98 protein-coding genes and 2 pseudogenes (1 of these 100 running past the window's edge) are annotated in these 115343 nt (G+C 70.9%); 51 read left to right on the top strand and 49 right to left on the bottom strand.

Annotated elements, in window-relative coordinates:
• The 4 genes from ACFRKB_RS23280 to ACFRKB_RS23265 form a co-directional block, all read left to right on the top strand.
• A protein-coding gene (locus ACFRKB_RS23280; protein ID WP_383108282.1) for a helix-turn-helix transcriptional regulator crosses the window boundary here: on the top strand, window positions 1-2030 show its 3' portion. It extends 799 nt beyond the left edge of the window; the window shows 2030 of its 2829 coding nt (coding positions 800-2829); the start codon falls outside the window, past its left edge; it ends in the stop codon at window positions 2028-2030.
• A gap of 142 nt (window positions 2031-2172) precedes the next feature.
• Window positions 2173-2370 (top strand): hypothetical protein, encoded by a 198-nt coding sequence (locus ACFRKB_RS23275; RefSeq protein WP_383108350.1) that lies wholly within the window; start codon window positions 2173-2175, stop codon window positions 2368-2370.
• A 121-nt stretch (window positions 2371-2491) separates the two neighbouring features.
• Complete coding sequence (locus ACFRKB_RS23270) at window positions 2492-2908, top strand: SHOCT domain-containing protein (RefSeq protein ID WP_383108280.1); 417 nt, start codon at window positions 2492-2494, stop codon at window positions 2906-2908.
• 216 nt (window positions 2909-3124) lie between these two features.
• The gene (locus ACFRKB_RS23265) at window positions 3125-4060 is read left to right on the top strand and encodes an SCO2400 family protein (RefSeq protein WP_383108279.1); all 936 of its coding nucleotides are present in this window, start codon (window positions 3125-3127) and stop codon (window positions 4058-4060) included.
• Window positions 4061-4113: 53 nt separating this feature from the next.
• Here the strand turns inward: ACFRKB_RS23265 and ACFRKB_RS23260 are convergent, their stop codons facing one another.
• Both ACFRKB_RS23260 and ACFRKB_RS23255 read right to left on the bottom strand, forming a co-directional pair.
• Complete coding sequence (locus ACFRKB_RS23260) at window positions 4114-6927, bottom strand: ABC transporter permease (protein WP_383108278.1); 2814 nt, start codon at window positions 6925-6927, stop codon at window positions 4114-4116.
• Window positions 6924-7703: an ABC transporter ATP-binding protein gene (locus tag ACFRKB_RS23255; protein ID WP_383108349.1), complete on the bottom strand. Its 780-nt coding sequence runs from the start codon at window positions 7701-7703 to the stop codon at window positions 6924-6926. The genes ACFRKB_RS23260 and ACFRKB_RS23255 overlap by 4 nt, the downstream gene beginning before the upstream one ends.
• A 194-nt stretch (window positions 7704-7897) precedes the next feature.
• On the opposite strand from ACFRKB_RS23255, the gene ACFRKB_RS23250 reads away from it, so the two are divergent.
• The 3 genes from ACFRKB_RS23250 (at window position 7898) to ACFRKB_RS23240 (ending at window position 11190) form a co-directional block, all read left to right on the top strand.
• Window positions 7898-9112 carry a sensor histidine kinase gene (locus tag ACFRKB_RS23250; RefSeq protein ID WP_383108276.1) on the top strand — a complete coding sequence of 405 codons (1215 nt, stop codon included), beginning with the start codon at window positions 7898-7900 and terminating at the stop codon, window positions 9110-9112.
• Between the two features lie 4 nt (window positions 9113-9116).
• Complete coding sequence (locus ACFRKB_RS23245) at window positions 9117-9761, top strand: response regulator transcription factor (RefSeq protein WP_383108275.1); 645 nt, start codon at window positions 9117-9119, stop codon at window positions 9759-9761.
• A 178-nt stretch (window positions 9762-9939) separates the two neighbouring features.
• Window positions 9940-11190: a serine hydrolase domain-containing protein gene (locus tag ACFRKB_RS23240; RefSeq protein WP_383108274.1), complete on the top strand. Its 1251-nt coding sequence runs from the start codon at window positions 9940-9942 to the stop codon at window positions 11188-11190.
• 171 nt (window positions 11191-11361) lie between these two features.
• On the opposite strand, the gene ACFRKB_RS23235 is transcribed toward ACFRKB_RS23240, so the two are convergent.
• The 5 genes from ACFRKB_RS23235 to ACFRKB_RS23215 form a co-directional block, all read right to left on the bottom strand.
• Window positions 11362-12117, bottom strand: coding sequence for an oxygenase MpaB family protein (locus tag ACFRKB_RS23235; protein WP_383108272.1), 756 nt, complete (start codon window positions 12115-12117; stop codon window positions 11362-11364).
• Window positions 12114-13388 carry an MAB_1171c family putative transporter gene (locus ACFRKB_RS23230; protein WP_383108271.1) on the bottom strand — a complete coding sequence of 425 codons (1275 nt, stop codon included), beginning with the start codon at window positions 13386-13388 and terminating at the stop codon, window positions 12114-12116. Before ACFRKB_RS23230 ends, ACFRKB_RS23235 begins: the two co-directional genes overlap by 4 nt.
• Before the next feature lie 25 nt (window positions 13389-13413).
• Window positions 13414-13836, bottom strand: coding sequence for a hypothetical protein (locus ACFRKB_RS23225; protein WP_383108270.1), 423 nt, complete (start codon window positions 13834-13836; stop codon window positions 13414-13416).
• Between the two features lie 144 nt (window positions 13837-13980).
• Window positions 13981-14373, bottom strand: a complete 393-nt coding sequence (locus ACFRKB_RS23220) for a helix-turn-helix domain-containing protein (protein WP_383108268.1) — start codon at window positions 14371-14373, stop codon at window positions 13981-13983.
• Window positions 14374-14943: 570 nt separating this feature from the next.
• Window positions 14944-16782: an LPXTG cell wall anchor domain-containing protein gene (locus tag ACFRKB_RS23215; RefSeq protein WP_383108267.1), complete on the bottom strand. Its 1839-nt coding sequence runs from the start codon at window positions 16780-16782 to the stop codon at window positions 14944-14946.
• A 196-nt stretch (window positions 16783-16978) separates the two neighbouring features.
• Here ACFRKB_RS23215 and ACFRKB_RS23210 point away from each other — a divergent pair, with 196 nt between their 5' ends.
• From ACFRKB_RS23210 to ACFRKB_RS23190, 5 genes are all read left to right on the top strand, one after another.
• Window positions 16979-17944: a DUF1152 domain-containing protein gene (locus tag ACFRKB_RS23210; RefSeq protein WP_383108266.1), complete on the top strand. Its 966-nt coding sequence runs from the start codon at window positions 16979-16981 to the stop codon at window positions 17942-17944.
• 67 nt (window positions 17945-18011) lie between these two features.
• Entirely contained in the window at window positions 18012-18902 is an 891-nt protein-coding gene (locus ACFRKB_RS23205; RefSeq protein WP_383108265.1) for a nucleic acid/nucleotide deaminase domain-containing protein, read from the top strand.
• A 299-nt stretch (window positions 18903-19201) separates the two neighbouring features.
• Window positions 19202-20884, top strand: a complete 1683-nt coding sequence (locus tag ACFRKB_RS23200; protein ID WP_383108263.1) for a hypothetical protein — start codon at window positions 19202-19204, stop codon at window positions 20882-20884.
• A gap of 119 nt (window positions 20885-21003) precedes the next feature.
• Entirely contained in the window at window positions 21004-22566 is a 1563-nt protein-coding gene (locus ACFRKB_RS23195) for a WXG100-like domain-containing protein (protein WP_383108262.1), read from the top strand.
• Between the two features lie 19 nt (window positions 22567-22585).
• Complete coding sequence (locus ACFRKB_RS23190; protein WP_383108261.1) at window positions 22586-23158, top strand: SUKH-4 family immunity protein; 573 nt, start codon at window positions 22586-22588, stop codon at window positions 23156-23158.
• A 95-nt stretch (window positions 23159-23253) separates the two neighbouring features.
• On the opposite strand, the gene ACFRKB_RS23185 is transcribed toward ACFRKB_RS23190, so the two are convergent.
• The 12 genes from ACFRKB_RS23185 to ACFRKB_RS23130 form a co-directional block, all read right to left on the bottom strand.
• A complete protein-coding gene (locus tag ACFRKB_RS23185) occupies window positions 23254-24129 on the bottom strand; it encodes an NAD-dependent epimerase/dehydratase family protein (protein WP_383108260.1) in 876 nt (291 codons plus the stop codon).
• A gap of 229 nt (window positions 24130-24358) precedes the next feature.
• Window positions 24359-25639, bottom strand: coding sequence for a HEAT repeat domain-containing protein (locus ACFRKB_RS23180; protein ID WP_383108259.1), 1281 nt, complete (start codon window positions 25637-25639; stop codon window positions 24359-24361).
• Window positions 25640-25648: 9 nt separating this feature from the next.
• Complete coding sequence (locus ACFRKB_RS23175; RefSeq protein ID WP_383108348.1) at window positions 25649-26176, bottom strand: hypothetical protein; 528 nt, start codon at window positions 26174-26176, stop codon at window positions 25649-25651.
• A gap of 156 nt (window positions 26177-26332) precedes the next feature.
• Entirely contained in the window at window positions 26333-27580 is a 1248-nt protein-coding gene (locus ACFRKB_RS23170) for a cytochrome P450 family protein (RefSeq protein ID WP_383108258.1), read from the bottom strand.
• A 134-nt stretch (window positions 27581-27714) separates the two neighbouring features.
• Window positions 27715-29214, bottom strand: coding sequence for an extracellular catalytic domain type 1 short-chain-length polyhydroxyalkanoate depolymerase (locus tag ACFRKB_RS23165; protein WP_383108257.1), 1500 nt, complete (start codon window positions 29212-29214; stop codon window positions 27715-27717).
• Between the two features lie 266 nt (window positions 29215-29480).
• Window positions 29481-31001, bottom strand: coding sequence for a phytoene desaturase family protein (locus ACFRKB_RS23160; RefSeq protein WP_383108255.1), 1521 nt, complete (start codon window positions 30999-31001; stop codon window positions 29481-29483).
• A 55-nt stretch (window positions 31002-31056) separates the two neighbouring features.
• Window positions 31057-32760, bottom strand: a complete 1704-nt coding sequence (locus ACFRKB_RS23155) for an ABC transporter ATP-binding protein (RefSeq protein WP_383108254.1) — start codon at window positions 32758-32760, stop codon at window positions 31057-31059.
• A complete protein-coding gene (locus tag ACFRKB_RS23150) occupies window positions 32757-33533 on the bottom strand; it encodes a class I SAM-dependent methyltransferase (protein WP_383108252.1) in 777 nt (258 codons plus the stop codon). The genes ACFRKB_RS23155 and ACFRKB_RS23150 overlap by 4 nt, the downstream gene beginning before the upstream one ends.
• A 197-nt stretch (window positions 33534-33730) precedes the next feature.
• Complete coding sequence (locus ACFRKB_RS23145; RefSeq protein WP_383108250.1) at window positions 33731-34339, bottom strand: hypothetical protein; 609 nt, start codon at window positions 34337-34339, stop codon at window positions 33731-33733.
• A complete protein-coding gene (locus ACFRKB_RS23140; protein ID WP_383108248.1) occupies window positions 34336-36213 on the bottom strand; it encodes an alpha/beta fold hydrolase in 1878 nt (625 codons plus the stop codon). Before ACFRKB_RS23140 ends, ACFRKB_RS23145 begins: the two co-directional genes overlap by 4 nt.
• A 123-nt stretch (window positions 36214-36336) precedes the next feature.
• Complete coding sequence (locus ACFRKB_RS23135; RefSeq protein WP_030350807.1) at window positions 36337-36522, bottom strand: hypothetical protein; 186 nt, start codon at window positions 36520-36522, stop codon at window positions 36337-36339.
• 102 nt (window positions 36523-36624) lie between these two features.
• On the bottom strand, window positions 36625-36828 hold the full coding sequence (locus ACFRKB_RS23130; protein WP_383108247.1) for a hypothetical protein: 204 nt from the start codon (window positions 36826-36828) through the stop codon (window positions 36625-36627).
• Window positions 36829-37179: 351 nt separating this feature from the next.
• On the opposite strand from ACFRKB_RS23130, the gene ACFRKB_RS23125 reads away from it, so the two are divergent.
• Genes ACFRKB_RS23125 through ACFRKB_RS23110 form a run of 4 tightly spaced genes read left to right on the top strand, consistent with a single transcriptional unit; the run spans window position 37180 to window position 40720 of the window.
• Window positions 37180-38136, top strand: a complete 957-nt coding sequence (locus ACFRKB_RS23125; RefSeq protein WP_383108245.1) for an ABC transporter ATP-binding protein — start codon at window positions 37180-37182, stop codon at window positions 38134-38136.
• Window positions 38133-38900 (top strand): ABC transporter permease, encoded by a 768-nt coding sequence (locus tag ACFRKB_RS23120; protein ID WP_383108243.1) that lies wholly within the window; start codon window positions 38133-38135, stop codon window positions 38898-38900. Before ACFRKB_RS23125 ends, ACFRKB_RS23120 begins: the two co-directional genes overlap by 4 nt.
• A gap of 30 nt (window positions 38901-38930) precedes the next feature.
• Window positions 38931-40115, top strand: a complete 1185-nt coding sequence (locus ACFRKB_RS23115; RefSeq protein WP_383108242.1) for a sensor histidine kinase — start codon at window positions 38931-38933, stop codon at window positions 40113-40115.
• The gene (locus tag ACFRKB_RS23110) at window positions 40115-40720 is read left to right on the top strand and encodes a response regulator (protein ID WP_383016219.1); all 606 of its coding nucleotides are present in this window, start codon (window positions 40115-40117) and stop codon (window positions 40718-40720) included. The genes ACFRKB_RS23115 and ACFRKB_RS23110 overlap by 1 nt, the downstream gene beginning before the upstream one ends.
• Before the next feature lie 142 nt (window positions 40721-40862).
• Here the strand turns inward: ACFRKB_RS23110 and ACFRKB_RS23105 are convergent, their stop codons facing one another.
• Window positions 40863-41525, bottom strand: coding sequence for a GOLPH3/VPS74 family protein (locus ACFRKB_RS23105; protein WP_383108239.1), 663 nt, complete (start codon window positions 41523-41525; stop codon window positions 40863-40865).
• A 351-nt stretch (window positions 41526-41876) separates the two neighbouring features.
• Here ACFRKB_RS23105 and ACFRKB_RS23100 point away from each other — a divergent pair, with 351 nt between their 5' ends.
• Together ACFRKB_RS23100 and ACFRKB_RS23095 are read left to right on the top strand one after the other, a co-directional pair.
• Window positions 41877-42443: a hypothetical protein gene (locus tag ACFRKB_RS23100; protein WP_383108237.1), complete on the top strand. Its 567-nt coding sequence runs from the start codon at window positions 41877-41879 to the stop codon at window positions 42441-42443.
• A gap of 139 nt (window positions 42444-42582) precedes the next feature.
• Window positions 42583-43104 carry a YcxB family protein gene (locus ACFRKB_RS23095; protein WP_383108235.1) on the top strand — a complete coding sequence of 174 codons (522 nt, stop codon included), beginning with the start codon at window positions 42583-42585 and terminating at the stop codon, window positions 43102-43104.
• A gap of 92 nt (window positions 43105-43196) precedes the next feature.
• Here ACFRKB_RS23095 and ACFRKB_RS23090 read toward each other — a convergent pair whose 3' ends face one another.
• The gene (locus ACFRKB_RS23090; RefSeq protein ID WP_383108234.1) at window positions 43197-45278 is read right to left on the bottom strand and encodes a PA14 domain-containing protein; all 2082 of its coding nucleotides are present in this window, start codon (window positions 45276-45278) and stop codon (window positions 43197-43199) included.
• Between the two features lie 311 nt (window positions 45279-45589).
• Between ACFRKB_RS23090 and ACFRKB_RS23085 the strand changes: the two genes are divergently transcribed.
• Window positions 45590-46273 (top strand): TetR/AcrR family transcriptional regulator, encoded by a 684-nt coding sequence (locus tag ACFRKB_RS23085; protein ID WP_383108232.1) that lies wholly within the window; start codon window positions 45590-45592, stop codon window positions 46271-46273.
• Here the strand turns inward: ACFRKB_RS23085 and ACFRKB_RS23080 are convergent.
• The 5 genes and pseudogenes from ACFRKB_RS23080 to ACFRKB_RS23060 all read right to left on the bottom strand — a co-directional run bounded on the left by ACFRKB_RS23080 (window position 46270) and on the right by ACFRKB_RS23060 (window position 51287).
• Window positions 46270-48204 (bottom strand): ABC transporter ATP-binding protein, encoded by a 1935-nt coding sequence (locus tag ACFRKB_RS23080; protein ID WP_383108346.1) that lies wholly within the window; start codon window positions 48202-48204, stop codon window positions 46270-46272. The genes ACFRKB_RS23085 and ACFRKB_RS23080 overlap by 4 nt on opposite strands.
• Window positions 48205-48487: 283 nt before the next feature.
• A pseudogene (locus ACFRKB_RS23075) lies at window positions 48488-48919 on the bottom strand (VOC family protein); the annotation flags it as partial.
• A 97-nt stretch (window positions 48920-49016) separates the two neighbouring features.
• Window positions 49017-49457, bottom strand: coding sequence for a universal stress protein (locus ACFRKB_RS23070; protein WP_383108231.1), 441 nt, complete (start codon window positions 49455-49457; stop codon window positions 49017-49019).
• A 40-nt stretch (window positions 49458-49497) separates the two neighbouring features.
• The gene (locus ACFRKB_RS23065; protein ID WP_383108229.1) at window positions 49498-50202 is read right to left on the bottom strand and encodes an FMN reductase; all 705 of its coding nucleotides are present in this window, start codon (window positions 50200-50202) and stop codon (window positions 49498-49500) included.
• A gap of 2 nt (window positions 50203-50204) precedes the next feature.
• Entirely contained in the window at window positions 50205-51287 is a 1083-nt protein-coding gene (locus tag ACFRKB_RS23060; protein WP_383108227.1) for an LLM class flavin-dependent oxidoreductase, read from the bottom strand.
• Between the two features lie 424 nt (window positions 51288-51711).
• Between ACFRKB_RS23060 and ACFRKB_RS23055 the strand changes: the two genes are divergently transcribed.
• Window positions 51712-52788 carry a methyltransferase domain-containing protein gene (locus tag ACFRKB_RS23055; RefSeq protein WP_383108226.1) on the top strand — a complete coding sequence of 359 codons (1077 nt, stop codon included), beginning with the start codon at window positions 51712-51714 and terminating at the stop codon, window positions 52786-52788.
• A gap of 108 nt (window positions 52789-52896) precedes the next feature.
• On the opposite strand, the gene ACFRKB_RS23050 is transcribed toward ACFRKB_RS23055, so the two are convergent.
• Complete coding sequence (locus ACFRKB_RS23050; RefSeq protein WP_383108225.1) at window positions 52897-53184, bottom strand: hypothetical protein; 288 nt, start codon at window positions 53182-53184, stop codon at window positions 52897-52899.
• 192 nt (window positions 53185-53376) lie between these two features.
• Between ACFRKB_RS23050 and ACFRKB_RS23045 the strand changes: the two genes are divergently transcribed.
• From ACFRKB_RS23045 to ACFRKB_RS23000, 10 genes are all read left to right on the top strand, one after another.
• Window positions 53377-53925: a GNAT family N-acetyltransferase gene (locus tag ACFRKB_RS23045; RefSeq protein WP_383108223.1), complete on the top strand. Its 549-nt coding sequence runs from the start codon at window positions 53377-53379 to the stop codon at window positions 53923-53925.
• A gap of 175 nt (window positions 53926-54100) precedes the next feature.
• Window positions 54101-55009, top strand: a complete 909-nt coding sequence (locus ACFRKB_RS23040; RefSeq protein ID WP_383108221.1) for a serine hydrolase — start codon at window positions 54101-54103, stop codon at window positions 55007-55009.
• 231 nt (window positions 55010-55240) lie between these two features.
• Window positions 55241-56512, top strand: coding sequence for an alanine racemase (locus tag ACFRKB_RS23035; protein WP_383108220.1), 1272 nt, complete (start codon window positions 55241-55243; stop codon window positions 56510-56512).
• 46 nt (window positions 56513-56558) lie between these two features.
• Window positions 56559-57980 carry a diaminobutyrate--2-oxoglutarate transaminase gene (locus ACFRKB_RS23030; RefSeq protein WP_383108218.1) on the top strand — a complete coding sequence of 474 codons (1422 nt, stop codon included), beginning with the start codon at window positions 56559-56561 and terminating at the stop codon, window positions 57978-57980.
• A gap of 113 nt (window positions 57981-58093) precedes the next feature.
• Window positions 58094-59821, top strand: coding sequence for a pyridoxal phosphate-dependent decarboxylase family protein (locus ACFRKB_RS23025; RefSeq protein WP_383108216.1), 1728 nt, complete (start codon window positions 58094-58096; stop codon window positions 59819-59821).
• The gene (locus tag ACFRKB_RS23020; protein WP_383108215.1) at window positions 59818-61746 is read left to right on the top strand and encodes an IucA/IucC family protein; all 1929 of its coding nucleotides are present in this window, start codon (window positions 59818-59820) and stop codon (window positions 61744-61746) included. Before ACFRKB_RS23025 ends, ACFRKB_RS23020 begins: the two co-directional genes overlap by 4 nt.
• 110 nt (window positions 61747-61856) lie before the next feature.
• A complete protein-coding gene (locus ACFRKB_RS23015) occupies window positions 61857-63299 on the top strand; it encodes a lysine N(6)-hydroxylase/L-ornithine N(5)-oxygenase family protein (RefSeq protein WP_383108345.1) in 1443 nt (480 codons plus the stop codon).
• Window positions 63296-64690: an MFS transporter gene (locus ACFRKB_RS23010; RefSeq protein WP_383108213.1), complete on the top strand. Its 1395-nt coding sequence runs from the start codon at window positions 63296-63298 to the stop codon at window positions 64688-64690. The genes ACFRKB_RS23015 and ACFRKB_RS23010 overlap by 4 nt, the downstream gene beginning before the upstream one ends.
• A complete protein-coding gene (locus ACFRKB_RS23005) occupies window positions 64687-66585 on the top strand; it encodes an IucA/IucC family protein (protein ID WP_383108211.1) in 1899 nt (632 codons plus the stop codon). The genes ACFRKB_RS23010 and ACFRKB_RS23005 overlap by 4 nt, the downstream gene beginning before the upstream one ends.
• A 14-nt stretch (window positions 66586-66599) precedes the next feature.
• Complete coding sequence (locus tag ACFRKB_RS23000) at window positions 66600-67997, top strand: glutamine synthetase family protein (protein WP_383108344.1); 1398 nt, start codon at window positions 66600-66602, stop codon at window positions 67995-67997.
• Window positions 67998-68157: 160 nt separating this feature from the next.
• On the opposite strand, the gene ACFRKB_RS22995 is transcribed toward ACFRKB_RS23000, so the two are convergent.
• The gene (locus ACFRKB_RS22995) at window positions 68158-69144 is read right to left on the bottom strand and encodes an ABC transporter substrate-binding protein (RefSeq protein ID WP_383108209.1); all 987 of its coding nucleotides are present in this window, start codon (window positions 69142-69144) and stop codon (window positions 68158-68160) included.
• A gap of 196 nt (window positions 69145-69340) precedes the next feature.
• Here ACFRKB_RS22995 and ACFRKB_RS22990 point away from each other — a divergent pair, with 196 nt between their 5' ends.
• The 3 genes from ACFRKB_RS22990 to ACFRKB_RS22980 all read left to right on the top strand — a co-directional run bounded on the left by ACFRKB_RS22990 (window position 69341) and on the right by ACFRKB_RS22980 (window position 72215).
• Window positions 69341-70708, top strand: a complete 1368-nt coding sequence (locus ACFRKB_RS22990; protein ID WP_383108208.1) for a dihydrolipoyl dehydrogenase family protein — start codon at window positions 69341-69343, stop codon at window positions 70706-70708.
• A 70-nt stretch (window positions 70709-70778) separates the two neighbouring features.
• Window positions 70779-71537, top strand: a complete 759-nt coding sequence (locus ACFRKB_RS22985) for an SDR family oxidoreductase (RefSeq protein ID WP_383108206.1) — start codon at window positions 70779-70781, stop codon at window positions 71535-71537.
• Window positions 71538-71588: 51 nt separating this feature from the next.
• Window positions 71589-72215: a GPP34 family phosphoprotein gene (locus tag ACFRKB_RS22980; protein ID WP_383108204.1), complete on the top strand. Its 627-nt coding sequence runs from the start codon at window positions 71589-71591 to the stop codon at window positions 72213-72215.
• A 67-nt stretch (window positions 72216-72282) separates the two neighbouring features.
• Here the strand turns inward: ACFRKB_RS22980 and ACFRKB_RS22975 are convergent.
• The 3 genes and pseudogenes from ACFRKB_RS22975 to ACFRKB_RS22965 all read right to left on the bottom strand — a co-directional run.
• A pseudogene (locus tag ACFRKB_RS22975) lies at window positions 72283-72402 on the bottom strand (Lsr2 family DNA-binding protein); the annotation flags it as partial.
• Window positions 72403-72959: 557 nt separating this feature from the next.
• On the bottom strand, window positions 72960-77699 hold the full coding sequence (locus ACFRKB_RS22970) for a DUF6531 domain-containing protein (RefSeq protein ID WP_383108202.1): 4740 nt from the start codon (window positions 77697-77699) through the stop codon (window positions 72960-72962).
• Window positions 77700-77891: 192 nt separating this feature from the next.
• On the bottom strand, window positions 77892-78221 hold the full coding sequence (locus ACFRKB_RS22965) for a nitroreductase family protein (protein ID WP_383108200.1): 330 nt from the start codon (window positions 78219-78221) through the stop codon (window positions 77892-77894).
• Between ACFRKB_RS22965 and ACFRKB_RS22960 the strand changes: the two genes are divergently transcribed.
• The 3 genes from ACFRKB_RS22960 to ACFRKB_RS22950 all read left to right on the top strand — a co-directional run bounded on the left by ACFRKB_RS22960 (window position 78183) and on the right by ACFRKB_RS22950 (window position 81707).
• The gene (locus ACFRKB_RS22960; protein WP_463291753.1) at window positions 78183-78344 is read left to right on the top strand and encodes a hypothetical protein; all 162 of its coding nucleotides are present in this window, start codon (window positions 78183-78185) and stop codon (window positions 78342-78344) included. The genes ACFRKB_RS22965 and ACFRKB_RS22960 overlap by 39 nt on opposite strands.
• A gap of 155 nt (window positions 78345-78499) precedes the next feature.
• The gene (locus ACFRKB_RS22955; protein WP_383108199.1) at window positions 78500-79255 is read left to right on the top strand and encodes a TetR/AcrR family transcriptional regulator; all 756 of its coding nucleotides are present in this window, start codon (window positions 78500-78502) and stop codon (window positions 79253-79255) included.
• Complete coding sequence (locus tag ACFRKB_RS22950) at window positions 79242-81707, top strand: SpoIIE family protein phosphatase (RefSeq protein WP_463291752.1); 2466 nt, start codon at window positions 79242-79244, stop codon at window positions 81705-81707. The genes ACFRKB_RS22955 and ACFRKB_RS22950 overlap by 14 nt, the downstream gene beginning before the upstream one ends.
• A 73-nt stretch (window positions 81708-81780) precedes the next feature.
• Here the strand turns inward: ACFRKB_RS22950 and ACFRKB_RS22945 are convergent, their stop codons facing one another.
• Together ACFRKB_RS22945 and ACFRKB_RS22940 are read right to left on the bottom strand one after the other, a co-directional pair.
• Window positions 81781-82041, bottom strand: a complete 261-nt coding sequence (locus ACFRKB_RS22945; protein WP_383108196.1) for a hypothetical protein — start codon at window positions 82039-82041, stop codon at window positions 81781-81783.
• Window positions 82029-82532: an ATP-binding protein gene (locus ACFRKB_RS22940; protein ID WP_383108194.1), complete on the bottom strand. Its 504-nt coding sequence runs from the start codon at window positions 82530-82532 to the stop codon at window positions 82029-82031. The genes ACFRKB_RS22945 and ACFRKB_RS22940 overlap by 13 nt, the downstream gene beginning before the upstream one ends.
• A gap of 245 nt (window positions 82533-82777) precedes the next feature.
• On the opposite strand from ACFRKB_RS22940, the gene ACFRKB_RS22935 reads away from it, so the two are divergent.
• The 8 genes from ACFRKB_RS22935 to ACFRKB_RS22900 all read left to right on the top strand — a co-directional run bounded on the left by ACFRKB_RS22935 (window position 82778) and on the right by ACFRKB_RS22900 (window position 89858).
• Window positions 82778-83626 carry a helix-turn-helix domain-containing protein gene (locus ACFRKB_RS22935; RefSeq protein WP_383108193.1) on the top strand — a complete coding sequence of 283 codons (849 nt, stop codon included), beginning with the start codon at window positions 82778-82780 and terminating at the stop codon, window positions 83624-83626.
• Window positions 83627-83635: 9 nt separating this feature from the next.
• Complete coding sequence (locus tag ACFRKB_RS22930) at window positions 83636-83836, top strand: DUF397 domain-containing protein (protein ID WP_030350844.1); 201 nt, start codon at window positions 83636-83638, stop codon at window positions 83834-83836.
• A gap of 408 nt (window positions 83837-84244) precedes the next feature.
• Window positions 84245-84379, top strand: a complete 135-nt coding sequence (locus ACFRKB_RS22925; protein ID WP_383108191.1) for a hypothetical protein — start codon at window positions 84245-84247, stop codon at window positions 84377-84379.
• Between the two features lie 44 nt (window positions 84380-84423).
• The gene (locus tag ACFRKB_RS22920) at window positions 84424-85602 is read left to right on the top strand and encodes a protein-L-isoaspartate O-methyltransferase family protein (protein ID WP_383108189.1); all 1179 of its coding nucleotides are present in this window, start codon (window positions 84424-84426) and stop codon (window positions 85600-85602) included.
• 247 nt (window positions 85603-85849) lie between these two features.
• Window positions 85850-86911, top strand: a complete 1062-nt coding sequence (locus ACFRKB_RS22915; protein ID WP_383108188.1) for a PucR family transcriptional regulator — start codon at window positions 85850-85852, stop codon at window positions 86909-86911.
• Between the two features lie 157 nt (window positions 86912-87068).
• On the top strand, window positions 87069-87584 hold the full coding sequence (locus tag ACFRKB_RS22910) for a hypothetical protein (protein ID WP_383108342.1): 516 nt from the start codon (window positions 87069-87071) through the stop codon (window positions 87582-87584).
• Window positions 87585-87672: 88 nt separating this feature from the next.
• Window positions 87673-89127, top strand: a complete 1455-nt coding sequence (locus ACFRKB_RS22905) for an SPFH domain-containing protein (RefSeq protein ID WP_383108186.1) — start codon at window positions 87673-87675, stop codon at window positions 89125-89127.
• A gap of 257 nt (window positions 89128-89384) precedes the next feature.
• Entirely contained in the window at window positions 89385-89858 is a 474-nt protein-coding gene (locus ACFRKB_RS22900; RefSeq protein WP_383108184.1) for a molybdopterin-dependent oxidoreductase, read from the top strand.
• Between the two features lie 55 nt (window positions 89859-89913).
• Here the strand turns inward: ACFRKB_RS22900 and ACFRKB_RS22895 are convergent, their stop codons facing one another.
• The gene (locus ACFRKB_RS22895) at window positions 89914-90702 is read right to left on the bottom strand and encodes an SAM-dependent methyltransferase (RefSeq protein ID WP_383108182.1); all 789 of its coding nucleotides are present in this window, start codon (window positions 90700-90702) and stop codon (window positions 89914-89916) included.
• Between the two features lie 7 nt (window positions 90703-90709).
• Complete coding sequence (locus tag ACFRKB_RS22890) at window positions 90710-91570, bottom strand: helix-turn-helix domain-containing protein (RefSeq protein WP_383108181.1); 861 nt, start codon at window positions 91568-91570, stop codon at window positions 90710-90712.
• Window positions 91571-91843: 273 nt separating this feature from the next.
• Here ACFRKB_RS22890 and ACFRKB_RS22885 point away from each other — a divergent pair, with 273 nt between their 5' ends.
• Window positions 91844-92719: a glycosyltransferase family 2 protein gene (locus tag ACFRKB_RS22885; RefSeq protein ID WP_383108179.1), complete on the top strand. Its 876-nt coding sequence runs from the start codon at window positions 91844-91846 to the stop codon at window positions 92717-92719.
• 36 nt (window positions 92720-92755) lie between these two features.
• Here the strand turns inward: ACFRKB_RS22885 and ACFRKB_RS22880 are convergent, their stop codons facing one another.
• The 4 genes from ACFRKB_RS22880 to ACFRKB_RS22865 all read right to left on the bottom strand — a co-directional run bounded on the left by ACFRKB_RS22880 (window position 92756) and on the right by ACFRKB_RS22865 (window position 96210).
• Window positions 92756-93970: a cytochrome P450 gene (locus ACFRKB_RS22880; RefSeq protein ID WP_383108178.1), complete on the bottom strand. Its 1215-nt coding sequence runs from the start codon at window positions 93968-93970 to the stop codon at window positions 92756-92758.
• 12 nt (window positions 93971-93982) lie between these two features.
• Complete coding sequence (locus ACFRKB_RS22875) at window positions 93983-95374, bottom strand: NAD(P)/FAD-dependent oxidoreductase (protein WP_383108176.1); 1392 nt, start codon at window positions 95372-95374, stop codon at window positions 93983-93985.
• Window positions 95371-95571: a ferredoxin gene (locus ACFRKB_RS22870; protein ID WP_383108341.1), complete on the bottom strand. Its 201-nt coding sequence runs from the start codon at window positions 95569-95571 to the stop codon at window positions 95371-95373. Before ACFRKB_RS22870 ends, ACFRKB_RS22875 begins: the two co-directional genes overlap by 4 nt.
• Before the next feature lie 159 nt (window positions 95572-95730).
• A complete protein-coding gene (locus ACFRKB_RS22865; protein ID WP_383108175.1) occupies window positions 95731-96210 on the bottom strand; it encodes a hypothetical protein in 480 nt (159 codons plus the stop codon).
• 171 nt (window positions 96211-96381) lie between these two features.
• On the opposite strand from ACFRKB_RS22865, the gene ACFRKB_RS22860 reads away from it, so the two are divergent.
• The 3 genes from ACFRKB_RS22860 to ACFRKB_RS22850 all read left to right on the top strand — a co-directional run bounded on the left by ACFRKB_RS22860 (window position 96382) and on the right by ACFRKB_RS22850 (window position 98269).
• Window positions 96382-97260 (top strand): hypothetical protein, encoded by an 879-nt coding sequence (locus ACFRKB_RS22860; protein ID WP_383108173.1) that lies wholly within the window; start codon window positions 96382-96384, stop codon window positions 97258-97260.
• Window positions 97261-97296: 36 nt separating this feature from the next.
• Window positions 97297-97851: a DUF7144 family membrane protein gene (locus ACFRKB_RS38960; RefSeq protein ID WP_463291749.1), complete on the top strand. Its 555-nt coding sequence runs from the start codon at window positions 97297-97299 to the stop codon at window positions 97849-97851.
• A gap of 148 nt (window positions 97852-97999) precedes the next feature.
• A complete protein-coding gene (locus ACFRKB_RS22850; RefSeq protein WP_383108171.1) occupies window positions 98000-98269 on the top strand; it encodes a DUF2630 family protein in 270 nt (89 codons plus the stop codon).
• A 77-nt stretch (window positions 98270-98346) separates the two neighbouring features.
• Here the strand turns inward: ACFRKB_RS22850 and ACFRKB_RS22845 are convergent, their stop codons facing one another.
• The 3 genes from ACFRKB_RS22845 to ACFRKB_RS22835 form a co-directional block, all read right to left on the bottom strand.
• Window positions 98347-98793 carry an ATP-binding protein gene (locus ACFRKB_RS22845; protein ID WP_383108169.1) on the bottom strand — a complete coding sequence of 149 codons (447 nt, stop codon included), beginning with the start codon at window positions 98791-98793 and terminating at the stop codon, window positions 98347-98349.
• Between the two features lie 102 nt (window positions 98794-98895).
• On the bottom strand, window positions 98896-99291 hold the full coding sequence (locus ACFRKB_RS22840) for an RNA-binding S4 domain-containing protein (protein WP_383108168.1): 396 nt from the start codon (window positions 99289-99291) through the stop codon (window positions 98896-98898).
• A gap of 114 nt (window positions 99292-99405) precedes the next feature.
• A complete protein-coding gene (locus ACFRKB_RS22835) occupies window positions 99406-101481 on the bottom strand; it encodes a PhoX family protein (RefSeq protein ID WP_383108166.1) in 2076 nt (691 codons plus the stop codon).
• A 329-nt stretch (window positions 101482-101810) separates the two neighbouring features.
• On the opposite strand from ACFRKB_RS22835, the gene ACFRKB_RS22830 reads away from it, so the two are divergent.
• Complete coding sequence (locus ACFRKB_RS22830; RefSeq protein WP_383108164.1) at window positions 101811-103268, top strand: VWA domain-containing protein; 1458 nt, start codon at window positions 101811-101813, stop codon at window positions 103266-103268.
• Window positions 103269-103376: 108 nt separating this feature from the next.
• Here the strand turns inward: ACFRKB_RS22830 and ACFRKB_RS22825 are convergent, their stop codons facing one another.
• A complete protein-coding gene (locus tag ACFRKB_RS22825; protein ID WP_383108340.1) occupies window positions 103377-104585 on the bottom strand; it encodes a sensor histidine kinase in 1209 nt (402 codons plus the stop codon).
• A complete protein-coding gene (locus tag ACFRKB_RS22820; RefSeq protein ID WP_383108162.1) occupies window positions 104585-105238 on the bottom strand; it encodes a response regulator transcription factor in 654 nt (217 codons plus the stop codon). The genes ACFRKB_RS22825 and ACFRKB_RS22820 overlap by 1 nt, the downstream gene beginning before the upstream one ends.
• A 229-nt stretch (window positions 105239-105467) precedes the next feature.
• Here ACFRKB_RS22820 and metG point away from each other — a divergent pair, with 229 nt between their 5' ends.
• Window positions 105468-107192: a methionine--tRNA ligase gene (gene metG / locus ACFRKB_RS22815; RefSeq protein WP_383108160.1), complete on the top strand. Its 1725-nt coding sequence runs from the start codon at window positions 105468-105470 to the stop codon at window positions 107190-107192.
• 121 nt (window positions 107193-107313) lie between these two features.
• Here the strand turns inward: metG and ACFRKB_RS22810 are convergent, their stop codons facing one another.
• The 4 genes from ACFRKB_RS22810 to aspS all read right to left on the bottom strand — a co-directional run bounded on the left by ACFRKB_RS22810 (window position 107314) and on the right by aspS (window position 111524).
• Window positions 107314-108129: a L,D-transpeptidase family protein gene (locus ACFRKB_RS22810; RefSeq protein WP_383108159.1), complete on the bottom strand. Its 816-nt coding sequence runs from the start codon at window positions 108127-108129 to the stop codon at window positions 107314-107316.
• 13 nt (window positions 108130-108142) lie between these two features.
• Entirely contained in the window at window positions 108143-109075 is a 933-nt protein-coding gene (locus tag ACFRKB_RS22805; protein ID WP_383108157.1) for a hypothetical protein, read from the bottom strand.
• Window positions 109068-109577 carry a SigE family RNA polymerase sigma factor gene (locus ACFRKB_RS22800; RefSeq protein WP_383108155.1) on the bottom strand — a complete coding sequence of 170 codons (510 nt, stop codon included), beginning with the start codon at window positions 109575-109577 and terminating at the stop codon, window positions 109068-109070. Before ACFRKB_RS22800 ends, ACFRKB_RS22805 begins: the two co-directional genes overlap by 8 nt.
• A gap of 174 nt (window positions 109578-109751) precedes the next feature.
• Window positions 109752-111524: an aspartate--tRNA ligase gene (gene aspS, locus ACFRKB_RS22795; protein WP_383108154.1), complete on the bottom strand. Its 1773-nt coding sequence runs from the start codon at window positions 111522-111524 to the stop codon at window positions 109752-109754.
• A gap of 136 nt (window positions 111525-111660) precedes the next feature.
• Between aspS and ACFRKB_RS22790 the strand changes: the two genes are divergently transcribed.
• On the top strand, window positions 111661-113874 hold the full coding sequence (locus tag ACFRKB_RS22790) for an ATP-binding SpoIIE family protein phosphatase (RefSeq protein ID WP_383108152.1): 2214 nt from the start codon (window positions 111661-111663) through the stop codon (window positions 113872-113874).
• Here ACFRKB_RS22790 and ACFRKB_RS22785 read toward each other — a convergent pair.
• Window positions 113835-114914 (bottom strand): AI-2E family transporter, encoded by a 1080-nt coding sequence (locus ACFRKB_RS22785; protein WP_383108150.1) that lies wholly within the window; start codon window positions 114912-114914, stop codon window positions 113835-113837. The genes ACFRKB_RS22790 and ACFRKB_RS22785 overlap by 40 nt on opposite strands.
• Window positions 114915-115343 lie beyond the last annotated feature (429 nt).

The following is a 115343-nucleotide window of genomic DNA, read 5'->3' as shown; positions in this document are numbered from 1 at the left end:
TCACCGCCTCCGAGCACGCGGTGGCCGACTACCTGCTCGCGGAAATCCTCGACGCCCAGCCCGCCGCGACCCGGGAGCTGCTGCTGCGCGTCAGCATCCTGGACCGGGTGCACCCCGATCTCGCCAACGCGTTGACCGGACAGGAGGACGCCGAGCTGATCCTGACGCGGCTGACGCGTGCCAACGCCTTCGTCGAGCCCATCGGCGACACACGGTGGTGCCGCTTCCACCCGCTGTTCGCCGCGGTGCTCCACGCACACCTGCGCGGCCGGCGGCCCGGCCTGGAACCGAGGCTGCACCGCCGGGCCGCACGCTGGTTCGCCGATTCCGGGCAGATCGCCGAGGCCCTGGCGCACGCGGTGGCGGGCGAGGACTGGCAGTACGGCGCCACCGAGGCCGTCCAGCACCTGATGGTCGGGCGTCTGCTGGCCGACCCCGGCCCCGACCCTGACCCCGGCCCCGGGGCCGGAGGGCTCGAAGAGCTCTTCTCCCGCATGCCGTCGGATGTCCCGGGAGCCGAACCCGCCCTGATCGCGGCAGCCTGCCGGCTGTCACGGCACGACTCCGCGGGCTGTCGCGCGCACCTCGCGCGGGCGGAGCACGACCTGTACCGCGAGGGAGCACGGCCCACCCCCGAGGCGCACCTCACCCACGCCCTGCTGCGGCTGCTGTCCGGGTCGTACGAGCAGCGGCAGACGGGGGCGGACGACGCGACGGCACCACACGCCGGGGAGCTGGTCGGGGAAATGGTCGGTGAACTGGTCGGGGAACTGATGGGGCGGCTGCCACCGCTCCGGATCAAGGAGCACCCCGAGATCGAGGTGCTGCGACAGTACGGGCTGGCCCAGGCCCTGCTGTTGTCCGGGCGCCTCCACGACGCCGGCGCCGCACTCGCGGAGGCTGTGCGGTCCTGCGGGGCCGAGGTGCCGCCCCTCGTACGGCACCAGTGCCTGGGGCGGCTCGCCCTGGCCGAGGCCGTCGACGGTGCGCTGACCGCCGCGGCAGACCACGCCCGGCGCTCCCTCGGCGTCGCCGAGCAGCACCGCATACCCGAGCCCCGCCGTTCTGGGGCCGGTCAACTGGCGCTGGCCGTCGTGGCGTTCGAACGCGGCGATATCCGCACCGCGATGCACCACCTCGGCCCCGCCGAGGCGCTCCCCGACACCCGAGACGACCCCTTGCTGCTGACCGAGACAGCGGTCCTGTGGTCCCGGGTGGAACTGGCGCGGGGCCGGCAGTCGGCGGCCCTCGCGCCCCTGGACGACATCGGCGACGCACTCGGCGACGCACCGGACCACGAACCTGGCGACGCACCGGACGACGCACCCCACGACGAACTCGGCCCGCCCTCCCTGCCCTGGCCCGCCGAACGCCGGGCCGTCGCGCGCTCCGCCGTCGCCCTGGCCCGCGGAGACCACGCGACGGCGATCTCCGTCCTGGACGGGGCCGAAGCCGAATCCCTGGACGGGGCCGAAACCGAATCCGGCGGCCCGTCCCGGACCGTCGCCCTCGCGCTCGCCCACCTCGCCGCCGGGCACACCGAGACCGCCCTGCGCCTGGTCGCACCGGTCGACGGCGCACCGGGGCTGACCCTGCCCGACCGCGTACGGATCCGGCTGCTGCGGACCCGCGCCGCGCTGCCGGACGGCGACCCCGCGACCACGCACGCCCTGCTCGCCCAGGCTCTGGACGCGGCACGCCCCGAACAGCTGCGGCAGCCTTTCACCGAGGCCGGACCCTGGCTACGGCATCTGCTCCACCGTCCGGACTGCCCACTCGGCGTACCTGCCTGGCTCACCGCGCGGCCACCGGACCGCCGGGACGACCCGGTCCTGATCGAACCGCTGAGCGGACGGGAACGGGAAGTGCTCGCGCACCTGGAGCAGATGATGTCCACCGACGAGATCGCCGCCGCGCTGCACCTGTCCGTCAACACCGTCAAGACGCATCTGCGGGGCCTCTACCGCAAGTTGTGTGTCTCCCGCCGCCGGGAAGCGGTCGAGCGCGGCCGTGAGCTCCGCCTTCTGTGAGTTGCCGGCCCTGCCGTGCGCGGTCACCTCCCGTGGGTGATGCCGTCCCGCCGCCGCGACGGGGAGCATGCGGAAGGAAGCACGGTTCACGGACGCGGGAGAAGCGGAAACGGGAGAAGCGGAGACGGGAGCGGTGGGGCGCATGCGGTACGAGTTCCGTGTCACCGGCCACGTCTCGGCGGTCCTCGCCGAGGGGTTCCCGGAGCTGGACAGGGTGCTGGCCCCCCGGCAGACGCTGTTCATCGGTGAGGTGACGGACGAGGCGCATCTGTACGGGCTGCTGAACCGCTTCCGGGATCTGGGCCTGCGCGTCGACGAGATGCGCCGCCTCGCGGACTGATACGGACCGGCATCTCACCCGTACCGGGTGAAGCGTCCCGCCCCCCGGATCACCCACGCTCGAACAGCGGGGGATACCGCGGGGGGACGGCTCGGATCGGGATTGGGAGTGGGAGAAGGCAATGGACGGTTCCGTGTACCTGGCGTACGACTATCCGGTTCTGGGCGCGTTCTGGACCATGTTGTGGGTCTTCCTCTGGGTCCTGTGGTTCGTCGTGCTCTTCCGGGTCATCGTGGACATCTTCCGCGACGACTCCATGAGCGGCTGGGCCAAGGCCGGCTGGCTCTTCCTCGTGATCGTTCTTCCGTTCGTCGGCGTCCTCGCGTACGTCCTCGTGCGCGGCAAGGACATGGGCAGGCGCGAGACGGAGCATGTCCGGGCGCAGCAGAAGGCGTTCGACAGCTATGTGCGGGAGACCGCCAGGGGTGCGGGAGGCACCAGCGAGGTCGACGAACTCGCGAAACTCTCGGAGATCCGCGCCAAGGGCGACATCACCGATGAGGAGTTCCGCCGGGCCAAGGAGAAGATCCTGCACTGACGGAGAAGGTCCCTTTGATCCCCGTACGGCCGGTCCGTACACGGTCCACGACCGCGTATGGACCGGCCGTCGGCGAACAATCTTCGCGAGAGCAACACACAGAATACGCACAGCCTCCCGCAGGTGCCGTTACGTTGTTTCCCGCTCGATCATGGGTGCGAACGTGAACAGGTCGCCGGAGATCCTGGTGGCGCAGTCAGCACAGAAGGATCACGGATGGACTACTGCTCCTCGTGTCGTCGAACGCTCAACGGGGCGCTGGTGTGCCCCGGATGCGGCGCGTACGCCCCGGACATCGCCCCTCCCGCCCCGCACGACCACGACGCGGCGACGACCGTGACGGCGGCGGAGGCGTGGCACACGCGGGGCCTTCCGGCCTCGGCGGACCACTACGACGCTCCTCACGCCGGCGGTCCCGAACCGACCGCTTCCGGCGCCGCCCACGCCTCCGAGGACCCGATGGCGGACGCGTCGGACGCCGGGCCGTTCAGCGATTCCGAGTACACCGCCGCCCCCATGGCGGAGGGCCGCGCCGCCCGGCGCCGTCAGCTGGCGCGCTGGAAGAAGCAGCGCCGCCGGGCCGTGGTCGCGTCGACCGTCGCACTCGTCGGGGGCGGTCTGACTCTCGCCGTACTGCCGTCCCGGCCGTCGTCGGGCCACGACACGCAGGCATCGGCGACACCGGAGCCGAAGGCCACGGCCACCACGGGGACGGACGCCACCGAAACGGACTCGTCTTCCGTACGGCCGCGCACGGACGATCCGCGCGAATCCGGCAACGGCGCTCACTCGTCCTCGTCCGCGATCACGAGCCCGCCGCGGAAGTCCACCGCCGTGGTGACCAGGATCTCCACGAAGGAACCGGGCCAGACGACCATCGCCGCCCGCCCCACCGCGACGACGAGCACGACGAACACGACGAGTACGACGACGAGCACGCAGGCTCGCACCAGCACCCCCGTGACGGCCGACACGGCGCCCACCACCCTTCCCCAGGCGCCGGAGACGACCACACCGGCTCCCGCTCCCCCACCCCCGGCCGCCGACGACGCCACGGCGGACACCCCGCCCCCGAGCACCCCGCCGGCCACGACGAAGCCGGACCGGCTCTGCGTGCTGGTCCTGTGCATCGGAAAATCGTCCGGCAACTGACCGACGGCGGGCCCGCCGCAACCCGCGCCCCGGCGCGCCCGCACCCCACTCCCCTACTCGCGCGACCTCATCGCCTCCAGGGGCCCCGCGCGCAGCGCTCGCGTCGCCGGGATGCGGATCGAGAGCGCGCCCGTCAGGACCGTCGCGGCGACGATGGCCGCGAAGACCCACGGCGGGCCGGACGGCAGGGGCCGGTCGATGAGGCGTTGGGACAGGATCGTCAGGGGGACGGCGGCCACCGCCGTGCCGATCAGTACCGCTATGCCCGCCACCAGTGACGTTTCGAGGGCCAGCATGCGGGTCACCTGGCGGCGCGTGCCGCCCACCAGGCGAAGGAGGGCCAGCTCGCGGGCGCGGCCCGTGGTGATGGTGACGAGGGTGGTGGCGACCGAGAGGGCGACATAGGCCAGTACGACGGCGAGCAGGAGGCGGTTCAGCCAGGCGTTGGCCTCCATTTCGGTGTTCTGCGCCACGAGCAGGGACTCGCGGTCGCCGACGGCCAGGCCCGGGTGTTCCTTCGCCAGTGCGCTCAGGCCCGTGGCGACGGCGTCGCGGTCCGCGTCGGGGGCGGTCGCGACGAGTACGACGTCGGCGAGCCGGTCCGTGGTGTGGGGCAGGACGACGGCGGACGGGAGGAGTACGTCGCCGAAGCCGAGGTTGGGCCGGTACAGGGCGACCACCCGGGGCCTCGTGGGGGTTCCGTCGCCGAGTACGAGATCGACGCGGTCGCCGACCTCCTTGCCGAGCCAGAGCGCTTCCGTCTCGCTCAACGCGACGGTGTCGCCGCGCAGTTCGCGCAGGCTGCCGGATGCGACGGGCAGATCGAGCGTGTCCGTCAGGCCCGTGGCGTCGATGCCGTAGGCGGTGGACCGTGACAGTGGTTCCTCGGTGGCCTCGCGGTCGACCGCGACCACTTCGGTGGCGACCAGCGGGGTCGTCGCGGCGACACCCGGCACATGGCGCGCGGCTGCCGCGACGTCCGGGGCCACTCCGCCGGCACCGGCCATCACGAAGTCCGCGACCGTGGCCGCGCGGGCCTGGTACCGCGTCGCCGTCGACAGCGTGGTCTGGCTGTAGAACTGGCTGGTCGCGAAGCCGATCGTGAGCACGAGCGGCGTCACGGCCGCCGCCAGCCGCCGGGAACCGGCCACGCTGTTGGCCGCGGCGAGAAAGCCCGCCACCCGGGAACGCCGCAGCAGGCTCGCGCCGGCGAGACGGGAGAGCACGGCCATCAGCCGTGGACCGAGCAGCGCGATACCGATCAGGGCCAGCATCGAGGAGAACTGGGCGGGCACCGCGGCCAGACTCTGCGGTACGAACACGACGGCCGCGACGCCGACGAACGCCAGGCCCAGCAGCACGTACCCGCCGATGACGCGCCCGCGCCCGATGTCGGGACGTTCCACCGCGGACTCGCGCAGCGCCTCCACCGGCTTCACCCGCACCTGGCGCCGGGCCGCCACCCATACGGCGATCCGGGCCGCGCCCAGACACAGCACCAGCGTGGCGATCGCGGGCGCCGGGCCGATCGACAGGGCGAAGCCGTCCTCGATCACCCCGATACGGGCGAAGCCGTCGCGCAGCGCCTGCGCGGCGAGATAGCCGGGCCCGATGCCGGCCAGGGTCGCCACCCCCGACACCAGCAGCACTTCGGTCGCCAGCATCCGGTGCACCTGGCGCGGGGTGGCCGCCACCGCGCGCAGCAACGCGATCTCGCGGCGCCGCTGGTGCACCATCAGCGAGAGCGTGCCGGCCACGACGAGGACGACGATCATCAGGACGAAGCCGGTGAACGACCCCGACACCAGCGTCAGGACGGAGCGCGACTGCGCGGCGCTGAGGAACTCGACCTCGCCGCGTTCGACACCGGCCCGCACCACGACGCCCTGGCCGCCCGCGCGCTCGCCGCTGCCGCCGTTCCCCGTCTCGCTGTTCCCCGTCTCGCTGTTCCCCGTCTCGCTGTATCCCTTCGCGGCGAGGGCCCGCTCCACGCGTTCGACCAGCGTGTCCTGGTCCTGCGACAGCGAGCGCACCATCCCGAGGAGTCCGCTGTCACCGCCCGTCGGTACGCCGGAGTCGGCGAAGACCGCGATGGCCGCGACCGACGCGGGACGGCCGGACAGTTCGCGCGCCCGCGCGTCGGTGAAGAACAGCGCCGACTGCCGCGGCAGTCCGTCGCCCCCCGGCGGTGTCGCCAGGCCGACGACCCGGTACGGAGTGGCGCCGTCCGCCGTCGCGATCCGTACCTCCTCGCCGACACCGGCCCCCGCCCGCGCGGCGGTCGCCGCGTCCAGCACGATCTCGTCGGGACGCCGCGGCTCCGCGCCCTCGCGCAGCGCGAACGGCGTCAGCCTGGCCGTACCCCAGCCGTGGCCCAGCATCTCGCCGCCGTCCGGGCCGCCCAGCGTCCCGCCGTCGTCCGTCACCAGCGTCGCCGGGAAGCTGACCTCGCCAACCGCCGTACGTACGCCGGGAACCGCGGCCACCGTCTCGACCAGCTCCGCGGGCAGCATCGCCCGCTCGGGCAGCGACTCGACGGGGTCCGGCCCCTCGGGCAGCGGTACGGTGACCGACTGCGCGGCGCCGACGACGACCGGGGCCGCCGCGTACCGCTGCGGCCCGATCCCGGCGAACAGCCCGGATTCCAGCAGCACCCCGCAGGCCGTGACGAGTACGGCGCCGCCGAGCACGGCGAGGAACGAGGCGACGAACTGGGCGCGGCGGGCCAGGATCGACTTCCGGGCGACGTACCGGACTCCGCCGTCGGACCGGCCCCCGCCGATGGACCGGCCGCCACCGCGAGGCCGTACTCCCTCTGCGGCTGGCCGGGTGTCCGCGTGCCGGTCCCTGATGACCGTTCCCCTCATCGCTCCCCCAGGTGCGTCATCCGCGCCGCCACCGACTCCGCCGTCGGCGCGTCGAGTTCGCCGACGATCCTGCCGTCGGCGAGGAACATCACGGTGTGCGCGTAGGACGCCGCGACCGGATCGTGGGTGACCATCACGACCGTCTGCCCGAGCGAGTCGACCAACCCCCGCAGCAGCCGCAGCACCTGCGCGCCCGTGCCGGTGTCGAGCGCGCCCGTCGGTTCGTCGGCGAAGACGACATCGGGGCGGGTCACCAGCGCGCGGGCGATCGCCACCCGCTGCTGCTGGCCGCCCGAGAGCTCGCTCGGCCGTCGGCCGAGCAGGTCGCCGAGCCCGACCGCGCCCGCGATCTCCGTCAGCCACGCCCGGTCGACGGACCGGCCCGCGAAGCGCAGCGGCAGGGTGATGTTGTCGCCGACGTCGAGCGCCGGGATCAGGTTGTACGCCTGGAAGACGAAGCCGATCCACTCGCGCCGGAGTTCGGTGAGGGCCTTCTCCTTCAGCCCGCTCAGGTCGGTGTCCCCGAGCAGCACCCGGCCCGACGCGGGCCGTTCGAGGCCCGCCGCCAGGTGCAGGAACGTGCTCTTGCCCGAGCCGGACGGACCCATCACGGCGGTGAACGCGCCGCGCGTGATCCCGGCCGTCACCCCGTGCAGGGCGGTGACGGCGGCGGCGCCCTCCCCGTAGACCGCCGTGACGGACTCCAGTCGCACGGCGAAGCCGGACGCCGAACCGCCGGGCATCCCATGACCGCCGGATGCCGAACCCCTGGGCATCCCATGACCGCCGGACGTCTCGTCTCCCGGCACCGCCCGCCCCGATATCCGTACCGGCCCTGCCGTCATGATCCGCCCCTTCACCAGGAAATCGTTATCGTGACGGTAGGCCGGGGCCGTTGGCGTGAACGATCCCGCACATGCCAGGATCGAGGGTGGAGTCAACTCCACCACGCAGCAGGGGGCAGCCCGACGTGACCCACCCCTCCACGGGGCAACTCCGGCCATGGCTGCGCCAGTTGAAGTTCCTCGCCGTCTGCGCCGCCACCGGTCTCCTGTCGTGGTTCGTGCTGGCCGGGCTGGTCCTGAGCGTGGCACCGGTCGTCACGCTGCCGCTGCTGCCCCGCACCGCGCGGGCCGCGCGCCGCCTGGCGGCCTTCGAACGCCGCCGTACCGGCGCGTACCTCGGCACACCGATCACCCCGCCCCAGCCGTTCGACGGCGACGACATCGGCGCCGTACTGACGAGCCCCGACATGCGCCGTGATGTGAGCTGGCTGACCCTCCAGGCCACGCTGGGCACGCTGGTGGGACTGGTGGCGGTCGGAGCGCCGGCGGGCGCCATCCAGAACGTGGTGATCGCCGCGCTCTGGCCGTATCTGCCCGGGGTCACGACAACGCTGAACCACCCGATGGAGTCCTGGGGCGACGCGAGCGTCGCGCTCGCCACCGCCGCCGCGTACGGCACGGTGGGGGCGCTCCTCGTACGGCCGCTCGCCCGGTGGTACGCGCGGATCAGCGCCGTACGGCTCGCGCCCCGCAGGATCTCGCTCGCCGAGCGCCTCGCCGAGGTCACGGCCACCCGGGCCGCCGCGCTCGAAGCGCACGGCACCGAGCTGCGCCGGATCGAACGCAACCTCCACGACGGCACGCAGAACCGTCTCGTCGCGGTCGTGATGCACCTCGGCATGGTGGAGCGCGCGCTGCACCGCGATCCGGAGTCGGCCCTGCCGATGGTGCTCACCGCCCAGAACGCGGCCACCGACGCGCTCGGCGAACTGCGTGAGGTGGTGCGGAGCATCTATCCGCCGGTGCTGATCGACCGCGGTCTGCCCGGCGCGGTGAGCGCGCTCGTGTCGCACTGTGCGATCCCCGCCACGTACGAGGCGCGGGACCTGCCCCGCGCGCCCGCCGCCGTGGAGGCCGCGGCGTACTTCGTGGTGGCCGAGGCACTCACCAACGCCGTCAAGCACAGCGGGGCGCGGCAGATCACCGTGGTCCTGAGCGCCGACGACGGCCTGCTCACCGTCGAGGTCACCGACGACGGCCGGGGCGGCGCCGACGAGAAGCTCGGCACCGGGCTGCTCGGTATCGAACGCCGGGTCGCCGCCTTCGACGGCACGACCCTGCTCCACAGCCCGCCCGGCGGACCCACGGTCCTGCGGGCCGCCATCCCCCGAGGAGTCTGAGCCCGTGCGCATCGTGATCGCCGAGGACGACGCCCTGCTGCGGGCAGGGCTCACGCACCTGCTGCGTGCCGAGGGCATGGAGGTCACCTCCGCCGTCGACAACCCCACCGACCTGCTGGCCGCCATCGCCGCCGACCGCCCGGACGTCGCGGTCGTGGACGTACGGATGCCGCCGACCTTCCGTGACGAGGGGCTGCGCGCCGCCGTCGAGGCGCGCCGCCGGCAGCCGGGCCTCGCGGTGCTCGTGCTGTCCGCGCACGTCGAGGACAGTTACGCCACCGAACTGCTGGCCGACGGCGCCGGCGGGGTGGGCTATCTGCTCAAGGAGCGGGTGGGGAAGGTCGCCGACTTCCTCGAAGCTCTGGAACGGGTGGCCGGGGGCGGTACGGCGATGGACCCGGAGGTCGTCGCACAACTGCTGGTACGCCGCCGGACCGACGACCCGCTGCTGAGCCTGACCCCGCGCGAGCGCGAGGTGCTGGCGCTGATGGCCGAGGGGCACTCGAACGCGACGATCGCCGGGCTGCTGGTCGTCTCCGACGGCGCGGTGCACAAGCACATCGGCAATATCTTCAGCAAGTTGGGGCTCCCCACGACGGATGGGGGGCACCGGCGGGTGCTGGCGGTGCTGGCGTATCTGAAGGCGTGACGGCCGCGGCCCGGGGGGCCGCACCCCGCCGGGGGTAGAGCCTGCTTCACCCCTCATACGGGCGCAGGCCGCATTCCCGTGGCCTGCCTGACACGGACATGCTGAGAACTGCCGGAACACACGCGTCCGGCTCGTACGGCCCTCCGGTCCCTCCCGTCAGCCCTCAAGGAGTTCCCGCATGTCCGACAACACCCCTGCCCCGGCTTCCACTTCCGGTGCGTCCGCCGCTGGTGCCCGCACCCGCCGGAGTCGTCCTCGACGGCGGGCGGCCACCCTGATCGCTCTCACGCTGGTGGCCGGTCTGGGGCTGCCGACCGCGTCCGGCACGGCGTACGCCGACGAGAGCACGGCGGCCGACACGGCGGGCGGCACGGCTGCCGGCACGGTGGGCGCGCGGAAGGGCATGCAGAAGATAGCCGACGGGCTCGTGCGCGACGGCAAGCGTCCCGCCGCGCTCATCAGCACGCGGGAGCGGAACGGCCGTACGGGTACGTACGCCGCCGGGGTCGGCGACCTGGCGACCGGCGCCCCCGTCCCGGCCGACGGGCAGGTGCGTATCGGCAGCAACACCAAGACCTTCACCGCGGTCGTGATACTGCAACTCGTCGGCGAGGGAAAGATCGAGCTCGACGCGCCGATCGAGACCTACCTGCCGAAGCTCATCCGCGGCGAGGGCGTCGACGGCCGCCTGATCACCGTACGGCAGCTGCTCCAGCACACCAGCGGGCTGCCGGAGTACACCCAGGCCGTGGCCGGGAACTTCTCCGGCTTCCAGCACCGCTACGCCGAACCGCGCGAGCTGCTCGACCTCGCCCTCGAAGGCAAGGCGTCCTTCCCCCCGGGCACCAAGTGGGAGTACAGCAACACCAATTACCTCGTCGCCGGCCTCCTCGTGCAGAAGATCACCGGCCGCCCTCTCCGCGAGGAGATCACCAAGCGGGTCATCGACCGGATCGGGCTCCGGCACACGTACTTCCCGCAGACCGGCGACATGACGATCCGGGAGAAGCACCCCAAGGGCTACTACACCGAGAAGCCCGGCACCCCGCTGCGCGACGTCACGGTGCAGGACCCCTCCTGGGGCTGGGCGGCCGGGGCCATGATCTCCACCAACAGCGATCTCAACCGCTTCTTCACCGCGCTCCTCGACGGCCGCCTGCTCAGGCCGGCCCAGCTGAAGGAAATGCGCACCACCGTCCCGTCCGATGACGTCCTCCCCGGCTCCCGCTACGGACTCGGCCTGATGAGCAGGCCACTGTCCTGCGGCGGCGTCGCCTGGGGCCACGGCGGCGACATCCCCGGCTACGAAACACGCGGCGGCGTCACGGAGTCCGGCCGCGCCGTCAACGTCGCGGTCACCGTCCTGCCCGGCGAGCAGGCCGAACTGATGCAGGTGGAGAAGGCGGTGGACACGGCGCTGTGCCGCTGAGTCCCACCCGGGGCGGCTGTCAGGCCCGAAGGTCGGTGGACGAGGGTGGCGCCAACTGCCGCGTGGTCACGTGGTGCGTGGTCATGTAGTGCGTGCCCACGTGGCGCGTGGTCACATGGTGCGTAGTCACATGGTGCGTAGTCACGTGGTGCGCGGTCACATGGTGCGCGGTCACATGGTGCGTCGTCGGGAGCGGGCGCGGGCTCGGAGCGCGTAGGTGACCAGGGCGCGGACCGGGGCGGGTGGGCGGCGTACCGCCAGGGCCGTGCGGAGCGGCTGGTCCAGGAGCGAGGCCGCGACCGCCGGGGCGAGCGGGGCCAGGGGGGCGGGGAGGCGGGCCGCCAGCAGGCCCTTGCTGGTGGCGGCCCAGAGCGCGCGGCCCGCCTCGGTGGGGGCGAAGTGGCGGGTCTCGTAGGCGCGCATCCAGCCCTCCACAGCCGCCAGGTCAGGGGCCACGTCTCCCGCCACGTCGCCGTCCGCTCCCGGGGGTTCGGGCAGGCCGAGGGCGTCCGAGAGAGCCATGTGGAAGGCGTACGCCGCGTCCCGTTCCGCTCGGGTGACGGGCCGGTGGCCGTGGGCGTCGATGAACCGCAGGGGGCAGACGGTGAAGCAGGCCAGTACGTAGTGCATCAGCTCGGGCGTGATGCCGGGCCGGTCGTGGATTCGGCGCAGGCTGTCGACGACCCGTCGGCCCTCCGCGCTGTCCAGGCCCTGTCCGATCAGGGTGAACATGGCGACCCCGGTCGCCTTGGCCCGGCCGCGCGGCTCGTCGCTCATCCGGCCGGTGGCGGCCAGCACTTGGGCGATGTCGGGGATGCCGAAGGTACGGACGAAGCCGAGGGTGAGTCCGACCCGGGACTCCTCCGGCATGGTCTCCAGGACGAGTCGCGCGTAGGCGCGGTACGCGCCGCGCGTTCCGGCGGTCATCCGGCCGCGGTGGCGACGGCCAGCGCCTCGCCGGTCAGGGGCGCGTACAGATAGCGGGCGACCCGTACCAAGTGCGCGCGCTCCTCGGCCGGTTCCGCGTCCAGGCCGGGCAGTGGAGCCTGGTCCTCGCGGGGGCGCGGCGGGGTTCCGGCGTTCAGTGACTCACCGGCGAAGCGCAGCGCGGCGGCGACGATCAGCGCCGCCCGGTCGCCGTCGTCCAGGCGGGCCCGCTCGGCGACGCCGGTGGCCGCGGTGACCACCGCCGGATCGACCCACGGCCGCAGCGTCAGCTGTCCGTCGCGTATCTCCAGTCCGCGCCTCGCCGTACGCCACTCCAGGTCCCGGAACGCCAGCCGCTCGGTCCAGACCGACGGGGGCGCTTCCAGGGCCAGTCGGCGGTCCGCGCGGTACACCAGGTCCCACAGCGGGCGCAGGGCCTGGTAGTCGCGGCGCCGGCGCGTCCAGGCGGCGACGGCCGGCCCGGCGAACCCCGCGGTGATGAGTACGGCTCCGAGCGCGGCGAACGCGGGGCCCACGGCGGTGCTCAGCCACTCCACGCCGTCGACCTCCGCGAAGGCCGCACCGATCGCGATGAGCTTGCACCCGACATAGCCGCAGGCCACGAGCCCGCCGACGGCGATCAGCCGGATGCCGCGGCGCAGCCACCCGTACGGCAGCCCGGCCGCGTGCCCGGAGCACACCCTGCTGATGTCGAGCAGCGCGAAGCCGAACAGCGCCTGGTAGATGACGAGGAAGACCGCGATCTGCGGAGTCGTCGCGAAGGTGGTGTCGAACGTGAGGGGCGTCTCCGGGCTGTCCGCTGCCCCCGCGAAGAACAGCGTGATCATCACCGGGACCAGCACCGCGAACACCGCGAGCCGCCGCCGCGCCTGGCGCCAGGTGTCGCCCGTCGCCGCGTCCCACACCCGTGAGTCGGTGCGATCCTTCGGCGGGGTCCACATCCGCGCCAGCACGACGGCCGCGGCGGAGAACCCCGTAATGCCCAGATAGACGAGCAGCGTCGCCAGGTTGCCGCGGCCCGTGAGGCGGTCGATCAGCCGGTACAGCACCGGGGCCGCCACCAGGAACGCGGTCGCCGGGGCCGCGATCGTCACGGCCACGACCAGCAGACCGTGCGACGGATCCCGCCGCCACGCCCGGAGCTTCAGTACGGCCACGACCCAGGCGACCGTGCCGATCCCGAGGTAGACCGCGTTGAACGGCGCCTCGGACATGCCGGACGCGGCCGACAGCGCCGATACGGCGGACATGCCGGATCCGCCGGACACGCCGCCCTCAGACATGCTGTCCCTTGCGGTGCTCCAGCGCGGGCGCCAGCTGGGAGGTCGTCCCGGCTCCGGGCGCCAGCACGAGAATGCGCGTCAACTCGGCCCCCAGGATCTCCGCTTCCTCTTCCGCGGCCCCATCGTAGTGCGAGCGTCCGAGGACCAGCCGGATCATGTCGGCGTCGATCGTGGGCAGTTCCACATGGGCCGCGTCCTCGTCGGCGGCCGGGGCCTCGGCCAGATGCCCGCAGAGGAGATGCGCGAGTTCATGGCAGATGATGTGGGCCTGGTGCAGGTCCGAGGTCTCCTGCTCGAAGTAGATCACGTCGGACTCCGCGCGGCGTTCGACGAACCCCGACGGCTCGTCCACCCGCATCCGGCGCGGTACGAGCCGTACGGGACGCCCCGACCGGTCGGCGACCGCGGCGCACAACTCCTCGACCGTGCTTCAGCTGCGGCAGATCCAGCTCTCTGACCATGGCCCGCATCCGGCGGCGGGTACGTCCAAGATCTCGCACGTTCTCCCCATCAGCATCAGCCAGCCGCCAGTGCCCCAACGGCGTCTGCCGGTAGTCCGTCACGCGTCGGGGCGGCCGTCGGAGCGGCCTTCGGAGCGGCCTTCGGAGCGGCCGTCGGGCAGTCCGACCGCCCTCCTCAGTTGTTCCACAACCGTGAGGGCGGCGTCCTGCATTTCCGGGGGAAGTCCGGCCGCCCGCATGGCGATACGTTCCACCCGGGCGTCCCGCAGCGCCTCGATCTTCCGCAGGTCGCGCTCGACGGCCTGGGCGGTGGCGGAATCGCTGAAGTAATCCAGCGGAATGCCGAAGAACTTGGCGATCTTCACCGCGTTCTCCAGGCTGGGCTTCTGCGTGCCCTTGCGGAGGTTGCCGATATAGGTGCCGCTCAGGCCGGTCCCCTCGGCGATCTCCGAGTCGCGCCAGGGGCGGCCCAGATCCTTGGGATAGATCACCGAGATCACGCGCCGGAAGCGCGCCGCGAAGTCCAGCGGTTCCGACGGCTCCCGACTGTCCCCGCTGCCACGACCGTCCCCACTGCCACGACCGTCCCCGCTGGCGCGACCGTCCCCACTGCCGCCAGTGTCGTCAGTGTCGCCAGATCGAAGAGCCGACGCTTCTGAGCGTGGAGAATCGGTGGCCATGTGCCGGATCATAGAACTCTTCGGCCGTCGGCGGGGATCAAGCCGTCCTACCGATTTACACGATCGTTGCGATTAAGCGGGCCAAAAGGCGCGCCGCGTACGGAATCGCCGTCGACCATCAGCTGTGCAATCAACAATAGTTGACTTCTGCTCGGCGCAGGTAGCAGGATCGACGACGCTGGCGCGTGCACGTCATGAGAGTCCCGCAGCGGGACCTGGCTCTGCGGGCGCCGGGCGCCGCTGCCCCACGGGGGTGGGCAACAGTGCCCGGCGCAGGTGCCTGTCCGGCGGACAGGCACCAAGGCCCTCATGACGCGCCCGCTGCGGCTGTGCCGGGCGGGCGGGGACCATGAGGGCCTTGGTGGAGTGGGACCGCGCGCGTCAGTCCGCCGTACGGGGCTTGCGCCTGCGGGTGATGACCAGCAGCGCGCCACCCGCCGCGAGTACGGCCGCGCTCGCCCAGGCGATCACCGACGTACCGCTGCTACCGGTCTGGGCCAGGGCGCCGGTGCCACCGCCCGCCGCGCCCGTCGTCCCCGCGGTGGCGTTCGGCTGTGTGTGGGCGGCGGTCTGGGTCTGGGGCTTGTTGCCGCCCGAGCCGCCCGCCGAACCGCCGGTGCCGGCACCGTCCGTCACATTCACCGTGAAGAACGCCTGGTTGTTCGCCTTGTTGGTGTCGAACGTCAACTCCGCGCCCCACTCCGACATATGACGTACGACGCCACGGGTCGTCGCCGGCGCGTCCTCGTCGACCTTCAACACGAACGGCATCGTCGCGACCTTGTCCACGGGGAACGGCGAGCCGATCCAGCAGAGGTAGGCGGGAGCATCGGGATCGGGATCGTTCGTGCCGTCGCCGTTCCAGAGGCGACAGCGCTCCGGCACCTTCACCGCCGTCGTGCCCTTGGGGATGTTGACCAGCAGCGAGATCTGGCCGTCGGTGGTGATGAGGTCGACGGAGGCGGGGCCGTCGTTGCGGATCTTCGCCGCCAGGGTGACGGTGTCGCCCGGATCGGCGGTGACGGTGTCCCCGGTGACGTCGAGATCGGCGGTGTTGACCGCGTTGACGATCCATCGCCACTTCTCCGTCAAGGACTCGCCGGGCGGAGCGGCGCCGTCCGGAACGAGCGCGAGCTCAGGCCCGGAGCCGTTGCCGCTCTTCGCGCTCGTCGGCACGGTGGCGGCGAGGGGCGTCACGTCGTAGTCCACGAACTCGAAGAGCGCCGTCTTCTTGACGTCGAAACCCACGGACGTGGACAGCCGGTACCGCTTGCCCGGTTCGACGGGCGTGCTGATACGGCACACCGCCTCGGGCAGCGTCCGCCCGTTGCCGGACGGAAGGTCGGTGGTGCCGTACACACAGTTCGAGAACCGCTGCGCGAAGCCGAGTTCGTGGGAGGTACCGAGCCGCAGCTCCACGCCCTGAGCCGTCAGCGAACCGGTGTTGGCGACGGTGAACGGGGCGTCGAGCGTGCTGCCGGGCTCGACGGTGTCCGTCTGGGGGAGCCGGCTCACGACCAGATTCACCGCACCGACGGTGACCTTGACGGTGGTGTCGATGACCTTCGCGTTGGAGGAGGTGGCGTAGACCCGGGCGGTACCCGTCGTACCGAGCGCGGCGCCCGGCTTGGCGCTCATCTCGATGAGCCCGCCCGCGTAGCCATCCGGTGCGATGTCCCTGACGGGCCACGCGCACACGTCGTCCGGACAGCCGGAGGGGCCGCGCACATCGGCGAAGGCGGAGATGCCGGACACGTCGATCTTGACGACCACGTCCTTGGCGGTGCCGCCGTCGGGGTCGCCCGGGACGCCCCAGCTGATCTGCGGCGGGTCGCTCTCGGCGGGCTGCGGCAGGCCGACCTCGTTCCGGACGACATGGAACTTCAGGACGGGACCGCCCTGCGCGGCTCGCGGGCGGTTCGCCTGGGCGGCGGACTGGGGGCCGTTCGCCTGGGCGGCCGGCTGCGGTCCGTTCGCCTGGGCGGCCGGCTGCGCCGTGCGGTCCTCGGCGGCGGACTGCGTCGTGCGGCTCGCCTCGGCGGCGGACTGCGTCGTGCGGCTCGCCTCGGCGGCGGACTGCGGGCCGTTCACCTCGGCAGCCGGCTGCGAGGGACGCGACGGGTCCGCCTGGGCGGGGGTGGCGACGAGCGCGGCGCCGAGGAGAACAACCGCGACGGCGGCCGGGGTGGCGGGCCATCGTCGTCGTCTGGGTAGTGACATCTCGCGGATACCTTTCCGTTTACCGGACGTTGGCTTCCAGATGTCCTGTGCGACAGGTGGGCGTGACGAATGGTTGTGCGGAGGTGAACGTTCCGCTCATAGCCGCCGCTCGCGTGGCGACGCCGCGGCCGGGGCCGGGTGCCCTTGGACACGTAAATCACCGGAACGCACGCGCGTGCCCTGTTACCGTCCCCCGGTGTTCTCCCTCCGCGAGCCCGCCCTGTTCACCCGTCTGCGCGACGCACAGCGCGTGCTCATCGCCGGAGCGGGCGGTGGCTTCGACATCTACGCGGGGCTCCCGCTCGCCCTGGCGCTGCGCGCGGCGGGAAAGGACGTCCACCTGGCCAACCTCTCCTTCTCCCATCTGTACGGTCTGAACGCGGACGTCTGGCTGGACCACGACGTCGCGGCCGTCCGCCCCGACACCGTGGCCCGTGGCACCTACTTCCCCGAACGCACCCTCGCCGAGTGGCTGGAGCGCCGCGGGCTGCCGTCGACCGTGTACGCCTTCCCCTCCACGGGCGTCCGGCCGCTGCGCGCCGCCTACCGGGCGCTGATCAGCCACTTGGGCGGCGTCGACGCGATCGTCCTCGTAGACGGCGGAACCGACATCCTCATGCGCGGCGACGAGACCGGACTCGGCACCCCCGAGGAGGACATGGCCAGCCTCGGGGCGGTGAACGGACTGGACGAGGTGCCCGTCCGGCTCGTGGTCTGCGTCGGCTTCGGGGTGGACTCGTACCACGGCGTCAGCCACGCCCTCGTCCTGGAGAACCTCGCGGCCCTGGAGCGTGAGGGCGCCTACCTCGGGGCGTTCTCCCTGCCGGGCACCAGCGAGGAAGGCGCGCTCTACCTCGACGCGGTCGCCCACGCGCAGTCCGCCACCCCGGACCGTCCGAGCATCGTCAACGGCTCCATAGCCGCCGCCGTACGAGGCGACTTCGGCGACATCCAGTTCACCGAACGCACCCGGCACAGCGAGCTGTTCATCAATCCGCTGATGGCCCTGTACTTCTGCGTGGACGCGCCGGGCCTGGCCCGCCGGAACCTCTATCTCGACCGGCTGGAGAGAACCCACCTCACACGCCAGATCAGCACCGTCATAGAGGAGTTCCGCGACGAACTCCCGCGCCAGCGCCCACCGCGCACGATCCCGCACTGATGTGGCACGGGCGATAGGTTTGTGACCTGCCGCTTGCCACCGTCAATGCCTGGGAGCGTACGAGCCCGTGACCGAGCCGATCGATCCTGCGAACCCCGTCATCGCCCACTTCGGGCCGGACGGACTACGTCAGTTCACGGCCGCTTCTCTCGCCGGTGTCGCGCTACCCGACGAGGCGGCACGCGCGGAGCTCATGGAGACCGGTGTGCCGGTGTCCGTCGGACCGTACTTCCGGGTGGCTGCTCGCAGTGAGGCCGTGGAGCTCGGCGGGTACGCGCTGCACCATGCCAAGCCCGCACCGCCCGTCCAGTTGCTGCGCTGGCTCCGGCTGGGTGACGACAAGGGAGCGGAGCTGTGCGTACGTCCCGACGGTGCCGTACAGGCGGTCGTACTGTCGGAAGTGATCCCGGACATGTACGTCAGCTCATCCGTGGTTCTGCTGAACCGTTCACTCCTCGCCCTCGACCGCGCCCTTCCGCGCATCGCCGCCGCCGATGGCATGGAACACGCGGCTGCCGTCTTCGCCGAGCTGGACAAGGAACTGAGGACGCTGGACCCGGCTGCCTTCGTGGAGCGCGAGAACTGGTGGCCCCGTGTCCTGGACGATGTCCGGCACACGCTCAACTTCCCCTTCCAGGCCGCCTTCGAGTTCCGTATGGGAAACGGTCAAGAGGAGATCGTCACCGACGCGACGGGTCCGGGGCGGGCACATCCGGAAGAGCGGATCTGGCAGCGGCTCTCGTCCTCCGGGGTACTCCCCGAGCACGTAACGCGGGTCTACTGCGAGTTGGAGCCGTGTCTGATGCCGGGACATTACTGCTCGATCTGGCTGCGTAAGGTGCTGCCGCACGCGCAGTTCACCCATAGCTTCGACTACGGGGAGACGGCCGAGTCGCGCGAGGCGGGTTTCAAGGAGCTGATCGTCGAGGCCGCCCGGCAGGCGCGGGAGGGGCAGTGAGCACGGGAGGGGCTGCAAGCGGGGGCAGCTCACCACCGGACGGACCGGGTGAAGACGGCATACGACTGCGGCGGCCGGGTGCGGGGCGCGAGCCGGCGGCCGCCGCGCTCATCGGCTGGCTGACGGACCCTGACGCCCCACGCCTCTGCTTGCTCACGGGTCCGGCGGGAGCGGGCAAGTCGCATCTCCTGGCGTGGTTGCTGGAGCATGGAGTCACCGGGTCCGAGCAGAGCGACCTAGGGCGCCGGGTCCATGCCGCGGCGCCCTTGGCGGAACGCGGTCTGCGAGGAGCGGCGTGGATGCTCGCCGACGACCTGGGCATCACGGCCAGGGCGCCGGAGGAACTGGTCGCCGCCGTGACTGCGGACACCCGTCGCACGGTGCTCGTCCTCCCGGAACTGCACAGCGCGTACGCCCCCGTGGACGTCGTCGAGCGCCTGCTGCTGCCCCTGCTGACCGTGTCCCATGTGCGGATGATGGTTGAGTCCCGTAGCGGCGCCGCATGTACGGATGTGCTGCTCGGCTCTGTCACCTTCCGCGCGGTACTGGACTTGGCGGAGCCTCGATGGACAGATCGTGGCGGGTTCGGGCGATGGGCGGCATCGGCCGCCCCCGCAGCCGCCGGTACGGGCGAGGCAGCCGACGTACGCGACACCGCTGACACAGGCGCTACGGCTGACACCGCCGACCGCTACCCCTCGCCGGGGCGGGTTCTGGGCTGGCTGCCGAGTTCCCCCGCCGGCCCCTCTCTGCCGTCCTTCGACGTCGCCGCACTCATCACGGCCGACCCGCACCATGTGACAGCGTGGCTGGAACAGGCCGAGCGGGCCGGTGAGTTCATCGGCGAACTGGGACACGCGTGGCTGTCTGCCGGCCAGTCCCTGTGCCGCCCGCAGGACCCGGCCTCGCGTGCGCTCGTCCTGCTCGCTTCCATGGGCGACATCAATCCTGTGTCACACCCCGTCAACACCGATGCGCGCGGCACGGCTGTGCGGACGCGTCTCGCCGAGGCAGCATCATCACGTCCATGGCGAGTCGTGTGGTCACGTACACGAGACGACAACAGTCCGGGCTGGCCGGGCCCGGTCGCGGCACTGTCTCCCGGCACGGCTCAGCACACCGGCCGGGTTCTGCTGACCGGCCACATGGGGGACGTACGGATCTATGACCCCGATGGCTGGAGCCCACACGCACGGCTCTCCACCGAACGCCCTCGTCACCTGACTGCCGTGTTCGGGCTGCCGGACGGAACTGTGGCCGTCCTTGACGAGTGGGGGCAGATTCATGTGGCCGGCGAGATCGCGGCTTCTGCCGGCGGTGGCGGTGGACTGCGCGGGCTGATCGATGAGTCGACGGACGAGTGGCGGCCCTTGCGGGAAGCCGTGTTGGCGTTCCCCGGTGAGGTGCCGGGAGGGGCACGGCTGACTGCCGCGTGCGCGGTGCCTGGCGGAGTCGTGTTCGGAGACGAACAGGGTCGCGTACACACGGTTGTGCGTCGGGCCCCGGACTCCGATCCCGACCCGGCCCCGAGCTCGGCCGAGCCGCTCCAGCGCCTCACCCAACCGCTGCACGAAGGTCCGGTCACGGCCTTGGCGAGCATACGCATCGCTACGAATTCGCCGTCGGACGTCAGATCGGACTGGGCCGCGGAAGGCCCGACTCTCGTCTACTCGGGCGGCGCGGACGGCCGGGTCAGGCTGTGGGGCATAGGAGCCGACCCTTTAGGGACACCCGTTCATGCCCGACCCCATGCCGTCACAGCTCTCGCCTCTTCGACCGGCGAGGACGGCCGGTCGAGCACGGTCGTCGCGGTGGCTTGGGCGGACGGTCTCGTCGTGCATGAATCACTCGGCGCGGACACGGACAACCACACCGAGCTACGGCAGTTCCGTCCCGGCCCGCCCGTTCGTGCCCTGTGCTGTGCCGGTCACTGCCTCGTGATCGGCACGGACGAGATGATTGCGGCGCTGTCGACGGCCTGAATCCCGAGGTGACAATCCAAGCCCAGTACCCCGCTGTGACAAGTCAGTTGAGTATCAGTCACATCCCGGTACGCTCGATCGAGTGATCTACCAATCACGCGTTCGAGACGGGGGTCTGAATGAGCGTGACGCTGCCGGACGATCTGCGCGACATCCTTGAGCTGGTCGGCATCGACTGGCCGGACCTCGACGAGGATGAACTGCGCGACACGGCCCGTGAGTACCGCGAGTTCTCGCAGGAGTTGCTCGATACCGTCCGCGACGCCAACAAGGCCTGCAGCAATATCACCGCCGGCAAGAGCAAAGGCGTCGCGGTGGACGCCTTCAAGACGCGCTGGGGCAAGGTGTCCGGCCAGGACATGAAGAATCTGGCGTCGGCGGTCGACATACTCGCCGACGCGATGGACACGGGCGCCGGCTACGTCACCACCTGCAAGTACGTCATCATCGCCGACCTCACGGCCGCAGCCGCGACCATCACCGGCAGTGTGATCGCCGCCTTCTTCACAGGAGGTCTCACCGCGCTGATCGGCGCGGCTGCCGCCGCCGCGCTCAAGCTGGCCGTCAGAGAAGCCATCGATCTCCTCATCCAGCAACTCGTCGATCTCGCCGTCGAGAAGATCGAGGCGCAGGTGCTCTCCAAGCTGGAGGGTCTCTTCGACGACGAGGTGAGTTCCGGAGGCCGCGACACCGACGGAAAGCTGCTCCCCCAGGGCTCCGACGCCATGGGTCAGGACCTATGGATCGAGTTCGCCGAGTTCGCCGACGCGATAGATCAACTCGGCAAAGAACACGGTCGGTTCAATGACAAGAAGTCGAAGTTCGACGGCAAGCGCGAGAAGCGGAGTCTTGTCTCGAAGAAGGATGACCGTTTCTCGAAGTTCGGCACGGCCATCGACAAGGCCGAGGAAAAGGTCGAGTCGACAACGGTCAAAATGTCGAAGGAGCTGGAGAAGAACGTCACCGGCCTCGACAAGACGAAGCGGAGCAACGACAGCACCGACAAGGACATCAAAGACAGTATCGGCCCGTGCGACTACAAGAAGCTGCGCCGCGGGGACGATGTTCCCATGTACCTGCTTGCCAAGGATGGCACCGTGCAGGAACTCACATCCAGCGGAAAACTGAAGCCGGTCGACGCCACGGACGACTCGGGAATTCACGGTCTGCTTCAGCCGAACGGCAAGGCTTGGCGCCCGAGCGCAAAAGCCGAGAAGGATCAGACGAAGATCACGCAGAACCACCCGGGAAAGGTGACCTCAACCAAGGTCAACGCCTACAACGACCGGTTGGGGCACGCCACACAGCTCGCCCGTAAGGCGCGGGACGACTACAAGACAAGCAATAACTACGCCTCTGGCTACTATGTCGACCCCACCACGGGAAAGCGTTTGATCCTTGTGGGCTACAGCCAGCAGGGCCTCCATTCGGAGCGATCGATCGGGTACCCTCTGATGAACAAGGGGAAGGAAGCCGGATTACAAACGGTGTTCACGGAAAGGGCCCCCTGCCAAAAGGGGGCCAACTGCGAGCGCTGGCTGGACAAGTATTTCGCATCCAAGAACCCCTCACTGGAAGTGCTCCATTCCGCCGATTACGATTCGTCAGCCACTGACGGCAAGGTGCGGAACAAACCGCACTCAGACTACATAGAGGGTCTGAAGAAGAACCATGGCAAGTAGCAGCCCGAGGTAGGGATTAATGAGCAGCGAATCCATCGGCACGCGCGACGTGATTGAGGCATTTGGCCTGGAGGGCGTCGTGCTCTTCCCTTACGCGGAAAGGGAGTCGTCGCCGCTGTCGGTTCGGGCGTCGACCTTTTTGAGTCGCGTCGGGGTCCCCAACGACTACTTCTTCATCTCCAGGGGCGGTCCGGAGGAAGACGGCGGCGGGGGTGGGGAGGAGGAGTCCGTGTTTGTCGGCTCGTGGGCTGCCGACGAGGATTTCAGTTTTGATGTGCCGGAGGAATGCAGGTCGTGGTTGATCGTGGGGCACTTCCCCTGCGCGGCGGCGGCGCTGAATCCTGCCGATGACCACATCTATGGCTTCTCGTACGACGGTGACGGTAAGCCCGTTCTGATGCACCGTGACCTTGAATCGCTCGTGCGGTCCCTCATCACGCTCAAGCACTTCTGTGAGGAGCGGGAGGAAAACGAGGACCTGGCGCCGGAGGAGCTGCGTACACGGGTTGACTCGTTCGACCGGCTTCCTTTCTCCGACGAGGCATCGGAGTGGAACCGCATGTACGAGGAGATCGTGGACGGAATCTTCTGACCGGCAGGGCATCGCCTCACCGGTCTCCCGGACACCATTGGTGACATGGCCGCGCCTGTCGACCCGACTCCCTCGGCCGGCTCGGCCGGCTCCGGTCAGCTCGGTCGGTAGGTGGCCAGTTCCGTCAGGGGGTCCAGCCGTAGGGGGTTCCAGCCCAGTTGTCGGCGCGCGCGGGCGCCCGTGAGTTGTTGGTCCAGCGCGAAGGCCTCGGCGACCGGTCCCATCCGCTCCGTCGCCTCGGCCATGCTCAGATGCCGGACCGCGCCCGGCCGCCCCATCGCCCGGCTGAGCGCCTCGGAGACCTGGAGCGCGGTGGGGTTCCGGTCGCTGACGCCCGCGTAGACGGATCCGGCGGGGGCCGCCAGCGCCAGCACGTACAGTTCGGCGAGGTCCTCGACATGGACCAGCGACCAGTGGTTGGACCCGTCCCCCACGCACGGGACGGCGCCCGTGGCCCGTCCGGGAGCCGCGTAGAACGTCTCGATCAGCCCGGCCGAGCGGCCGTACACCAGGCCAGGCATCACCACCACGGGCCGCTCGCCCGTGGCCGCCCGCGCGAAGACGCGCTTCTCGTTCTCCAGGCGCCAGGCCGTCAGCCTCGGCGGGTTCAGCGGCGCGTCCTCGTCGACGATCCCGGCGGTGTCGCCGTAGACCCACACCCCGCCGGTGTGCACGTACGGACGGGCTCCCGCGCCGTCCTGCATCGCCCCGGCGGCGGCGCGGTCGACCTCGGCGGCGTCCGTACCGGCGTACTGGCCCAGGTGCAGAACACCGTCCGCGGCGCGCGCCGCCTCGCGGAGCACGGACACGTCGGTCAGCTCGCCACGGACCGCGCCCGCGCCCAGCCCGGTCACGATCCGCTCGGAGGCGTCGCTGCGTACCAGCGCCGTGACCTCGATTCCCCGCCGGACCAGCGCCTCGACGGTGGCCCGCCCGATGTAGCCGGACCCGCCCGTCACGAAGACCTTCATGGTCGCTCCCGTCCTGGGTGGTGCAGTCCTGGGTGGTGCAGTCCTGGGTGGTGCAGTCCTGGGTGGTGCAGTCCTGGGTGGTGTACGTGCGTCCTGCCCAACAGGTATCAGTCCAGGTCAGGGGGTTGGCGGCGGGATCGGCCGATCGAGTGATGGATGATCGGGCGATGGGTGATCGGGCGATGGTGATCCCGTCATCGCGCGCGGAAAGAGAGACGCCCGGCGCCGGTCAGCCGCCCGCCGACCACGCCGCGATCACCCGGTCCAGGTTGATCCGTACGTAGTGATCCGTCTCGGCCTCCCGCATGCGCCGCATCTGGGGCAACAGGCTCCGCTCATCGCGCTGTTCGCCGGTCTGCACCGCCTGACGGCGCACCCTCGGGTCCTCGTCGCCGAGGGCCTCGGCCAGCAGCGCGGCCGCCTCGTCGTGACCGCCGCCGCGCCGCGCCTCGGCGAGGAAGTACACGGCGGCTTCGCGCGTACGGGCACCACCGTGGGCACCGCCACCTCGCCCCGTGATGAGCGGGGCCAGGTCCGCGGCGCGCAGCCGCCCGCCCTCGGCCATGGCCCGCATCGCCCGCCACACCACGTCCGCGTCCGGGTCCCCGAGCAGCGGCCGGGCCCGCTCCGCCGCGTCCGCCGTCCCGAGCGCCCGCAGCACGCTGATCGCCTCGGCCCGTACGGAGGCGTCCGGATCGGTCAGGGCGGACCGCGCCGCCGGCTCGACCGCCGCGGTCCCAGAACGCCACGCCACCTCCAGGGCCGCGCGCCGCACGAGCGGGTCGGCATCGGCGGCGGCCGAGGCCAGCGCGCCGGCCGCGGTCGGGGTGATGAGCGGCAGGAAGCCCAGCGAACGTGCCGCCCGCGCGCGGCGCTGTGGTGCGGGGTCGCCGGCGAGGATACGGAGCAGCGCGGCCTCGTCGCCGGGGATCTTCTCGCCGAACCAGGTCACGCGGTATCCGGCGAGCAGTTCGTCGAGCCAACGCTCGTACCAGGCAAGGAAGTCCGGGTCCTCCAGCACATACGGCGCGGGCACGCCGTTGAGATCCACGTTGACGAGCCGCCCCCGCCCGGGACCGGTGACGACGAGCTGCGTGTAGCTCGTACAGCCGTGGTGCACGAGCGCGAGCGTCCCCTGAAGCGGATCGGGGCGGTCGTCCGGGCCCCAGAACCCGTCCCACCAGTCGTCGCCGTACAGCGTGTCCGGTACGAAGGGGCTCGGCTCACGCAGGTGGCCCGCGAACGAGTCGGACACCGTGTCGTACGTATCGGCCAGCGACAGCAGTCCGTACGCCGGGCCGGCGCCGCCGTCGCCCACGTCCGTGACGAACGCGCGGTAGCCCTCGGGGAGCACGATGCCGTGCTCGGCCTCGAACGCGGCGACGCGGGACTCCGGCAGGGGCGGATTCAGCCGGTAGCCGTGGCTCTTGGCGCCGAACGCCCCCAGGGCGTCCGGGCGCCCCGCCGCCTCGGCCAGCTTCCGCGCGATGCGCGCCAACCGCTCGTCCATGCCCACCTTTCAGACGGTCGGCTGATCGTCCAGCTCGGTGATCGGGCGGTCGCTGACGACGGCCGTCATGATCATCGGGGCGTCTCCGTCGCACTGGTTGACGGAGACCGCGACCCACCGGCGGTCGGCGGAGACCGGCCCCCATACGGTCAGATCGCCGAGGCAATCCGCGTCGCACAACGCCTGGAACAGCGCGGGCATGGGCTCGCCCGCCAGCTTCCGGAAGAGCGGCACCCGCATGGACACCCGGCGATGAGCACCCCATCGCCGGTCCAATTCCGCGACGAGCCGGGCCAGATACGCTTCGGCCGCCTCCTCCGCCTCGTTCCACTCGGGCGCGTACACCCCGACGAGGTCCTCGCTCTCCCAGAGCGGCACGATCCGGAACCCCGCCCCTCCGGTCGCGCTCCACTCCCCCGTGACCGGGTCCCCCTCGCCGGTCGTCGGCCCGCTCGTCGGTACGGGAGCGACGAGCAGCGCCTCCACGTCGGACACGGCGCGGCCCGTCTCGAATGCCTCTCCGGCCCGTACGGTCACGGCGCGGTCCTCCATAGCTTCTCGTTCACCGGCCCGGCTCTGCGCACGGCCCTGGCCGGCCAAGCTAGCCGATCGTCTCGCGCGTCCTCGGACCGGTGGGCGGCGGCCCGCGTCGTGTGGCGCCCCGGCGCCCCCGCGTGCTCGGCCTCCCCGCCGTCACCAGCGCACCGGGAGCGTACGCAGTCCGCGCAGCAGGCTCGGGCGCCACTCGGGGGCCGCGGTCGCGTCGTCGAGGGCGAGGTCCGGGAAGCGGTCCAGCAGCGCGGGCAGCGCGATGGACGCTTCGAGCCGGGCGAGCGGGGCACCGAGGCAGTGGTGGATGCCGTGGCTGAAGGCGAGCTGAGCGCGGTTGACGGCGGGGTCACGGCGGATGTCGAAGCGCTCGGGGTCCGCGAAGCGCGCCGGATCGCGGTTGGCGGCGGCGAGGGAGAGCACGACGCGCTCGCCGCGCGGTATCGGCGTACCGGCCAGGGTCATGGGCTCGGCGGTGTAGCGGTACGCGGCGATCTGCGCCGGCGGCTCGTACCGCAGCGTCTCCTCGATCGCGCCCTCCAGCAGCCCGGGATCGGCCCGCAGGGCGGCGAGTTGGTCCGGGTGGCGCAGCAGCAGATGGACGGCGCTGGAGATGAGGTTGACGGTCGTCTCGTGCCCGGCGACGAGCAGCAGGAACGCCATGCCGAGGAGTTCGTCGGGCGCGAGCCGATCGCGCGCCCCGCCGCCCCCGCCGTCCCCGCCGTCCCCGCCGTCGGAGTCGTCGGAGTCGTGGGTACGGACGAGAGCGTGCAGCAGGTCCGCGTCCTGCCCGGGGGCCGGATCGCGCTTCCCCTCGATGAGCCCGGTGAGATATTCGGTCATCGCTGCCGCGCCGGCCGCCGCGGCCTCGGCTTCGTTGACGGCGACGATCGCGCTCGACCAGCGGTGGAAGGCTTCGCGGTCGGCGGCCGGGACGCCGAGGAGTTCGCAGATGACGGTGATCGGCAGCGGGAAGGCGTACGCGTCGACGAGATCGGCGCCGCCGGCCGGGGCCATCGCGTCGAGGAGGCCGGCGGAGATGCGCCGGATGCGCGGCTCCAGCTCCGCGATACGGCGAGCGGTGAACTGCCGTGAGACGAGCGCGCGGAGCCGGGTGTGATCGGGCGGGTCGACCTGGAGCATGTTGCGCCCGATCGCGTAACCGCCGTCGTTGTCGAACTCGGCGGAGTGCCGAATGTCGTTGCGCAGCCGCGTGTCCCCGAGCGCGGCGCGCACGGCGTCGTACCCGAGGACCAGCCAGACCGCCTCGCCTGCGGGCATCCGGATGCGGCGGACGGGGCCTTCGGCGCGGAGCGCCTGGTAGGCGGGATAGGGGTCGGCGAAGAAGTCGGGGGCGGCGGAGGTGAGTTCGGCGAGGTGGTCTGCGCGCATGGTGGCTCCCTGGATAATCGGGGATCGCTCCCCGTTTCCTCTCGCGCCGAGCCTACCAAGAACCGGGGCGATAACCGGGGACCCCTCCACGCTTCATTCCGGACTTACTCCTACTCCGCTTACTCCTATTCCGCTTACTCCCACTCCACCGTGAGCGTCGCCCCCGCGCCCGACTTGAGGAAGACGTACGCCGTGGCGGCGGGTGCCGAGGCGAGGCGCAGACGGGTCTGTGTGATGCCGGCCGGGTTGACCGTGGTGAAGGCCGTGGACGACTTCGTTCCCGAGGTGAAGGCGCCGATCTCCGCCGCCCCGGAGGCCGAGGCCGGAGCCGACCAGTCGTCGGCGGCCGTCGCGCAGCTCGCGCCGAAGCAGCCGGTTCTGACGTCCAGGAGCAGCCGGTTGCCCGCCGCCCAGGGGTCACCGGCGCCGCTCGCGCGCGTCACCGTCACGAACGCCCGCGTCACGCGCGCGTCGTCCGGGACGGACGAGGTGTCGAACGAGAACAGGGTCCGGTTGTGCAGCCCGTCCGTGCCCCGGCCGACCGCGACCCCGAGGCTTCCTTCGAGCGTGCCGACGGCCGGGCCGTCACCGGTCGCGGACGCCTTCACATAGCCGTCGTCCGCGGCCAGGCTCGGCAGTACCACGCTCCCCGCGCCGGGCTCGGGCCCCGGACCGGGGGATCCGCCGCCGTCCAGGTCCCAGAACAGACCGATCCGGTACGAGGCGCACAGCCCGACGTCCAGGATGTACGCGCCCGCCGTGCCGCACTGCTCGGGGCCGGTGCCCGGGTCGACCGGCTGGCCGTGGCCCATGCCGGTCAGCGAGTACGTCTCCACCACGTCCCGGCCGGCGCCGTCCCGGTACACAGCGTGTGGATAACCGGCCACGGTGTCGGTGGCGTCGGGCGTCGCGTCCGTACCGTGCACCGCGGTCCACTGCTCCACCGTCTCCGTCAGATTGGCCGGGACGACCGTCGTGTCCGTGGTCCCCTGCCAGACCGAGACCGTGGGCCAGGGTCCGACGTAACCGGGGTACGCGGCACGGACCTTGCCGGCCCAGGCCGACGGCGACAGGTTCGTCCCCGGGTTCATGCAGGTGTACGCGGCGAGCACGCTGGTCGCGCACGCGTACGGCAGCCCGGCCACCGGTGCCCCGGCGGCGAAGACGTCCGGGTAGGCGGCGAGCACGACATTGGTCATCGCGGCCCCCGCGGACAGCCCCGTCGCGTAGACGCGGGCGGGGTCGCTGCCCAGGTCGCTCTTCATCCGGTCGGTCATCTGCTTGACCGACAGCGCCTCGCCCGAGCCGCGCGCGATGTCACCGGATTCGAACCAGTTGAAGCAGGAGTTGAGGTTGTTGCCGGACTGCTGCTGGGGCAGCAGCAGCGCGAAGCCCCACTGGTCCGCCCACTTCGTCCAGCCGGTCTCCGAGTCGTACGCCGCCGCCGACTGCGTACAGCCGTGCATCGCCACCACGAGGGGCCGTCCGGCGGGCAGGCCGTCCGGGACGTAGCGGAACATCCGCAGATTGCCGGGGTTCGTACCGAAGCCGGTCACTTCGGTGAGCGTCGCGGCCCGTGCTTCGGGGACGAACCCGGGGCCGCCCGCGCCGAGCAGGGCGACGAGGAGGGCCAACAGCAGCCCCGCCGTGGTGAGTCGTCGCTCCGTGCTTCGTCGTTCCGTGCTTCGTCGCGCCGTGCTGCGTCGCGCCGTGCTGCGTCGCGCCGTACCTCGTGGGCTTCGTCGCGCCCTACCTCGTAGGGCAGTTCGCCCCGCCGTGTGCCTCGTCCAGGTGCTCTCGGTGCTCTCTCGCATCGCGGCTCCCCTCGTATCCGTCTCCCTTGACGGGGTACGGACACTAGGGGGCGCGTCCGGGCCGCGCAGCACGGCCCGGACCGCCATCAATCCCGCGGAGTCGTGGGCTCCGGCCACATGGACAACGCCTGACCGGAATCCGCCGGGTCCGCCGCCCGTCCCGCGCCCAGCTCCGGCCGCTCCCGGATCCCGAATTCGCGGCGCAGCGCCGAAAGAGCCGCGAGATGGCCGGACATGCCGTGGACGCTGGGCCCCGGCGGCGTCGACGCCGAGCAGAGATAGACCCCCGGCAGCGGCGTCCGGTAGGGGTCGAGCCGCGGAGTGGGGCGCAGCAGCGACTGCTTGAGGGTCATCGCCCCGGCGCCGATGTCCCCGCCCACGTAGTTCGGGTTGTACGCCTCGTACGCGGCGGCGGAGATCCCGCGCTGGGCGACGATCGTGTCGGTGAACCCCGGCGCGTACCGCTCGATGCGGGCGCGCACCATCTCCAGCGGATCGGTGTCGTCGCCGTTCGGTACGTGCGCGTACGCCCACACCGGCCGCTTGCCGGGCCTGGCGCGCCCCGGGTCGGTGGTCGCCGGGTCGACGAGCAGGACGAAGGGCTCGGAGGTGGCGATGCCCCTGGCCGTCAGGGTCTCCTGGCGGAACATCTCCGCCTGGGTGCCCGCGAGATGGACCGTACCGGCCCTGCCGACCTCCGGGTTGGCCCACGGGATCGGCTCCGACACCAGGAAGTCGGCCTTCGCTGCCCCCGGCCCGTACCGGAACGCGTCGAGCCGGCGCCGGTACCGCGCGGGCAGCCGGTCACCGGCGATGGCGGTGAAGCCCTTGGGGCTGGTGTCCAGGAACACCGCCTTCACACCGCCGAGTTCGCGCAGATCGCCGATGGGGCGGCCGGTGTGGAACGTACCGCCGTGCGCGGTGATGTCGGCCGCCAGCGCCTCCGCGATACGGGCGCTCCCGCCGCGCGGCAGCGGCCAGCCGGTGCCGTGCGCGAGATGGCCGAGCAGCAGGGCGACCCCGGCCGAGGCGAGGGTGGGCAGTCTGCCGATGGAGTGCGCGGCGACACCGGCGAGCAGGGACTTCGCCCGCTCGCCGGCGAACCGCCCGGCGGCGAGCGGGGTCCCGTGCGCCAGCGCCCTGGTGGGGAGGAGCAGCGGGGCCAGCAGGTCGCGCGGCAGCCCGCGCCCGCCGGAGAGGATCAGGTCGACGATGCCCTCGCTATGGTTCAGCAGCGGCGCCATGAGCCGGCGCCAGCGCCGTCCGTCGCGGCCGAGATGTTCACAGGTGGCGTCGAGGTCGCGGTAGGCGAGCCCGGCGTCGCCGGCGTCGAGGGGGTGCGCGTAGCTGATCTCGGGGTGGAGCAGTTCGACCCCGCGCGCACCGAGGTCGAACTCACGGAAGAAGCGTGAGGCCGCGGCCATCGGATGCACGGCGGAGCAGATGTCGTGGACGACGTCGTCATCGAAGAGGGGCTCGGTGCGCAGCCCTCCGCCGATGGTGTCCCTGGCCTCGTGGAGCTCGACGGTGAGGCCGGCCCTGGCGAGCGTGACGGCGGCGGCCAGCCCGTTGGGCCCGGTCCCGACGACGGCGGCGTCCGCTGTCATGCCACACCCTCCCGGAGTACCCCCGCACCCGACGCACCCGACGCACCCGACGCTGTCACGCCGCGACCTCCTGGTGCCTGGAGAGCCGCTGGTACAGATCGTCCGTCGTGGTCAGTTCCGTATGGGTGCCGGTCGCCCGGACACCGCCGCGGTCCAGCACGATGATCTGGTCCGCCTGCGTGATGGTCGAGATCCGGTGCGCGATCGCGATCACCGCGCAGGTCCCGGAGATGGCGGTGATGGTGTCCCGCAGCGCGTCCTCCGCCTCGCTGTCCAGATTGGCGGTGGCCTCGTCCAGCAGCACGATGTGCGGCCGTTGCAGCAGCGTGCGCGCGATGGCCAGGCGCTGCTTCTGTCCGCCGGACAACCCCGCGCCGCGCTCACCGAGTTCGGTCTCCAGGCCCTCGGGCAGGGCCCTGATCACCTCGCCCAGATGGGCCATGCGCAGCGCGTCCGCGATATCCGTCTCGCTCGCGTCGGGCGCGGCGTAGGTGAGGTTCTCGCGGATGGTGCCCCGCATCAGGCTGTGGTCCTGCTCGACATAGCCGATCTGGCCGCGTATCTGCTCCAGCGGCATGGTCGCCGTATCCGTCCCGCCCAGCAGGACGGTGCCGGAGTCGGGCCCGTAGAAGCGCTCGATGAGCTGGAAGACGGTGGTCTTGCCCGCTCCCGAGGGGCCGACGATCGCGGTGAGGCCCTTCTCCGGCACGGTGAAGGACACCGTGTCGAGGACGGTCTCCTCGCTGCCGGGGTACGTGAACGAGACGCGGTCGAAGGCGATCGCGTGGCCCCGGGTGGCGACGGGAGCGGCGTCCGGGTCGAGTTCCTCCTGCTCGATGCCGGCCAGTTCGCCGATCCGGTCCAGGGCCGCGCGGCCCTGCTGGAACTGGGCGATCGACATGAACAGCATCACCAGCGGCGACACCAGATAGAAGAGGTACATCATGAACGAGGTCAGGTCCGCGGGCGGCATCGCGCCGGTCGCCACCCGGGCCATCCCCCAGGCGATGACGACCGTCAGGGCGACCTGCGTACCGACGTTCATGGCGGGCGTCAGCATCGCGGACAGCGCCGAGACCCGGACCCCGGAGCGGCGCGCCTTCCGCGCGAAGCCGGTGATGCGCTCGGTCTCGCGGTCCTCGGCGCGCGACGCCTTGACGGTGGTCATCGCGCCGAGCACCCGCATCAGCGCGGAGCCGAAGTCGCTGGTGTCCTCGCGGTTGATGACCGCCACCTTCCGTACCCGGCGGGCCAGCAGCAGCGACACGACGCTGGCGAGCCCCAGGCACAGCAGGGTCACGGCGAGGAGCAGCGGATCGATCCACGCCATCAGCGCGATGCCGCCGATGACCATGAATCCGCTGGTGACGATCTGCGCCAGGGCCTGCGCCATGCAGATGCGCGCGAGCGAGGTGTCGGTGACCATGCGCGTGAAGACGTCGCCCTGTTCCCAGCGCGCGAACGCGGCGGTACGGGAGCGCAGCAGCCGCGCGGTCAGCACATGGCGGATGTCGAAGACGATGTTCTCGCCGGCCCGGCCGATCGCGTAGGCGTGGGCGGCGGCGAGCGCCGCGTCCGTCACGAACAGCGCCGCCGCGAGCAGGATCGGTACGAACAGCGAGCGGTCACCGGCGACGGCCTTGATCATCTCGCCGATGGCCAGCGGCTGCGCCAGCGTGGCCGCGGAACCCAGGATTCCCAGGACGGTGCCGGCCAGCAGGAGCACGCGGTGCCCACGGGCTATCGACCAGACGTTCACGCCGCGGCCTCGGCGTCGGCGGCCTTGGTGTAGACCGAGACGAACATCGCCGACTGCTCGCTGTAGGGCGACTCGTCCCAGCCCGCGAACCGCTGCTCGGGCTCCAGCCCGGCGTTGCGCGCGTACGCGTCGATCTCGTCCGGGGTGGTGAGGCGGGACGCCTCGGAGCCGACGCGGGTGGTCCCGTCCGACTCGTACCAGACGTGGGAGCAGAGCCAGAGGGAGCCCTCGGGCAGCAGGGTGGAGTGGGTCTGGAGACCGGTGCCCGGTTCTGGATATGGCGTGAAATAGGTGTCGCGGGTGCGGCCTTCGTGGAGCGCGAGGACGGCGGGCTTGTTGTGTGTCTCGATGACAAGCCGGCCGCCGGGTCGCAGCAGGTCCGCCGCGCGCCGCACGGCCAGTTGCTGGTCCTCGGGGGTGAGCAGCATGGAGAGCGTTCCGCAGACGCAGTACACGAGCCCGTACCGCTCGTCGGAGGTGTACGTACGGATGTCGCCGTGGACCGGCTCGACCCCGGCGGCGCCGGGCTCGGCGCGCAGCGTGGCCAGCATCTCCTCGGAGGAGTCCACCCCGGTCACCCGGCCGACATGCCCCGACAGGGGTACGGCGATCCGGCCGGTGCCGACGCCGAACTCCAGGGTGCCGGTGGAGTGATCGGGGTGGAGGTCGGCGATCTTCTTGGCGACCCCGGCCGCCGCTCCGTCCTTCGGGAACAGCCGGTCGTACCAGCCGTCGAACTGGCGGCCGTAACCTATGTCGGCTATCGCGTTCACTGGTGACTCCTCTTCCTGTTCCTGTGCAGTTCCAGGCCGACCGGGGTCTTGTTCATCAGGGACTCCTCGGGTACTGCGGGTGCCGCCCCTCGTGGGGGAAGGGGCGGCGGTCGACGGCGGCTACCTCTTCAGCACTCCGATCGCGATGGCCGCGGCGATCGCGGCACCGATCGCGAGGATGACGTACGCACCAACACTCATGCCTTGACCGCTTTCTTGATGTCCGACTTCACTGGCGTGTCCGTGTGGGGGTCCAACGGGGTGTACGGCGAGACGAACACGACCTCGGGGTCGTGGCCTTCGTCGTACCCGGTGGCACGGGCCAGCGCGAACTGGAACCCCGTGATCCGCCGGGCGTCCTCCCGCTCCTGGATCGTGGCCCGCAGATACTCGGTGAGCGTCCGGTAGGCGGAGGTCCGCACGATGACGGAGAACCCCTTGTCGATCACATGGAGGATCTCACTGCAGATGTCGAAGATCGCCTTTTCCGGCCGCCGCGTGGGGAACCAGACGATCTGCCGCATCTTGCGTCCGGCGATGACGTCGACGCCCTTCCAGGCGGAGGTCTCCCCGTCCGTGCCGCGGGTGCGGTAGAGGAAGTGGTAGTCGTGCATGGCCGGGGTCGGCGCGAAGAACCGCCAGTTGGGCAGCAGCGAGAAGGTGTCCTTCAGCTGGAGCCGGTTGAACAGCTGGTTCGGGTGCTGGGTCGCGATCGTGCTGACCAGCATCACGGCGCCGGCGATGCGCCAGCCGGAGCCGGGCCCGGTGAACAGGTTCCTGCCGATCTCCCGTGGTGATGTGCTCACTTGGCCGCCCCCTCGTGCTCGTCCGTGGTCGCGTCGGTCCGCGGTCCGGCGTCGCAGAACGCGACGATGCGCTCGGTCACCTGGTGCGCGAAGCGGCTCTGCGTCAGGACCGTGTCGTGGTCGGCGCCCTCGATCACCACGACCTCCGTCCGCCGGCCGTCGCCGCGGTGCGCCTCGGCCAGCTCGTTGTGCATCAGCAGCTGGTCGGGGTCCCGGTCGACGGTCTGCTGCGCGGAGACCACCAGCGCGTGGGTGTCCAGCGGCTCCAGCTCGCCCTCGTAGGCGCGGAAGTCCTCCTCCACCGCCGCCCATTCGCGGCGCCCGGCGTTCCACATCCGTACGTCCGTGTACTGCGCGAACGCCTTCTTGCGGTACGCCTCGGGCAGCGCGTCCACCCAGATGGGGCGGGACATCAGGATGCCGGTGCCGGCCCGCAGGAACCACACCATCTGGGTGAGGGACTCGCTCAGCCGCCTGGCGGTGTCGCTCTGCTGCTTGGAGCGGTTCAGCTCGTCGGGGTGGGAGGAGTCGAGATAGACGACGCCGTGGACCCGGTCCCCGAGCTGGAGTGCGGCGCGGCGGGCGAGTTCACCGCCGAGCGAGTGGCCGACGAGTATGACCCGGCGCTTCGGCGAGACGCTCTCCACGACGTCGACCAGGTCGTCGACGGACTCGGCGAGGGTGTAGGCCGCGTCGGACGCGCGGCGGCTGCCGGCGTATCCGGCGCGGGCGTAGGTCACGACGCCGTAGCCGGTCTCCTTGGCCAGCTTCTCCGTCACCCAGGAGAAGTGCTCGGAGGTGGCGACCATTCCGGCGGCGAACACCATCACCGGCTTGTCGGCGTCTCCCTGCGACATGATCTCGTACTGGAGCTCATTGCCGTTGCGGGTGGTGAGGGTCCGGGTGGTGTGCCAGCCCTCCACCGTACGGAGACGACGCTGTATGGCGACCACACCGGCCACCGCGGCGGCACCGGCCAACAGGCTCGCGGCCGTCAGCGGTGCGCGGTTGTCCCGGCCCTCGACGGCCGGGTGGCCGCGGTGGGTCGCGGTGTACGCCACCATCGGGTGCATGGCCACGAAGGAGGACACGAACCGCCCCAGGCCCATGAGGAACCCGTTGGTGACATGGAACGCGGCGGCGCTGGTGATCACCGGCCGCGCCAGCCGGCCGCCGGCGAGATAGACGAGGGGGAAGAGGCACTCCAGCGCCAGCACGCTGTGGGTGAGATAGCGCGAGAGCCGTGGATTGTCCTGTGTCCACCGGAACATCGGCTCGTGGCCGTAGGTCCTGGTCCGCATGATCCCGCCGAGCGCGGAGGCGTCCCGCCAGGGTTCGCCGAGCAGCTTCACCCAGCCGGACACGGCGTACGACAGGCTGGACTGGAGCGCGACGTACCAGATCAGGGCGTCCTTGGCCTCCGGCGACCGCACCAGCCGGGCCGCGCCGGTGGCGGTCTGCACGAGGATGGCCACCTGGTCGGACCCGTCGGTGCCGTAGCGGTGGCGCGGGTAGAGCAGCGCGGAGGTCGTGCCGAGGAAGAGGCTTCCGGCGCCGCGCCAGCGCGAGGAGCCGGGAAGCAGCATGCCCGCGCTGACGGCGGCGCGGGCGACATGGAGGGCGGTCGTCGTCCGGCGTCCGCTGACGGCGTGCAGCGCCTTCCGTACGAGGGGCGTCGAGGCGGCCTGGACGTCCTTGACGATGTCCCAGTCGTTGAGGCCGCCCTTGCGCAATTCCTTGCGCTGGGACAGATATTCGATCGACGAGGTCAGTGTGGTGACCGCGGCCAGCCGCTCCGACACGCCCACCGCCCCGTCCCGGGACACCGGCACAGGACCGAAGACTGCCGAAGCGATCCTTCGTGCGAATCTCACAGGGTTCCTTTCAAAACCGCCCTGGGGACGGCTCCCGTAGAGTGGATAGGGTTCTGCCGGGCCAGAACGCATCTCTGGCCCGGCAGAATTGCATTCAGATGCTGCCTGTGATGCTGCCCGTGACTAGAGCTGCGTGGCCGGGGCCGAACCGCCGCCGCGACCGAGCTCGAAGGCACCGATGACGGCGGAAGAGACCGCCACGCCGCCCAGGAACGCACCCGGGGTGGCAAGCACCGGGGTGGCGTCGGGGAATACCTTTCCCTCCGCCGGAATGTCCATCTCGTTCACTGCCTCGATGATGTTGTTCATGCTTTTCCTCCTACCAACAGTTCGATTTGGTGAATGACAATGAGCGTTTCCGCGCAGGTGGTGTGAAACCACCGACGGGGATGTTCCAGCCGACGGCGATGTTTAGCCGACAGCCTTGCCGACGGCGTACGCGCCACCGACGAGGGTCGCGCCACCGACGAACGCTCCGACGACCTTGGCGCCACCGATGGCGGCGAGGGCGGCGGCCGGGGTCGCCAGAACCGGGCCCTGCTCCGAGTTGGACTCGCCCTGGTCGATGGCGCCGAGGTCCAGCTTCTCGTTGAAGTACGAGACGATCTCCACCATGGGATGCTCCGCTTTCTGCTATGTGTTGGATGCACGCGTTACACGCGCTGGATGCACATGCGATACGCACGCACTGAAATCCGGCCATGAATAAGACCGATACCGGTCATTTGGTGGCTCTCGGTGCGTTATACGCGGGTAAACCTCCGCGACCGAAGCGGCGATCCCCCTGCCGTGCGGTTGGATGAAAGCACCCGTGCCAACAAGGCCAGTATGACGTAGGTCACAGTGATATTCGGAATGCGATCGTCCGTCTACTGACATGTGTCACAAAGCGATATGACGTCCGTCATCAGAGGCCATGACAGTTCTCATCGAGATGGACGTCATTCATCGGCGACGATTTCGCCCATGGATGCCAATGGAGCAGAAAATGTGATCGAGGTCACAGACCTTTGGCGGCGATACGGGCCCGATGACAAGCGGGGCTTCGCCGCCGTTCGGGGCGTCACCTTCACCGTCCCGAAGGGCGAAATATTCGCTCTGCTCGGGACAAATGGCGCAGGAAAGACCTCCACGGTCGAACTCCTCGAAGGACTCGCCCGCCCCACCGGTGGCAGCATTCGCCTTTTCGGCGCACACGACCCCTTTACCGACCGGAAGCACACCCGGCCGCGGACGGGCGTCATGCTCCAGCACGGCGGCTTCGCCACCGACCTCACGGTCGACGAGACGGTCCGCATGTGGGCATCCGTGACCACCGACCCGCGCCCCGTCGCGGAGGCCACCGAGATGGTGGGGCTCGGGCACCGCGGCGATGTGACCGTCAAGAGCCTGTCGGGCGGCGAGAAGAGGCGTCTCGATCTCGCCATGGCCACGCTCGGCCGGCCCGATCTCCTCTTCCTCGACGAACCGACGACCGGAATGGACCCGGAGGGCCGCCACGACACCTGGCGGATCATCGAGCGGCTCAACGACGACGGCGCCACCATCGTCCTGACCACGCATTACCTGGAAGAGGCCGAAGGGCTCGCCGACCATCTGGCCATCATGCACCAGGGCGAGATCGCGGCATCCGGAACAGTGCCCGAGATCGTCGCCGCCCACCCCTCCACCCTCAGCTTCCGCCTTCCGCCGGGCCTCGGCACCGACGACCTCCCCTCGGCCGGCGACCTGCGGGCGACCGTCGCCGCCGGCAAGGACGGCCGGATCGAGCTGTCCACCGACGACCTCCAGCACACCACGACCGAAGTCCTGTTCTGGGCCCGCCACAAGAGCATCGACCTGAAGGAACTCGACGCCAGCTCCGCCTCCTTGGAGGAGGCGTTCCTGCGCGTCGCCCGGACCGCCTCGGGGGAAACCGAATGAGCACCGCCGTCGCACACCTCACCGCGCTCAGCCGGGTCGAACTGAGCCTCTTCGCCCGGAGCAAGACCAACCTGTTCAACGTGCTGGTCATCCCCGTACTGATCACCATGGGCACGACCACCTTCATGGACCAGTACGACCTGGCGGGCGCGGGCCTCGCCATGGGCCAGGTGATGATCTCCACCTCCGCCGGCATCGTCCTGGTGATGGCCCTGTACGCGCCCCTGACCGGCGTCTACGTACTGCGCCGCGAGGACCATCTCCTGAAGCGGCTGCGCACGGGCGAGGTCAACGACACCGTCATCCTGGCCAGTCCGGCCGTACCCATGGTCGTCGTGGCCGTCCTCCAGTTCGCCCTGATCGCCGCCGCCGTCACGGTCATCGCCGGTCTCGGCGCGCCCGCGGCCCCGCATCTGGCGCTCCTCGGCATCCTGCTCGGCGCCCTGCTGACCACCGCCGTGGCCGCGCTCACCACCGCCGTGGCGCGCACCGCGGAGAGCGCCCAGGGAGTCAGCACGATGGGCTTCCTCTTCCTCCTGCTGACCTCAGGCACCCTTGTCCCCATGGGTGTTCTGCCGGACATCTTCGGAGACGTCCTCGGATACTTCCCGCTCACCCCCGCGATCAGCCTGGTCCAGTCAGGCTGGACCGGAGAAGATGCGGGACTGGGCTCCACACTCATCAGGGTCGCGACGATCGTTGCCTGGACCGCCCTGGCGACCTGGGGCGTACGGCGCTGGTTCCGCTGGGAGCCCAGAGACTGACAGCATGACCAACGGGGAAGAGGAAGCGAAATGGGGACCTCGCTGCACCAGACCAACGTGCACAAGGCCACGGTCTACACACGTTGGATGCTCTGTTCCATGCCCTGGCTGCTGCTCGCTTCCCTCCTCTGGCCGTTACTGGCCCAACTACAGCGTGGTGGCGCGCCGACCTGGGCCGTGAGCCTGGCGGCGGCGCTCACCACCGTCCAGGGGATCGGCGCGACCACGGCCGTGGCCTACGGCATCGGACGGCAGGTCCTGCCGGTGCCGCTGCTGCTCGGGATCGGGGCGCTCACCGCGCTCCAACTCGCGCTGATGCCCTACCTGTACGACGCGGAGTGGCTGACCGGAACGCAGTCGATCGCCACCTTGTCGGTCGTCCTGGCGCTGCCACTCGCCTTCGCCCTGTCGCCCACGGCCAATCTGCGCCTCTACGCGAGCACCGCGCTCGCCGAGACCGCCGCCGCCGCGACGGTGAGCCTCTATCTCGACCCGCGGATGACCCTGCCCGTCCTCACCGTCACCGCGACGGGATGGGCGGTCATCGGCCTTCTCATGCACTCCTCCGTCTGGTTCCTGGCCGTCATGTGGCAGCTGGACGCGGCCCGGGAATCACAGGCCCGGCTGGTGGTGGCCGAGGAGCGGCTCCGGTTCGCCCGCGATCTGCACGATGTGATCGGGCGGAATCTGTCCGTCATCGCGCTCAAGGGCGAACTGGCCGCCCGGCTCACCCAGCACCCCAAGGCGCAGGCGGAGATGGTCGAAGTGCAGCGCCTCGCGCGCGAACTGCACAAGGAGATCAGGGACGTCGTACGGAACTACCGCACCACCGACCTGGAAGCCGAACTCGACGGCGCCCGCGCGGTCCTGGAAGCGGCCGGCACGACCTGCGTCATCCATCACGCCCCGCCGGCGGACGGCTTCGGCGAGAAGACCCAGATCGCGCTGGGCTGGGCCGTCAGGGAGGCCGTCACCAACGTACTGCGGCACGCCCACTCCACCCACTGCACCATCACCGTGGAGCGCGGCGACGGGGGTGAAACGCAGCTCCAGGTGACCAACGACGGTGCCACGCCCGGCAGCGGTCCCGGCCGGGGGACCGGTCTGGACGGGCTGACGCAGCGGATCGCGCCCCTCGGCGGCGACCTCTGCCACGGCTACGGGCCGAAGAACACCTATCGCCTCACTGTGCGCATACCGAACGGGGAATCGTAATGATCCGGGTCCTCCTCGCCGATGACGAACATCTCATCCGCGGCGCGCTGGCCGCGCTGCTGACCTTCGAGCGCGACCTGGAGGTCGTCGCCGAAGCCTCGACCGGCCCCGAGGCCGTGGCCATGGCCCGCCACCACAAACCCGATGTCGCCGTACTCGACCTCCAGATGCCCGGCAAGGACGGCATCACCGTCGCGGAGGATCTGAGCCGCAGCCTGCCCGGCTGTCAGACGCTGATCGTCACCAGCCACGGTCTGCCGGGCCATCTCAAGCGCGCGCTGGCCTCCGGGGTCCAGGGCTTCGTCTCCAAGACCGTCTCCGCGCAGGAACTCGCCTCGATCATCCGCAGCGTCCACGGCGGCAGCCGCTATATCGACTCCACCCTGGCCGCGGACGCCATCAGCGCGGGAGACTCGCCGCTGACCTCGCGGGAGGCCGATCTGCTCACGCTGGCCGCGGACGGGGCGCCGATCGAGGACATAGCGGAACGGGCGGCGCTGGCGCAGGGCACCGTACGCAACTACCTGTCGGCGGTGACCACCAAGCTGGGGGTGGAGAACCGGCACGCGGCGGCGTATCTGGCGCAGCGGCGCGGCTGGATCTGACCGAGCGCGGAACGGGCCCGCCGAGGGACCTGTCACCCGCCGGGCCCGCCGAGGGACCTACCACCCGCCCCCGTACGCCGGTTCGTGCCGCGTACGGGGGCGGTGGCGCGTGCGGGGAGCGGTACCGGGCCGCCGGGGCGCCTCAGTTGGCGCCCATGACCGTCCCGATCGCCGTTGTGGTGACCATCAGCGTCAGCGCCGTCTCCGCCGCGTCGATGATGCCGCGTACGGCGGGCGACGCCCACTGGCCCTGGGCGATCTCCGCCGTCCGCGACTCCACCGCGCGCGCGTCGCCGTCCGGGAACGCCAGCTTGTGCAGCTTCGCGCCGTGGAGCAGGGCCACCAGCCCGGCCGTACGGTCGTCGGGCGTTCCGCCCCGGAGCACGGCCTCGTCGAGCCGCTCCCGTACCGACGCCTCGGCCGAGCCGTCCGCCTCCGGATAGCGGCGCACGGGGAAGAGCCCGAGCACCTTCTTGGTCTCCTTGCGGACCAGGCCCTTCCCGACCAGACCGTCCGTCGCGCCGGACATCGCCGGCTTCTTCAGGTGGTGCATCCAGTCCTTGACCTTGCCCGGCTTGTCGTAGCCGGCGATGTCGGCGAGCGCGGCATCGAGGCTCGGCACACCGAGCGGCGCGGGGTCACGGACGGAGACCACCTCGTCGGTCACCTCGATCCGCCCGGCCAGCGCGAGATCCACGAGGGACGCCGCCGCGATCGCCCAGGCGACCTTCGCCGGCTCCTTCTCGTAGCCCCACTTGTCGTCCAACGAAAGCAGTAAGAGCTGTTCGCCCAGCGTGGTTTCCATATCAGTTGCCTCTCCGGGTGCCGTGGGGGGTAAACGCCCTGAGCGTACGGGCGGCCGCCCCGGCGAGCGCGGTGATGTGGGGCACATACCGACGTCAACACGGCGCGCACGCGGCCACGCGTCCGGTAGTCCATGGCCGATCCGCTGTCGGAAATCGCTGACGAGGGGTCATAATGGGACGCGTAGCCCTTCGCGCATCCCCCGTCGCGAAGGGCTACGCCTATTCGCCGGGGCTGGATTCGCTCTCGCCGCAGCCGGATTCGCCACCGTGAGTCGCACGAGCAGGGCTACGCGGAGTAGTCGCGCACGCCCGTTCCGGCCCCCGCGCACCTCGTCGACGGAGAGAACAGCATGACCGACAACGCCCGCATCGTCACCGATGTCTTCCAGCCCCGCAACGTCCTGCTGGTCGGCATGCTCGCCATCGGCCTCGCCGCCGCGGGGGACTGGACCGGGCTGCCATGGGGCCTGCTCGCCGCCCTGTGCGCCGGGCTGATACCCGCCGGCTACATCGAATGGGAACGCGAGCGGGGCACCTGGGGCGACCGCCATGTCGTCGACCGCACGAAACGCGCGCCGATCTTCTTCGTCATCCTCGGCTCCATCGGCACCGGCTCCGTCATCATGCTGCTCGGCAACGCCCCGACGGGCATCATCCTCACGATGCTCGCCCTCTGGGCGATGACGGTCCTGCTCCTCGCCGTCAACACCGTGTGGAAGATCTCGGTCGACTCGGCGGTCGCCTCGGCGGTCGTGGCACTGCTCGCCGTGGTCCACTCCCCCTGGTGGCTGCTCGGGTACGCCATGACCACCGCGGTGTGCTGGTCCCGCGTAGCCCTGAACCACCACACCCCCGCCCAGACGATCGCCGGAGCGACCTTGGGCGCGGCGACGGCGACGGCGTTCCTGTTCGCGTGAGGTTCGCGGTGCGGGTTCGCGGTGCGGGTTCGCGCGTTCGATAGGATCCGCGGGTCTTCGTACCGGGGGAGAGAACATGGCCGAGGCCCACAGAGCTGAAGGCACTGAAGGCACTGAAGGCACTGACGACAGCGCGGGCATGTCTGACGACGCCGTGGACGCACGGACCGCGGTCCAGCTCGTGTACCGGCCCCAGTCTGCCGACACCCTGGCCGGCCTGCGGGTCCGCGAGCGGATCAAGCGCACCGGGCTGGTGCTGCGGGGTGTGTTCCTCGCACTGTGGGTGGGGCATTGGCTGCTCTCCACCGTGGGCCGCGGGGGTACCGACGTCGTCTCGACCGTACTGTTCTTGTTCGTCTTCCTGTTGGTGTGGGGGTACCCACGGATACAAGCCGCCCACGTGCAACGGATCATCAGCTGGCAGGGCGAGTACCGCACCACCGTGTCCGCGGCCGGGATCACCGGCCGCAGCGACCACAGCACGCTGATGCAGAAGTGGTCCGTCTTCCGGGGCTACCGGGAGACGGCAGGCCACTTCGTCCTGCTCAGCCGGGACCCCAACATCATGTGCCTCGATGTCCTGCCCAAACGGGGCGCGCGGGAGGCCGAGGACGTCGACCGCCTGCGGGCGATCCTGGACGAGCACACCACGCGCGTCTGACCGAGGGGTGGTCGGGGTGGCCCGGGACGTGTGGTGTCGGGTGGGGGCCGCCCCTCAGGCCGGTGGGCCCTGCGGGGCGGCCCGGCACCGGCTCAGGGCCTGTCCGCCGAGGCGATCGCCGTCTCGCGGGCGGCCGTCTCCGTGCCGTCGGCGAGGATGGCGGTCACGCGGTAGTACGTGGTCGTGCTCTTGGGCATGGTGGTGTCCGCGTACGACCAACTGGTGCTGTTACCGCGCGTCTGGACGTCAACCTTGTCGAAGACGTGGGTCGACCGGTTCCAGCGGTAGACGGCGAAGCTGGTCACCTTGCTGCCGTTGGCGCCCGTGTCGCTGCCCAGCCACCAGCGGACCGAGCCGTACACGTCGCCGTTGAGGTGGCCGAGCGGGTTGTCGCCCACGGCCGGGGCGGCGTCGGCGTCGGGACGCAGGTCGAGCTCGGTGACGTCCTGGACGGAGGCGCCGGTCTCGGGGGTGAGCCGGTTGCCGTACTGGTCGACGGCGACGACGCTGTAGCGGACCTGCTCGCCATCGGCGACCGTACGGTCGAGGTGGTGGGTCTCCGTCAACTCCTTGGGCCTGAGGGTCCAGGCGTCGATGAGCGGCTTGTAGACCCACTCGCCGTCGACGAGGGTGCCCCGCATGATGCGGTAGTGGTCGCGACCGGGCTCGTCACTGGCATCCCAGCTCAGCGAGACGCCGTTCTCCTGGGCGGTGGCGGTCATGCCCGTCACCGGGGGCGGCGGGGTGCTGTTCCCCGCGACGGCGACCGGCATCTCGACGGAGGGGGTGCCCCCGTTCCCCGCGTCGTCCACAGCCACGACCGAGTAGTAGTACGTGGCGCCCGGCGGCGGGGCCGCCTCCGTGAAGGACGTGCCGCGGATGCCCTTGGCGACCTCCACGACCGTGCGCCCGCTCTCCGTGCGCGGCTTGTCGTAGCGCACGACCGTGTACCCGACGAAGTCCTCGCTGGTGGCCTCCGACTTGTCCCAGGTCAGCGTGACCCCGCGCTCGTCCTCGACCGCCGTCGCGTTGTACGCGGTGTTCACGGGACCCGTCTTGTCCCGCGTGTAGAACTCCGCCGTGCCGGAAGCCGCCGACTCGTTGCCGTGCGTGTCGACCGCCGTGACGACGTAGTAGTACGTGTCCCCGGTCTGCGGCAGCGGCTGCTCGTACCAGGCGCCACTGAGCGGCTTGCCGCCGTTCAGCCGGTTCGCCGCGGTGAGCGCGACCGGCCTGCCGGTGGTGGAGCGGTACACGTTGTACCCGGCGAGGTCCGCCTCGGTGTTCCCGTACCAGGAGAGGCTGACTTTCTCGGAGTAGTTGGGCTTCCAGGCGCCCTCGACCCCCTTCGGCGCCACGGGAGCGCTCTTGTCGACGGTGGTGACGGACTTGTCCGCCGTACCCGCGGACTCCCTGCCCGCCTTGTCGTAGGCGCGGACCTCGTAGTAGTAGACCGCGCCGTTCTTCGGCAGCGTGGTGTCCGTGTACGAGGTGGAGGTCGTCGTGGCCAGCGGCTTGGTGCCGTACGAGGCGCCCTGGAGCCGGCGGTACACGCGGTAGCCCGCGAGGTCCATCTCCTTGTTGGCCGTCCAGCTGAAGTTGGCCCGGTACGAGGAGTCGTACGTGAGGGAGGTGCCGGTGGGCACGAGGGGCTTGACCGTGTCGACGGTGGGGGACGTGCGCGGCAGGTAGTCCGCCTTGACGTTCGCGACGCCCGTCCAGTTGACGAAGTCGAAGCGGAGGGTGTGCGTCCCGGACGGGATGGTGATGTTGACGGTCTTCGTCTGGGTCGTCGAGACGTTCTTCCAGATGTCGACCTTGCGCGTGCCGTCGAGGTAGACGCGCAGGCCGTCGCGGGTCGCGACGGGGATCGAGAACGGGCCGCCGGAGCCGAAGTCCCGGGTGACCGTCCAGCGCACGCCGAAGTTGTCGCTGGGCAGCCCGGCGGCGGGGGCGCCGGTGCCCCAGTTCTGGTCGATCTTCGAATCGCAGTCGGTCTTCTTCGGCGTACCGGAGAAGGTCGTGTTCGCGTAGAACTGCCTTTTGAAGACGGGCGACTTACAGGTCACGGTCGCCGTGGCGGCACCGGCGGCGGACGCGCACGTGAGCAGGGCTCCGGTCGTCGCGAGGACGGTGGTCGCGGCGAGGGCGGACGCACGAGTGGCTCGGGTCATGCCTTCCTTCGTTCTGGGTCGGCGTGGAAAGACGGCGTCTTTCCACCCCGACCCAGACCTTCGGGAAGGGCGGGGGGTTGTGCGGGTTTCGGGTATGGCGTCCCTCACATGGGGCGGGTGTCGTGTTCGTACGGGTACGCCACGGGCCGCCCCACCAACCCGGCCCCCCCGACTACCCCTCGGCCCTCACCCTCACCTGCCCCCGTCCCCCACCAAACCGGGGACAGCCCCCCGTTTACCCGTTCCACGGTAGCATCTGAATCGGGGAGCGTTCCACGTTTCAGCGTTCCACGTTTCCTGGAAGGGTGGTCATGGGAGTCGGCGAGCGGAAACCGGCGACGAAATCGGCGCCGTTGCGGCGTGACGCCCAGCGCAATCGCGGGTTGCTGATCGCCTCCGCGCGGGATGTGTTCGCCGAGCAGGGGCTCGACGCGTCGCTGGATGAGATCGCCCGCCGTGCCGGCGTCGGCAACGCCACTCTGTACCGGCACTTCCCCGACCGGGCCGCGCTTATCGAGGCCGTCTTCCATGAGGCCCTCGGTGAGACACAGCGCGCCGGTGAGGAGGCGCGGCTGAGTGACGACGCCTGGGCCGGGCTCACGACGTATCTTTCGTCGGTCTTCGCGGGGCTGGCCGCCGACCGAGGGGCCAACGACCTGATGACCACCGGCGTACAGGGCGTGCCCTCGCTCGAAGCACTCCATGCCGAGAACCGGGAGACCGTCGGCATCCTCCTCGCGCGCGCCCAGCGGCAGGGCACCATGCGCCGCGATGTGACCACCGAGGACCTGCTCTTCAGCCTGGCCGCGCTCGGCCGCGCCGTGCCCGCCCTGACCACCACGGCCCCGGACGCCTGGCGGCGCTATCTCGCCCTCCTCCTCGACGGCCTGCGCGCGGAACCCGCCGTACCCGCCGTACCGCTTCCCGCGCCGCCCCTCACCCTCGATGAACTCGGCAGCGTCCTGCACGACTTGGGCCCCCACCGCGCCCGCTAGGACGGGACGGAGGGAACGGACGGGACAGGCGAGCCGGACGGGCCCCGGCTGTCGGCCGCGTACTGTGCCGCCTGGATCCGGTACAGGCCCCGGAAGACCTTCGGGCCCTCCACCTCGTCCGACAGCAGCTCCGCGAAGGTGCCGCTCTCCACGACCCGTCCCCGGTCCAGGACATGGATCAGGTCCGCCGCCCGGACCGACCCGAGCCGGTGCGTGATCAGGATGACCGTCTGGCCGGAGTCCGCGAGGCTGCGGATCTGCTCGAAGAGCTGCTGCTCCGCCTTGGCGTCGAGCGCCGACGTCGGCTCGTCGACGACAAGGATCTGACCGGCGCGGTAGTGCGCGCGGCCGAGACCGATCCGCTGCCACTGCCCGCCGGACAGCTGGTGACCGCCCTTGTACCCCCTGGCCAGCAGCGTCTTCCAGCCGCGTGGCAGCTCGGCTATCAGCTCCTCGGCGCCCGCGTACCGTACGGCCGCGTCCAGCCGGTCCCGGCTCACCGGCACCTCGGGCCGTCCGATGCTGACGTTCACCGTGGCGGTGAAGGGCCACCGGTAGAAGTCCTGGCCCACCACCGCGACCCGCGAGACCAGTTCCTGCCGGTCCGCCCGCGCCGCGTCGACGCCGTCCCACAGGATGCGGCCGGAGTCCGGCCGGTAGAGCCCGCACAACAGCTTGACCAGGGTGGACTTGCCGCTGCCGTTCTCCCCCACCAGCGCGACGATCCGGCCGGCGGGGATGGTGAGACTGGCGCCGTCGAGCGCGCGTTTGTTGTCCTTGCCCCGGTAGGTGAAGACGACATCCTCGAAGGTGATGGTCTCCGGCCTCTCGGGCAGCGGAAGCCCGCCGACCGGTATCGCGCGCTCGACTGCCTCCTCGCACAGCCGGTGCAGATCCCCGACGAACAGGCTCTCCTCGTGCAGGTAGTTCACCTGGAGCACCAGATTCTCCAGGCTGGAGGAGCCGGTGCGGATGGCGAGTACGGCCGTCCCGCCGACGGAGAGCGCCATCGCGCCGGTCCACAGCAGCCCGCCGAGCGTGGCGTACGCGGCGCCCGTCGCCAGCCCCGTCCATCCGGCGGCGATCAGCCCCGTACGGGCCGCGAGCCGGGCGAGCCGGCGCTGTTCCGCCTCCTGCGAGCGCGACATCTCGCGGAAGTGATGCAGCAGGAACGGTCCGACGTTGTGGACCCGGATCTCCGGCGCCGCGTCGGTGGAGATCAGCAGACGGCTGATCAGACTCCCGGCCCGTGAGTGCTGCACCCACACCTGGAACGAGATGTACCGGCGCCGCGCCATCGACAGGGCCGCCCACGCGTTGGGCAGCGTCATCGCGATGAGCAGTGGGAGCAGTACGGGGTGCAGTACGGCGAGGACGCCGGCGGCGGCGATCAGCGACATCAGGGCGTTGAGGACGTTCTGGCAGTACTGCACCATCCGCCGGGCCGAACCGGCGCCGTACTGCGCGCTGTCGAGGAGCTTGTGGAACTCGTCGTCCTCGACCGCTTCCAGCTCGACATTGGCCGTATGTGACAAGTACCGCTCGGTGGCGACCCGTTCGACCTTCGGCTCCAACTGCCCCGTACCGGCGGTCGACAGGGCTCGCAGCACCGCGCCCGCCAGCGCGGTCCCACCGGCGACGGCGAGCGCCGGGCCGGCGTGCGTGAGCCGCTCGGCGGTGGTGCCGTCGCCGAGAAGATGGCCGAGCAGGCGGTTCACGGCGATCAGCCCGACCGCCTGGCTGATCCCCCGGCCGATCTCCGCGCAGGTCACCAGGCGCAGGGCGGTCCTGTCCGCCTCCCAGGCCAGGCGGGCCGTCGTACCGACCAGCCGCGGCAGGCGCGTGACCATGGAACGTAAGGTGAGCTGGAGGAAGGCGTCGTCGTGCTTGTTCCAGCCCATGTCGTACCGCAGCGGCCCGCCGAACAGCATCTCCTCGGACTCGGACGTCTCCACGCGCTCCGTCTCGCCGGTGACCTTACGGGTGGTACGGGCTTTCCGTCCCGTACTGGGTTTCCGTCGCAATGCCATGGCTGTTCGATGCCCAGGCCGGAGGGCGGTCACGGCAGTGAGCCCGGCGTGAACGGAGCACACCCAGCGCACTCACCTCATCTCGCGCGCCGGACACCTCAGGAGGGTGCGAGGGACGGCGGGCGGTGTGGTCAGCCGGCCTGGCCGGGGGCCGGGACGGGGGCGGGGGCCGGGCCGGAGCCGGAGCCGGGCCCGCGGCGACGCAGAATTCGTTGCCCTCCGGGTCCGCCATGATCACGTGATGTCCCTCGAACTCCTCAAGGACGCTTCCGCCCGCCCCCACCAGCCGCCCGGACTCCGCCCTGATCCGCGCCCACCGCTCCTCGGGGCTGCCATGGCCCGGCACCCGCACATCGATATGAAGCCGGTTCTTCGCTGTCTTGGGTTCGGGGACCTTGAGGATGGAGAGCCGGGGGCCGACGCCGTCGGGATCGCAGAGCCACGCCCCGTCGTCCGCGGAGTCGTCCTCCGGCAGGTCGAATTGTGCGAGCCACTCCTCGCGGGTCGTGAAGGGGGCGGGCGGTGGCTCGTCGATATAGCCGAGCGCCGTCTTCCAGAACCCGGAGAGGAGTCGCGCGTCCGTACAGTCGAGGGTGAGATCGATTCGGGCTGCCATGACAGGACCGTAGTGCGCGCCTCTGACAATGGGTCCGTTCCGGGGCCTGAGGGCCTGACGCCCGTCGAGCCGCCGCCCCGCGCCGCGCGGGCCGGTGTCAGTCCTTGGCGATCTCGCCCCGCACCACGACCACGGGGCACTTCGCGTGCTGCGTGACATGCAGGCTGACCGAGCCGAGCAGGGCCGCCTTGAAGCCGCTGTACCCACGGTCTCCGACGACCAGGAGGGAGGCGCCCTCCGAGGCGTCCAGCAGGACCTGGGCGGCGGGGCCGCTGACGACGCGGCGCTCGACCACGGCCGCGACGTCCGCCTCCAGCGTCTTGTCCAGCGCCTCGTCCAGGATCTGCCAGGCCAGTTGCTCCGGTTCGAACTCCGGCGGCATCCCCGGCAGCATGCCCGCCCAGCCGGTGGCCGGATACTCCCAGCCGATCACCGCGCCCACGTCGTCACCGGTCAGCTTCGCCTGCCGTACCGCCCAGCGCAGCGCCTTCAGCGAGGGCTCCGAGCCGTCGACGCCGACCACGATGGTGCCGCTCATGACGTTCCTCCTGCTGATCGATTGCCGATTCGAGGCAAACCTACTCAAGGTTCGCGAGGAGCTGCTCGAAGGGCACCACCTCGTCACTCTCGTCCGCGTCTCCGTTCGTCGAGGGCGTCAGCCCCCGCAGCAGCCCGGCGAACTCGCCACCGGCGCGGTCGATCCGGGCCGGCAGCCCGCCCGCGTACGCGTCGGCGCCCGCGCCCCAGTCGTCGGTCGCCGCGAAGACGGCCGTCGGCAGGGTGAGTGCGTGCAGATACGAGAAGAGCGGGCGCATCGCGTGCTCCACCACGAGCGAGTGGCGCGCGGTGCCGCCGGTCGCCGCGAGCAGTACGGGCGTTCCGGTGAGCGCGTCCGGCTCGATCAGGTCGAAGAACGACTTGAACAGTCCGCTGTACGAGCCGGCGAAGACCGGGCTCACGACGATGAGCCCGTCCGCCCCGGTCACCGCCTCCAGCGCCGCGCTCAGCGCGGGCGCCGGGAAACCGGTGACCAGGTGGTTCGCGATCTCGACGGCCAGATCGCGGAGTTCGACGATCTCGACCTCGGCCTTCCGGTCCTCGACGGCCAGTTCACGGCTGGTCGCCTCCGCCAGCCGGTCGGCCAGCAGCCTGGTCGAGGACGGGCTGCTCAGCCCGGCCGAGACGGCGACGAGCCGCAACGCCCCGCCGCCGCCGCTCGCACCCGTCACGCCGCCCGTACGCCCCGTACCGCTCGTGCGCTCCGTACCGCTCGTACGCTCCATCGTCAGACCTCCTCCCGCACGGACATGACGGCGGCCGGGTGGACAGGACCGTCCGGGACCCCGGCCGGCCGCAGGGCCGCGAACTCCTTGCGCAGTACGGGTACGACCTCCTCGCCCAGCAGGTCCAGCTGCTCAAGCACGGTCTTCAGCGGCAGCCCCGCGTGGTCCATCAGGAACAGCTGGCGCTGGTAGTCGCCGAAGGCGTCCCGGAAGGCCAGCGTCTTCTCGATGACCTGCTGCGGGCTGCCCACGACGAGCGGAGTCTGCTCCGTGAAGTCCTCCAGGGACGGCCCGTGTCCGTAGACCGGCGCGTTGTCGAAGTACGGACGGAACTCCCGTACCGCGTCCTGCGAGTTCTTCCGGATGAACGCCTGGCCGCCCAGACCGACGATGGCCTGCTCCGGGGTGCCGTGCCCGTAGTGCGCGTACCGCTTCCGGTAGAGGCTGATCAGCTTCTGGAAGTGCTCCTTGGGCCAGAAGATGTTGTTCGCGAAGAAGCCGTCTCCGTAGTAGGCGGCCTGCTCGGCGATCTCGGGGGACCGGATCGAGCCGTGCCACACGAACGGCGGGGTGCCGTCCAGCGGCCGGGGCGTCGAGGTGAAGCCCTGGAGCGGCGTACGGAACTTGCCTGCCCAGTCGACGACGTCCTCGCGCCACAACTTGTGGAGCAGGGCGTACTTCTCGATGGCGAGCGGGATGCCCTGGCGGATGTCCTCACCGAACCACGGATAGACCGGCCCGGTGTTGCCGCGCCCCATCATCAGATCGACGCGCCCGTCGGCCAGGTGCTGGAGCATCGCGAAGTCCTCCGCGATCTTCACCGGGTCGTTGGTGGTGATCAGCGTGGTGGACGTCGACAGGATGAGCCGCTCGGTGGTGGCCGCGATGTAGCCGAGCATGGTGGTCGGCGAGGACGGGACGAAGGGCGGGTTGTGGTGCTCGCCGGTGGCGAAGACATCCAGCCCGACCTCCTCGGCCTTCCGCGCGATGGCGACCATCGCCTTGATCCGCTCGTGCTCGGTCGGCGTACGTCCGGTGGTCGGGTCGGGCGTGACATCGCCGACGGTGAAGATCCCGAACTGCATCGCGCTCACCTCTCGCTGGTCTCATGGAGCGTATTAGTTGAAGCTTCAACTGCATCAACTGAAGCCTACAACGGCACACCCCCGACCTCTATTCCGCCCCCGACGCAGAGGCTTGTCGCGCACCCGGACAGTTACCCATGGTCACTTCCCAGCTACTCGCCGTATGCATCAGACTGTGCTGAAGACCCAGTTGCACACAGCTCGTTGTGGTTCACCGAGAGGAGCAATCACTATGGGAGAACACCGCAAACCGGACCCCGACCCGAGCCAGGGCAAGCCGCCACCCGGCAACTCGGACGGAAAGGTGCCCGATCAGCCTCCGCCCAGCGGCACGCGCAGAAAGTAGCCAGTGGAAGACCGCGAAGAGGCCGCCGAACTCCGCCACCGTCTCGCGCGCGCCATGGACGCCCGGTGTGATTGGCCCGTGGATTCTCCATGGGTCCGCGAGGCGGTCCGGGGACTGCCGAGGCATTGGTTCGCTCCGGACACCGTGTGGTCCTGGGACGGTTCCCGGTATGCCCCGGCGGATCGCGGTACCGAGCCCGGGCGCTGGGCGGAGCTTGTCTACCCGGGGCCCGACGGGGCCACCATTACGCAGGTCACCGACGGGCTGCCGTCTTCCAGCCTCTCCTGTCAGGCGATCGTGGTGGACATGCTCGACTCGCTGATGGTGGACCCAGGGCATCGCGTGCTGGAGCTGGGCACGGGGGCGGGCTGGAACGCCGCGCTGCTCGCCGCGCGGGCCGGGCCCGGGCTCGTGACCAGCGTGGAGGTCGACGCTCGGCTCGCCGCTGTGGCGCGCGAGCGTCTCGACGCGGTGGGCGCGGGGGTCGACGTGAAGGTCGGTGACGGCCTTCACGGCTGCCCTGAGGGCGCTCCATACGACCGGCTCATGGCGACCTACGCAGTCGATGAGGTGCCATGGTCATGGGTGGAACAGACACGGCCGGGCGGTCGCATCGTCACCCCCTGGGGCAGGCTGGGTCATGTGGCGCTCACCGTGGCCGCCGATGGTCGCTCGGCCTCAGGCTGGGTGCAGGGCCTGGCCACCTTCATGCCGAGCCGTGGCACCGACCAGGGCCGGAGCAGGCATGAGGTTCGCGGCGATGGCCCACCCGAGGCGGAAGGGCCGTTCCCTCGCGGCCTGCTGCCCCTGCGTGCGGACTCCGGCCTGCTCTTCGCCTTGCGCGTCATGCTGCCTGACGTACGTATCACCACGGAGGCCGGCGAGGGCGTGACCGCCTGGCTGCATGACGGCCGTTCCTCCTGGGCCACGCTGGTCGCGACGCCGGATGAGCACGCCGTGGCATACCAGGGTGGCCCCCGTTGTCTGGCCGATGAGATCGACCAGGCATGGAAGAGGTGGCAGAGCGCCGGGGCACCGGATCTCTACGACTTCGGCATGACCCGTACCCCGTATGAGCAGTACATATGGAGCGGCGACAAGGACACCGGGCCACGGTGGGAAACCGCCGGGAAACCGCCGTCCGGTGAGTCTTGAGTCGGGGAGTGGCGCAAGGTCACACCAGGGCGCTGCCGGGACTGCCGGGACACCCGGGCGCAGGAGGACGATCAGATGGCCCCGACTGCGTGACCCGCCATCATCGGGTCATCCGGCCGGCTTTCTGCGTCTGCGCTCACGCCCTGGCAGGAGTCCGCTCAGCCGGTGAAGGCCGTGGCTCCTGTGCGTACCCGTGTCGGGGGGTCCGGCCGGTCCGGTGGATTCGGTGGGGTCGGCGGATTCGGTCCGGGGCGCGCGGTTCGGGGGCTCCCAGAGGGAGCGGCCGAAGCTGTAGCTGGCGATGCGATTCCTGTGCTGGCCGTTCACCAGGTGGATCACCATGACGCCCACGACGATCAGGCCCAGGATCACCACGACGCTGATCCAGTTGCTCATCTTGCCCTCGCCTCCTCCCGGCATGAGCGGGATTCGCGACTTTCCAGCGTACTCCGGAGGGCGGACGGAACCTGGGCTCGAACTTGGGGCTCGAACCTGGGCTCGAACCTGGGGCTCGGTATTCCCGTGGTGGTCCTCTCCCTGCGACGATGGGCACCGACGGACCGGCCGGGGGGAGTGCAGGTGGCAGAGGTGTTCATTCGGCGCCTGAGCCGGTGGCAGGCCGAGCAGCAGCGGGAGGCCGTCGCCGATGTGTACGTCGAGGCATACCGTCGCGAGCGTGACCGCCAGGGGTTTCTGGAGACCTTCGCCGAGGATGTGCAGCGGCCCGGGTTCGACATGGTGGTGGCCAGTGGCGGGAACAAGCCGGCCGCGTACGCGTACGGCTTCGACATCGAGGAGCCTGCCGTCTCGGGGCAGGTCTTCGCCCTCGCCGGGCTGACGGTCCTGCCCGCGCACCGGCGGGACGGGGTGGCCACGCGGCTGGTCGAGCAGTTGCTGATCAGGACGGACGCGGCGCTGGTGGCCGCGCGGGTCGACCCGGCGAACGAGGCCGCCGTGGGGGCGCTGCGGTCCTGGGGCTGGACGAGGCTGGGCGCGGTCGCGGCGCCGGTGGGCTCGTCGGACTCCTCACCGGACGCCTCGCCGGACGGTACGGCCGCGACCTCACCGTTCACCGCCGTACCGGTGGTCGGTTCCGTCACGGTGACGGACGTCTGGAGCCGCGTGCTGACGTCCTGACCGGGCCAGATTGTTATGACTGGGCCAGATTGTTATGGAGGTTTAACGCGGGACACTTTCTAGACACAGGTGAGGTTTCTAGCCTCACGCCATGTCCCGCCACCGATCCACCCGAAACACCCGCGGTTCCGCAGCCCGCGGTGCCGTCCGACGCCGGGCCGCGTTCCCCGTGCTCATGGCCGTCGCCGTCCTCCTGGCTGTCTGGGTGGCCATGGACTTCCCCCCGCTGTCCGGTGGCGACTCGGACGCCACCTCGCGTTCCAGTGACCTGGCGTGGTCGGCGACATCGGGCACCCCGGCCGCTCCGTCCGCCTCGGCCTCCCCTTCGCCTTCCCCCTCCCCCTCCGTCGACCAGGATCAGGTCCTCTCCGAGCGGCTCGCCCCGCTCCTGAAGGCCACGACAGCCTCCCTCTCCGTGGCCGTGCTCGACGTGGAGAACGGAGACAGCGCGGACTACCGCGAACGGGCCGGGAAGACGTACGACACGGCCAGCATCGTGAAGGTCGACATCCTGGCGGCCCTGCTGCTGGAGGCGCAGGACCAGGGCCGGGTACTCACCGCGCGGGAGAAGAAGTACGCGACCTCCATGATCCAGGTGAGCGACAACGCTTCGGCCGACGCCCTGTGGCAGGCGATCGGCGGGGCGGACGGTCTGGACGCGGCGAACAAGCGGCTCGGTCTGACGGCGACGACCGGCGGCAGCGGGGCGCTGTGGGGGCTTACGCAGTCGACGGCGGCTGACCAACTCGCCCTCCTCACCGCCGTGTTCGGCGACGACTCCGATTCCCCGCTGGGTTCGGGCTCGCGGACGTACATCCAGGGCCTGATGGGCGGGGTAGCGGCGGACCAGGACTGGGGCGTGTCGGCCGCCGGGTCGGTGACGGGGCTGAAGAACGGATGGCTGGCGCGGAGCGCGACGGGGCTGTGGGACATCAACAGCATCGGCCGGATAGTGGCGGACGGGCATGGCTATCTGGTGGCCGTGCTGTCGAGCGGCAGCGTCAGCAAGGAGGCCGGGATCTCGCTGGTGGAGAAGGCGGCGAAGGCGGCGGTGGCGGTGTCGGCCGCCGGCGACTCCGCGTAAAGGACTTCGCGTAAAGGACTCCACGTAGAGCCGTGCGGATCCGGCGTGCGGATCCGGCGTGCGGATCCGGACGGCTTTCGCGGCTCGCCCGGGTGTCGGCTCGGGGTGTCAGGGCCCCCTTGCGTCAGCACAAGAAACCATTAGGTTAGGCTCACCTAAGTCTTTGACCGGATCTGTCGTGGTGCTCGACAGTTCAGCCCGATCTCACCCCATCCCGAGGTAGAGCCAGCCGTGTCCGTCCAGTTCCCGCCCTCCGCCGCGCCGCGATCCGCCTACCCTGTCGACGTACTCCCCGCCCCGGTCCGGCGTCGGCTGCTGGAGCTGGCCGACGCCGGCCGGCCGCTGTCGGCCTACGTGTACGACGGCGACGTCGCCGCCGGACGGGCCCGTGAGCTGCGCGCGGCCCTGCCGGAGTGGGCGGCGGTGTACTACGCGGTCAAGGCGAACTCGTTCCCCGGCGTCGTCGAGGCGCTCGCCCCCTACGTCGACGGCTTCGAGGTCGCGTCCGTCGCGGAGCTCGAACTCGCCCTCCGTGCAGGCCGATTCCAGGGTCAGGGCGCCGAGAGCTCCGCCGCTCCCCTCCCCGCCGTCCCCGTCGTCGCCGCCGGACCCGCCAAGTCCGTCCCCGTCCTCACCGCGCTGGTGCGCGCGGGCGTCGAGGCGATCAACGCCGAGAGCCTGCTCGAACTCCACCGCATCAGCCGGATAGCCGTCGCCGAGGGCGTCACCGCACGGGTCGCGCTGCGCGTGAACCCGGCCGAGATCCCGATCACCGGCGCGCTCCTCATGGGCGGCGCCGCCTCCCAGTTCGGGGTCGCCGAGCCCGACGTACCCGACGTGCTGCGCGAGGCGCGGAAGCTGCCGGGGCTCGATCTCGTCGGCTTCCACATCCACGCCGCCTCCGGCAACCTCGACGCGGCCACGCACGCCGCGTATCTGCGCTGGTGCGTGGAGTGGAGCGTACGGACCGCGCGCGAGACCGGCATCGAGCTGCGGCATGTGGACATCGGAGGTGGCATCGGGGTGGCCTTCGAGGGCGAAGAGCCCTTCGACGTGGGCCGGTTCGGTGAACTGGCCGCCGGGATCGAGCCGCCCGCCGGGGTGAAGGTCATCCTCGAACCCGGCCGGTTCGTGGTCGCCGACTGCGGCTGGTACGCCGCCGAGGTGACCGACGTGAAGACCTCGTACGGCGAGTCGTTCGCCGTCCTGCGCGGTGGCATCAACCACTTCCAGCTGCCCACGTCCTGGGACATCGTGCACAACGTGGCGGTGCTGCCCGTCGAGAAGTGGGGCGAGGAGTGTCCGCGCCCCACGGCCGAGAACACCCGCGTCACCGTCGTCGGTGAACTGTGCACCCCCGAGGACACACTTCTGCGCGATGTCCTGATCGACCGGGTACGCGCGGGCGACCTGATCGTTTTCCCTTACGCGGGCTCCTACGGATGGGAGTTCGCCATGCACTCCTTCCTCGGCCACCCCGTCGCCGAGCGCCATCTGCTCTGAGCCCAACGCCTCTCCGTCTTTCTTTCTCATACTCCGGAGCCGTGTCATGACCGTGCCCCCCATCACCCTGCCCGCGAGCGGGCGGCCCGATCCCGCCGCCACCGCCCCTGCCGCTGGTGCCACCGCCGATGGCATCCTGCGGCGCCAGCGCGCCCGGGAGTCCTCGGCACGCACGTACGCCCGTTCGTTCCCGATCGTCCCGGCCCGCGCCAAGGGCATGACGATCGAGGGGACGGACGGCCGCCGTTATCTCGACTGCCTCTCCGGCGCGGGGACCCTCGCGCTCGGCCACAACCACCCCGTCGTGCTGGAGGCCATCCAGCGCACCGTGGAGAGCGGGGCGCCGCTGCACGTCCTCGATCTGGCGACCCCGGAGAAGGACGACTTCACCGACGCGCTCTTCGCCACCCTGCCGAAGGCCTTCGCGGACCGCGCCAGGATCCACTTCTGCGGGCCGGCCGGTACGGACGCCGTCGAGGCGGCGCTGAAGCTGATGCAGACCGCGACCGGCCGGCACGGGGTGCTCGCCTTCACCGGCGCGTACCACGGCATGACGGCGGGCGCGCTGTCGGCGACCGGCAACGTCGCGATCAGGGAGCGGGTCGCGGGCGGCGCGGCCGAGGTGACCCGGCTGCCGTATCCGTACGCGTACCGCTGCCCGTTCGGGGTCGGCGGCGAGCGCGGTGCCGAACTGGCCGCCACGTATACGGAACGGCTGCTGGACGATCCGTCGGGCGGGGTCGTACCGCCCGCCGCGATGATCGTCGAAGCGGTGCAGGGCGAGGGCGGCGCGGTGCCCGCGCCGGACGGCTGGCTGCGGGAGATGCGGCGGATCACCGGCGAGCGGCGGATCCCGCTGATCGTGGACGAGGTGCAGACGGGCGTCGGGCGCACGGGCACGTTCTGGGCGATCGAGCACAGCGGGATCGTGCCGGACGCGATGGTCATGTCGAAGGCGATCGGGGGGAGTCTGCCGCTGGCCGTGATCGTGTACGACCAGGACTACGACGGCTGGCTGCCCGGCGCGCACACCGGCACGTTCCGGGGCAACACCCTGGCCATGGCCACGGGTGCGGCGACGCTGCGGTACGTGGCCGCCGAGGGGCTGACCGAGCGCGCGGCCGTCGTGGGCGCGCGGATGAGTGCGCGGCTGGAGGGGCTGCGCTCCGAACTGCCGGTGATCGGTGACGTCCGGGGGCGCGGGCTGATGATCGGGGTCGAGATCGTGGACCCCGAGGGGGAGTTGGACTCGTGCGGCGCCCACCCGGTCGCCCCGGAGGTGGCGGAGCGGGTGCGGTCGGCCTGCCTGGAGCGCGGGCTGATCGTGGAACTGGGCGGGCGCTTCGGCTCGACCGTCCGGCTTCTCCCGCCGCTGGTCATCACGGACGAGCAGGCGGAAGCGGTGCTGGAGCGGCTGGCGGACGCGATCGCCGAGGTGTCGGGGCAGCAGCGGGGACGGCGCTCATGAGGACGGGAATGGGGACGGAGACGGAACCGGGAACGGGGACAGGACCGGGGACAGGACCGGGAACGGGGACAGGACCGGGAACGGGAACGGGACCGGGAGCGGGAGCGCGGACGGTGACGGGAGCGCGGACGGCGGGCGCGGCGGCAGGTGTGGCGCTGGGCGCGACGGCGGGCGCGGCAGTGGGCGCGGACATCGCACGTGCCATGCCGGGCGCCGTGGTGGGCGCGGACATCGCGAGCGCCGCGCCGGAGGCCGGGCCGGGCGCCCGTCCCGGGGCTCAGGCCGCGCCGGAGCCCCCCTCGCGATCAGTCCCCGTCCCCCTCACCGCCCTGTCCGGCGGGACCAGCGGCGCCAACGCCCTGGCGCCGCTCGTGGACACCGTGATGGACGCCCTCGCCCGGGGCGCCCGGCGGCGCGGCGGGCCCATCGCGTCCGGCCGGCCGGGGGATGTCGCGGCCACCGTCAGCGAGGTGTTCGGCGGTCCGGCCGCCGTCACCGGCGCCGAGGCGCTCGACCGCCTCACCGAACTCCTCGCGCACGGCAGCGCCGACCCGGCGGACGCCGCCTGCGCCGCCCATCTGCACTGCCCACCCCTCGCCATCGCCGTCGCCGCGGATCTGGCGGTCTCGGCCCTCAACCCGTCCCAGGACTCCTGGGACCAGGCGCCCGCCGCCACCGCTCTGGAGACGCTGCTGCTCCGGGAGTTGGCCGCCCTGGTCGGGTACGAGCCCGAGCAGGCGGCCGGGGTGCTCACCTCCGGTGGTACGGAGTCCAACCTCATGGGCCTGATGCTGGCCAGGGACCGCGTCCTCGGCGCGGCGTCAGGGCGGCAGGTCGAGCTGGCGGGTGTGCCCGGCGCCGGAACGGAGCGCGCGCCCCGTCCCCGTATCCTCGCCTCCGCCGCCGCGCACTTCTCCGTACAGCGCGCCGCCGCCCTGCTCGGGCTCGGTGAGCACGCGGTGCTGCCCGTCCCGGTCGACCAGCAACTCCGTATGGATCCGGAGGCGTTGGCGGCCGTACTGGACGGCTGCGCCGAGCGCGGGGAGCTGCCGGTCGCGGTCGTCGCCACCGCCGGTACCACCGACACCGGCGCCATCGACCCGCTGCGCGCCTGCGCGGCGCTCGCCGCCGAGCACGGCGCCTGGCTGCATGTGGACGCCGCGTACGGAGGCGGCGCCCTGCTCTCCGACCGGCTCGCACCGCTCCTGGACGGTCTCGGACTCGCCGATTCCGTCTCGCTCGACTGGCACAAACTGGGCTGGCAGCCGGCCGCGGCGGGCGTCTTCCTGGTGCGGCGGTCGGAGACGTACGCCTCGCTCGCACGCCGGGCCGTCTATCTCAACCCGGCCGACGACGAGGAGGCCGGTTACCCGAGCCTGCTCGGGCTCTCGCTGCGTACGACGCGCCGGGCCGACGCCTTCAAGATCGCGGTCACTCTGCGGACGCTGGGCAGGGAGGGGCTGGGCCGGCTGGTCGACGCCTGCCGCGAGCTGGCCGTGTCGGGAGCGCGGGCGGTGGCGGAGCATCCACGGCTGGAGCTGCACTCCGAACCGGTGCTGACGGCCTTCCTGTTCCGCTATCTGCCGGAAGCTCCCCCCGACGGTGCGCGGGAGAGCGCGGCCGCGTACGGGGCACGCTGCGACGCGGTCAACGCCGACCTGCGGCGCAGGCTTCTGCGCGAGGGCAGCGCCGTCGTCGGCCGCACCGAACTCCCCGGCGAGGGGCCGGGGCGCGTACGGCTCAAGCTCACCCTGCTCAACCCGCACACCACCACCGCCGAGGTGGAGCGGCTGCTGCACGCCGTCGTGGCGGCGGGGCGCGCGGAGGAGGAGGCGCGGTGACCGTACGGACAGCAGCCGGATCCCCCACCTCCCACGACCCCGTCCCGTACGACCCGCTGGACCATCCCGACCCGCTTGACCATCCCGACCCGCTCCGGGCCGGGGACTCGGCCGCCACCGAGACGCTCCTGCGCGCGTACGTACGGGAGACCGGCACCGACGTGCCGGCCACCGGGCAGGTGCTCCAGCTGTCCCTGCCCGCCAGCCGGCTGACCCTGCGCGTCCCGGTGCGGTACCGGTCGGCCACCGGCTGGCACCGTTTCGGCGAGGCCCGCGTCGTGACCTCCGACCCCGCCGCCCCGTCCGGAGAAAACGCCCCGCCCGAAGAGTGCGCCCCGGCTGAAGGCTGCGCCCCGGCTGAAGACCGCGTCCCGGCCGAGGTGAGCGGCACGCTCCCGGCCGACACCGCGTTCGTGGCCGCCGCGCTGATCCGCGAGTCCACTCTCGGCCGTGCCGCACCGCCCCATCTCGGCGGGGACGCCGTGGGCCGCGTCCTCAACTCCGCCGCCCGTACCGCCGCGCATATCGCGCGGCGGCGCGCGGAGGGGGAGCCGGCGGGCGAGCAGGACCACGGGCTGACGCCCTTCCTCGGCGCCGAGCAGGCGCTGCTGCTCGGCCATCCCTTCCATCCGGCGCCCAAGAGCCGAGAGGAGGCGTCCGATCGCGAACTGGACGCCTACTCGCCCGAGTTGCGCGGGTATTTCCCGCTGCACTGGTTCGCCGCGCATCCGGAGATCGTCGCCGGGGAGAGCGCCGACGGCCGCTCCCCCGCCGAGCTGCTGCGTCCGCTCGCCGCCGACGCCGGGCTCGAACTGCCGCCCGGGATGGTCCCCGTACCCGCGCACCCCTGGCAGGCGCGCGAGGTCCTCGGCCGTCCCGAGGTGGCGGCACTGCTGGACGCGGGGCTGCTGCGGCCCCTCGGGCCCGGCGGACCCGCCTGGTACCCGACGTCCTCCGTACGGACGGTGCACCGGCCGGGCGCCGACGTCATGCTGAAGCTGTCGCTCGGTATGCGGATCACCAACTCCCGCCGCAACAACCTCCGTTCGGAAATGCGTCTCGGCGTACGCGCCGCCCGGCTGCTGGCGGCAGGACCGGCGCGGCGGCTGCGCGCCGAGCATCCCGAGTTCGGCATCCTGCGGGACTTCGCCTGGGTGTCGGCCGGTACGGGCGAGGCGGAGACCGGTCTGGAGACGGCCGTCCGCGACAACCCGTTCAACGGCGCGGGCACCGACGGGCTGTGCGTGGCCGGTCTGGTCGCCGAGCGCACCGGCCCCGGCGACGGCACCCCGCCCCGCCATCGCGCGCTGCTCTCCCGGGCCGTCGGGCGCGCCGCCCGCGCGCAGGGGGTCTCCACGGCCGAGGCGTCCGCGCGCTGGTTCGCCGCGTATCTCGACGTGCTCGCCGTACCGCTGATCCGGCTCCAGGCGTGGTACGGCATCGCGCTGGAGCCGCACCACCAGAACACCCTGGTCGCGCTGGACGCGCACGGGATGCCCCGGGCCGGCTGGTACCGCGACAGCCAGGGCTACTACGTGGCCGCCTCCCGCGCCGACGAGGTGGAGCGGCTGCTGCCCGGCGCGGCCGACGGGCTGGAGCTGGTCTTCGACGACGCGTTCGTGGACGAGCGGGTCGCGTACTACCTGGGCATCAACAACCTGCTCGGTCTGGTGGGCGCGTTCGGCGCGCTCGGCCTCGCGGGCGAGGAGGAGCTGCTGCGCGTCCTGCGCGCCCGGCTGGAGCGGCTGCGTACCACCGAGCCCGGCGCGAAGGGGCTGCTCGACCTGCTGCTCGACGCGCCCGTGCTGCGCTGCAAGGGCAACTATCTGACCTGCGTGGACGGGCTCGACGAACTCGTCGGCGACGTCCACACCCAGTCCGTCTACATCGACCTTCCCAATCCCCTCGCGGAGGCCCTGCGGTGACGACCGAACAGGCGACGACCGAACTCACGCATACGCGTACGCACGAGCACGGTCCCGGGCACGAGTACGGACCTGGGCACGAGTACGGTCCCGGACACGAGACGTACGATCTGGTCGGCGTCGGCATCGGGCCGTTCAACCTCTCGCTGGCCGCGCTCGCCGACGGCGCTCCGGGGCTCCGTACGCTCTTCCTCGACGCGAAGCCCGCCTTCTCCTGGCACCCGGGGCTGCTGATGGAAGGAACGGTTCTCCAGGTACCGTTCCTCGCCGACCTGGTGACCATGGCGGATCCGACCAGCCCCTGGTCGTATCTGAACTATCTGCGGGAACACGACCGGATGTTCCCGTTCTTCTTCTCCGAGCGGTTCCACATACCCCGCCGCGAGTACGACCACTACTGCCGCTGGGTCGCCGAACACCTGCCGTCCTGCCGCTTCGACGCGCGCGTCACGGAGGTGGAGTGGGACGAACGCGACGAGGTGTTCGCCGTCACCCACCATTCGGCCGACGGCACGGTCTCGCGCGTACGGGCCCGGCAGCTCGTGCTGGGCGTCGGTACGGAGCCGGTCGTCCCCGAGCCGCTGCGCCCGCTGCTCACCCCCGCGCACGCGGGGCGCGTACTGCACAGCGCCGACTACCGCACCCACCGGGCGCGGCTGGCCGGACTCGACGATGTCACGGTCCTCGGGGCGGGCCAGTCCGGCGCCGAGGTCGCCCTCGATCTCCTGCGCCACCAGGACGGTTCCGGCGCGGGCGGCCCGTACGTCCGCTGGCTGGCCCGTACCCCCGCCTTCGCGCCGATGGAGTACTCCAAGATCGGTCTTGAGCACTTCACGCCCGACTACATCCGGTACTTCCGCGCCCTGCCCGAGGAGCGGCGCGAGCGGCTGGTGCGCGAGCAGTGGCAGCTGTACAAGGGCGTCAGCGAGGAGACGCTCGGCGAGATCCACGACGAGCTGTACGAGCGGACCATCGGCGGTACGGAGCCGCGCGCGGCGCTCCACCCGGGCGTCGCCGTCGTCGCGGTCGTCGCGGCGGAGCCCGAGGACGACGGCAACGGCGGCGACGGCGGCTATGTGCTGACCTGCCGGCATACGCAGCAGGACGCGCTGTTCGAGGTGCGGACGTCGGCGATCGTGGCGGCCACCGGATACGCGGCGGCGCGCCCGGCCTTCCTGGACGCCATGGCGAAGCTGGTGGACTGGGACGAGCAGGGGCGCTACCGGATCGACGGGGACTACCGGGTGGCGCTGGACGCGAGCGTGTCCGGCGCGCTGTACGTGCAGAACGCGGAGCTGCACACGCACGGTGTCGGGGCTCCCGATCTCACGCTCGGCGCGTGGCGGGCGGCGACGATCCTCAACGCGGTGGCGGGGAGGACGGTGCTGCGGGTGCCGGAGCGGGCCGCATGGACGACGTTCGGGGTGCCGGGGGCTGCTGAGGTGCCGGGGGCCGCTGAGGTGGCAGGGGCCGCTGAGGTGGCAGGGGCCGCTGAGGCCGGTCAGGGATCCGCTCAGTCGGCGGGTGCCGAGGCGGCGGTCGTGCGGCCGTGACGGTGGTGACGTCCGCGAAGTCCTCGGCAGGCGACCGGCCGCCGCGCGCCAAGGCCGTGCTGATCGCCGTGGTCGGACTGCATCTGGTGGCCGAGACGGCGCTGACGCCGTTCCTGCCCCAGCTGTTCGACCGGCTGTACGGCATCGACGACCCCGGCGCGACGGGCCTCTACCTCTGGATCTGCCGCATCGTCGGCCTCGCCGCGCTCCCGCTGTGGGGCCTGGCCGCGCGCCGCTGGCCGCTGCACCGGCTGGTGCTGGCGGGGCTCTGCGGTTCGGCGGTGCTCGATCTGCTGCTCGGCATGGCGCCGAGCTATACCGCGTACACGGTCCTCTCCACCGCCGTCGTGGCCACCAACAGCGCGCTCCTGCTGGCCTATCCGGCCTTCATCGCCGAGCACCGCGACGAGCCGTGCGAGGGCGAACGGGCCCGGCTCGTCGGGGTCATGTCGCTCGTGGTCGTCTTCCATCTGTCGGTGGTGGTCTCGACGCTGGTGGGCACGGGCGTGCTGGCGCTGCCGCAGCCGCGGATCGGTATCTCGGCGTTCGCGGTGCTGGATGTGGTGCTGGCGGTGCTCGCGTACCGCGTGCTGGGACGGCGGGGAACACCGGATCCCGAGCCGGATCCCGAGCCGGATCCCATCTCCCCGGGAGAAACCCGGCGGGCCGCGCGCCCAGCGGCCACCCGCCGTGCCCGGTTCCTGAGCCCCCGGTTCCCGAGTCCTCGATTCCTGAGCCCTCGATTCCTGAGCCCGCGGTTCCTGCTGCTCGCCCAAGTCGCCCTGATCGGGCTGGCCTTCGACTTCGCGGTGAATGTGGCGCGGCCCTTCTTCACCGAGTTCGCCGGGACGTTCGGCAGCGGCTCGGTGGGCGCGGCGGCGCTGTTCTTCCTGCCGAGCGTCGCCGCCCTGGCCGTCCTCCCCGCGGTCCGGCGCTGCCATGACGTCCTCGGTGACCGGCTGCTTCCGCTCGCCCTGCTGGCGGGCGCGGCGGGCTACGCGTGGCAGGCGTACGCCACCGGGCTGCCGGGGCTGGTGGGCGGTCGCGTCCTCTTCGGCGTGGGCCTGGGCCTCGGCCAAGTCGCGGTGGAGCTGCGGACGTTCCGCGCCACCGGCACCTCGGGCCCGGCCTTCACCGGCGTGGAGACGGCCCGTTCTGCGGGCCTGCTGGCCGCGCCGCTGGTGGCCACGGCGGCGGTCTCGCACGATCTCGCGTTCCCGCTGCTGGTCGCGGCGGCGGTGCAGGTGGTGGGGACGCTGCTGGCGCTACGGGGCATGCGCGGCGCGCCCGTCAGCCGCCCTGTCGAGCCCATGCGGTCCACCGGGCCGCCCGGATCCACCGTCCCGGACCCCCTACCCACCCGCACGTACTCCGAGGAGATTCCCCGATGAACCACCCCACCCGCGACGCCTGGACGCAGGCGGGCCGACGTCTGCTGGTCAAGGCCGTCGAGGAGTTCGCGTACGAGGAGCTGCTCGTCCCCGTACGCGACGACTCCGCCGACCCCACCGACCCCACCGACCCCACCGACCCGACCGACTCCGCCGACTCCGTCGGCTCCACCAACGCCGCGTCCCCGTCGGGCTCGTACCGTCTCGACTTCGGCGACGGCGTGCGCTGGACCTTCCGCGCCGCCCGTGGCACCTTCGCCACCTGGCGCGTCGAGCCCGGCAGTCTCCGCCGTCACCCCGACACCCCGGCGGGCGAAGAGGCCGGCCCCGAACGGCTGCTGCTGGACGCCCGTACCACTCTCGGCTGGGACGGTCCCACCACCGCCGAGGTGCTGCGCGAGCTGACCGCCACGCGGCGCGCCGACGCCGAGGCGATCGGCCGCGCCCTGCCCGCCGCCGACCTCGCCGATCTCGGGCACCTCGATCTGGAGGCGTACCAGGACGGCCATCCCTGCATGCTCCTCAACAAGGGCCGGCTCGGCTTCTCCGCGTCGGACGCCGCCGCGTACGCGCCGGAGACGGCCCGTGCCGTCCGGCTGAACTGGATCGCCGTGCACGGCGATCTCGCCACCTACGCGGGCGTGCCCGGACTCGACGCCGAGCAGCTGCTCTCGGAGGAGCTGGACGGACCCACGCGCGAACGTTTCGCCACGAGCCTTTCCCAAGCGTGCGCGACGAGCGGCTTCGCCGCCGACGCGTTCGTCTGGCTGCCCGTCCACCCCTTCCACTGGGACGAGGCCGTCGCCACGCTCTTCGCGCCGTATCTCGCCGACGGCCGTATCGTGCCGCTCGGCGAGAGCGCCGACCGCTACCGCCCGCTCCAGTCGATCCGTACCCTCGCCAATCTCGACCACCCGGAACGGCGCAATGTGAAGGTGCCGCTCCTCATCCGCAACACCCTGGTGTGGCGCGGGCTCTCCACCGAGCCGACCGAGGCGGCGCCGGATGTGAGCGCGTGGCTGAAGGCGGTGCGCGAGGGCGATCCGTATCTCCGGGACGAGCTGCGCTTCCACCCGCTCGGCGAGGTCGCGGCCGTGGCGGTCGGCCATCCGCTGTACGAGTCGGTGAAGGACGCCCCGTACCGCTATCACGAGCTGCTCGGCGCGGTCTGGCGCGAGCCCGTCGCCGCGCTGCTCCAGGAGGGCGAGCGCGCCCGCACGATGGCGTCCCTGCTCAAGACCGGCTCCGACGGGCGCTCGCTCACCGCCGAACTGGTGGCACGCTCCAGGCTGTCGGGGGCCGGCTGGCTGGAACGGTTCTTCGCCGCCCTGCTGCCGGGGCTGCTGCACTACCTCTACCGGTACGGGGTCGCCTTCTGCCCGCACGGCGAGAACACCGTCATCCTCTTCGACGGCGACGAGATTCCGGCCGGCATCGCCGTCAAGGACTTCGCGGAGGACGTGAACCTCCTCCCGGGCGCCCACCCCGAGTACAAGGGGCTGACGGAGCGCGCGGACCGCGTACTGCTGCGCTGGCCGGCCCACGAGCTGGCGCACTCGCTCCTCAGCGCGGTCTTCGCCGGGCACTTCCGGTTCTTCGCGCCGCTGGCGGCCGAGCACCTGGGCGTGTCGGAGGAGGAGTTCTGGGCGCTGGTACGGGCGGAGATCGAGCGCTACCACGCGCGCTTCCCCGAACTGGCCGACCGCTTCGAGTCGTTCGGGCTCTTCGCCCCGTCCTTCGACCGCGTGGCCCTCAACCGCGAGCAGCTGCTCGGCGGCGGCTTCCACGACCGGGCGGAGCGCGACGAGGGCTTCGACGTCGTGCACGGAACGGTGACCAACCCCCTGGCTGCGGAGGTCGCTACGACGGAGGTCGCTACGGAGGTGACGGAATGACGGCGCACGACGCGATGACGGCGCACGACGGAGCGACGGCTTACGACGGAACGGCGGCGTACGAGCGGCTACGGGCCGAGGTCGCCGCGGGCACGGTCGAAGAGGTGATCGTCGCCGTGCCCGACCTTCAGGGCCGGCTCCAGGGCAGCCGTCTCTCGGCCCCGTACTTCCTCGAAGAGGCCGCCCGGTACGGCTTCGGCGCGTGCGTCTATCTGCTCGCGTCCGACGTGGAGATGGGCACCGGCCCCGGCTACGCGATCGACGCCTGGCAGAGCGGCTTCGGTGACTTCGTCCTGCGCCCCGACCCGGCCACGCTGCGTACGCGGCTCCCGTGGGACGACGGTACGGCCCTGATCCTCGCCGACGCCGTCTGGCCGGGCCCCGGCGGAGCCCCGGTCGACGTCGCGCCCCGCCAGGTGCTGCGCGCGCAGCTGGACCGGCTGGCGGAGCGCGGGCTCACCGCGTTCGCCGGTACGGAGCTGGAGTTCCTGCTCTTCCTCGGCTCGTACCGGGCCGCCTGGGAGTCCCGCTACCAGGGCCTGGCCACCGGCACCCCGTACAACGTCGACTACTCCCTCCAGGGCCTGTCCGAGATCGAGCCGGTGGTGCGCCGGATCAGACGCGAGATGGGGCGGGCCGGGCTGGCGATGGAGACGGCGCGCGGGGAGTGCCACGCCGGTCAGTACGAGATCGTCTTCCGGTACGCCGAGGCGATGACGACCTGCGACAACCACGTCTTCTTCAAGAACGGCGCCAAGCAGATCGCCGCGCAGGAGGGGGTGGCGCTGACGTTCATGCCGAAGTTCGACGAGGGCGAGGGCAATTCCTGCCACATCCATCTCTCGCTGCGGGCGACGGACGGTACGCCGGTGCTGGCCGACGCGACCGCCGATGACGGGATGTCGGAGCTGATGCGGCACTTCGTGGCGGGCCAGCTCGCCTGTCTGCCGGACTTCGCGCTGCTGATGGCGCCGAACATCAACTCGTACAAGCGCCTCCAGCCGGGCGCGTTCGCCCCGACGGGCATCACCTGGGGCCGCGACAACCGCACGTGTCCGGTACGGGTGGTGGGGACCGGCTCCTCGCTGCGGATCGAGCACCGCGTCCCGGGCGGCGACGCGAACCCGTACCTGGCGGTGGCGGCGGCGGTCGCGGCCGGCCTGTACGGCATCGAGAACCGCCTCCCCCTCCCGCCCCCGCACACGGCCAACGCCCTGGCCGACGCCTCCGTACCGCGCCTGCCGGCGACGCTGACCGAGGCGCTGCACCGGTGGGAGCGCAGCGAGATCGCGGCGAAGGTGTTCGGCGAGCGGGTGGTGACGCACTACGCGCAGGCGGCGCGGACGGAACTGGCGGCGTTCGAGACGACGGTGACGGACTGGGAGCGGATGAGGGGATTCGAACGGCTCTGACCGGTGTGACCGGTGTGACCGGCGAACGGCGACCGTCGACCGGTGCGCCGGAATGCGGAGGCCCCGCACGCGACCTCGGAGGAGTCGCGGTGCGGGGCCTTTCGTGTGGTCCGCGCCGGGAGATCCGGCGGTCCGGCGGTCCGGCGGTCGGGGCTCAGGCTCAGCGCGCGGCGGCGGCGTAGCTCTTCTCCATCGCGTCCAGTACCTGGCCCGCGCCGGTGTAGCCGATGCCGAGCATCCACAGGTTGTCGTCGACCTTGAAGGCCATGTCCTTCTTCACCGCGTCCAGGTTCTTCCACAGCGGGCCGCCGATGGTGTCGGTCTCCTTGGCCTTCTTCGCGTCGCCGTAGGTGGAGTAGAAGATGACGTCGGCGTTGGCCTTGTCGATCTGCTCCGGGCTGACGTCGAGCGAGAAGCCGGTGGTGTCCTGGTTGGCGGGTCGGCCGACCTGGAGGTCCTTGAAGAGGGAGCCGACGAAGGTGTCGTTCAGATAGAGCCGGGTGTCCGCGCCCTCCACGAAGCGTACGAAGCCGACCTTGGTCTGCTTCGCCTTCGCGGCCCCGCCCAGCGCGTCGGTCAGCCGCTTGACGTGCGCGTCGTAGTCGGCGACGACCTTCTTCGCCTCGTTCTTCCTGCCCAGGGCGTCCGCGTGCAGGTCGAAGTTCTTGCGCCAGGTCGGCCCGGTGGTGTCGGAGAAGACGGTCGGGGCGATCGCGGAAAGGGACGTGTAGTTCTTCTCGTCGCGGACCTTGCTGCTCAGGATCAGGTCCGGCTTGAGCGCGGCGATCGCTTCGAGGTTCGGCTCGGCGATCAGGCCGACGGGCTTGATCCCCTTGAGCTTGTCCTCGGGGAGGTACGTGGAGAAGGGGGCCTTGTCGACGACGGTGGTGGCGCCGACCGGGGTGACGCCGAGGGTGACGGCCGAGTCGAGCGCGTCCGTGTCCAGCACGACGACCCGCTTCGGTGCGTCGCCGACCCGCACATCGCCCATGACCGTCTTGACGGTGTGCGTACCGGCACCGCCGTCGGCGGCCTTGCCGCCCTTGTCCGCGGCCTTGTCGTCGCTGCCGCACCCGGCGAGCGTGACGGCGAGTGCGGTGACGGCGGCGGCCACGGTGAGGTGGCGGCGGGTGAGGGTTCTGGACACGGCGGGGAGGCCTCCCTGATGACAGGCCGGACTCTTCCGGGCCTAAGTAAGGCAAACCTAACCTTTGTTCCGCCCAGGCAACAAGTCACGGTCGGATCAAGGTGCGACGTGCCACGAATGGAGCGACGGTGGGAAGGGCGGGAAGCGGCCGTACGAGCAGCACGCGAGTGGCACGCGAGTTCGAGCGGAGGACGCGATGAGCGGCACCGGGACGGTTTATGACTACGACGTGATCGTCCTCGGCGGCGGCGCCCCGGGCGAGCACGCCGCCGGTGCGCTCGCCGAGGGGGGCCTGCGCGTCGCCGTCGTGGAGCGTGACCTCGCCGGTGGGGAGTGCACCTACTGGGCGTGCATTCCGTCGAAATCGCTGCTGCGCCCCGGCGAGGCGGTGCAGGGCGCGCGTGACGCGGCGGGCACCGCCGAGGTCGATGTCAAGGCGGCCCTGGCCTGGCGTGACTACATGGTCTCCGACTACTCCGACGCGGGAGCCGCGCGATGGCTGGCGGACCACGGCATCGCTCTGATCCGCGGTCGCGGCCGGCTGGCGGGCACCGGGGTGGTGGAGGTCGACGGCGCGCGGTACACCGCCGGGCACGTCGTCCTGGCGAATGGCGCCGATCCCGTCGTACCGCCGCTTCCCGGCCTGCGGGAACTCGACGGCGTCTGGGGCACGCGCGAGGCGACCGGCATGAAGGCGGTGCCCGAACGCCTGATCGTGCTCGGCGGCGGGCCGGCCGGGGTCGAGCTGGCGCAGGTCGTGCATCGCTTCGGCGGCGAGGTCGTCCTCGTCGAGGCCGCCGAGCACCTGCTCGCCCGCGAGCCCGCGCCGCTGGGCGAAGCGCTCGGCAAGGCCCTGCGCCGCGAGGGGATCGAGCTGGTACTCGGCATGCACGCGACCGAGGCGCGCCGCGACGGCGAGGACTACGTCCTGGGGCTGGAGGACGGCCGCGAGCTGCGCGGCGACCGCCTGCTCGTCGCGACAGGCCGCCGCCCGCGCGTCGAGGGGATCGGGCTGGAGACCGTGGGCATCACGACGCGCGGCCGGGGGATCCCGGTCGACACGCGCCTGCGGGCGGGCGAGCGGCTGTGGGCGCTCGGCGATGTCACGGGCATCTGGCCCCTGACCCACGTCGGCGAGTACCAGGGCGAGATCGTCGCCGCGAACATCCTCGGCGAGCCGCGCGAGGCCCATTACGAGGCGGTCCCGCGCGTCACGTACACCGATCCGCAGGCGGCGTCGGTGGGCGCGGCCGAGGGCCGGTTCAGCGCCACCGCGCCGCTGTCGGAGGTCGCGAAGACGGCTACGTACACGCACGCCTACGCCGAGTCGAACGGCTTTCTGACGCTTCTGAGCGACGGTGAGGTGCTGACCGGCGCCTACGCGCTCGGTCCCGAGGCCGGGGAGTGGATGCAGCAGGCCACGCTGGCGATCCGTGCCCGCGTCCCGCTCGATGTGCTGCGCGACACGATCCAGCCGTTCCCCAGCTTCTCGGAGATCCACGCCGCCGCGCTGAAGGCGCTCAGCCGAGAGATCAGGGGGGCGCGGGAGCCGGCCGGGGCGTGAACGCGGCGAACTGGAGTCCGGGAGCACGGAGTCCGAGAGCGCGGAGTCCGGGAGCACGTCAGGAGGAATCATGAGCACCGCGGCATCTGTCTCGCTCGGCCACCGCGACCCGGCCCTGCTCGGCCAGACCGTCGTCGTCATCGGCGGGAGCGCCGGCATCGGGCTCGCGACGGCCAGGCACGCACGTGCCGAGGGTGCCGACGTGATACTGACCGGCCGGGACCCCGACCGGCTACGGAGCGCGGCGACGGACGTGAACGCACTCAGCACCGCCGCCTTCGACGCGAACGACCCGGCGCGGCTGAAGCGGTTCTTCCAGGAACTGCCGGAGCGGATCGACCATGTGATGATCACGGCCGGACACCCGCCCTACGGGCGGCTCCTCGACATGGACGCGGATCAGGCACGCCGGGCGATGAGCGAGCACATGGTGCTGCCGCTCGAAGTGGCGCGCCACGCCGTCTGCAGGGTGCGCCCCGGTGGCACGCTGCTGCACATGGGCGGCACCGGCGGCCGGCGGATCAGCCCCGGCTACGGAATCGCGGCGGCGGTGACCGCCGCGCTGCCCCTGCTCACGGCGAGCCTCGCGGTGGAGCTCGCGCCCATCCGCGTCAACCTCATCGCGGCCGGTTTCGTCGACACGCCGTTGTCGGCGGGACTCCTCGGCGAGGGACTCGACGCCCGTCGCGAGGAGTTGCGCGCCACCCTCCCGATCGGCCGCGTGGTCGGACCGGCCGACGTCGCGGCGCTCGCCGTCCACATCATGACCAATACGGCACTTACGGGCGCGACGTACGACATCGATGGTGGGCAGCAGTTCGTTGGCTGAGACTGGCAGCAGCCGCAGCCTGCCTGTCGACGCCAGTGAAGTGGAGCCGCCATGACCACACCCCGCGACTTGATGATCACCGCCATGGACGTGGTGCCCAGTCCGCCCGCGGCGGGTGAGCTGTCGCTCGCGCTGGCGGGAGCCGAGTTGGTCGACCTCCTGGCCGCCGAGGCCATCGGACTGGACGACGACCGGATCGTGCCCGCCCTCCGGCCGGCCCTGGCCGATCGCCTGCTGGACCAGGCAGCGGCGTCGCTCACCCGAGAACCGCCGTACGAGTCGGTCGCCGACTGGCTGTGGCGCAGAGGCAGCGGCCTGGCCTCGGCCTATCTGGCGGCCCTTGAGGCGGACGGGCAACTCACGCGCCGACGTCGCCGCGGGCTGCCGTTCCGGACCGGCCGGATGGTGCTGGCGGAGTCGCCCGACCGCCGCCGCGCGGCGGACCGCTGGGCGGCGCACGAGCCCGTCCTCACCGCGCTCGCGACGGCCGTGGGGATCCCGGGCCGCGACGGCGGAGACACAGGAGACAAGGGAACGGAAGAGGCTCCGGGCACTACCGACGACGCGACCGAGACCGTCATCGTCGCGGTCAATGAGGCGTTGCTGGAGCTGGAGGCCGTGCGGCAGCGGCGATCCATCGAGCAGGCGGCGTTCGACAACGTCTGGCGAGGCTACTGACGCGGCGATGCGGTCGCGCCCCCGAGCTACCAGGAGGCCCTGCCCTCATACGCGTATCGCCGAAAGATCACCCGTTGTGGGCGTCCTCCCACGCTTGGCGGATGTCGGCGGGAACGGGCCCTCGGGACGGTACGTCGTAGCCGTTCTCGCGGGCCCACGCGCGGAGGATCGCTGTGTCGAAGCGACCGGGGGGACGATGCTCGTAGGGCTGAGGTTTGAGGAGAACGGGGTGTGAGGGCGTGAACGTGCGAGGAATTTCGAGCAGGTCGCTCGGGAACTGGGGTACGCGCGTCTCGCCGGTGAGGACGGACACGAGGAAGCCGGTAAGAGTTCCGTCGTAGGTGAACCAGCGAGGCCCCCGGGCCTCGTTGACCGCGATCCGCCAGCGGCTGCTGTCGGTCGCGGGGTCGGTGATCCAGAAGAGGTACTCGCCGTTGCCGGTCACACCACAGGCGAAAAGGTGGTCGGGGTCGTAGGGCACCGGGTGTGTGCCACGGTCGTAGTCCGTGCGCAGCTGGGCACGGATCCGCGCGGGCATGGGGCCGGTGAGGTTGACGTACTCCGTGGGCCCGTGGGGATGGTAGAGGGTGAGGTAGTCGTAGAAGGTTCCGGGCCCGTACCGGTCGGCGAGGGCCTTGTAGTCCTCGGGCACGGGCATCCCGAGCGTGGCCTCGATTCCGTTCCAGTTGATGTGCATCGCCGGGTTCGGGGGAGGACACAGTCGGACGAGGGCCTCAAGATCATTCATTCAATTCCCAGTCTGCGTCGATTCTGCTGCGCTGCGTGGTCGGGGTTGGCGAAGCTGGTGTCCATGAAGTATCCGTCCGAGCCGTCTGCGGCCATGAAGATTTCGGAGGGCACCGAGGTCTTCTTGTCGTCGGTGTACTGAAGATAGACGCTGTACTGGACGGTCTGGCCCGGGACACCGTTGGCGGGATCTCCCATGACCGCGTTGTAGATGTCTTGCTCCAGATCGCGCATGTCGGGGCTGTTGGTGGGGTTCTGCGTGATGGTGAAAAGGTTGTCCAGGTTGTCGCCCGTGCCTCCGAGCATCCGGGCGAGCATGTGTCCACGGGCCTGGTTGTGGTCGTCGCCGTGGACGAAGCCCGGTGGCCTATGCCGCTTGTTCGCCTCGGTGCCCTCGTCGAGCATGTCGCGGGTGATCGTGGCGTGCATCTCGAAGGGGCGACCATGCTCGTCCCGTACGAAGACGACCCTTCCGCCCCAGGTGTGGTCCGGTGAGCATCCGGCCAGACCCAGGGGGTCCGCCATGACGAACGGGTTGCTGACGTAGGCGTACTGGTGCGGGGCGGGTGCCAGGCCGAGCGGGTCCGGGCTGATGTACCGCCCGTTGTCCGGATCGTAATAGCGCTGGACGTTGTAGTGGAGCCCCGTCTCCGGGTCGAAGTACTGCCCGGGATGGCGGAGCGGGGTGTACGCGCTGGCGTCGCTGTTCCACTGCGTCGTACCCCACGTCGTGGTACGCGCCCGCCAGGGGATGGATCCGTCGGGGGCCAGCATGTACTGCGGGCCGCCGGTGAGGTCGGTGACGATGGCGAAGAACCGCCGGTCGATCTCCCGCTGGTCCTCGCCGTCGGAGTCACCGTGAGTCTTCATCTCACGCTGAGCCAGGGGCCGCAGACCGAGGTAGTCCCATACCAGGACGGTGTTACCGGCCCGTTGTTCCGCCAGTTGTGGCCCGTCCCAGCCGAAGTGCACCGACTCAAGGACCGTGCCGTCGGCGTCGTGGTGGACCTTGGCGATCCTGCGGTTGAGGCCGTCGTAGACATAGCGCCAGTCGGTGCCGCCAGGAGTACGGACCTGGATCAGCCGGTCCGCCGCGTCCCAGGAGAACGTCCACGTCAGGCGTTTGCCGCTCAGGGAACGGCTGCTGCGTTCGACGAGCCGCCCTTGCGCGTCGTAGGTGTGGTGACGCCGGCCGGCACGGGTCAACAGGGTGCCCTCGTAGTGACGTTCACCCGCCCCGTCCTGGTCAGTCGCGGACCGGGTGCTGATGTCGGACGTCATTTGGTCGCCCGCGCTGTTGTACGTGTACTGCTCGCTCCAGCCCCGTGCCTGCACACCGGTGACACGGCCACCCGAATCCAGCGTGAAGGTACGGCGGCCGGTGATGTTGTCGTCGATGGCGACGGGTGTGCCGTCAGGCTGGTAGGTGAAGGCCCTGGCGAGAACCTCGGCGTCCGCCGTCTCCACGCTGTGCTCCGTGAGCCGGCCCACCGGATCCCAGGACTGCCGCATGACCAGTGAATCGTCGAGGGTTCTCGTGGTCTCCCTGCCCAGGGAGTCACGCTCGAAGCTGAAGGCGTGGTCCCCGACACCGTAGGCGGTCAATCCCTCGGGGCCGTAGCGGAGGCTGCTCTCGGCACCGGTAGGGGTACGCCGCCACACGCGTCGGCCCTGCGCGTCGTAGGCGTAGCGGAAGGTCCGCCCGTTCACCGTCTCCGACATCACGCGGCCGGTGATGTCGGTCTCGATGGTGATCCGGGCGTCGGGGCTCGCGATCTCCCGGACGGTGCCGCTGGAGGCGTAGGCGAAGGCGCAGAAGGTGCTTCCCTCGTGTATGACACGCTGCACCCGGCCGAGGACGTCACGCTCGTACTCCAGAACCTGCCCCGCCGCATTGCACCGCTCGACCAGACGGCCCACGGCGTCGTACGCGTAGGTCATCGAGTGGCCGTCGAAGTCCCTCTCCTCGACGAGCCGGCCGGCCAGGTCGTAGACGTAAGTCCACGAAGCACCGTCGGAGTTGGTGACCTGCGTCAAACGCAACTCGGTGTCATGAGTGAAGGCGTAGGAGGTTTCCTCCGCACTGGTTTCGAGAGGCAAATCGAAGTGGGTGTAGGAGTGGGCCCTGACTCGCCCCATCCGGTCGCTGTACCGCAGGAGGTTCCCCTCACCGTCCCAGGCCCACTCCTCCCGCGCACCGTCGGGCAGTTCACGCCACGCCGGCTTCCCCTCGACCGTCCACTCCTGGTGGACGGAGCCGCCGAGGGCGTCGGTGACGCCGGTCACACGACCGAAGGAATCACGGGTGCACACGGCTTCGGCACCGTTGACCGCGGTGATCGTTACGGGCAGGCCCGCCTCGTTGTTCCGGACGCGGATCGGGTCGCCCGCCGGAGGGCGGATCTCGACGACACCACCCGCACTGTCGTACCGGTACTCCGTCGTCGCCCCGAGAGGACTGACGACCGCCGTGCGATTGCCCCTCGCGTCGTACGCGTAGCGATACCGCGCGCCTCCCCGCTCGACCACCTCGACCGGTAGTCCGAGGTCGTTGTACGTGGCCGAGGTCCGCTCCCCGTCCGGCGCGGTCATCGCGACGACATTGCCGGAGGCGTCGCGCTCCAGCTCCGTTGTCCGCCCGAACGGATCAGTCGCCGCGAGGAGCCGGTCATAGGCGTCGAAGACGTACTGGCTGGTGTTCCCCAGAGGGTCGGTCTCCGCCACGACCTGACGACGGTCGTTCAGGCGGTACATGGTGGTGGCACCCTGGGAGTTGGTGAAACGGGTAACAGCGCCGCCCGACTCCGGATCCGTCTCGTAGCTGAAGGTGCTGGAGAGGTACCCGTCAGGGCCGATGGTGCGGGAGACGCGTCCCGCGGTGTCGTAGCGGTACTGGTAGGTGGAGTCGTTGCGGTCGGTCCAGGAGGTGACACGGGCGTCCGCGTCATAGGTGAAACGCAGGGCGCCGCCGGAGGAGTTGGTGACGGCGTCGAGGTTGCCGTCCTGGTCGTAGCCGTACGTCATGACGGTGACAGGACCGTCGGAAGTGCGCAGGACCGTGGAGCCTATTCGGCTGTCGCCGGTCGTGAGGGTGACGTGGTAGCCGCCGTCGTGGACGACGCTGGCGGGGGAACCGTCGGGGCGGCGATGGATGGAGATGCCGTTGCCGTGCCGGTCCTCGATCTCGGTCAGCCAGTGCGCCGTCGACGCACGGTACGGGCTACCGGTGAACCTCCGGACCAAGCCCGACCGGAGGTCCGTGACCGCGTACGTGGTCACGTCGTCGGCAAGGCCACCGTGCGTCAAAGGCAGGCGGTCACCTTCCAGCGGGAGGACACCCTCACGGTCGCCGACAGCGGGCAGGCGCGGGTAGACGAGGACCGAGCCGTCCTCACGGGCCCACAGCGCGCCGCGGCCGCGGGCGTCGAGTTCGATCCGCTCGTCGAGAGTGGAGGCCCAACTACGTCCGAACCAGTGCCCGTACCGGTACCCCGACCGATGCGTACGCCGCAGGGCGAGCGGAAGCGTGCCGGGAAGGGCGAGGTCCGTCTGAGGAAGCAGCATCTCACCGGTGGCAACATCGACAGGGTCGGTGGCGCAGACCGTCTTCTCCAGCGAGACCGCGTTGCCGCGGGGATCCTTCGTCGCTCCGTCGAGGGAGGCCGGCTTGGTGCGGGTGTCGTCCGGGTGCTTTCGGGCGGGGCTGCCGGAGTCGCCGCGCCTGTCGCCGAGGTCACCGTCGTCGCCCCGGCGATCGCCGCCGGTGATCTTCTTGATGCGGTCGTCGATGTCCTGGTCGGTGTTTCTGTGGTTCTTGGAGCTGAGGCCGATGGCGTCGGGCAGGTCCTTCCCGACGTGCTTGCCCATGTGGCTGTGGCCCTTGGTCAGCTTCTCGACCACGCCTTCGATGGTGGAGTCCAGGACGGCGGTGAGGGAGTCCTTGCCCTTCGCCCGGCCGTGGTGGCCCTTGGCCTTGCCGATCTTGCCCGCGGCGCGGGTGTTCATCGACACCTGCACGTTCGCGAGCTTCCCGCCGGTGCTGCCATGCGCGTCGTGGTCGATGCCCAGACCGCCGCCCGGACCCGAACCGCCACCGGCCGAGTTCAGCTGGAGACCGTCCTTGCCGGCCTGGACCGCCTGGCCGGCGTTGATGCCGTCCTGCTGACCGGCCACGTTCATCGCGGTCTGGATCGCCAGATCCGTCACGATGCTCTCCAACGCGGCCACCGCCGGCTCCATGAGGATCGCGGTGACCTCCGAGACCGCCGCCTCCGCCATCTCCTTGAGGATCCTCTTGAACGCGATACGGGTGGCCGCGATCTTCGCCCCCGCGATCAGCGTCGACAGCCCGGCCGTAACCGGCGCCAAAGCGAGCGTGATCCCCACCGTGGCGCACAGATCGGCGAGTTCCGCGACTGCGGCGATCTTCCGGGCCACGATGATGTCCGCCACCCGGTCCAACGCGGTCGCGATGAGCCGCGCCGCGCCCGCCAGATCCTTGTTCTTCCCCTGGACCTTCTTCCAGTGCGCGTCCAGCGCCGTCAGCGACTCACCCTGACCCGTCGACAACAACCGCTGGACGTGCCCGTGCGCCGTGTGCCCGTCGTCATCCGCATCGTCCGCGAACTCCCGCAACGCGTCGGCCATATCGCGGTACGCGTCCTCGTCGACGTTGGGCCAGCCGACACCCACGACGTCCAGCATCGTGTCGACACCCTCAGGAATGGTGTATCCCACGACCCATCAACCCCCGTTGACTGCAGGAAAAGTATGTAAAGACCCGTCAGCTTGCCACAACAGCCTTTCGATCATCCACGCCGTTCTCGGTCGGATCCGAGGAGGCTGCGCTTGGAGCGCGCGCCGGCGTCTGCGGGTGAGGACGAGGGGTAGTCGGGGCGGGCTGGTGGGTTCGGTGTCGGACAGGCCCCACTAGGGGTGGAAGGTTGTGGTGGCGTCGAGGGTGGCCCGGCCGGGCGTGATGTGATTGACCGGCGCGGTCTCGTCGCCGTAGCCGAAGGAGATCCCCACGAGCAGCTTGCCGCTGTCCAGGCCGAGTTCACCGCGGACGGTGTCGGCGCAGAAGCTCAGTAGTCCCTGCGGGCAGCTGTCCAGGCCGTACGCGGTCATCGCCAGTAGCAGTGTCTGGGTGTAGATGCCGACATCCGCGGCCAGGCGCGCCCCGGCGTCTCCGGCGTCTCCGGCAACGAAGAGGAACGCGACGTGCGGGGCGCCACCGAACCCGCCGCGCTCGCCGAGCAACTGGTCACGCTCGCCGACGGCGCGGCCAGCCGCGCGATGGTGCTGGATCAGCCCGACTACGGCCGGCACGCGCGCGCCGCCGCAGAGATCCTGCTCCACCAGGCTCTCGCGCCGACCGACTGAGAGGCCCATATGCCGACTTCGCGGGCCCGAGATGTGTGGCTGGTGGGGCGCGTGTGACGAGTGAGCCGACGCGAGCGTGACCAGAATCCCGTGAACAGTAAAAATCATACCAATGGGATCGAAGTTATGATAACAACGGTTGTAAAGTCACATGTATGCAGAAGCGGACCGCACGTACTCGGGAACGGGTGCTGGCCGCCGCAGCGGCTCTCCTCATGAGCGAGGGCCGCGCGGCCGTCTCCACACGCGCGGTGAGCGCCGCGGCCGGGGTTCAGCCACCGACGCTGTACCGGCTGTTCGGTGACAAGGAGGGATTGCTCGACGCGCTCGTGACCTACGGGTTCCAGCAGTACCTCGCCGAGAAGCAGGCCCTGGCAGAAACCGACGACCCCATCGCCGACCTGCGCCGCTCGTGGGACCTGCATGTGGAGTTCGGCCTTTCGCGGCCGGGCTTCTACGTGCTGATGTACGGGGAAGGGCGTTACCGGGGGGACATTCCCGCAGGTCTGGAGACCATCGCGATCCTGCGCCGGAACCTTGCCCGGGTGGCGGCCGCGGGCCGGCTTCGCATGAGCGTGGAGCGCGCGGCCCGGCTCATGCACGCCAGCGGTCTCGGTGTCGTGCTGTCGCTGATCGCCACCCCGCCCCCTGAGCGGGATCTTGAACTGCCGACGGTCGCCCGCGAACACGTACTGCGAACGATCACCACCGTAGGTGAGTGCGAGCAGGAGCCGACAACGGACGTCGCTGCCCGAGCCGTGGCCCTCCGCGAGGCGCTGCGCGGCGGCGGCACCCCTGTGCTGACGCCTTCCGAGCGCGCGCTGCTGTCGGACTGGCTCGATCGCATCGCCGACACGGGTCCCGCCCGGGACGCACCCCACAGGAGGGATGGCCACGATGGTCACAGGTGAGGACACGGCGCCGAACACGCTGTGCGGGGCGACGCAGACGATCGGCGCGGCCATCGGGGTCGTCGACGCGGCGGGGACGGTGGTCGGGTGGACTCAGGCCGCCGAGCGGCTTGTCGGCTTCTCGGCCGCGGAAGCGGTGGGCCGCTCCGCCACGGAGGTGCTGGCGGCCCTTGAGGACATCCCGAAGGCATCGGCATGCGCGGAGCAGGGCGATACCGAGGGCGGCCGGCCCGGCGTCGTCGGGCTCCGCCACCGCGATGGCAGCCCGCTGGATGTGACCCTCCGGGCCTGCCCGCTGCCGGGGCAGAGCACGGGGACCCATTGGCTCGTCTCCGCGGCCGGCATGACCGGGATCTCCTGGTGGCCGCCGAACGGGACGGAAGTGGAGTCGCTTCTGTCCAGTGCGCCGGTCGGTATCGTCGTCCGCGATCCGGAACTGCGCTGTACCTGGGTGAACGACGCCCTGGCACTCCAGGACGGCCTCCCCCGCGAAGAACGGCTCGGGCGGCGACTGACGGAGATACTGCCGGGATACGAGGCAGAAAAGGTCGAGGCGGTGATGCGGGAGGTGCTGGAGAGCGGCACCCCGACGGTCGACCACGAGTACCGTGTGCGTCTGCCGGATGCGGTGAACGGAGCGGACCCCCACCGGGAGCACTCGTTCTCGACGTCCTACTTCCGCCTCGATGACGCTCAGGGCCACACCCTGGGCGTGTGCGGCATGAGCGTGGACGTGACGGACAGACAGCGAGCCCGAGAGCGCCTGGCTGTCCTCAGCGAGGCCAACACGCGGATCGGCAGCACACTGGACGTGATGCGGACCGGGCAGGAACTCGCCGACTTCGCCGTGCCGCTCATCGCCGAATACGTCACCGTCGACCTGGCGGAGTCGGTACCCCTGGGCGAGGAGTCCCTGCCCCGGCTCGGCGCGGCGCACGGACCCATACCGGCCTTCCGCCGGGCCGGCGTCGCCTCGGTCCACGAGGGGGCTCCGGAGTCTCTGTGGCCCCGGGGTGAGCAGGTCTTCGTCCCCGCGTCCTCACCCTTCACCGAGGTCCTGACCTCGGGCAGATCCCACCTGGAACCAGTGCTGGACATCCGCAGCACCTGGCTCGGTCAGGATGCGGGGCGGTCGGAGAAGATCCACGAGTACGGGATGCATTCCCTGATGGTCGTGCCGATCCACGCCCGCGGGGCGGTGCTGGGGGTGGCGGTCTTCGTCCGCATGAACGACCCGGCGCCGTTCGAAGCGGACGATCTGCTCTTCGCCGAGGAACTCGTCAACCGCGCCGCGCTGTCACTGGACAACGCTCGCCGGTACGTGCGCGAGCGTGCCGCGGCGTTCGCGCTTCAGCGCGACCTGCTCCCGCGCCACCTCACCGGCGGAGACGCCGTCGAGGTGGCTTCCCGCTACCTTCCCGCCGACACCGAGGACGGCGTGGGAGGTGACTGGTTCGATGTGATCCCACTGTCGGGCGCCCGGGTCGCGCTCGTCGTGGGCGACGTCGTCGGACACGGCATCAACGCCGCCGCGACCATGGGCAGACTCCGCACGGCCGTCCATACGCTCGCCAACATGGACCTGCCCCCCGACGAACTGTTGGCCCATCTCGACGACACGATCGACCGCCTCGCCGAGGAGAGCACCGACTGCCAGGACCACACCGCCGTGACTGTGGGGGCCACCTGCCTCTACGCCGTCTACGACCCGGTGACACGGCGCTGCACGATGGCACGGGCCGGGCACCCGCCACCCGCGATCATCGCGCCGGACGGCCAGGTCACCTTCCCCGACCTGCCGTCCGGCCTGCCGCTCGGTGTCGGACTGGCCTCCTTCGAAGCCGTGGAGTGGGAGCTGCCCGAGGGAAGCGTGCTCGCCTTCTACACCGACGGACTGGTCGAGACCCGGGACCAGGACATCGACGCGGGGCTGTGCCGCCTGGGCACTGCCCTGGCGGCACAGTCTGACCGACCACTGGAAGAGCTTTGCTCGGCCGTGGTCGACACCTTGTCAACTCAGACACCGTTCGACGACGCCACCCTGCTCCTCGCCCGGACACGCTCTCTCAGTCCGACCCAGGTCGCCTCCTGGGAGCTGCCCAACGAGCCGGTCGTCGTCAGCCAGGCCCGCGCGTTGGCCGCCGGTCAGCTGGCCGAATGGGGACTGGAGAATCTCGCGGACACCACGGAACTCATCGTCAGCGAACTGGTCACCAACGCCATTCGATACGGTGTCGCGCCCGTCACCCTTCGCCTGATTCGACACCACGTGCTGGTCTGTGAGGTCTCGGACGCCGGCGACACCGTCCCACGCATGCGCCATGCCCGTGCGACCGACGAGGGCGGGCGGGGCCTCTTCGTCGTAGCGCAGCTCTCCCGACGACGAGGCACCCGCTACACCGCTGACGGCAAGGTCGTCTGGGCCGAACAGGAACTGAAGCCCGTGACGTGAGCGGCGAAGCCGTGCGCCGAGGGCTTCGAGCAGGCGGCCCCCGCCGCCCTTCGAACGCTCCGGACGGCCCCGACTACCCCTCGGCACGAACCTCACGCCGACCACCAGGAGCACGCCCCACCAAGTGCGCCTGCGGCGCACGGATCGTGACCCGTACCGGGTCCGGGCAGCAGTAACAGGTGTACGTGTACCCCTCCTCCGCGTCGAGCGGCACCGGCGGAAAGGCACTGTCCGCCGACGGCATCACCGCGTACAGCACCCCCACCGCCAGCACGATCGCGCTCATCGCGATCGACACAACACCCCACAGCGCAGGGTCCGTTACGGGCTCCATCGGCCGGCCACCTCGCTCTTGGCCTCGGACAGCGTGAACCAGACGGTCTTGTGACTCGGTGAGCATCCCCCGTAGATGGTCGACCCCCATGCGAGAGCCAGACTCTCCACGAGGACGAGCCCCCGCCCCGAATCCTGTTGTCCTTCTGCGCGGATCGCGCCCGGCGCGGTGCGTGCGGCGGGAGTGACGGGCGTGGGCAGCGCCCACGGTTTGTCGTCCGCGACGGAGACAGTGACCTGTTTGCGGTTCACGGTCACGCGGACACGGATCAGGGGTGTACGGGTGTGCCGGTGCGCGTTGGTGACCACCTCGGTCACGCAGAGGCGCGCGTCGTCGACGAGGTTGCGGTGCCGACTGAGCCCGAGAAGCGACGTGACGAAGTCACGCGCGATCCTGGGTGCGGTCGCCGTGCTGGGCAGAGCCAACCGGTAGGTCTCGGCGCCTTGGGGTGGCGGGGGTACGGGGGTTGCGGTGGCGGTCACGGTGGTCATGTCGTTCTCCCAACGCGGAATGTGGCGGCGGTGCTTGGGCGACAGCCCGTGTCCTTGGCCATTCGCGACCCTCAACGGGCATGCGAGTGACTGCGCTTCGGGCCGAATGGCACGCTGCGTCGCACCATGAACCGTAGGGCGCAACATAGGTACGGCGCAACAATGGGACGCACGTCGCACTCATACGGGTGGACCCATGGCACTGTGGGGCGGCACACTCGTTGTGACCAGAGAGGGAGAGGTTCATGCCGCCAAGGGCTTACCCGACCGCCCGTCAGAAGCGGCTGGGTGCTGAGTTGAGAAAACTGCGCGAGCGAGCCGGCATGTCCGGAAGCGCGGTTGCAGCCTTCCTGGGCGGCGAACGAGCCCAGGTCAGCCACCTGGAATCGGGCCGGTACGGGGTGAGCGCGGAGCGAGTCCGCCGAATCGCCACCCACTGCTCGGCAACGGACAAGCACCTCGTCGACGCGCTCGCAAGCATGGCAGAGGAGCGCGGAAAAGGATGGTGGGAGGACTACCGAGGAATTCTCCCGCCAGGCTTCCTGGACCAGTCGGAGCTGGAACACCACGCGATCTATATGCGTGCCGTTCAAATGCTCTATGTGCCAGGGATTTTCCAGACGGCCGAATATGCTCGCGAGCTGATCGCGAGCGGTGTGACCAGCTTTCAGGCCTCTGAGGTCAACGCGCGCGTAGAGCATCGCATGAGGCGTCGCGAGATCTTCGACCGCCCGAACCCGCCGAAGTTCGAGGCGCTCATCCACGAGGCAGCACTTCGCATGAGGTACTGCTCCGCCGAAGTCATGCGGGCGCAGATGGATTTCCTGCATGAGGTCTCGCTCTGGCCGAGCGTGACGATCCGCATCATCCCCTTCGATGCGCGGATCACCTGCTCGGTCCACTCGATGCTCTACGCGGGCGCCGTGATACCGCAACTGGACACCGTCCAGATTGACAGCGCGTTCGACGCCGAATATCTGGACGCCGAGGCTCAACTCGTCAAGTACCGGGCGCTTATCGAGGCAGTCGAGGCGATCTCACTCAGCGCCGCCGAGTCGAGCAAATTCATCCAACGCATCGCACAAGAAATGTGAGTGAGCGGCATGACCAACCACATTGAATGGCAGAAGTCCTCCTTCTCGGGCGGTGACAACAATCCGAACTGCGTCGAACTGGCCAGTGTTGACGGGCAGATCAAGATGCGGGAGAGCGACGCGCCGGACACCGTCGTCACAACGAGCCCCGAGAAGCTGCGCGCCTTCCTCCTCGGCGTCAAGGCCGGAGAGTTCGATCACCTGATCTGACGAACGTACGCACCCATACGCCCCTCGCCTCTTCGCAGGTGGGGGGCGTAAGGCATTTAGGGGCGCAACTCTGGGACGGACCACTGTTGCGCCGCACCTGTAGGTGACGCTACCGTCGCTGTGCGTCGCCGATCCAGGGTGGTCCCTCGGCAGGACATCGCCCTGACCGGCGCAACTCTCCCCGTCCCGCGCCCCATTGGGGAGAGTCACGAAGGGTTGTCCCCCGCCCACCGCTCGTCATGCCGGCGCCTGGGCGGGGGACAACTCTGCCCCGCATCGCGCGCCGAGGAGAAGGGCACCAAGACCATGGCCCCACCGCCACCCCCACCCTCACCCCCACTCCCACCCTCACCTCCACCAAAGCCACCCAGCCCCACGACAGGCAGTGAGGCGCGGCAGCGGCTTTCCATGCTGATCGACATGTTCGGGGTGGGCGGGACGCTCCTCGTTCCCACGGCCGACACGCGCCCGGACGCGTCCCCGGCCCTTCCCGGCGAAGCCGAGCTGTTCCGCCGGATCTTCGGGGACCCGCCACCGCAGTGACCGCCCATGCCCGCGCCGCGCCATCCCCGACCGGAAGGATCACCATGCCCCCGCCCCAACCCGACGTCCTCGCCGACGCGTTGATCCGCGTCCCCCGGCACGAGTTCGTTCCGGCCCGCGCCTGGGCCGTTCCCCAGGGCGCCGGAACGCCTCCCGCCGCTGCCTCCGGGTACTGGATCGATCAGCACCGCGACCCCGACCGCTGGTGGCGGGCCGTGTATTCCGACAGCGTGATCGTCACTCAGCTCGACGGCGGCCGGACCGAGCTGACCCCGGCCAACGCCGCCGCTCCCTCGACCGCGCCGAGCTGTGCCGCGTCCAGTCCGCTCCTCGTGACCGCCGGGTTACGGCATCTCGCCGTGCGGCCCGGGAACCGGGTGCTCGATGTCGGGGGTGGTACGGGCTGGACCTCCGGGCTGTGCGCGTACCTCGCCGGGGACGACACCCTGGTGACCACCGTCGAGATCGACCCCGATCTGGCGCGGACCGCGACGGAGAACCTCGCCCGCTGCGGCCTGCGCCCCACCATCGTCACCGGTGACGCGGGCGCCGAACTCCCCAGCTCGGACGGCGAGTCCGACGGACTGTTCGACCGCGTGCATGTCACCTGTGGCGTCACGGACATCCCGTACGTATGGGTGGAGCACACCCGTCCCGGCGGGCACATCGTGCTCCCGTACAACCCGCCCATCGGCCGACTCCTCCGTCTCACCGTCCACGAGGACGGCTCGGCCACCGGCCGGTTCGGGGAGGAGTGCTCGTACATGCCGCTGCGTTCACAGCGGCAGACGCCGCCCGACAAGAGCGCCACCAGCCACGACACCCAGCCCCGCCACCGATCCCTGGCAGTCGGCACCGAGTCCCTGCTCCACCCCGCCCCCGGACTTCAGGTCCTGCTCGCGTCCCTCGTCGGGGACGAGCCCTGGGTGAACGGTTCCGGAAACGTGCTGCTGACCGACGGGGTCTCCCGCGCCACCGTCGCGAACGACGGTCGGCTGACGCAGACCGGGCCGCGTGATCTGTGGGACGAGGCCGAGTCCGTCCACCGTGCCTGGACACGGCAGGGCCGCCCGGGGCTGGACCGTATCGGCTTCACCGTCACACCCCAGCGGCAGTACGTATGGATCGACGATCCGTCCGTACCCGCCGCCGCCCTCACTCACGACACACCACTCGGCACATCGGCGGACACGGCAACGACGGTGGGTGCTTCCCTTGACTGAGTGCGGCACCTGTCACGGCAAGGGATGGGTCTACGAGCACCAGGACGGTACGCGCAAGAAGGTGAGTTGCCCCGTCTGCAAGTGAGACCTCGCGCACGGGCACCCTTCCGCGGGGGGGGAGCGCCCGGGTACGGGTGAGGGGCGCGGGCCCGCCCGTGCACCATGGTGGGGACGCGCGACATCCGTGCGCCGAGGGACGGCAGGGGCAGGCGTGACGGGCGGGACAGGCACGACAGGTGGCACAGGCGTGACAGGGAACGGGATACCCGACGAGTATCTGGACGGCTACGCCCGCATCCTGGCAGCGGTCGCCTCGACGGGCCGCCGGCTCACCCGGGACGAGCTGCTGGCCCGCCGGGAGCTGGGGGAACGGGCCGCGGAGGCCGGCTTCGGGCTGCGCGCCCTGGTCGGCGCGCATCTCGCCGCGGCCCGGACCCACTGGCCCGTGACCAACTCCGCCGGCACCGACAGCGTGCTCGCCGCCGTCGAGCAGGTCGTGGACGCGTTCGCCGAGGGGTACGAACGGGCCCAGCGGCTCGCCGTACGGCAGGAGGTCGCCGCCCGCCGGGAGTTCATCGACGACCTGCTGTACGGGCGCAGCGACCTGGGGCGGCTGGCCGAGCGTGCCGAGCGGTTCGGGCTGCGGCTGTCGTACGAGCACGCCGTGGCGGTCGCCGAGGGCTTCGTCGCGTACGACGAGGAGGACGCCGTTCCGCGCTCCGTGGAGCAGGCGCTGATCGGCCGGTTCGGCGACCGCAGCGTGCTGCTCACGACGAAGGCGGGCCGGCTCGTCTGTATCGCGCCGGGCGACCAGGGCGAGGTCCTCGTCTACTTCGCCAAGCAGGCGTTCGCGGCCACGGACGGCGGCCGGGTCGCCATCGGCCGGCCGCGGCCCGGGGTGGGCGGGGTGGTGCAGTCGTACGAGGAAGCGCTGAACGTACTCGACCTCGCCGAGCGGCTCGACCTGGACGATCCCGTCCTGCACGCGGCCGATCTGCTCGTCTATCCGGTCCTCACCCGGGACCGGCAGGCCATGACCGAACTCGTTCTCAGCGCGCTCGGTCCGCTGGAGGCGGCGCGCGGCGGCGCCGAGCCGCTGATCGAGACCCTCACCGTCTACTTCGACGCGGGCTGTGTGGCGGCGGAGGCGGCGCGGCGGCTCTCGCTGAGCGTGCGGGCCCTGACGTACCGGCTGGAGCGGATCCATAAGCTCACCGGCGCCGATCCCGCCGATCCGGTGCATCGCTACACCTTGCAAACCGCTGTGATCGGGGCCAGGCTCATGGACTGGCCGGCGAAGTCCTTCTGAGCCGGAGGCCGTTCGACGCCTCGGAAGCCGCTCTCGGCATTAAGAACGCGTTAAGACTGCCGGAAAACGGCAATGTCCGGTTCCGGACAAAGATGGGACCATGGGGGCCTGCCGAGGAAATCAGCGGCAGTGGGGGAGGGGGAAACCGATGGATCCGATGACCCTGTTTCTCGGTCTCGGCATCGCGGGGATCGTGCTGCTCGTCCTGTCGCTGATCTTCGACGGCATTCTCGAAGGGCTCTTCGACGGGGTCGGGGTGCTGAACGGGCTGTTCGACGGACTGCTCTCGCTGCCGGTGATCGCCGGGTTCATCTCGATGCTGGGCTTCGGAGGCGCGATCGTGCTGGGCACCACCCAGCTCGGTACGGGTCCGGCCGCTGTCACGGGGGTGGCGGCCGGCTGCGGTGCCGGATGGCTGACCTGGAAGTTCAGCAAGGCGCTGATGCGTGACCAGACCGCCGTCACACCGCGGGGCGATGATCTCGTGGGCTCGGCGGGCACGGTCGTCACCGCGATTCCGGCCGGCGGCTACGGCGAGGTACTGCTGCGGCTCGGCGGCCAGCCCGTGAAGTACTCCGCGAAGAGCGCGGAGCCCGTGGCGAACGGCGCCGAGATCTGGGTGGAGGAGACGCTCTCGTCGACCTCGGTCCTGGTGCGTCCCGTCCAGCGCTGACCCGCCCGTCCCCAGCCATCACCTTCTCACCAACCCGCCTCAATCGCCTTAATTTGCCGTCCCCTCGGGAGGCAAGGGAGAGAGCACCATGAGTCCACTTCTCATCGCCGTGGTGGGGGTCGTCGCACTCGTCGTCCTGCTGGCCCTCGCCGTCATCACGCGCTACAAGGTCGCCGGGCCCAGCCAGGCGTTCATCGTCACCGGCCGGCGCGGCAAGCAGTCGACCGATCCGACCACCGGCCGGGTGTCCATGGACACCAGCGGCCAGAAGGTCGTGGTCGGCGGCGGCGTCTTCGTCGTCCCGTTCGTACAGCAGAAGTTCACGCTGGACCTGTCCAGCCGGCACATCCCGGTGGCCGTGCGCGGCGCGGTCACCCTGCGCGGGGTGAAGGCGAACCTCGAAGGCGTCGCCATCGTCAAGGTCGGCGGCACGGAGGACTCCATCCGGGCCGCGGCCCAGCGCTTCCTCCAGCAGCAGGGCGGCATCGTCGGCTTCACCCAGGAAGTGCTCTCGGGCGCGCTGCGCTCCATCGTCGGCCGGATGTCGGTCGAGGACATCATCCGCGACCGCGCGGCGTTCGCCGGACAGGTCGCGGAGGAGGCCGAGGCCAGTCTCTCCGGGCAGGGCCTCGTGCTGGACGCCTTCCAGATCCAGGACATCACCACCGAGGGCTCGTATCTGGAGGACCTCGGCCGGCCCGAGGCCGCGCGCGCCAAGCAGGAGGCCGACATCGCCGAGGCGGTGGCGCGCCGCGCCGCCGAGCAGGCACGGCTCAAGGCCGAGGAAGAGATCGCGATCGCCCAGCGGACCTTCTATCTGAAGCAGGCCGAGATCAAGGCCGAGACGGACGAGGCCGCGGCGCGCGCCGCGGCGGCGGGTCCGCTGGCACAGGCGGCGCGCGAGCAGGACGTGCTCACGGAGCAGGAGAAGGTCGCCCAGCGGCAGGCCGCGCTGACCGACCGCGAGCTGGACACCAAGGTGCGTAAGCCCGCGGACGCCGCGCGGTACCAGGCCGAGCAGGAGGCCGAGGCCCGGCGCATCGCGCTGGTCAAGCAGGCCGAGGCGGACGCCGAGCGGTCCCGGCTCACCGGTGAGGGCGAGAAGGCGCACCGCGCCGCGCTCGCCGCCGCCGTACGGATCGAGGGTGAGGCGGAGGCCGCCGCGATCGGTGCCAAGGGTGCCGCGGAGGCGGAGGCGATGCACAAGAAGGCCGACGCGTTCGCGCGGTACGGGGACGCGGCCGTGCTCCAGATGCTGGTCGAGGTGCTGCCGTCGGTCGTCGCGAAGGCGTCCGAGCCGCTGAGCGCGGTGGACAAGATGACGGTGATCTCGACGGACGGCGCGGGTCAGCTGTCGCGTACCGTCGCCGACAATGTCGCGCAGGGCGTCGAACTGCTCAGCTCCACCACGGGAGTTGACCTGGCCGAGCTGCTGAAGGGCATCGCCGGGGGCAAGACCGGGGGCGCGGGCGGGTCGGCGGCCGTGGAGGCGAAGACGGCGGACGGCGCCAAGGTCAACGGACAGATCGAGGTCACGGACTGAGCGGGCGTTCTGAACGGCCAGTCTCAGCGGGAAGGGCCCGGTCGGCGGGGATGCCGGCCGGGCCCTCGGCGTTCCCTCACCCGCCAACTCCCGCAGCGCGTACGCACTTGCCAGTCCGGACGCGGCTACCACCTCATAAAGGCGAGGCAAAGAAGCGCTGTTGGCTCGTATCCGCGATTCCCTGGCGGGTCGGCGGGGCATCACCCGTGTGCAGCCGCCACGCGGACCTCTCAGCGGACCTCCCGAGGGGGAATCTGATGAGCCGACCCTGCCCGCCGCCAGGCACGCCCGCTCCGCCGCGTACCGCTCTCACCCTCCGCGGCGAGGTCGCCTGCCCGGCCTCGCTGACCGTCGCCGATCTGCGCGAGCGCTGGGAGCAGCACCGCGCCGAGGTGGTCTTCCACTGCGCCACCAGCGGGCCGCGGCACCACACCTTCGAGGGCCCGCTGCTCAGGGAAGTCGTCGACGACGCGAAGCCGGTCTTCGACGCCCGCCGGCGCAAGGACAGGTCCCGGTTCCTGCTCGCCGTCACCGGCGGGGACGGGCACCATACGGTGCTCTCCTGGGCGGAGATCGACGCCGACTTCGGCAACGTACCGATCCTGCTCGCCACGGCCATGGACGGGCGCAGCCTGGAGGCGGCGGGCAGCCAGCTGGTGGTGCCCACGGACCGCTGCGGGGCGCGCTACATCAGCGCGATCACCAGTGTGTGGGTGGGCGCGCTGGCCTGAGCCGGGAGCCGGGGCGCCCGGCCGGACGACGCCCCCGAGGTGGTGCGAAGGGCCCTCAGCGGACCCTGGCCACGCCCACGTAGAAGGAGCTCTGCTCGTCCTCGGGCGCCGCTGTCCCCTTGAACCACTTCGGGGCCGTCACCAGCCCCGGGTCCACCAGATCCAGCCCGTCGAAGAACCGCAGGACCTCGGCGCGCGAGCGCAGCCGGAGCGAGATGCCGCCCTTGCCGTACGTGTTGGTGACCTTGCCCACCAGGCCCTGCGGCTGGAAGTCCGCGGTGCCCTGCGAGAAGACGAGGACACTGCCGGACGGCAGCGCGTCCACCAGCGTGCGGGTGATGCCGTACGGGTCGTCCTCGTCCGGGATGAAGTGCATCAGGGCGATGAGGGACAGGGCGACGGGCCGGCTGAAGTCCAGGAAGCCACGGGCGTGTTCGAGGATCTCGTGCGGCCGGCGGACATCCGCCTCGATGTAGTCGGTGGCGCCCTCGGGCGTGCTGATCAGCAGGGCCTCGGCGTGACGCAGCACGATCGGGTCGTTGTCCGTGTAGACGATCCGCGAGGCCGGCGCGATCTTCTGGACGATCTGGTGGAGGTTGGGCTCGGTCGGGATGCCCGTACCGATGTCGAGGTACTGGTCGATACCGCTCTGCGCCACCCAGGCCGCGGCGCGGTGCATGAACGCGCGGTTCAGCCGGGAGTCGCGCCGGGAGTCCTCGGGCAGCTGCTGCCCGATCTCCCGGTCGACCGGGTAGTTGTCCTTACCTCCCAGCAGGTAGTCGTACACCCGCGCCGGGTGGGGCTTGCTGGTGTCGACCTGGGGCTTGGGTATGCCTGCCGTCATCTTGAGTTCACAGTTCCTTACGGAAATCGGCGAGGATTTGTTTGGTGCGGCGCGCGGATTCCGCGTGCGCCACCATGCGGTCCATCGCCTCCATGTGCTCCACGACCTCACCGGTGTTGTCGATATAGAGGGCACCGGTCAGATATTCGACGATGACCATATCGGGCAATTCGGGTATGGCGAAGCGGAACAGCACGAAGGGGCTGTAGGTACCGGGGTGGTGCCCGGCGGCGAACTCGGCTATCTGGAGCGTCACATTCGGCAGCTCGGCCGCCTCCAGCAGCCGGTCTATCTGGGCGCGCATCACGGCGGGCGAGCCGACGGGGCGGTGCAGGACCGTCTCGTCCATGACAACCCAGAAGACCGGGGCGTCCGGCCTGGTCAGCAGCGACTGGCGCTCAAGGCGCAGCGCCACATGGCGTTCTATGCGCGCCGGGTCGTTCCGGCCGACCTCGCCGTAGGTCAGGATCGCGCGTGCGTAATCCTCGGTCTGGAGAAGACCCGGCACGAAATGCGGCTCGTAGCACCGTATGGTCTTGGCCGCTTCCTCCAGGCTGACATGGCCGCCGAACCAGTCCGGCAGAACGTCGTGGAAGCGCTGCCACCAGCCGGGCTTGTTGGCCTCGTCGACCAGCTGGAGGAAGGCGGCGGCCTCGTCGCCGGTCACGCCGTACGCGGGCAGCAGCAGCTGTACGTACGGGACCTTGAGGGCGACCTCGGCCATCTCCATGCGCCGTATCGTCGCGGGGGCGACACGCAGCAGCTTGGCGGCCTGGTCGCGGCTGAGGCCGGCTCGCTCGCGCAGCCCCTGGAGCTGTTTGCTCAGGACGAGTTGCCCGATCGTCGGGGCAGACCGAGGCTCGCTCACACCCCACCCCCGGCCACCGGCATGCGGGAAGTTTGCCACAGCGGCCCGAACACGCACACGGGGGCGTCGGCGCGGGACGGATGTGACGGTTCCGGCCGGGCGGCCGGACCGGCCGCAGATGAACCCGTGGCGTCGACGCGGATATCTTCAGGTGTCCTGGCGATGGCGTCCGCCGGTTAGCATCGAAGCGCGGCACCTTCTCGCTTCCCGCCGTTCGCCTGCCCTGCCCCTTCTCTTCTTCTCCATCCCGCCACCGAGACCTGGAGTGTGGACGTGTCCCGACCGCGTGTAGGTGTGGCCGTGCTCACGATGGGGACCAGGCCCGTCGAGCTGCGGGCCCTGCTGGACTCCGTCGCCAAGCAGCGGGAGGCCCCGACGCGGATCGTGGTCGTCGGCAACGGCGCTCCGCTGCCCGAGCTGCCCGAGGGCGTCATCGGGATCGAGCTGGCGGAGAACCTCGGGGTCTCCGGCGGGCGCAATGTCGCCATGAAGAAGCTCCGCGACTGCGGTGACGTGGACGTTCTGGTTGACCTGGACGACGACGGCCTGCTGATCGAGGCCGATGTGGTCACCCGCGTCGCCGATCTGTACGAGGCGCACCCCCGGCTCGGCATCGTCAGCTTCCGTATCGCGGACGAGACCGGCCTCACCCAGCGGCGGCACGTGCCCCGGCTGCGGGTCGACGATCCGATGCGCGCGGGCGAGGTGACCACGTTCCTCGGCGGCGGACACGCGCTGTCCATGACGATGCTGGACGAGACGGGCGGCTGGCCCGACGCGTTCTTCTTCACCCACGAGGAGACCGACCTCGCGTGGCGCGCGCTGGACGCGGGCTGGACGATCCGGTACGAGCCGGAGCTGGTCCTCCAGCACCCGCGCACCTCACCGGCACGGCACTCCGAGTTCTACCGGATGACCGCGCGCAACCGGGTGTGGCTGGCGCGCAGGCATCTGCCCGCGCTGCTCGTACCGCTCTACCTCGGTACGTGGATTCTGCTCACCGTGGCGCGTACGCGGTCGGTGAGCGGGCTGCGCGCGTGGTTCGGCGGCTTCTTCGAGGGCGTACGGACGGCGTGCGGGACGCGGCGGCCCATGCGCTGGCGGACGGTACGGCGCATGACGGCGCTGGGCAGGCCGCCGGTCATCTGAGCCCGCCGCGGGGCTCCTCGGGGCGAGTGCGGGTACCTACCGCACCCGCTCGATCGGCAAGTGCCGCGGCCCCCGGAGAACCGGGCTCCGGCGGTACGGCGGCGGGTCCTCGGACAGCTGGAAGCCCTCCAGACGCGGGACCAGCGCGTTCAGGGCGATCTGGGCCTCCACCCGGGCCAGTGGTGCGCCGAAGCAGTTGTGGACGCCACTGCCGAAGCCGAAGTGCTGGTTGTCCTCGCGGGTCGGGTCGAAGTGGGTGGGGTCGTCGAATCGCAGCGGGTCCCGGTTTCCGGCGGCGAGTACGAGGACCAGCGGCGCGCCCTTGGGGATGGTGACGTCCGCGACCTCGACGTCCGCGAGCGGGGTGCGCTGCGGGAGCAGGTGGACGGGCGGCTCGTAGCGCAGCAGTTCCTCGACCGCCCTGGGCATCAGTTCGGGCTTGTCCCGCAGCAGCCGGTAGGCGTCGGGGAAGCGCAGGAAGGTGAGCGCGCCGTTGGTGATGAGGTTGACCGTCGTCTCGTGCCCGGCGATGAGCAGGAGGGTCCCGGTCGCCATCAGTTCGGCCCTGGTCAGCCGTCCGTCGGGGCCACTGTCGTGGACGAGCGCGGAGAGCATGTCGTCCGAGGGGTCCTCACGGCGCTTGTCGGAGAGGTCTCCCATGTACTCCCCCATCGCCGCCCGCGCGTCCAGGCCCGCCCTCTGACGGCTCTCCTCGTCCTTCCCCGGCGTCAGATCGGCGCCCCCGATGACCGCGTTCGTCCAGGCGCGGAGCCGGGGCACATCCTCGTGGGGCACGCCGAGCAGCCGGCAGATCACCGTGACGGGGAGCGGGTACGCGAAGTCCTCGACGATGTCGACGCGGTCCTTGTCCCGGAACCCGTCGATCAGTTCGTCGGAGATCCGGGTGATGTCCGCGCGCAGCGCGTCGATCCGGCCCGGGGTGTGCGGCGGTCCGAAGGGGCGCATGGCGATGCGGCGCAGCCGGTCGTGCTCGGGGTCGTCGAGACCGATGAAGGCCGACTGGATGTTCCGTCTGAACATCGGGACCGTGGACGGGTCGGCGCGGTTGCGGGAGTCCGAGCTGATCCGCGGGTCATGGAGCAGTGCGGCGATCTCGTGGTACGTGCCGACCAGATAGCTGCCGTCCTCCTGCCGCGTCACCCCGTTCTCACGGAGTTCGGCATAGAGGGGGTAGGGGTCGGCGCGGTTCGCGTAGTCGGTGATGCGCTGGTAGAGGGTGTCCGGGGACATGCGTGGGGCTCCTCAACGACGGTGGGCGGCGGTCGGCGGCGGCTCGTGCCGCACCAAGGTCAGGCACCGGTCCGGGAAATGGCCGGTGAGGGCCACGGTCGGTCCGTGCGAGAGCAGTTGGGGATCCGGCACATCGGAAGCGACGGGCGCGACGGATTCGGGGCGGTCGGCGGCGCCGCGCTCGGGGGGAAACGGCGCGGCCGTCTCGATGAGGTACTCGTAGTGCTCAAGCCACTTGGCCCGGTTCACCGTGACCGCCGCGGTGATACGTCCCCGGTAGCCGTAGACGGCGACGAGCCGGCGCTCGCGCATCGAGCCCTGGGCGATGACCACGTGGTCGGAGAAGGTCGGTACGCCGACGGACTTGATGTTGAGACCGAACTGGCTGGACCAGAAGGAGGGCACCGCCAGATGCGGGCGCCTGTGCGGGCCCGTGCTGACCATGTTGTGGGCGGCCACCTCCGCCTGCGCGACCGCGTTGCCCCAGTGTTCGAGGGCCATCAGCTGGTACTCGAAGAGCGGATGCGGGAAGCGGGCCACGTCACCGGCGACGAAGACGTCGTCGGTGACGATCCCGTACATGTTGAAGGCGCGGCACCCCGCGTCGCAGGCGACGCCCCGGGGGCCGGCGGCCAGCCCCGATCCGGCGAGCCACTCGGTGTTGCGCACGGCGCCGAGCGCGACGACGGCGACATCGGCCTCGATCCGGCTGCCGTCGGAGAATTCGGCGCCGATGAGCCGGCCGTCGCGGCCCTTCAGGGAGGTGACCGTCACGCCGCAGCGCAGATCCACGCCGTGCGCGCGCTGGAGCTTGGCGGCGAACGCGCCGAGCGCGCCGCCGAGCGCCCCGACGAGCGGTGAGGGGCCGCGTTCGGCGACGGTCACCTCCAGGCCGCGTTCCCGGCAGGCGGAGGCGATCTCCGAGCCGGTGAACCCGGCGCCGATCACCAGGACCCGGCGCGGCCCGGCGTCGAGCCGTTCCGCGAGCTGCGCCGCGTCGTCGCTCGTACGCAGTGCCAGTACGCCGTCCAGCCGGGCTTCCTCGGGGTCCGGCCAGGGGCGCGCCCGGGTTCCGGTGGCGATCAGCAGCCGGTCGAACGGGATGAGTTCACCGTCGGCGAGGATCACCTTCTTCTCGATCGGGTCGATCGCACCGGCCCGTACGCCGAGCTTCCACCGCGCGTCCACGTCACGGCGGCGCGGCAGCCCGATGTCCGCCGCGCGCGTCCGCCCGAGCAGCACCTGCTTGGACAGCGGCGGCCTGTCGTACGGGGGGTGCGGCTCCTCGCCGACCAGCGTCAGGGGTCCGGTGAAGCCTTCGTCGCGCAGCGTCTCGGCGGCCCGCAGGCCGGCCAGCGAGGCGCCGACGATGACGATCCTGCCGTGCCACGGTTCCCCGGTCACGGGCCCGCCCGCTCACCCACGAGGATGGCCTGCACCGGACACGCCGCCGCGGCCCGGCGTACGCGGTCACGCTGATCGTCCGGCACGGCCGGCGTGTACATCAGGGCCTCCTCGCCATGCAGCTCGAACACCTGGGGGGCGAGGAACGCGCACTGCGCGTATCCCTGGCAGCGATTGAGGTCGACAACGACCCGCATCCGGTCGATCTGCATCCGGTCCACTCCTCCGTGCGCCGTGCGCCGTGCGCCGCCCGCCGTCTCCGTCCTACGGCCTGCGGAGGAGCGGCGCGAGCGGTGGGGCGCCGAGGGGGTGACCGAGCGGGACCACGCGAGGGGGTCCGCTCGGAGTTCCGGGGGTCAGGGTTCTCGGGTGTAGAGCGCGTAGAAGACCACGAGGACCGTGGCCGCGCCGATCGCGAGTCCGATGCCCGAGGACAGCAGGACGCTGTGGTTGGTGAGGCTGTAGAGGAAGCCCATGCCGCCGCCGACCAGTACACCCCAGGCCGCGGCCCGCACTTCGCGCATCAGCCGGTGCTGTACGCGGACGAGACCGAAGACCAGGAGGGCCACGAGCGCGCCCGAGATCAGGGCCAGCGCGAGCTGGCCGTAGGTGGCGGGGCCGCCGCCCCGGGCGATGTACGAGGCGTACGCGCCGTAGGCGATGCCCAGCAGGAGGGAGTTCACCGCGAGGCGGGGCGAGACCCGCCGCCGCCCCGCGTCCCGGGAGCCCTCGTCCCGCGGGCCCTCGCCACGGGGCCGCGCGCCGTCGTGGCGTGGGAGATGGAGAGGGGGCTTCAGCGTGCGGTGTCGCGTGGGCACCGGTGTCTGGGTCGCCATGGCAGAGGGCTCCTTCCCTCGCACCCCCCGCTTCCGCCCCCGCCCCTCCAGGGCACACCCGCCCCGCCGTACGCGTCAACCTCAGCCGGGGTGGAGCGCCGGCGCCCTCCCTCTCACCGGGTCGGCGGCGCACCGCTCGCGCCCGTCGCCCCGTACCCGTTCCCTTGAGGAGTGCGGACCTACCTCTCCACGGCGCTGATCGTCCTGCTGACGGTCCTCGCCCCGCTGAGCGCGGTCGCGGCCTGGGTCGATCTGGAGATCGGCGACACCGACCGCTTCGTCTCCACCATGGCGCCGCTCGCCTCCGATCCGGACGTACAGAACGCCGTCGCCGACCGGATCACCGACGAGGTGCTGGCCGAGGTCGATGTGGGGCCGCTCCTCCAGAACGGGGCCCGGGAGCTGCTGCACGACGCCGTGCTGTCGTTCGAGACCACCCATGCCTTCAAGAACGCCTGGAACACGGCGACCCGCGCCGCCCACGCCACCGCCGAACAGGCGCTGACCAGCGGCGGCGGCAATGCCGTGACGATCGATCTGGCACCGATCACCGCGCGGGTGAAGAAGCAGCTGACCGACGACAACGTGCCGTACGCCAACCGGATCCCCGTGCGGCATACGCAGATCATCGTCCTGGAGGCCAACGGACTCGGGGTCTGGCGCGAGGTCACCCAGGGGCTGCGCGCGGCGGGGATCTGGCCCGCCGTCGGGACGCTGGCCCTGACCGGCACGGCCGTGCTGCTCGCCGTTCACCGGCGCCGCGCGCTCATCGGCGCCGGTATCGCGTACGCGGCCGGTGCGGCGCTGCTGTTCCTCGTCATCGCCGTGGCGCGCGGGTCGATCCTCCAGGACCTGCCGGACAACGGGGACAGGCCGGCCGCCGCCGCCATCTTCGACGCGTTGACCGCCTCGCTGCGTACGGCGGGCTGGTGCGTGCTGGGCGGCGGACTCGCCCTGGCTCTCGGCGCCTGGCTGAGCGGCCGGCTGCGCCGCGCGCGGCACACGCCGCATATCGCTCCGAGTCTCCTGCGCAGCTCGTCCCCCGTCTGACTTTACTAAATCTTTATACCGATTCCACTCGACCAAATGTCCCTTTTGAGGCATTTGGAGCACCATGGGGTTATGAGCCAGAACACAGCACAGAGGCCCCCCACCACGGGCATGGGCACAGGGACAGGCACGGGCACAGGAACGGGCATGACCACCGGTACCGGCGCAGGCACCGGCGCACATGCGGAAAGGAAGGCAGCCTACGCTGCTGGCCGTAGCTTCTTCGCCGGTGTTCTTATGCTGGTCGCGGGAGCTGTCGACATACTTCAGGGCGTCGCGGCCGTACACCACAACGCGGTCTTCAACGCCGTCACCGGTTACGCGTACACGTTCAATCTCGCCTCCTGGGGCTGGATCCACATAGCTCTCGGAATCCTGATCGCCCTCACCGGACTGGCGGTCCTGATGCGGGTCCCCGCGGCTCGCTACGTCGGTATCGGAGTGGCGATGCTCTACCTCGTCGCGCAGTTCATGTATCTGCCGTACGCGCCCATCTGGGCGGTCGTCAGCATGGCCCTCGCGGGATGGGTGATCTGGGCACTGGCCACGGACCGAGGAGCAGGAGCGTCCCGGGCGGGCGACAGATACTGACCGATCCGGACTCTCATCCACCGACCACGCGTCAACAAGCGCTCGACCACGCAACGCCCGCGCATACGGGCACAGCGGCTCAGGCTCCTGTGTCCGTATGCGCGTACGTACGCACCAGCGACGGCGCGCCGGACGAACGGATCGAACCATGAACGCAGCCAGCGACGCCGCCGGCAAGGACGACGCGATCCTCGACCACATCAGCGCCCTCGTCGCGGAGGAGCGGGCCCTGCGCGAGCGCTCGTCCGAGCATCTCGGCCTCGGCGCCGACGAACAGACGCGGCTGCGCTCCGTCGAGGTCCAGCTCGACCAGTGCTGGGACCTGCTGCGGCAGCGGCGCGCCAAGTCGGAGTTCGGCGAGAACCCCGACGAGGCGGTGGTACGGCCCCCGGGTGAGGTCGAGGGCTACCAGGGCTGAGCGGGCGGTCACTTCGGCCAAGCGGGCGGTCACCCCGGCCGGGCGGGCGGTCACCTCCCCACAGCGCGGGACCGGCCTCACTGACCGGATGGTCTGAGCGTCCTCTCGGGCACTTTGAGCGTCACCCAGACGCGTTTCCCCGGCCCCACTCTGGGCGCCACCCCCCAGTCGTCGGCGAGCGCGGCCACCAGCGCGAGCCCCCGCCCGCACTCGTCCTCCAGATCGGGGATGCGGGGGCGGGGCAGATAGTCCCCCGCGTCCTCGACCTCCAGTCTGAGCAGACCTTCGGCCCGTTCCAGGGTGACGGCGATCTCCCGGCCGGGCGGGCTGCCATGGCGCAGCGCGTTGGTGACGAGCTCAGACAGCAGGAGGGCGGCGGTCTCGCCGGGATCCCCGGGCAGACCGACTTCCGTATGCAGAACTTCGCGGGCCCGGCCGACGCTACGGGGGTGACTGGGGAGGCGGAACGTGTGGCGCTGTGCGTGCTGATGCGGCTGGTCGCGCTGTTCACCGTCGTGGTTCATGGGAAGGACCTTCCCTCTGATGCCCGTTTTACTTTCCGTGCACCAAAGGTGACTGTATGCAGCTAAACTCACCCGTTCGCTGACATTCCCGAAACCCCGCGATCAGCCCTGGAGCCGCCGGTCCTGAAGCCGGTCCAGCTCCCTGCGGTCGCGCTTCGTCGGGCGACCCGTTCCCCGGTCCCGGAGGGCGACGGGGACGGTCAGTTCGCGCGGCGGGGGCGGCGGGCTGTTGTCCACGTAGCACTCCACGGCCACCGGCGCGCCCACCCGCTTCTTCACGACCCGCGAGACCACCACGACACGGTCGCGGGCCGCGTGGCGCAGCCGGATCTCGTCGCCCGGCTTGATCGCGTACGCGGGCTTGACCCGCTCGCCGTTGACGCGGACGTGACCGGCGCGGCACGCGGCGGCGGCCTGGGAGCGGGTCTTGGTGAGCCGTACGGACCAGATCCAGGTGTCGACCCGTGCGGTCCCCGCGTCCGAAGCCTCAGCAGTCATACACCGAGGGTAAGCGCGGACGGCCCGCCGGCTCTCCCTCTTTGTCCGTGTCAACGCCGAGCGGGGTGACGCCGGTCCGAGACGGCGCCACCCCGCGATCATGTCCGGTCGGCGTCAGACGCCGATGTCGCTGCCGTCCTTGCGCCAGACCGAGACCACCGACGGACGGACGATCTTGCCGGGGCCGTCGGGCCACGCGCTCGCCGGCTTCTCGACGGACGCGCCGTCGACCTCACCCGGGTGCTGCACCGCGACCAGGACCCGGCGGTCCTGGACGATCGGGCCGCAGGTCTCCGCGCCGTTCGGCATCGTCAGGAACTGCTTGAGCTCACCACGCCGGTCGCCCTGCGTCGCGACGCCGAACAGACCGTCGTGCACGCCGAGCGCGTTGCCGTCCGTCGCGATCCACAGGTTGCCGTGCGGGTCGAAGGCGACATTGTCCGGGCAGGAGATCGGGCTGACCTTGTCCTTGGGGAAGCCCGCGAAGTAGGTGGCCGGGTCGTTCGGGTCACCCGCGACCAGGAAGAGCCGCCAGGCGAACCCGTCGCCCGCCGGGTCGTCCCAGTTCTCCGCCAGCTCCAGGATGTGACCGTGCTTGTTGGCGTTACGGGGGTTGGCCTCGTCGGCGCCCGCCTTGCCGGCCTTGCCGCGGTCGGTGTTGTTCGTCAGCGCGACATAGACCCGGCCGGTGCGCGGCGACGGCTCGACGTCCTCGGGACGGTCCATCTTGGTGGCGCCGACCTTGTCGCCCGCGAGGCGCGTGAAGACGTACACCTCGTCGGCGGTCATGCCGGGCACGTGCGAGACATCGCCGGTCGCCAGCGGGATCCAGACGCCGGAGCCGTCGAACTCGCCGTCGTTCGGGAGCTTGCCGGTGCCGTCGATCTCGCCGGCCGGGCTGTCACCGGTCAGCTTGGCGACGTACAGCGTGCCCTCGTCGAGCAGCGTCAGGTTGTGCTCGCGGGCGGCGCGGCTGTCGCCCTTCTGCATCTGCTTCGATGAGACGAACTTGTAGAGGTAGTCGAAGCGCTCGTCGTCGCCCATGTAGACGACGGGGCGGCCGTCGGCGGTCAGCCGGGGCTGCGCGGCCTCGTGCTTGAAGCGGCCGAGGGCGGTGCGCTTACGGGGCGTGAAGTCCGGGTCGTACGGGTCGAGTTCGACGACCCAGCCGAAGCGGTGCGCCTCGTTGGGCTCCTGCTTGAGGTCGAAGCGCTTGTCGAACAGCTCCCACTTGCGCTCGCTGGCCGCGGTGCCGATGCCGTAGCGCTTGTCCGTGTCGCTCGAACCGTTGGCGAAGTACTGGTTGAAGTTCTCCTCGCCGTGCAGCGTCGTGCCCCACGGGGTGGTGCCGCCGGCGCAGTTGTTGAGCGTGCCGTAGACCTTGCTGCCCGTACGGTCGGCCGAGGTACGGAGCAGATCGCTGCCCGCGGCCGGGCCGGTGAGCTTGAACTCGCTGGTGACGGTGAGGCGGCGGTTGAGCTGGTGGCGGGTGACGGCGGTGAGCTTGCCGCTCTTGCGGTCCTCCTCGACCACGAGGACGGAGAGACCGTGGGCGGCCCACGCGATCTCCACCTGCTCGCGGGTCGGCTTGGCCGCGTCGTAACCCTTGAACATCAGGATCTCGTCGGTGTACTCGTGGTTGGCCACGAGGACCTGACGGCCGCGCTCGCTCTTCAGCGGCAGCAGGCTCAGGAAGTCGGTGTTGTAACCCCACTGGCCGGCCTGCGCCTTGGCGGTCTGCTTGTCCGGGTCGAAGGCCGGCGCACCGCGCAGGATCGGGTCGCCCCAGCGGATGACCACGTTCTGGGCGTAACCGGAGGGGATGGTCACCTGGTCCGCGGTGTTGGGCGCGACCGGGGTGAAGCGCAGGCCGCGGGCACCGTCGGCCTTGCCACCGGCGCCACCGGCGTTGCCATTGCCCTCTCCGGCGGCCAGGGCGGCGGAGGCCGAGGACCCGCCGGGGCCGAACGCGAGCGCGCTGCCCGCGGCGGTGACGACCGTCACGACGGCGGCGGCGCGCATCATGGAGCGTCTCGACATGGCACCGGCGATGATGTCGCCGACGTACTCGTTGTCGCTCTTGTTCGGGACCTCGTGGAAACAGGCGTCACCACAGCGGTAGCGACAGGTCAGAGCGGAACGTCCACCCGGGTGAGGGTTGGAGCTGAGCAGCGGCAGCAGTTTGCGCACTTTCGCCTCCGGAATGCGATGGTTCGGCGCGCACCGCGCCGACAGGGTGTCGGGATGTCTCGGCTGGTGACGCTAGGTGCGGATGCCACCAGCGTGGCGGCCTCCAGGTGAACGGAAAATGAATCCACGCCGACCGCGTGGTCGGGGGAGAGTAATGGCGGTGGCGGCCGGGAGGGTACCGTCCTGCCCGTAGGGCCTGTCCTCCACGCGGACCGACCCTGCCGGAGATCGTTAGCGGCGGCCGCTAACCTTACGTATCCGCCCTGGCCAGGGATGCGCGTTTCCCCGGTGGCGGACACCGCACCCAACTCATCTGAAAGGCCTCGCCCATGGGCATTCGGAGCTTGCTGCGCAAGGTGTTCGGACGCGACCGTGCGGAGGAGCACCACGAGTCGGCGTCGGTCTCGGCCTCGGTACCGTCTCAGGCGGGCCGTTCGGACCGTACGGATTCGGCGGAGCCGACGCCCAAGGACTCGGGTACGGACACGACGGCCGCCCCTGAAGCGGCCAAGCCCTCGGCCACGGCCGCGGACCCGGCGCCTGCCGCCGCCGCTCCCGCCCTGGTTGAGCCCACGCACAAGGACAAGGCCGAGGACAAGGCCGAGGACAAGGACTCAGAAGCGGACTCGGACTCGGTGGAGCCCAGGGACGTCGCAGGGGCGGCGGCGGACCTGGTGGCCGCGGCGTTCGACAACCCCCGTCCGGCCGACCCGGACCGCGGCGTGCCGTCGCAGCTGCCGCGGTCGAGCGCGATCGAGGAGCCGCCGGCGGCCACGGCCACGGCCACGCCCGCCCCGGCCGCCGCCCCCGTGCCCACGCCCACGGTCCCCGCGCAGGCCACGGCGGAGCCCGAACTCGACGTGACTCCCGTGCGGGAGACGGTTGTTCCGGCGGAGCCCGAACCGGAACCCGAAGGTGAACCCGAGACCAAGGCGGAGCCGAAGGCCGAGGTCGTCGAGGCCGTCGAGGCTGTCGAGGTGAAGGCCGAGCCGGAGATCACGGCCGAGCCCGAGCCCGTACGCGAAGTCGAGCCGGAGCCCGAGCCCGTCGCGGAGCCCGTCGCCGCCGGGACCGCCGCCGGTGCCACCACCACCGGTGCCGCCGCCCGTCCCGCCTTCACCCTCGCCCGCGTCAAGTCCCGTGCCCCCGGCCTCGCCGACCACTACAAGGCCGCCGGCGCCGCCCTCAAGAAGCGCGGCCTCGCAGGGGAGCGGGCCACCGTCTATCTGGTCCTCGACCGGTCCGGCTCCATGCGGCCCTACTTCAAGGACGGCAGCGCCCAGCACCTCGGCGAGCAGGCCCTCGCGCTCGCCGCGCACCTGGACGAGAGCGCGACCGTCTCCGTCGTGTTCTTCTCCACCGACATCGACGGGACCGGCGAGATCGGTCTCACCGACTACGAGGGGAAGATCGACGAACTGCACAGCTCGCTGGGGCGCATGGGGCGTACGAACTACCACCGCGCCGTCGAAGAGGTCGTCACCCTGCACGAGAAGTCCGGCTCGGCCGGTCCCGCGCTGGTGATCTTCCAGACGGACGGTGCGCCCAGCGCCGTACGCCTCGCCGAGCAGGCTTTCGCCGAAGCCGCGAAGCTGCCGCTGTTCTGGCAGTTCGTGGCGTTCGGCGAGGAGGACGCCAAGGGCTTCGACTTCGCGCGGAGGCTCGGCGCGGACGAGGCCACCGCGAACGTCGGCTTCTGCCACGCGGGTCCGGTGCCCAGCGAGGTCCCGGACGCGACGTTCTACCGTGAACTGCTCGCCGCCTGGCAGCCGTCCGCCGCCAACTGATCTGTTCCGACCCGCCGTTACCGCCGTCGGCCCGCGTCCCGTACGCGTCGCCGACGGCGGTTTCCGTTCCGGCCCCCGCGCTCCCGCCCCGCGCTCCCGCGCTCCCGCTCAGTCGGCGTCGTGCCGCGCCTTCGGCAGCCTCACCGTCACCACCAGCCCGCCGCCCGCGCCACCCGGCTCCGCCGTGACCGTCCCCCCGTGCGCCACCGCGATCGAGCGGACGATGGAGAGACCGAGCCCCGCCCCGCGCCCCATCCGGTCGCGGCCCTCTCCCCGCCGGAACGGTTCGAACAGCGCGGGGATGTCCGACTCCGCGACGACAGGGCCGGTATTGCGCACCACCAGCTCACCGCCCCGTACATCGACGTCCACCGTCCCGCCGGGCACGTTGTACGACACCGCGTTGGCCAGCAGGTTTCCCACCAACTGCCCCAGCAGCAGCCGGTTTCCGCACACCACGTCGGCGTCGACGACGCACAGGGACACCCGCCGCCCGTAGCGGACCGTCTCCTCGGCCACCGCCTCGCCGAGATCGACCGGCTCCAGGTCCTCGACCTCGCGCTCGCTGCGCGCCAGCACCAGCAGCCCTTCGATGAGCTGCTCGCTGCGCCGGTTGTTGTCGAGCAGCGTCTCCTTCGTACGGGCCAGCTCGTCCGGCGTGCAGAGGTCGTCCAACCCGACCTGGATCGCGGCGCGCTGGGTCGCCAGCGGGGTACGCAGCTCGTGCGAGGCGTTCGCGATGAACCGGCGCTGGCTGTCGAAAGCTTTCTGCAGACGCGCCAGGAGCGCGTCCAGGGTGTCGCCCAGCTCCTTCAGCTCATCGTCAGGGCCGCTCGCGCCGATCCGTTCGTGAAGATTGTGTTCGGACAACCGGCGGGCCTTCGCCGTCATCGCGTGCACCGGGCGCAGCACGCGCCCCGCCGTCCACCAGCCGACCCCGACCGCGCACGCCGCCATCACCAGCAGCGCGGCGACCGACCAGAACAGCATCTCGTCGGAGGCGGCGTCCGTGACGTTGTCGGTGAGCTGGTACACGGCGACGGGCTGCGCCTGCTGCCGGCTGATCAGCCCGCTCACCGACGAGCCGGGCAGCACGGGCGACACCTGGACCGGCGCCACCCGCGCGGCGATCTCCTGGGCCTCGTTCTGCGTACCGGCGCTGGAGAGCAGATTGACGATGGTGAGCAGACAGCCACCGAGGACGACGAAGACACCGCCGTAGATGAGGGCTATGCGCGTACGGATGGTGGAGCCGGGCCCCGGCGCCTTGCCCGCCGGTCCCGGCTTCCCCCGCCCGCCGCTCTTCGCGGCGCGTATCACAGCGCGTACCCCACCCCCTGGACCGTACGGATCAGCGGCGGATCACCGAGTTTGGCCCGCAGCTTGCTGAGACAGACCCGGACCGCGCCGGTGAACGGATCCGCGTGCGCGTCCCAGGCCCGCTCCAGCAGCTCCTCGGCCGAGACCGGCGCCCCGTCCGCCTCCAGCAGGATCTGGAGCACCGAGAACTCCTTGGGCGAGAGGTCGAGGACCACCCCGTCCCGCCACGCCGTCCGCCGTACGGAATCGAGGCGTACGCCGTGCCGCTCCAGCTGCGGCGGTACGGGCCTGGCGCTGCGCCTCCGCAGCGCGCGCACCCGCGAGACCAGTTCGGGGAAGTCGAAGGGCTTGCCCAGATAGTCGTCGGCGCCCAGATCGAGCCCCTCGACGCGGTCCTCCATGGAGGCGGAGGCGGTGAGCATCAGGATGCGCGTACGGGACGCCTCGGCGACCAGCTTGCGCGCGACGTCGTCGCCGTGGACACGTGGCAGATCGCGGTCGAGGACGACGACGTCGTAGTCGTGGAGTCCCAGATAGGCGAGGGCGGCGTCACCGCTGTACACGGTGTCGACGGCGAATCCCGCCCGCCGCAGCCCGGTGGCCACCAGCTCGGCCAGGACCTCCTCGTCCTCGGCGACCAGTACCCGCATGCTGCCGTCCCCTGCCCCAGTCCGCTGCCCCGCCGTCCCCTGCCCCGCCTCGTACATGATGCCCTTTCTCTCCCGGGATGTGCCTGTCTACGGCAAGGGGTGTTTCGGAAAGCTCTCCCCCGCGCACCCCCGGCAAATGCGGGCGACTCGCGCTTGATGGGTCGGATACGATATTGACAATCCGTAGACCAATTGGTCACTCCATGTAGCGACTTGGGAGCAGCCTGCAATGGCTCGACACCTCATCACCAGCGCCCTTCCGTATATCAACGGGATCAAGCACCTGGGCAACATGGTGGGGTCCATGCTCCCGGCGGATGTGTACGCCAGGTACCTCCGCCAGCGCGGCCACGAGGTCCTGTACATCTGTGCCACCGACGAGCACGGCACCCCCGCCGAGCTGGCGGCCAAGGAGGCCGGCGTGCCGGTCGAGGCCTTCTGCGCCGAGCAGCACGACGCCCAGAAGGCGATCTACGACGGCTTCGAGCTGGCCTTCGACTACTTCGGCCGCAGCTCGTCCGCGGAGAACCGCGAGATCACGCAGCACTTCGCGCGCCGGCTGAAGGAAAACGGCTTCATCGAGGAGCGGGCGATCCGCCAGGTCTTCTCGATCGCCGACGGCCGCTTCCTGCCGGACCGCTACATCGTCGGTACCTGCCCGCACTGCGGCTACGACAAGGCCCGCGGCGACCAGTGCGAGAACTGCACGCGCGTCCTCGACCCGACCGATCTGATCGACCCGCGCTCCGCGATCAGCGGCAGCAGCGAGCTGGAGGTCCGCGAGACCAAGCATCTCTTCCTCCTCCAGTCGAAGCTGGCGGGCGAGGTCGAGACCTGGATCGACGCGACCAGCGCGGAGTGGCCGCAGCTCGCCTCCTCGATCGCCCGCAAGTGGCTGACCGAGGGCCTGCACGACCGCGCGATCACCCGCGACCTGGAGTGGGGCGTTCCGGTCCCGGCCGACACCTGGCCGGAGCTGGCGGCCGAGGGCAAGGTCTTCTACGTCTGGTTCGACGCGCCCATCGAGTACATCGGCGCGACGAAGGAGTGGTCCGACCAGGACCCGACGAACCGCGACTGGAAGTCCTGGTGGTACGAGGCCGACGACACCGTCCGCTACACGGAGTTCATGGCCAAGGACAACGTCCCGTTCCACACGGTGATGTTCCCGGCCACCCAGCTCGGCACCCGCGAGCCCTGGAAGAAGGTCGACTACGTCAAGGCCTTCAACTGGCTCACCTACTACGGCGGCAAGTTCTCCACCTCGCAGAAGCGGGGCGTCTTCACCGACGCCGCGCTGGACCTGCTGCCCGCCGACTACTGGCGCTACTTCCTGATCGCGAACGCGCCGGAGTCGGACGACACGTCCTTCTCCTGGGAGCACTTCACGGCGACGGTCAACAAGGACCTCGCCGACACCCTCGGCAACTTCGTGAACCGCGTCCTGTCCTTCTCGCGCAAGCGCTTCGGCGACGCGGTGCCGGCCGGGAAGCCGGCGGGCGAGGCGGAGGCGAAGCTCGGCGCGGAGATCGCGCGGCTGCTCGCGGAGTACGAGGGCCACATGGAGACGATCCAGTTCCGCAAGGCCGCCGCCGCGCTGCGCGCCCTGTGGTCCGCGGGCAACTCGTATCTGGAGGAGAAGGCCCCCTGGCTGGAGATCAAGACGGACGAGGAGGGTGCGGCGCTGACCCTGCGGACGGCGATGAACCTGATCCATCTGTACGCGGTGATCTCCGAGCCGTTCATTCCGGCGTCCGCCAGGGCCATGCGGGAGGCGTTCGCGCTCACGGACGACACCGCGCGCTGGGTGACGGCCGAGGAGGCGAAGGCGCTGGCGTTCGTGCCGGCCGGTACGGCGTTCACCGTCCCGCCGGTGCTCTTCGCGAAGATCAGCGACGAGGATCTGGCCGCGTACCGGGAGCGCTTCGGCGGCGAGGACCCGGCGGCGGCGTGACGCGCGGCTGCCGCTGACGGCAGGAGGGAGGGCCCGGGACATCAGGTCCCGGGCCCTTTCGCGTACGGAACCGGTCGCGCTCCCCCGTACCGTCGGCCGTCTACCGTCGGCCGTCCGGAGGTCAGTCGCCGAGCGAGTCGGCGTCGCCCATCACCACGACCGGCCGCTTCGCCGGGTCCAGCATCCGCAGCAGCTCCTTCATCCGCCAGCGCGGCAGCGAGACACACCCCTGGGTGGGCCCGCCGTGGTCCACATGGAGCCAGATGCCGCCGCCCTTGTTCTCGCCGAGCGGCCGGGTCCAGTCGAGGGGCGTGGTGCCGGGCAGCCGGTTGTAGTTGATCGCGACCACATAGTCGAAGGACCCGGCGAGCGCCTCGCCCTCGAAGCCGTCGCCCGACGCCTCGAAGGCGGAGGCCCGGTCGTACGGGAGCTTCGTGCCGGGGTCGGGCAGTTTGCCGCCCGCGTCGGTGAGGTCGAACACCCCGATGGGCGAACGCAGATCGCCCTGGAAGTGGTCGTCGGTCCAGCCGCGCACGGCGTTGTGGGCGGGCCAGACGTCCGAGACGGCGTGCCAGCCGGTGACCGGATCGCGCTCGTAGACGACCACGGACGAGGTACTGGAGTCCCGGGCGGTGCCGGTCACCACGACGGCCTGGGACGCCTGCGGGGAGATCTCGGCGCGGGTCGCCGGACCGAGCTCGGGGATCTCCTCCGGCTCGACGATCTGCGGCTTGGGAGCGGACTGTCCCGCGCCGCCGCCGCTGGCAGCGCCGGCGGCCTTGTCCTTCGCCGCCGCCCCGTCCGGCGCCGAGCCCACGTTGTCCGCGTGGTCCGTGGTGCCGGTGAGGCCCGAGCAGCCGGTGAGCAGCAGGCCGGTCGCCAGCAGCGCGGCGATCAGCGATCCTCTGCGTACAGGGCGGGCAGGGCGCACAGACATGTACGGGCCTCTTTCATCTCGCGTTCGGGGAATGCTCGGCGGTGGTCGGGGCGGTCTCCACCGCTCTGCCGAAGTCTGCGCCGGTGACCATCGCGTGGGCGTCCTCGACGGTCCCCGGCGAGTCGCCCGCGACGCACACGGTGACGACGACCGCCGAAGAGGGCGCGGGGGCGCCGCCGATCAGCCCGGTGAACTCCTGGGTGCCGGCGATCTTCCGGCAGGCCGGGGAGAGACGGGCCGACACGGACAGCGCCGGCGGATCCTGGCTCTTCGCCGACAGGTCGGTACCGCTGTCCGCGACCAGCGTGACCAGGGCGCCGCCGGGCCGGAGCAGCCGCACCGGAAGGCACGGGCTCGGGCCGTTCCCGGGACAGTCCCGGTCGTACGGGACGAGCCGCTGGGTCGAGACGAAGCCGCGGGCCGGCTGCTTGTACCGGGGGTCCTCAGGCACATCGAGGGCCTGCCAGGTGTCGGGCAGCTGGAGGGTGAGACCGGCCACATGTGCGAAGCGCGTCCGCTGGTCCCGCGCGTCGCCGGGCACGGGGCCCTGGGTCGCGGTGTCCGGAATCCCGGCGGACGGGGTCGTGCTGTCCTGGGTCGCGCTGTCCTGGGTCGCGGCGGACGGAGGCGGGGTGGCCGAGGGGCCGGTGTCCGGGGACGCGGTGACCGAGGGGGCGGCGGAGGCAGGCGGCGTGGCCTCCGGTCCGGCGCGCAGCACACCGGGGAGCAGCGTGCCGGCGAGGGCGAGCCCGGCCACGGCCGCCGCGGCGGCGGCTGCCGTACGGCGCCTGCGGCGGTTCCGGGCGACCCGTTCCCGTACACCGTGCAGCCGTCCCTCGGGGGCGGGCAGCCGGGGCACGGCCTTCTCCAGCAGAATCCGCAGCTCCCGCTCGTCCTCGGCGCCCGGCGCGCGCCCGGCCCGGGTCCCGTGGTCTCTGTCACCCACAGCGGTCACCGCCTTCCACGGAGGCGGGCAGTGCGGCGCGCAGGGAGCGCAGCGCACGCGCCGACTGGCTCTTGACGGTGCCGGGGGTGCAGCCGAGGGTCGCCGCGGTGTCCTCGACGCTCAGGTCCTCGAAGTAGCGCAGCACGACCACCGCGCGCTGCCGCACCGGCAGCGCGCGCACCGCGGCGGCCAGCGACTGTTCGAGGTCCACCTCGGCGTACGCGTCGAACGTCCCGGCCTTGTCCGGGACTTCGCCGTACGGCAGCTCGCCCCGCCAGCGCCGCCGCCACCAGGAGGCGTGCAGATGCACCAGCGACGTGCGTACGTACGCCTCCGGCCGGTCCCCGGCGATCCGCGGCCACTTGGGCCACACCTTCGCGAGGGTGCTCTGCAGCAGGTCCTCGGCGAGATGCGCGTCCCCGGTCAGCAGCCAGGCCATCCGCAGAAGCCGCGGCCCCCGGGCGGCGACGAAAGCCTCGAAGTCGGCGTCGCCCGGATCCATTGTCCTGCCCTCGCCATTCTGTTCGGTCTCCCACGCCAGTGGAACGCGGTGGGGCGGCGATCAGGTTGCCTCGGGCGGACGAAGTTCCCGGTGCCCCGCCCCCTCCCGGGCGCGGGCACACGCGAAGAGGCCCGGAACCACACGGTTCCGGGCCCCTTCGTCTGTGCCGGGAGGCTACTCGCCGGACTTCGCGGCCGGCTTGCGCAGCGCGATGTTCAGCTCGCGGAGGCGGGACTCGTCCAGCTCCGTGGGCGCGCCCATCATCAGGTCCTGCGCGTTGCCGTTGAGCGGGAAGGCGATCGTCTCGCGGATGTTCGGCTCATCGGCCAGCAGCATCACGATGCGGTCGACGCCCGGGGCGATGCCGCCGTGCGGCGGGGCGCCGAAGCGGAACGCGCGGAGCATGCCCGCGAACTCGTGCTCGACGGTCTCGCGGTCATAGCCGGCGATCTCGAACGCCTTGATCATCAGCTCGGGCTCATGGTTACGGATCGCGCCGGAGGACAGCTCGGTCCCGTTGCAGACGATGTCGTACTGCCACGCCAGGATGTCCAGCGGGTCCTTCGTCTCCAGATCTTCCAGACCGCCCTGGGGCATCGAGAACGGGTTGTGCGAGAAGTCGATCTTCCCGGTCTCCTCGTCCTTCTCGTACATCGGGAAGTCGACGATCCAGCAGAACCGGAAGACGCCCTCCTCGAAGTGTCCGGCGCGCTTGGCGGCCTCGACGCGTACCGCGCTCATGATCTTGGAGACCTCGTCGAACTCGCCCGCGCCGAAGAAGACGGCGTGGCCGGGGACGAGCCCCAGGCGCTCGGTGAGCAGCTTGACGTTCTCCTCGGTGAGGAACTTGGCGATCGGGCCGCTCAGCGCGCCGTCCTCGCCGACCCGCACCCAGGCCAGGCCCTTCGCGCCGTGCTCGACGGCGTACTCACCGAGCCCGTCGAAGAACTTGCGCGACTGGCCCGCCGTGTCCGGCACCGGCAGCGCGCGGACGTGCTTCCCTGCGAACGCCTTGAACTCGGAGCCCTCGAAGACGTCCGAGATGTCGACCAGTTCGAGCTTGGCACGCAGGTCCGGCTTGTCGTTGCCGTACTTCAGCATCGACTCGCGGAACGGGATGCGCGGGAACGGCGAGGTGACATGGCGGCCGTTGCCGAACTCCTCGAAAAGCTCGGTCATCAGCTTCTCGATCGGCCGGAAGACGTCCTCCTGCTCGACGAAGCTCATCTCGACATCGAGCTGGTAGAACTCGCCCGGCGAGCGGTCGGCGCGGGCGTCCTCGTCGCGGAAGCACGGCGCGATCTGGAAGTAGCGGTCGAAGCCCGAGATCATCAGCAGCTGCTTGAACTGCTGCGGAGCCTGCGGCAGCGCGTAGAACCTGCCCGGGTTCAGCCGGGACGGGACCACGAAGTCACGGGCGCCCTCGGGGGAGGTCGCGGTGAGGATCGGCGTCGCCATCTCGTTGAATCCCAGCGCGGTCATCTTGTGCCGGATGGCGGAGATGACGGCCGTACGCAGCATGATGTTGCGGTGCATGCGCTCGCGGCGCAGGTCGAGGAAGCGGTACTCCAGGCGCCGTTCCTCGTTCACTCCGTCCTCGGCGTTGACCGTGAACGGCAGCGGGCCCGCCGCGCCGAGGATCTCGACCGCGGAGACCTCGATCTCGATCTCGCCGGTCGACAGCTCCGGGTTGACGTTCTCCGCACCGCGCGCGGAGACCTTGCCGTCGATACGGACGACGGTCTCCTTCGTGAGCTTGGACAGCTCCTCGTTCGCGGGGGTGCCGGGGCGGGCCACGAGCTGGACCAGACCGTAGTGATCACGGAGATCGATGAAGAGGATGCCGCCCAGGTCTCGGCGATTGTGCAGCCAGCCGCTCAGCCGGACGTCGGCACCGACGTCAGAGGCGCGGAGCTCGCCGCAGGTGTGGGACCTGTACCGATGCATCGTCGTTTCATCCAGTTCTTGGCAAGTCGGGGTTGGCCGGGCAGGGGCGTTACGTCGTACGACGTAACAGGTTACCGCCCGGCCATGACACCACCCTCGGTGGCGTTTGCTCTACACATATTCATAAAGTGGGACAATGCGCACCGAGGATGTCCTGGCCGCGATCGCGACCGGCCTATGGCGCTGGGAGAACGCGTCCGGCACGGTCACCCTCGACGGGGAGGCCGCCCGGCTGCTCGGCCTGCCCGAGGAACCCGTGACGCTCACCGGGGCCGCCACCCGCTCCCGTTTCCATCCCATCGACTGGAACGAGATCGACGGCATCGTCCATCTCGCGGTCGCCGAGAAGACCCTCGCCGAGGCCCGGCTGCGGGTCGTGGACGAGAGCGGCCGGGTGCTCCGTACCGTACGGGTCAGGGCCAGGCCGATCATCACCTCCCCGGCGGAGGGGAAACGGGAGTACGAGCTGATCGGCACCGTCCAGGAGGTCACCGAGCCCCAGCCGGGCACCACCGTCGAACGGACCTCCGTCACCGGCGACTGGCGCCGCTCCCGCGAGGCCTTCCTGCTCGACGCGGGCCGCGCGCTGGCCGAGGCGCGCTCCACCACCGAGGTGCTGCGGGTCACCGCCTCCCTCTCCATGCCCGGCTTCTCGCCGGACGGGCTCGCGGTCTACGGCGTCTCCGGCGAGCGGCTGACGATCATCGGCCACCACGGGCAGGCGCCCGAGGACTCGGCCCCGTTCGAGGGCATGACCGTGGACACCGACTACCCGGCGGCCGAGGTCGTACGGACCGGCCGGGCCATCTATCTGCCGTCCCCGAAGGCGTACGCCGACCGGTACCCCGCCACCTGGCCGCACGTGGAGCACTTCGGCCGCCGCTCCTGGGCCTTCCTCCCGCTGATCGTCGCGGGCCGCACGCTCGGCACCTGGATGGCCGCGTTCAAACACCGCGTCGCGTTCTCGCCCGACGAACGCTCCGTGCTGACGACGGTGGCCCGCATGCTGGCGCAGGCACTGGCCCGCGCGGGCGTCGCCGAGACCGAGCGCGAGCTGTCCCTCGGGCTCCAGCGCACGATGATGCCGACGCTCGGACCCGAGATCCCCGGCATGACGGTGGCGGCCCGGTACGTACCGACGGGCGGCGGCCTCCAGGTCGGCGGCGACTGGTACGACATGATCCCGCTGCCCGGCGGCACGGCGCACTCCGAGGGGCGCTGGGGCGGACGCTTCGCGCTGGTCATCGGGGACGTCCAGGGCCATGACGTACGCGCCGCCGGCCTCATGGGCCAGCTGCGGATCGCCCTGCGCGCGTACGCCTCCGAGGGCCACCGGCCGGACGCGGTGCTCTCCCGCGCCTCCCGCTTCCTGGCCAACCTCCAGTACTACCCGGGACGTGACGGAGGCTCCATCCCCGGCGGCGGACCGCGCACGGACGCGGGGGCCGCCGTGATGGACGAGTGGTACTCCGTGGCAGGCCCGCGCTTCGCGACCTGCCTCTATCTGGAGGTCGACCCGGAAAACGGCACGCTCGACATCGCCCGCGCCGGCCATCCGGACCCGGTGATCCGTACGGCGGACGGGACCGCGTTCATCCGGCAGACCGAAGGCGGGCTGCCGCTCGGCATCGAGGCCGACTCCGACTATCCGACGACCCGGCTCGTCCTGGGGCCCGGCGAAACGCTCATGCTCTGCACGGACGGGCTCATCGAGACCGGCGGACACGATCTCGCGACCGGCTGGACACGGCTGCGGCCCGTACTGGAGCAGGACAGCGGCGAATCCCTGGAGAAGCTCGCCGACGCGCTCATCCAGGCCGTGCACGGCCCCACCTCGCACTACACGACCGGCCCGCTCGTGGACCGCCGCGAGGACGACATCGCGCTGCTGCTGCTCTCCCGGGACCTCGCGCCGGCCCGGCTCGCCGGCGCGGTTCCCCGGCGCACCGCGCTGACCGTCGCCCAGGCCGAGCCCGAGCGGATCGCGGGCGTACGGCGGCAGCTGCGCGAGCTGCTGCACGACTGGGCGGACGCCGAACAGATCGACTCCGCGGAGCTGATGGTCTCCGAGATGATCACCAACGTCCTCGTCCACACCGACGGCGACGCCCTGCTGGTCGCGGAGGCGCGCGGCGAGCCGGGAGACCGCCGCCTGCGCGTCGAGGTCGCCGACACCAGCGACGAACTGCCGCACCGCCGGCGCCCCGGGGAACTGGCCTCCAGCGGGCGCGGCCTGGTGCTGATGGAGGTGCTGGCCGACGCCTGGGGCGTGGATCCGCGGGGCGAGGGGAAGTCGATCTGGTTCGAGCTCTACGAGTGCGGCGGGACGGGACCCGAGGCCTCGCCGTAACGGCCGTAGCGGTCCCTCAGCTCCGAGAAGACACCGAACGCCGCGGCCGTCAGCGGAACGGCGAGCAGCATCCCCAGGATCCCGGCCACGCTGGCGCCCGCGGTGATCGCCAGTATCACCACGGCCGGGTGCATCTGGACCGTACGGCTCTGGATCATCGGCTGGAGCACATGCCCTTCCAGCACCTGCACGGCGAGCACCACCCCCAGCGCCCACAGCCCGATCACCCAGCCCCGGTCGGCGAGCGCGACCAGCACGGCGACGGCGCCGGAGATGAACGCGCCGAGATACGGGATGTACGCCCCGACGAAGACGAGCGCGCCGAGCCCGATCGCCCCGGGGACGCGCAGGATCAGCAGGCCGACGGTGATGCAGATCGCGTCGATGAGCGCGATGACGGTGGTGCCGCGCATGAACCCCTCGACGGCGCCGAAGGCACGGCGGGCCATGGCCTCGACGGTCTCCCCTGTCGTATGCGGGGCGAAGGTCCTGAGCGCGTCGGCCGCGCGTTCCGAGTCGCGCAGGAAGAAGAACATCAGCAGCAGCGCGAGTACGGCGGTGGCGATCAGCTCGCCGACGACACTGATCCCGGTGAGCACCCCGGAGGCGGCGGTGGCGCCGAACTTCCCGATCAGCTCCTTGCCGTTCTTCGCCAGATCGTCGAGCGAGGTCCCGGCGGCGCCGAAGTGCTGGGCCATGTCCCTCGCGGCCGACCGCAGCGAGGTCATGATCTGCTCGCCGTTGTCGACCAGCGCGCTGACGACGATGTACCCCGCGCCGCCGACCACGGCCACGACGGCGACGCAGGTGAGCCCGGCGGCGAGCGACCGGTTCAGCCGCAGCCCGACGAGGCGGCGGTAGAAGGGGCCGAGCAGCGCGGTGCCGAGGATGGCGAGCAGTACGGGCGTGACGGCGGTCTTGAACGTGATGACCAGCCAGATCGCGACGGCCCCGACCCCGGCGATCACCAGCACCACACCGCACCAGGCGGCGAGGCGGCGGGCGCTCTCGGGAAGGACGGACGACGGCGAGATCTGCACGCTCCCACCCGACCACGCGAAGGGGGACGTGTCCCGCGCTGCGCTCCGCGCGGGTGACGGTCGCCGTCCGGCGGGGGGCCGTGGTGCGGGGTGCCTTCGTCTTCGGCCGGGACCGGTTTCCGGGTGCGGGTTGTCGCCGGGGTGCGGTGCGCCTCCCGGCGGGGGGCCGTGGGTCCGGGGTGCGTTTCGGCTGGGGCCGGTGGTTGTGTGCGGGTTGTCGCCGGGGTGCGGGGCGCCGTCCGGCGGGTTGTCGCCGGGGTGCGGGGCGCCGTCCGGCGGGGGGTCGTGGTGCGGTGCGCCATCCGGCGGGGGGTCGTGGTGCGGGGCGCGGTGGGTGGTGCCGGGGGCCGGGGCCTCCGGAGGTGCGTATCCGGACTGCTTTCCTCACCGCGCTTCGCGCGAGCTGCGACGCTTTACGTCCGGACACGC

Source organism: Streptomyces scopuliridis (assembly GCF_042790125.1).
GTDB classification, from domain to species: Bacteria; Actinomycetota; Actinomycetes; order Streptomycetales; family Streptomycetaceae; genus Streptomyces; species Streptomyces scopuliridis_A.
Note: the sequence above shows the minus strand (reverse complement) of the source record. Positions and strands in the feature narration are given on the sequence as shown.

Bases quoted from the DNA above. Each gene is read 5' to 3' on its own strand.
- ACFRKB_RS23275 (WP_383108350.1), top strand. From the start codon at position 2,173: ATGCGGTACGAGTTCCGTGTCACCGGCCACGTCTCGGCGGTCCTCGCC.
- ACFRKB_RS23270 (WP_383108280.1), top strand. From the start codon at position 2,492: ATGGACGGTTCCGTGTACCTGGCGTACGACTATCCGGTTCTGGGCGCG.
- ACFRKB_RS23265 (WP_383108279.1), top strand. From the start codon at position 3,125: ATGGACTACTGCTCCTCGTGTCGTCGAACGCTCAACGGGGCGCTGGTG.
- ACFRKB_RS23260 (WP_383108278.1), bottom strand. From the start codon at position 6,927: ATGAGGGGAACGGTCATCAGGGACCGGCACGCGGACACCCGGCCAGCC.
- ACFRKB_RS23255 (WP_383108349.1), bottom strand. From the start codon at position 7,703: ATGCCCAGGGGTTCGGCATCCGGCGGTCATGGGATGCCCGGCGGTTCG.
- ACFRKB_RS23240 (WP_383108274.1), top strand. From the start codon at position 9,940: ATGTCCGACAACACCCCTGCCCCGGCTTCCACTTCCGGTGCGTCCGCC.
- ACFRKB_RS23235 (WP_383108272.1), bottom strand. From the start codon at position 12,117: ATGACCGCCGGAACGCGCGGCGCGTACCGCGCCTACGCGCGACTCGTC.
- ACFRKB_RS23230 (WP_383108271.1), bottom strand. From the start codon at position 13,388: ATGTCCGCCGTATCGGCGCTGTCGGCCGCGTCCGGCATGTCCGAGGCG.
- ACFRKB_RS23215 (WP_383108267.1), bottom strand. From the start codon at position 16,782: ATGTCACTACCCAGACGACGACGATGGCCCGCCACCCCGGCCGCCGTC.
- ACFRKB_RS23200 (WP_383108263.1), top strand. From the start codon at position 19,202: ATGCTCGCCGACGACCTGGGCATCACGGCCAGGGCGCCGGAGGAACTG.
- ACFRKB_RS23195 (WP_383108262.1), top strand. From the start codon at position 21,004: ATGAGCGTGACGCTGCCGGACGATCTGCGCGACATCCTTGAGCTGGTC.
- ACFRKB_RS23190 (WP_383108261.1), top strand. From the start codon at position 22,586: ATGAGCAGCGAATCCATCGGCACGCGCGACGTGATTGAGGCATTTGGC.
- ACFRKB_RS23185 (WP_383108260.1), bottom strand. From the start codon at position 24,129: ATGAAGGTCTTCGTGACGGGCGGGTCCGGCTACATCGGGCGGGCCACC.
- ACFRKB_RS23180 (WP_383108259.1), bottom strand. From the start codon at position 25,639: ATGGACGAGCGGTTGGCGCGCATCGCGCGGAAGCTGGCCGAGGCGGCG.
- ACFRKB_RS23170 (WP_383108258.1), bottom strand. From the start codon at position 27,580: ATGCGCGCAGACCACCTCGCCGAACTCACCTCCGCCGCCCCCGACTTC.
- ACFRKB_RS23160 (WP_383108255.1), bottom strand. From the start codon at position 31,001: ATGACAGCGGACGCCGCCGTCGTCGGGACCGGGCCCAACGGGCTGGCC.
- ACFRKB_RS23135 (WP_030350807.1), bottom strand. From the start codon at position 36,522: ATGAACAACATCATCGAGGCAGTGAACGAGATGGACATTCCGGCGGAG.
- ACFRKB_RS23130 (WP_383108247.1), bottom strand. From the start codon at position 36,828: ATGGTGGAGATCGTCTCGTACTTCAACGAGAAGCTGGACCTCGGCGCC.
- ACFRKB_RS23125 (WP_383108245.1), top strand. From the start codon at position 37,180: ATGGATGCCAATGGAGCAGAAAATGTGATCGAGGTCACAGACCTTTGG.
- ACFRKB_RS23120 (WP_383108243.1), top strand. From the start codon at position 38,133: ATGAGCACCGCCGTCGCACACCTCACCGCGCTCAGCCGGGTCGAACTG.
- ACFRKB_RS23115 (WP_383108242.1), top strand. From the start codon at position 38,931: ATGGGGACCTCGCTGCACCAGACCAACGTGCACAAGGCCACGGTCTAC.
- ACFRKB_RS23110 (WP_383016219.1), top strand. From the start codon at position 40,115: ATGATCCGGGTCCTCCTCGCCGATGACGAACATCTCATCCGCGGCGCG.
- ACFRKB_RS23105 (WP_383108239.1), bottom strand. From the start codon at position 41,525: ATGGAAACCACGCTGGGCGAACAGCTCTTACTGCTTTCGTTGGACGAC.
- ACFRKB_RS23100 (WP_383108237.1), top strand. From the start codon at position 41,877: ATGACCGACAACGCCCGCATCGTCACCGATGTCTTCCAGCCCCGCAAC.
- ACFRKB_RS23095 (WP_383108235.1), top strand. From the start codon at position 42,583: ATGTCTGACGACGCCGTGGACGCACGGACCGCGGTCCAGCTCGTGTAC.
- ACFRKB_RS23090 (WP_383108234.1), bottom strand. From the start codon at position 45,278: ATGACCCGAGCCACTCGTGCGTCCGCCCTCGCCGCGACCACCGTCCTC.
- ACFRKB_RS23085 (WP_383108232.1), top strand. From the start codon at position 45,590: ATGGGAGTCGGCGAGCGGAAACCGGCGACGAAATCGGCGCCGTTGCGG.
- ACFRKB_RS23080 (WP_383108346.1), bottom strand. From the start codon at position 48,204: ATGCTGTTCGGCGGGCCGCTGCGGTACGACATGGGCTGGAACAAGCAC.
- ACFRKB_RS23070 (WP_383108231.1), bottom strand. From the start codon at position 49,457: ATGAGCGGCACCATCGTGGTCGGCGTCGACGGCTCGGAGCCCTCGCTG.
- ACFRKB_RS23065 (WP_383108229.1), bottom strand. From the start codon at position 50,202: ATGGAGCGTACGAGCGGTACGGAGCGCACGAGCGGTACGGGGCGTACG.
- ACFRKB_RS23060 (WP_383108227.1), bottom strand. From the start codon at position 51,287: ATGCAGTTCGGGATCTTCACCGTCGGCGATGTCACGCCCGACCCGACC.
- ACFRKB_RS23050 (WP_383108225.1), bottom strand. From the start codon at position 53,184: ATGAGCAACTGGATCAGCGTCGTGGTGATCCTGGGCCTGATCGTCGTG.
- ACFRKB_RS23040 (WP_383108221.1), top strand. From the start codon at position 54,101: ATGGCCGTCGCCGTCCTCCTGGCTGTCTGGGTGGCCATGGACTTCCCC.
- ACFRKB_RS23030 (WP_383108218.1), top strand. From the start codon at position 56,559: ATGACCGTGCCCCCCATCACCCTGCCCGCGAGCGGGCGGCCCGATCCC.
- ACFRKB_RS23005 (WP_383108211.1), top strand. From the start codon at position 64,687: ATGAACCACCCCACCCGCGACGCCTGGACGCAGGCGGGCCGACGTCTG.
- ACFRKB_RS23000 (WP_383108344.1), top strand. From the start codon at position 66,600: ATGACGGCGCACGACGGAGCGACGGCTTACGACGGAACGGCGGCGTAC.
- ACFRKB_RS22990 (WP_383108208.1), top strand. From the start codon at position 69,341: ATGAGCGGCACCGGGACGGTTTATGACTACGACGTGATCGTCCTCGGC.
- ACFRKB_RS22985 (WP_383108206.1), top strand. From the start codon at position 70,779: ATGAGCACCGCGGCATCTGTCTCGCTCGGCCACCGCGACCCGGCCCTG.
- ACFRKB_RS22980 (WP_383108204.1), top strand. From the start codon at position 71,589: ATGACCACACCCCGCGACTTGATGATCACCGCCATGGACGTGGTGCCC.
- ACFRKB_RS22955 (WP_383108199.1), top strand. From the start codon at position 78,500: ATGCAGAAGCGGACCGCACGTACTCGGGAACGGGTGCTGGCCGCCGCA.
- ACFRKB_RS22950 (WP_463291752.1), top strand. From the start codon at position 79,242: ATGGTCACAGGTGAGGACACGGCGCCGAACACGCTGTGCGGGGCGACG.
- ACFRKB_RS22945 (WP_383108196.1), bottom strand. From the start codon at position 82,041: ATGGAGCCCGTAACGGACCCTGCGCTGTGGGGTGTTGTGTCGATCGCG.
- ACFRKB_RS22940 (WP_383108194.1), bottom strand. From the start codon at position 82,532: ATGACCACCGTGACCGCCACCGCAACCCCCGTACCCCCGCCACCCCAA.
- ACFRKB_RS22935 (WP_383108193.1), top strand. From the start codon at position 82,778: ATGCCGCCAAGGGCTTACCCGACCGCCCGTCAGAAGCGGCTGGGTGCT.
- ACFRKB_RS22930 (WP_030350844.1), top strand. From the start codon at position 83,636: ATGACCAACCACATTGAATGGCAGAAGTCCTCCTTCTCGGGCGGTGAC.
- ACFRKB_RS22925 (WP_383108191.1), top strand. From the start codon at position 84,245: ATGCTGATCGACATGTTCGGGGTGGGCGGGACGCTCCTCGTTCCCACG.
- ACFRKB_RS22920 (WP_383108189.1), top strand. From the start codon at position 84,424: ATGCCCCCGCCCCAACCCGACGTCCTCGCCGACGCGTTGATCCGCGTC.
- ACFRKB_RS22910 (WP_383108342.1), top strand. From the start codon at position 87,069: ATGACCCTGTTTCTCGGTCTCGGCATCGCGGGGATCGTGCTGCTCGTC.
- ACFRKB_RS22905 (WP_383108186.1), top strand. From the start codon at position 87,673: ATGAGTCCACTTCTCATCGCCGTGGTGGGGGTCGTCGCACTCGTCGTC.
- ACFRKB_RS22900 (WP_383108184.1), top strand. From the start codon at position 89,385: ATGAGCCGACCCTGCCCGCCGCCAGGCACGCCCGCTCCGCCGCGTACC.
- ACFRKB_RS22895 (WP_383108182.1), bottom strand. From the start codon at position 90,702: ATGACGGCAGGCATACCCAAGCCCCAGGTCGACACCAGCAAGCCCCAC.
- ACFRKB_RS22880 (WP_383108178.1), bottom strand. From the start codon at position 93,970: ATGTCCCCGGACACCCTCTACCAGCGCATCACCGACTACGCGAACCGC.
- ACFRKB_RS22870 (WP_383108341.1), bottom strand. From the start codon at position 95,571: ATGCGGGTCGTTGTCGACCTCAATCGCTGCCAGGGATACGCGCAGTGC.
- ACFRKB_RS22865 (WP_383108175.1), bottom strand. From the start codon at position 96,210: ATGGCGACCCAGACACCGGTGCCCACGCGACACCGCACGCTGAAGCCC.
- ACFRKB_RS38960 (WP_463291749.1), top strand. From the start codon at position 97,297: ATGTCCCTTTTGAGGCATTTGGAGCACCATGGGGTTATGAGCCAGAAC.
- ACFRKB_RS22850 (WP_383108171.1), top strand. From the start codon at position 98,000: ATGAACGCAGCCAGCGACGCCGCCGGCAAGGACGACGCGATCCTCGAC.
- ACFRKB_RS22845 (WP_383108169.1), bottom strand. From the start codon at position 98,793: ATGAACCACGACGGTGAACAGCGCGACCAGCCGCATCAGCACGCACAG.
- ACFRKB_RS22840 (WP_383108168.1), bottom strand. From the start codon at position 99,291: ATGACTGCTGAGGCTTCGGACGCGGGGACCGCACGGGTCGACACCTGG.
- ACFRKB_RS22830 (WP_383108164.1), top strand. From the start codon at position 101,811: ATGGGCATTCGGAGCTTGCTGCGCAAGGTGTTCGGACGCGACCGTGCG.
- ACFRKB_RS22820 (WP_383108162.1), bottom strand. From the start codon at position 105,238: ATGCGGGTACTGGTCGCCGAGGACGAGGAGGTCCTGGCCGAGCTGGTG.
- metG (WP_383108160.1), top strand. From the start codon at position 105,468: ATGGCTCGACACCTCATCACCAGCGCCCTTCCGTATATCAACGGGATC.
- ACFRKB_RS22810 (WP_383108159.1), bottom strand. From the start codon at position 108,129: ATGTCTGTGCGCCCTGCCCGCCCTGTACGCAGAGGATCGCTGATCGCC.
- ACFRKB_RS22800 (WP_383108155.1), bottom strand. From the start codon at position 109,577: ATGGATCCGGGCGACGCCGACTTCGAGGCTTTCGTCGCCGCCCGGGGG.
- aspS (WP_383108154.1), bottom strand. From the start codon at position 111,524: ATGCATCGGTACAGGTCCCACACCTGCGGCGAGCTCCGCGCCTCTGAC.
- ACFRKB_RS22790 (WP_383108152.1), top strand. From the start codon at position 111,661: ATGCGCACCGAGGATGTCCTGGCCGCGATCGCGACCGGCCTATGGCGC.